Source organism: Shewanella sp. 8A (assembly GCF_023475945.1).
Lineage (GTDB): Bacteria > Pseudomonadota > Gammaproteobacteria > Enterobacterales > Shewanellaceae > Shewanella > Shewanella xiamenensis.
Map to the genome: position 1 here is coordinate 1 of NZ_JAMDJP010000006.1, position 115,343 is coordinate 115,343.

Sequence of the window (115,343 nt, forward strand, 5' to 3'; positions counted from 1 at the left end):
CACCGATGCGGCCAATGACAGCAAAACTGTCGTTGAGGACACCGTCGCCAGCGGCAACGTGTTAACTAACGATGAAGCGGGCAATACCAGCGTGGTCAGCTTCACCGTCGCGGGCAGCAGTGTGGTGCATAACGCCGGCAGCAGCGTCGTGCTGACAGGCGGCACCTTAGTGCTCAATAGCAACGGTAGCTACAGCTTTACACCTAATGCCAACTGGAACGGTGCAGTTCCAGTCATTACGTACACCACCAACACCGGTGCCATAGCGACCCTGACTATCACGGTCACCCCCGCAGATGATCCAGTGACGATCATTAATACGGTTGGACCATTAAATGTTTATGAGTCGGCTTTAGCAAATGGCACCGGTAATCCGAGTACAGGACAAACATCTGCTCAAGGCAGCATGAGTATTACGGCTAATGATGGGTTAAATAGAATAGAAGTTACAAACTCTGTTGGCATAACCTCAACTTTAACATTAGCAACACTACTAAGTGCATCATTAACATCCCCAATTGTTATTGCTGGTGCTAATGGAACGCTTTACATTACTGGTTATAGCAATGGTCAGTTGCAATACACCTATACTCTTACCCATGCTCAAACTCATTCTACGCAAGGAAATGATACGCTTAATGATAATTTCCAAGTTAAGGCTATCGACACCGATGGTGATTTTGCGACAACGACAATAACAACGACCGTCCATGATGATGTTGCTACTGCGCATAATGATACTGACCAACTAGAAGTAGTTTTAGACTCCTTTAACTTCTCCGGTATTGTGGCAAATTGGACAACTATCAACGGCGGCTCAGATGTCAGGAAGTTTGATGGTCCTGACAATGATAGCGGCAAAGATCAAGTCCGCTGGGGTGATCCTGCGAGATATAATGGAAGTCAATCGGGATATGGTTTTGCTGACAATGATGCCGCCCTAAATGGCTCATTATCACTAAACCAAGATATAGTACTTGGTACTTTCACTCACTATAACTACCCGATTGATTCAGGCACATCTATCACATCTGCAACAATGCAAATCACTTTTAATGTGACTGATGCCTATGGTGTTACAACACCTGTAACTTTAACACTCAACTTTAGCCATAATGAAACGCCGAACGATGGTCCAGATCCTAGGGATATAGTGACTGTAGAGCAAACAAGTGTAACCTTTAATTACGAAGGTCAAGTTTACACAATGCAAGTCATTGGTTTTAAAGATAGTAATGGCAATATAGTTACTTCGATTTATACCAATGAAAATGATGCAACTAGCTATCAACTAGTGGTTCGTATGGTGGCGGGTAATGGATATACGTTGCCGCATACCGATGGCAATGTACTAACCAATGATACAACTGGTGCAGATACTGCTGTTACAGTCATTGGAGTTGCTAATGGTGACCATACAAATACGGGCGTATCGGGCCATGTAGGTACAACTATTAATGGTCTTTACGGCACATTGATACTTTATGCTGATGGAACCTATCACTATCAATTGACTGCGAGTGCAGATCTAATCCCAGCCTCTGGTGCAACAGAAACCTTTACCTACACTATGCAAGATGGTGATGGAGATAGATCAAGTGCAACACTAAAAATTAATGTGAGCCCCGTAAATGCTGATGGCGTCAACCTTGTCGATGCTAATGCGTTTACAACTCAAGGTTCTAGTTTGAATGATACTATCGTTGTGACAAATGGTGAAAACTCATGCGGCGGTGAAGGCAATGATACCTTAATTGGTGGCCTTGGTGATGATGTACTACGTGGCGATAATGGCGCAGACACCTTCGTATGGCGCTATGCGGATGCTGACAAAGGCACAGACCACATCATGGACTTCAATGTGAGTGAAGATAAGCTCGATCTGAGTGATTTACTCCAAGGAGAAACGGCTGGCACGTTAGAAAGCTATCTAAGCTTTAGCTTAAACAATGGTTCAACCGTGATCGATATCGATGCAAACAAGGATGGCACGTTCGATCAACATATTGTGCTTGATGGGGTTAACCTCTATAGCCAATTTGGTGCAACGGATAATGCGGGTATTATTAATGGATTGCTCGGAAGCAATGGTAATGGCCCACTCATTATTGATACAGCGCCACCAGTAACACCTGATGCACCTCAAGGAGTGACACCACTGACCGATCCACACAACAATATCATTCCTTAATAAAAAATCAGTTCGGATGGCCTATAGAAATATAGGCCATCATGACCGATACTTCTGATAAGTAAATAAAAAATCAAAGGATAGATAATTAGGTGCCTGTTACAGCGTCTGAAAAAGTTGAGCAGTGGACGATATCCGCATCACAGCGAGTAATTGTTGACCCACTGCTAGATTGTTTAGTGCTTCTGACTGAACATTTTGGTAATCCATGCTCAAGTGAATCACTTGCGGCAGGCTTGCCTTTGTCTGGAGCGGTATTAACACCCGACCTGCTTCCTCAAGCAGCATCTCGTGCAGGGTTAGCAGCAAAATTATCTCGTAAGGGTTTAAATGAGATCTCGCCGATACTGCTACCCTGTATTTTATTATTAAAAGACAAGAAAGCCTGTATTCTGCGGGAATTAGACCTCGAGTCAGATAGAGCAATCATCCAACTGCCAGAAACGGGCGGTGAAGAAAAACTCACCATTGAGTCACTTGAAACTTTGTATGTCGGCTATTTGTTCTTAGTCAAACAAGAATATCGTGGCGACATGGGGTTTGATGTCTATTTGCACGATAATAAAACCCACTGGTTAGTTCAAACCTTAAAAGACTCCGCGCCCATTTATCGAGATGCGTTAATCGCCTCGGTGTTGGTCAACATATTTGCCTTAGTTTCTCCCCTGTTTATTATGAATGTGTACGACAAAGTCGTACCTAATTTAGCTTTTGACTCCCTTTGGGTATTAGCGATTGGCGCATCAATTGCCTATTTATTTGACCTTGTTATGCGGCAACTTAGAAGCTACCTAATTGATGTGGCTGGGAAAAAAGTTGATATCATTGTCTCGTCGAAGCTATTTGCCAAAGCAATTGGTATTCCATTGGAAAAACGTTCCCCAAGCATTGGTGGTATGGCAAAACAACTGGGAGAATTTGACAATATTCGGGAAATTTTAACTTCAGCAACGATAACAACACTTGTCGATCTTCCTTTCGCACTCTTTTTCCTTATCGTGATTTATATTGTTGCAGGTGATTTAGCCGTGATCCCTGTCGTGGGAGGCTTGATCATTATCGGCTTTACACTTTATACCCAACCTAAATTAAAAGCGGCGATTGAAGAAGGTAATAAGTTTTCCAGCTTAAAACATGGGCATTTGATAGAAAGTCTTTCGGCGTTAGAGTCTATAAAAGCCAACGGCGCAGAAGGTATTGTCCAAAAAAGTTGGCAACAAATGATCGGCCATAGCGCTAACTGGCAATTAAGATCCAAAAAACTGTCTAACTCAGTCTCAAATTTCGCTAACTTTATTGTGCAATTTTCCGTTGTATGTGTGGTGATTTTAGGCGTTTATCGTGTGTCTGATAACGCTATATCTATGGGGGGGATCATCGCTGCGGTGATGTTATCGAGCAGAGCAATAGCGCCAATGGCACAACTTGCAGGACTGATGACGCGCGCCAACCACACAGCCAGTGCACTACGTCAACTTGATGAGTTAATGCAGCAAGAAGACGAATTTGAAAACAAAGGCCACCTAGTAAGTAAGCAGCGTTTAATTGGTAAAATTAATGCTGACCATGTTGGATTTAGTTATCCCGGTTCAGAAAAACCCGTGCTTCACCCGCTCTCATTAACCATCAACCCAGGTGAAAGGGTTGCAATTATCGGTCGTAATGGTTCAGGTAAAAGTACCTTAGCCAAACTTCTCGTTGGACTGTTCCAACCCACAACCGGTAGCCTACGTTACGATGGGGTCGATTCGGCACAAATTCATCCTAGCGATCTGCGCCGTAACTTTGGTTACTTACCGCAGGACGTCACCCTCTTCCACGGTACCATAAGAGATAACATTCTCTTTGGTACTCGCCAAGTTACAGAGCATCAACTTATCCGTGCAGTACAGCTTTCAGGTGTCAGTCAGTTCACCCATTTGGAGGCTGAAGGCCTAGATCAACAAGTCGGCGAAGGTGGCATGTCTCTTAGTCGTGGACAAAGACAAACCGTTGCCCTAGCTCGGGCGACTCTCAACGATCCGCCAGTATTGCTAATGGATGAGCCTACAGCCAGTTTAGATGCGAGAGCAGAACAACAGTTTATTCGCTCAATGCAAAATGTCAGCAAGGATCGAACCTTGCTATTAATCACTCACAAAATGCATTTATTACAATTAGTTGACCGTATTATTGTGCTTGAAAGGGGACATGTTGTTGCCGATGGTCCTAAAGCTGAAGTGTTAGAAAAACTCAATTTTGGCCTTGTAAATGGAGGCTCCAGACAATGAGTAAAAATCTAACGGCAAATGATTTAGACATGGTTGATGATGTTTACGGTGCCATGATGACAGATGCCCCAAGTGGACATAGGCTCATCATATGGGCGTTAGCTGCCATGGTTGTGTGTTTTCTACTTTGGGCAGGTTTTGCCAAACTGGATAAGGTGACAACGGGTTCTGGGAAAGTTATCCCTTCTTCTCAAGTTCAAGTCATTCAAAGTCTTGACGGCGGTATCATGCAAGAACTCTTTGTGAGAGAGGGTGATATTGTCACTAAAGGTCAGCCACTTGTACGGATTGATGATACCCGCTTTCGCTCCGATTTTGCCCAGCAAGAGCAAGAGGTCTTTGGCTTAAAAACCAATGCCATCCGTATGCGCGCAGAATTAGATAGCATTCTTATCTCTGATATGACTTCTGACTGGCGTGAACAAGTTAAAATTACCAAAAAAGCTTTAGTATTTCCCGATAGTATTCATGAGGCAGAACCCGCCCTAGTGAAAAGACAACAGGAAGAATATAACGGTCGCTTAGATAATCTGAGCAACCAACTGGAGATTCTGGTTCGTCAGATACAACAAAGGCAACAAGAAATCGATGACCTTGCCTCAAAAACGACGACCTTAACAACCAGTATGCAGTTGATTTCTAGGGAGTTAGAGCTTACGAGGCCTCTGGCTAAAAAAGGGATTGTGCCCGAAGTTGAATTACTTAAACTCGAACGCGCAGTGAACGATGCCCAAGGGGAATTAAACTCATTGAGACTGCTTAGACCGAAACTGAAAGCAGCATTAGATGAAGCAATATTAAAGCGCCGTGAAGCGGTATTTGTTTACGCTGCAGATCTTCGTGCACAACTTAACGAAACACAAACCCGTTTATCCAGAATGAACGAAGCACAGGTGGGAGCCCAAGATAAGGTTAGCAAAGCGATTATAACTTCCCCTGTAAACGGCACCATTAAGACTGTGCATATCAACACCTTAGGAGGCGTGGTTCAACCCGGAGTTGATATAGTTGAAATCGTACCATCTGAAGACCAGTTACTGATAGAAACCAAGATCTTACCTAAGGATATTGCGTTTTTACATACAGGCTTACCTGCAGTAGTTAAGGTGACTGCCTATGACTTTACCCGTTACGGTGGTCTTAAAGGTACAGTAGAGCATATTAGTGCCGATACATCACAGGACGAAGAAGGAAATAGCTTCTACCTTATAAAGGTAAGAACCGAAGAATCGAGTTTGATAAAAGACGATGGCACAGAGATGCCAATTATACCGGGGATGTTAACTAGCGTTGACGTTATCACCGGACAAAGATCCATTCTTGAGTACATTTTAAATCCAATTTTAAGGGCTAAGGACACAGCGCTCAGAGAGCGTTAAGCCTGTTATAAACCGGGAGGTTTGCAATGAAGACTTTAGTAAGACGACAATTTCAATGTTCAAAAATAGCGGTTCTGCTGTCAGCTATCTTGCTTCCACTATCGGCTCAAAGCCAAACGCTTGAGCAAGCGGTTGCGCACACGCTCGATACCAACCCAGATCTACGAGTGGCGTTTAACCGATTCAAAGCAAGAGAAGAGCAAGTAAATCAGGCAATTGCTGGCTATATGCCAACAGTCGATCTCACTGGTGGCTATGGCTACGAGCAGACGGATAGCGTATCAACCCGTCGACGCAAAAACGTCGGCGATGTTGATAGCAATGGCGTCGCGGAACTCAACCGCGGTGAGTTTGGTATTAGCCTAAAACAAATGCTTTTTGATGGTTTTTATACCAGCAGTGAAGTTGACCGTTATAGCTTTGAAGCCAGTGCAGACCAGTGGGCCTTACTTGCTGCTGCTGAAGATATGGCATTGGATGTCAGCAAAGTCTATCTCAACTACCTTCGTACTGATGAAGTGTTGAAGCTGGCTGAAAAAAATCTTAACAGCCATAAAGAAATTTATGATCAAATCAAGCAACGTACTGATTCAGGTCTAGGCTCAACAGCCGATCTATCACAAATATCAGGCCGTCTTGCAAGGGCAAATGCGAATGTGATTTCTGCTCGAAATAATTTGCTCGATGCTAAAGCGCAATTTATCCGAGTTGTGTCTGCCGACCCAGTTGACTTAATTCAACCTGTTCCAGATGCCGATATGTTACCAAAGGATTTAAACAGTAGCTTAGCTGACGCAGAGAAAAATCATCCTATCCTTAAATCTGCAGCAAACGATATTCGTGCTGCTGAAAATGAGCGTTCATCCACCCAAGCCAACTATTACCCGCAAGTTTCGTTAGAGCTAAACGGTAGCTGGAACAATGATGTGGGTGGCGAAGATGGCGTAAGTGCATTAGCGAGCCAAAATGTAGGTGGTTATAGCAACGACATCGTCGCCATGGTGCGAGTAAGATATAACCTCTTCGCTGGCGGTAAAGACCTCGCTCGTGAAAAAGAATCAGCCTATAAGCTGGGTGAAGCCAAAGAAATCCGTCAACGCGCTCAAAGAGAAGTCGTTGAAGGCGTCAATCTAGCTTGGAACGCCTATGAAATGTTAGCACCTCAAAAGCAATACATTCGTGACCATGTCATTGCAGCCAAAGATACTCAGTCCGCTTATGCGCAGCAATTTAACCTTGGTCAACGCAGCTTACTCGACTTACTTGATACTGAGAATGAATTGTTCGAAGCACGTAAGGACTACTTACAAGCTGAATATGATGAAATCATTGCCAAATATCGCGTGCTTAACGCGACAGGCCGCTTACTCGACTCACTGAAAGTGACGCGTCCGGAAGCATGGCGCGGAGAGCGTAGCTACGAAGGAGGAGCCAACCAATGAAAACCACTATCCTATTCCTTAGCGTGGCGCTTTTAGCAGGTTGTTCCATGCGTGATACAGTCAATATTGAAGATATGACAACAACTCAAGCATACGATCTTTCCGATAAGGATAGTGATGGAGTAGTTGAAGCCCGTGAACGCTGCAACGATACTGTTAAAGGTGCAGGCACGGATAACTACGGCTGTGGTCAGATCAAATCAATTAATGAGCGTAAGGAAATCAATGTATTATTTCCCAATAACTCAGCATACATTGCACCTGAGTATTACCCGCAAATTGAAGAGATCGCAATATTCTTACGTCAATACCCCACAACGAAGGTGACCATTGAAGGACACACAAGTCGTACGGGTACAGATGAAAGAAACTCGGTATTATCACAGGAGCGTGCTGATGCCGTTACCGCCGTTCTTGCCGAACGTTTTGGTATCGACAGAAGCCGACTCACCGCCATAGGATATGGCTCAAGTCGTCCAGTCGTTTTAGAACAGACACCTGAAGCAGAAATTCGTAATCGCCGAGTCGTCGCTGAAGTGACGGGTGATGACACCGCTACAGATATGAAGTGGACGATTTATTCCGTCGATGACACCAAATAAGGGCTAACAGAGTAGGTTATGAACGGCAGGCCAAAGGATATAAATGCATTTTTTCGCGCCTGCCGCTCAAGCCTAATTGCGTCTGCGTTGGGGATTAGTTGCCTGTATGCGGCACCTACCCAAACACTCGATGAAGCAAAAATCACCTCAACGCTAGAAAAACGCTATGGTGAGCGAGCAGGAATGCGAGCAAGAGCTTGGTTTAAAGTATTAGCAGAGGCAAACACGGTTGACGAAAAAGAAAAGCTATTGAAAGTTAATAACTTTTTTAACTTATTTCGTTTCGTTGATGATATAAAATTGTGGGGAGAATCAAACTATTGGGCCACTCCAATGGAGTTTATTGGAGTCAATGGTGGAGATTGTGAGGATTTTTCAATCGCCAAGTATTTTACACTGCTTCAATTAGGTGTGCCCGAGGATAAAATGCGGATCACCATGGTTAAAGCCACCAGTGTTAATCAGTATCATATGGTATTAGCTTACTATGATACCCCTTCCTCCATCCCTTTAGTGCTTGATAATCTTGATCATGTCATCAAACCCGCAACTCAGCGTAAAGATCTTATACCCGTATACAGCTTTAACGGTAAACAGTTATGGCTTAACAAAGAACAGGGACGAGGCGTTTTAGCTGGCTCGTCAACACGACTCGAAAAATGGAATGACCTAAACCATAGGTTAGGGGTTGATCGCTTAAGACAGCCCAAATTAAAACTGGAGTAGCACCCAAGATGACACTGTTTAGACAGATTTATTCGCTGCTTTTTAGCCTATTCTTGTTAGTAGTAGCAAGTCTTGGCTATGTGCAATTTACTGAGACTCAAAGCTTTTTGACCAAGCAAATGGAATCGGATCTAAACAATGCCAGTACCTCGCTTGGATTAATGCTAACTCCCGCGCTTGAGGCGGGTGATACTGCAGCCGCAGAAACCTTAGTCAACGTTATTTTTGAAGGCGGCTATTATAAAAATATTAAACTGACGTGGATGGTTGACGGTAAACAACAAGAATGGGCTAACCCTATTAAAATTGATGATGTACCTCAATGGTTTATCAATTTGAACCTATTTAAAACCATCAAAAAAGAAAGCACGATTACCTCAGGATGGTTACAGCTAGCTCAGCTTGAAATCACTGCGCACCCAGGATTTGGTTACCATGAATTATGGCGCATCATGTCCAATACTATTATCGCCTTTTCGTTGCTGTTTTTAGTCGCTATTTTTACCGCAAGATTAGGATTAACTTGGATTTTAAAACCACTACACGCTTTATCTGATCATGCTAAAAAGATTGCGGCTCGCCAGTTTGGGCCAGATATGCCTTTGCCTAAAACCACAGAACTCAAAGATCTCGTTACCGCGTTCAATAGCATGTCAGCTCAACTAAAACAGCTCTTCCAATCACTCGATGAGGAGGTAGGTACTTTACGCAAAAAGAATCTCACAGACCCAGCCTCAGGACTGCCTAATCGCCAATATGTGGTGAGCCGTCTCAATGGCTGGTTAAGCGAACCGAGCAGCGGCGCCCTGTTCTTAGCTAAGTTAGACTGGCTCGAAGAAGTTCACAGTAAATATGGCTATCAGGTTCGCGATGAAACCATTCGCCTATTGGCCGAAAAACTAGTCCAGCAATTAAATGAGATCACTCCCTCTGTGGTTGCGCGTATTGCCGCATTTGAGTTTGCCTTCCTTGTAACCGATGTAGAACATGATCAAATTAGCAAATATTTGCAAACGCTGATCCGCACAATCAATCAAGAAATATCAAAAGCAGGTTGTAAGCCCAATGAGAATTTTGCAATTGGGGTGGCTGAACGGATTGGCCAAATGAAGGTCTCCGATATTCTTGCCCAAGCAGACAACGCTCTGCAAAAAGCGCTCAAAGAGAATAAAACCTTCCATTGGTTCGAGACAACTGAACAACAACTTTTCACCCGAGAACAATGGCGCGACAATCTTAGCCACGCCATTAGCAACAAAAAGTTCAAGTTCCGTTGGCAACCTATCCAATTTTGTAATGGCGATGGCATGAGCCAAAGAGAGCTCTATTGCCAACTCGAGCTGGGTGATAAGCTCGCTCATGCTGGCCAGTTTATGCCTTACATAGAGCTGCTGTCACTCGGCTCATTACTCGATAAATGCCTCATTGAGACTGTCTACGAGCAAAAACTGCTTGAGCGTCATTACGAGCCTTTAGCGATAAACTTAACGCATCAAAGTATTAGTGATACACAGTTCCACGACTGGCTTAATCACTTCCTCCGCACGGCTCAACAGGTTGAACGGATTTGCTTTGAGATCCCTGAAGCGGGGGTTTATAGCGACTTAGAATCCTGTACTCGCCTTTGCAATATTATTAGGGACAATGGTGCTAAATTTGGTATTGACCATTTTGGTAGACAATTTGGCTCCATGTCTTACCTCCAAGAGCTAAGACCAAGTTACGTTAAACTTGACCAATCTTTCTCTTACTATGACGAAGCATCACATAATAGCGAGCTCTGCCGTGCGATTATCAATGTAGCTAGAGGATTAGATATTCAGGTGATAGTGACGGGAATTCAAGAAAAGGCTCAGCTAGAGCGCTTCAATGAGCTAAAAACGGATGCCTATCAGGGCTTCATTGTCCCGCCAGAAAATATCGACTAAATCGAATACCATTGATTAAGGCTCCTTCGGGAGCCTTAATTATTTGAGATGTTGCTAACGGCCTTGAATCCTCGCAGCACCATGTCATGCAATCACAACGAGCCAGCAAGATACGAATAGCAAAACAGTACCAAGAGACAAATACAAAAAAGCCTCAGTACTTCTTTCGAAATTCTGAGGCTTCAGTGTAATTGGTCGGTGATAGAGGATTCGAACCTCTGACCCTCTGGTCCCAAACCAGATGCGCTACCGGACTGCGCTAATCACCGTAACTGTTAACTATTTGCTTGAAAACTCAAACGCGCTAGTTATGCGAAGAATGTGGTCGGTGATAGAGGATTCGAACCTCTGACCCTCTGGTCCCAAACCAGATGCGCTACCGGACTGCGCTAATCACCGAAATTTACTTTAGCTAAAGAGAGTAAAACCCTCTGGTCCGCTCTTATCCAAAAATCTGGATGCGCTATCGGACTGCGCTAATCACCGAGATGTTAAATGAAATGGGGTGACTGATGGGGCTCGAACCCACGACAACCGGAATCACAATCCGGGACTCTACCAACTGAGCTACAATCACCACTGAATTTCACTTTACTGCTAACCTCAAGCTCACAACTCATTCGGAGAGATGGTGCGCCCAAAAGGATTCGAACCTTCGGCCTCACCCTCCGGAGGGGTGCGCTCTATCCAGCTGAGCTATGGGCGCTCGCCTTGGTTAGCGCCGCATATAGTATGGACAAATAGCCTTTGAGTCTATAGCTGTTTTGCACTTTTTTTACTGACTGCTCAAGTTTTGATACATTAGCATGCTTTTTCAGCGAAAACACAGTTAAAATATGACTTGGATGTTACGGTATTTCGTGCTAATTATAACGTTTGGCAACAATTAACGCAGAACTGATTAGTGAGTATCATGTTTAGGGATGAAGATGAAACTACCCAACCTCGAGCTCCTGAGCTTGAACGCTTAAAAAAAAGACTTAATCGCCTTAAATATTTGGCGCATAAGTACAAGCGGGCGGAGATCGTTCAAAATGCGTTACTCGAATTATCCCATATTGCCACTCAGGTTCCTTCCCTCGAAGAATTCTATTTAGGGGTTCACCACCACCTAAAAAAGCTTATTTCTGCTGATAATTTTTTTATCGCTACTCTCGATATCAATACCAACACTATTTCGGTTCCCTTCTTTGCCGATGAAAAAGATGCCCATCCTGCCCAGCTTTATCCCGAGCAATCCCTATCAACGCTGTTGCAACAAGGATTAACTGGTTACGTTTTTCGCACAGGAAAAACCCTACTATGCGATGAATCCAAGGTTGAAGAGCTGGTCGAAGCAGAGGAAATCGTCAATTTAGGTTCTCCTTGCCACCTTTGGCTTGGAGTGCCCATCAAGCATGAAGGCATAGTCACTGCCGTACTGGTAGTACAAACCTATGATACTAATGTCAGTTATGGCGATATCGAGGTCGAGTTAATGACCTTTATTTGTCACCATATTGCTGGCGTGATGGAAAGACTTAAGCACCAAGAACAGCTAGAGCAAGCAATACAACAACGAACTAAAGAGCTTAGCCAAGCCTATGACAAGCTCAAGCAAGAAGTGTATGAAAGACGCAGAGCCGAGCGGCTGCAAAAATCCTTATTTGAAATAGCAGAACTAGCAAGCTCTAGTTCAGATAATCCTGAATTTTATGCACAGCTACATAATGTGATTCGGCACCTTATTCCTGCCAATAACTGTTACATCGCACTGCTAAATGAACAAGGTACCCACTTAACCTTCCCGTTTTACGTTTCCCAATTAGGTAACAAACACCCTGGGACTCGGCCATTACAGGATGGGCTTACGGAGTATGTGCTCAAACACAAACGTCCACTACTGCTAGACCAGAATGATATTCATGGTTTGATTGCCTCAAAAGAAATTTACGCTAAGGCACCCGCACTTAATCACACTCAAACAATGCATCAATGGATAGGTATCCCACTGTTTATCCATGATGTAGTACGAGGTGCGCTAACCATTTATAGCTTTAGCATGACCCAAAACTACCAAACGAAAGACTTGGAGTTACTCACCTTTGTGTCACAACATATCGGTGCTGCTATCGAGAAAAAACTCGCTGCAGAGTCATTACGCCGCAGCTATGAAGAACTAGAGGAAAAGGTTGCAGCTCGTACAACTGCACTCGCTGAGCTCAATAAGGACCTAGAGAAAGAGATCCGTCAGCGCCGTAATATGGAAGCTAAACTCGTTCATGATGCCAAACACGATGCGCTCACAGGATTGCCCAATCGTGCGATGTTTATGGAACGTCTCAATCAGGCTATCAAACATGTTCGCCGCCATAGCCTAGAACAGTTTGCCCTGCTGTTTATCGACCTCGACCGCTTTAAGCAGATTAACGATACTATGGGGCATTTGGAGGGCGATAGATTCTTAATTGAAACCGCCACTCGCTTACGCGGCTGCATCCGTAGCAACGATACCTTGGCAAGACTCGGTGGCGATGAGTTTGTTATCCTGCTCGATACCATCAACGGCATCAACGATGCCCGTGATGTGGCCGAACGGGTCATTCAAAAAATCTCACAATCCTACAAATTAGGTGCTGTTGAATTCCATTCAGGAGCCAGTATTGGGATCACCATTAGCGGTAATAAGCTGGATACTAGTGAGTCCATGCTGCGTAATGCCGACACCGCAATGTACCAAGCCAAGGCGAATGGCAAAGGTTGTTATGTCATTTTTGACGATAGCGCGTCACAGCAAAAAATCCAGGATATTGCCTTCGAGAATGATTTTAAACAGGCGCTGCAAGCAGAGGAGTTACAACTCAATCTTCTCCCAATAGTTGATTTACAGACTCTACAACCCCATGCTTTTGAGTGTCGATTAATTTGGGAGCATCCCGTATGGGGAAGTATTCCGCACGAAGTTTTAAGCCAATTAGCTGAGCAAGCTAACCTCATGGTTGAGTTGGATAAGTATGCAATTAACTTACTGAATAAGCATTATCACCAGCTCGTTGTGAGCCATGGAGATAACCTTGATTTACACCTTATGCTTTCCAGTCAACATCTTAAACACAAGCATGTACTTCGTGGTCTTAAAAATGCGCTCAAACAAACTCAGCTTCCTCTCCCGCAGCTATGGTTATTTTTTAATGAAAAAGCCTTAGTTCAAGAAACAGAGAACCACATAAGCGGCTTTGAATTATTAAATAAGCAGGGGGTTAACTTAGGGATTAGCCACTACGGAAGCGGCCACAGTGCGTTAAACAGTTTGTTATTCCTCCCTGTAAAAGGCTTAAAGCTGGATGCGAATATCACGAAACAACTGCAAGATGAACAACACATAAAGCTGATGTCTGCCTATCAAAAGGCGGCCTCAACCTTAAACTTACAAACCTTTGTTGACGGACTTCATCACCCTGAGCAAATCAATATATTCAATGCACTAGGTTATCGCTTCGGCCAGGGTAGTGCCATAGCCCACCCTTTTACCTTAGTGGAAACCCTGCATCAGGTTTGCGCCTAAAACTGCAATTACATGATTAATTAAGACTTCTTAAACATATCTCTTAAATTCGAGATATGGCTGCGCCCGGTCTGCATTCGCTCTTGCTCTGTTTGCTGTGGCTTACGGTTTTCCCAAATAAGGTCATCCTGCGGTAACTCATGCAGAAAGCGGCTCGGCTCGCAGCGCATAGTTTCACCAAACTGGCGACGCTCACGGCAGAGGGTGAACCATAGCTCACGTTGTGCCCGCGTTATCCCCACATAGGCAAGACGACGTTCTTCATCAACATTATCTTCATCTATGCTGGTTTGATGCGGCAGAATGCGCTCCTCAACCCCCACCATAAACACGAAGGGGAATTCCAGCCCTTTAGAGGCATGCAGCGTCATTAATTGCACCTGATCGCCGCCTTCATCTTCGCTGTTACGCTCCATCATATCTCTAAGCGTTAGGCGGTTAACCACTTCGGGCAAGGTCATAGGTTCATCTAACTCATCCCCAGAGAGCATTTCCGTCACCCAGCGATACAACTCGGAGATGTTTTTCATCCGCATTTCGGCGGCCTTCGCACTGGTACTGGTCTCGTATAAATAGTCTTCGTAATTAATCTTACGGATCAATTGTTTTACGGCTTCAACCGGTTCTCCCCGCTCGGCATGCTCGCCCGTATCGACAATAAAGCGGCCAAATTGATACAAGGCTGACATGGCATTAGGTGGTAAATGATGATTCAGCTCAGGATCAAAAATCGCCTCGAACATGGAGATATGTTTCTCGTTGGCAAAGTTACCCAAACGCTCCAAGGTGGATGGACCAATACCCCGTTTAGGTAAGTTAACCACCCGCAAAAAGGCGTTATCATCGTCAGGATTTACCACCAGTTTAAGGTAGCCCATGATGTCTTTAATCTCGGCACGGGCGAAAAACGAAGTGCCGCCGCTTAGCTTGTAAGGGATACGGTTCGTCATCAACGCCCGCTCAAGTAGGCGAGACTGGTGGTTACCGCGATACAGAATTGCGTAATCACCAAATTGGGTACGGCCGACAAATTTGTGGCGAATGATTTCGGCGACCACACGCTCGGCTTCTTGTTCCTCATTGGCAGCAAACAGCACCCGCATCGGCTCACCATAAGCCAGTTCGCTAAATAACGACTTATCGTACACATGGGGATTGTTGGCGATAAGAATGTTCGCCGCCCGCAAAATGCGTTGGCTAGAACGATAATTTTGCTCAAGTTTAATCAACTTAAGCTTGGGGAAGTCTTTACCCAACAACACTAAGTTCTGCGGCTTAGCCCCGCGCCATGAATAGATGGACTGGTCATCGTCCCCCACCACGGTAAAACGCGCGCGCTCGCCCACCAGTAGCTTGACCATTTCATATTGGGAAGTGTTGGTATCCTGATATTCGTCCACCAGCAGGTATTGGATCTTGGTTTGCCAGCGTGTACGCACTTCTTCATGATGGCGTAACAATAGGGTTGGCAGCAGAATTAAGTCATCAAAATCCAAAGCGTTGTAGGCTTTCATATGCTGGGCATAACGCTGATACAACAGGGCGAACAACTGCTGCTGTTCATCCTTTGCCAGCTTGCGCGCTTGGTCGGGAATAATCAGCCCGCCCTTCCAATTGGAGATGCTGCTTGCCAAGGCTTTGAGTAAATCTTTATCTTCCTGTAATTCTTTTTGAGTCAGCTCTTTAAGGAGCGCAAGCGTATCTTGGTCATCGAATAACGAGAACCCAGGCTTTAAACCCAGCACTTTATGCTCACGTTTTACAATCTCAAGACCTAAGGTATGGAAGGTCGAAATCCATAAACCTCTAGCCTCTTTACGCCCCATAGACTGTGCGACCCGCTCCTTCATCTCGCGCGCCGCTTTGTTGGTAAACGTCACGGCGGCGATATTGCGGGCATTGTAGCCACACTTTTGCACTAGATAGGCAATCTTGTTGATAATTACCCGCGTTTTGCCACTGCCCGCGCCCGCTAATACTAAGCAAGGCCCAGAAACATAATGAACGGCATCATTTTGGGCAGGATTGAGTTTCATCGTCGCGCAATATCCAAACAAGTCTTCAGAAGGGGGATGGGATCATAGCAGAAGCGAAGGTTTTAAGGCCAACAAATCCCCAGATATCAATTGAGCAAACAATAGAAATGACTCGTCTCTTCAAATGAATAAGCATTTGAATATGACATCCTAAAAACCAGTCAAATATGCTGCAATCAGTGTGCAGGCAAGCTTATTACAAAATAACTTTCTTAAATCACACTTTTGCCATTTTTTGAGCTAATTTGTTGCTAAGGTTGATAATGCGCAGTAGAATTCCGCATGGATGAACGTTCATTCATAGATGTCGATATCGGAAAGCAGAATGGATAACAAACGTGACTTAATACTTCGCTCCGCCGAAAAAATCATTGCGACAGCAGGCTTACATAACCTTTCAATGCAAAAACTAGCAGTAGATGCAGGCGTTGCCGCAGGTACGATCTACCGCTACTTCAAAGATAAAGAAGATTTGATCATTGAACTGCGTAAAGACGTATTACAACAAATTGCCAGCAAGTTGCTTGAAAACATTAATGAAGGCAGCTTTGACGAAAAATTTCGCCGCCTATGGTTCAAGATTGTTGAACTGGGTCGTGAACAATCCCATGCAAATTTGAGTTTTGCTCAGTATTCCCACCTCCCAGGGGTAGATGCACCTGAGCACCAAGCATTTGAAAGAGAAATATTTCAACCGCTACACCAATTATTTGAGCAGGCAAAAAACCAAGGAATGATTCAAAAGCTTGATAATACCTTGTTGTTTTCTATCGCCTTTGAGCCGGCTATCGCCATAGGCAAACGCCTACGGCGAGGCCATTTGGAATGTACAGAAAATGAAATCCGGCGGGCATGTGAATTATGCCTAAAGGCCATTTCAATCAATCTTCAACTTTAACTCTAGGAATCTTTAGCACCATGAAAAAATGGACTCTAAGTATGCTAGCGATCGCTGTACTTGCCTTTGGCTCAGTGATCGGCTTTAACCTGATGGTAAAAAATAAAATCGCCGAGGCGATCGCCAATATGCCAGAGGCTGAGTTTCCTGTAACAGCCATGACATTAGATATGCAAAAGTGGCAACCCACAATTGATGCGATTGGCTTTGTTGAGCCGCATCAAGGGGTGACCATCTCCAACGAATTAGCAGGACGCGTCACCAGTATTAATTTTGAAAACGGTAGCCGAGTGGAAAAAGGCCAACTGCTGGCCGAACTCGATGCCAAAGTGGAAAGAGCCAACCTTAAAAGCAAAATGGTACAACTGCCCGCCGCTGAGGCCGACTTCAAACGCCTTTCAAAACTCTATGCGCAAAAGTCAGTCTCTAAACAGGATTTAGATAATAGTGAATCTAAATATCTGGCCTTACAGGCGGATATTGAAAGCTTAAAAGCCACTATCGAGCGCCGTGAAATCAGTGCGCCTTTCAGTGGTTTAGTGGGTATTCGTAACATTAACTTAGGTGAATATCTTCAGCCTGGTACCGATATTGTGCGTCTCGAAGATATCAGCACAATGAAAATCCGCTTCACTATTCCGCAAACCCAATTACCTCGTATTGCCGTAGGCCAAAAAATCCATGTGTTTGTGGACTCTTATCCTGAGCAACCCTTCGAAGGTGAAATTGCCGCGATTGAACCCGCCGTGTTTTACCAAAGCGGTTTGATCCAAGTGCAAGCACGCATTTCTAACGATAACGCCAAACTGCGTAGCGGGATGTTTGCCCGAGTATCCATCCTATTGCCAGAACTGAACGATCAGTTTGTACTGCCACAAACCGCCATCAACTTTACCCTTTATGGTAACTCTATTTACCTCATCAAAGAGGTCGAAGAAAACGGTAAAAAGCTGGCTAGAGTCGAGCAAATCAACCTGACGGTATTAGAGCGTAACGGCAATAACGCGCTGGTGAGTGGAGCGTTAAAAGCGGGAGATCGTATTGTCACCTCAGGGCAAATTCGCCTCAGTAACAACAGTAAAGTGACAGTGGTTGAAGACCAAGCCCTGACCCACTCCGACACTATGCCAAAGCTGTAATAGGAGCAAGATAATGCGCTTTACAGATATCTTTATTAGGCGACCCGTACTCGCCGCCTCAATCAGCTTTCTCTTGCTGCTGTTAGGCTTTAATGCCCTCAATAGCATGCAAGTGCGTGAATATCCGAAGATGACGAATACCGTAGTCACGGTATCGACCAGTTATTACGGCGCGGATGCAAATCTAATCCAAGGTTTTATTACACAACCGTTAGAGCAAGCGCTAGCGCAGGCCGATAACGTTGACTTTATGACCTCAGAGAGCTTTCTCGGCACCTCGAAAATTTCGGTGTATATGAAGCTCAATACCGATCCGAATGGCGCCTTGGCCGATATTCTCGCCAAAGTAAACTCGGTGAGATCGCAATTGCCCAAAGAGGCTGAAGATCCCAGTGTTGAAATGTCCACTGGCTCGCAAACCTCTGTACTGTATATTTCATTTTTTAGTGACCAGATTAACTCAAGCCAGCTAACGGATTACCTTGAGCGTGTCGTCAAACCCCAGCTCTTTACCATTGACGGCGTTGCTAAGGTGAATTTATACGGTGGTATTAAATACGCCATGCGTATTTGGCTCGATCCGGCCAGAATGGGGGCGTTTACCCTCTCCTCCAGCGATGTAATGCAAGTATTGCAGGCGAACAACTACCAGTCAGCGGTGGGTCAAACCAACAGTGTTTACACCCTTTTTAACGGCACCGCAGACACCCAAGTTGCTACCATCGAAGAGTTAAAACGCTTAGTGATCGGCAGTAAGGACGGTTTAGTCGTCCGTCTCGGTGATATTGCCGATGTTAGCCTCGAAAAGAGCCACGATATCTACCGCGCCTTAGCCAATGGCAAAGAAGCCGTGGTCATCGGCCTTGATGTCACGCCAACGGCGAACCCGCTTACCGTCGCGGCAGATACCCGCGCCCTATTACCTGAAATCGAGCGTAACTTACCGCCATCCATTGGTTCGAGCATTCTCTACGACTCCTCACTCGCAATTGATGAATCGATTAAAGAAGTGGTTAAAACCATTGGTGAAGCCGCGATTATTGTTATCGTGGTGATCACCCTCTTCTTAGGTTCGCTTCGCGCCGTGGTGATCCCCATTGTAACCATTCCGCTCTCGCTGATTGGGGTTGCCATCATCATGCAGATGTTTGGTTTTACGCTCAATCTCATGACCCTGCTTGCCATGGTGCTCGCCATTGGTTTGGTGGTTGACGATGCGATTGTGGTGGTCGAAAACGTCGACAGGCATATTAAGCTGGGTGAGTCGCCCTTTAGAGCCGCGATTATCGGTACCCGCGAAATCGCTGTGCCAGTGATCTCCATGACCATAACCCTCGCCGCAGTTTATGCGCCGATTGCCTTAATGGGTGGGATCACCGGCTCATTATTTAAGGAGTTTGCCCTTACACTCGCAGGTTCTGTGTTTATCTCGGGCATAGTGGCACTGACACTGTCACCCATGATGTGTGCCAAAATTCTCAAACCCCATACCGCACCTAATCGGTTCGAAATGGGAGTCGAAAACTTCCTCACGGGCCTGACTCGCCGTTACAGCAACATGCTAGATGCGGTGATGTTACATCGCCCAGTGATCGTCGCCTTTGCGATTATCGTGTTCGCTTCACTGCCTGTGTTGTTTAAGTTTATCCCGTCAGAACTGGCGCCCAACGAAGATAAAGGCGTGGTAATGATGATGGGCACGGCACCTTCGACCGCTAACTTGGACTACATCCAAGCCAATATGGGTTTAGTCACGGATATGATTAAGGCACAGCCTGAATCGGCCGCGTCACTCGCCTTCGTGGGCGTACCAAGTTCCAGCCAAGCCTTCGGGATCGCGCCATTAGTGCCTTGGAGTGAGCGGGATAAGAGCCAAAAACAAATGCAGGAGTTTTTTGCTAAAGAAGTGAAGCACATTCCTGGAATGGCGATTACAACGTTCCAAATGCCTGAGCTGCCTGGGGCGTCAAGTGGTTTACCGATTCAGTTTGTGATTACTACATCAAACTCCTTCGCCAGCCTCTTCCAAATCGGTACCAGCGTACTGGAAAAGGTGCAAAAGAGTCCCTTGTTTGTGTACTCAGAAATCAACCTTAAATTCGATTCAGGCACCATGAAACTGCATATCAAGCGTGACTTAGCCGGGACCTACGGCGTGACCATGCAAGATATCGGGATCACACTCGCCACCATGATGAGTGATGGCTATGTGAATCGCATTAACTTGGATGGTCGCTCCTACGAAGTGATCCCACAGGTGGAGCGTAAACTGCGGGCGAACCCAGAATCGCTGGCTAATTACTATGTCAAAGCCGCCGATGGTAAATCCATTCCGCTATCCAGCTTGGTTGATATTGAAATGGTGGCCGAGCCTCGCTCACTGCCGCACTTTAACCAAATGAATGCCTTGACTGTGGGTGGTGTAGCCGCGCCAGGCGTAGCCATTGGTGATGCCATCAGCTTTTTGCAAAATATTGGCGATAATGAGTTACCTAAGGGTTATAGCTACGACTTCCTCGGTGAAGCGCGCCAGTTTGTCACTGAAGGATCGGCACTTTATGCCACTTTCTTGCTGGCAATTGCGATTATTTTCTTAGTACTCGCCAGCCAATTTGAAAGCCTTAAAGATCCCTTAGTCATCTTGGTATCTGTACCGCTGGCGATTAGCGGCGCCTTGATTGTACTCGGGTGGACCCATGTGTTTGGCTTAGCCAAAATTAATATCTACACCCAGGTAGGATTAATTACCTTAGTGGGTCTTATCACTAAACACGGGATCTTGATGTGCGAAGTGGCCAAAGAGGAACAACTCCACCGTGGGCTATCTAAACTTGAGGCGATTAAACTGGCGGCAACCATCCGCTTACGCCCAATTTTGATGACCACTGCAGCGATGATTGCGGGTCTATTGCCGCTATTATTTGCTTCCGGCGCTGGGGCGGTAGCACGCTTTAATATCGGTATTGTGATTGTCGCTGGTTTATCGATTGGGACCATTTTTACCCTGTTTGTATTACCGGTGATTTATACCTATCTTGCTGAAAAACATGAGCCTTTGCCCGTGTTTGACGAAGATACCGACGGGCTAGCCCACAACAGCTAACCGCATCCAAGTAAAACCCACGTCCCTTAAGACGTAGGTTTTGCAAGGCGGTTTTCTTTTGAAAGCCAACGTACTAGGTTACAATCCACCCATTCAGTAAAGAGGCGGACAAGAAGATGATCAATCCAAAGAAAATCGAAGAAATGGCGAAGCAACTGAGCGATAGCCTGCCCAGCGGTCTTAAGCAATTTGCCGGCGAATTTGAAGAGCGCAGCAAGCAAGTGCTGCAAAATCAATTGCTCAAGTTGGATATGGTGTCCCGCGAGGAATTTGAAGTACAGCAGCATGTATTACTGAAAACCCGCGAGAAATTAGAAGCCCTGCAAGCACAAGTGAATGAGCTTGAGAAAAAGCTAAACTCCGCGGACTAACTTATAATGCGTGTTTGAAAGAGCACAGTTAGCGATGGCGCAGCTGTGCTTTTTTGTTTTAACACTTCAAGCATTAAGTCACTTAGGGAAATAATGCAACAACTCGCCAGCTACATCCTTGCTATTCAAGGCTATCCTAGCCCAGTGTCAGTGGTGAGCCACACCCAAGAGCAGCAAAGTTATCGAGACGATAATGCTGAAATGTGTGAATCTTTGACCTTATATCACTTCAACAACGGGGTTGTGGTCAGTCTGTTAAGCGAGCAAGATAAACAAGCTGATGAGCCAAACGCGGTTTGTGAGGATTATTGGTTGAGTTATCGAGTCGTCACCGCCAATATCGCGATTTCGCCGCAGCAAAAGTCCTTTAGCAATCTCTGCCAACAAGGCTTTTGGCTTAAGATGCAGCAAGGGCTTAACGAGTAAGAATAGCCGTCGGCGCTTAGACCTAGCGCCAGAGTTCGAATCGTCAGGGAAGAAAGCCATGGATATCGCAAGCACCACTTTTAATCAGGACTATCTGCTTTGGGGATTATTGCTCCTTGGCGGCCTGCCACTGCTCAGCTATCCCTTTGTAGTCCTCGCCAGCCTGATGGGACTTGCCAGCCGAACCACGATTAACGTGCACTGGTTTTACCGGCTGATGAATAAGAGTTTTCTGTGGGGAACCCTTGCCTATCCCTTAGTGTACATTCCCTGCTACTGGCTCGCGCGGGCGGAGAACAGTTCATTATCCTTAGCCTATGCCACCCTGCCGCTGCTCTTTTTAGCACTGCTGTACCTGTGCTTTCGCTGGATGGATGTACCGCCTAAAGACAAACGCCCAGATAATGACAAAGATCCCGATTAGATCTTCTGCTGCCGTGCGTATAGTTGTTTAAATTCCTTATGGTTAGCCTTCACCAGTTTCCAGCGGCTGCAACCATTAAAACGCGCATACTCAGTAACTGCCGCCTCAAATGCCGCACAGAAGTCATCATCCATGCCGCTAAATCCCTCTTCTAAGGTCAGCTGTTGTAATAACAGTAAACCGCTTTGCCGCTCGGCTTTCACATCCACTCGACCAACAAAGCAGTCACGCCACAAAATCGCGAGGGAGTAATAGCCATATTGGCGTTTTTCGGCGGGCACATAGACTTCAATTTGATAATCAAAATCAAACCATTGCTTTAATCGCTGCCGCTGAATTAATAGATTATCGAAGGGATTGAGTAACCAGACTCGGTTGGGCATTGCAGCGGTTAACTGCAACTCGGGGCGATAAAAATACCATTGCCCTTCAGCCTTAAAGCTTGCCAACTCACCTTGAGACTGCATAGCGGCTAATTGCTCATTCACATTAGCTTTTATGCCTTTGCGCAGATAAGCGATTTGCGCTGCCGAGCCAAAGGCATGGGCATCGAGATAACGCTTAATTAAGTACCGAGCAAACTCGATCTCACTCGGCGCTTGGGTATCGATATGACTTGGGAGCACGCGCTCAGTCAAATCATAGCATTTTTGAAATTTATCCCTGCGCACCACCATTAACTCGCCGCGCATAAACAGTTGTTCCAGCGCCTTTTTAGCGGGTTTCCAGTCCCACCAGGCACCGTTTTTGCCTTCAGTATGCTCAAAGTCACTGGCTTTAAGTGGCCCTTCGGCGCGAATGCGGGCGCGCACTTCCTGCATCACCTTATCGTCTGGCTCAAACCAATGTTTGCCGCCATTTTGCAGCTGTTGTTTACGTTGCAAACTAAAACGGTAGTCGGCAGTGGGTAAATAGGCCGCCGCATGGGACCAATATTCAAAAATCTCGCCCAGTGCCAGCGCAGTATCTAACATCTGCGGTTGATACTGTGGTATCCGGCTATGCAACACATGGTGATGCGCCCGCTCGACCACATTAATCGAATCGATTTGCACATACCCGAGACGGCTAATCAGCTCACAGACCGAAGTCTGCGGTTGTAATAAGCCCTGCTGTTGCATATTCAATTGCAACCACTCACGGGGTGAAAAAGGACTCGACATAAATTCTCCCAAAATGCTCAAAAACAATTGCGCCCTAAGGTTGATGCCATGACTGACCGATGATCAAAAGGATAATCCTCTTACTTTTGTCGGATATTTCGTAAACTTAGCGTGAATTTGTCAGCTCGCGTACAACTTGAGTTAACATATGGCATTTCCTCGCTTAGGGCTATCGCTTACCTCGAGTCAAACAACTCCCTCTTACAAAGGTTAGCCCCTCATTAAGGATTGATGAATGAATATCTATTACCGCGAAGCCAAACTCTGCGGCCGTAAAACCGGCAATGGTACTAAACTGCCATTTTTAATGAATATGCTGTACTCACTCGGAGAAAAGAATGGCGAGTTACAACCTTTCAGCATCGACGATATTAAGGCAGTCTTGTTTAACCAACATCAATCGATTGGCTGCTCCATCAAAGCGCCTTTACCCATAGTCTCTTGGCGCAGTGAAGCCATTTGGTACGAGCTATTCAAAGGTGAAGCGCCCGTGTATCTGCCCCAATGCATCACCTTTAGCAATGGCGCAATCGACTATGCGATTGTCGTGATTGGCGATGAGTATGAGCTACGTATTTGGCCGGACTGCAATAATCGTGAGCGTGAAAAACACCAATGGTTTTCACACCATGCCGCCGTCTACTCCGAAGAAATCGATGTCTTTAAAGAATGTCTTGAGACGCTACTCAAACATATCCGCAAGGAAGATGACTTTGAGGCTAAACACCCGAAATTTGGCAAACAACGCACCAGTTCAAAATAGGTTTTAGCGCACTTAAAGGCGATTGCCATAATTTTGCCACTATTGATCAGCAACTTGCCCGCAACTTCCGTGGGCAAATCTGCTTTAATACCCGCCGTAATATCGAGTTAGCCCAATAGTATGCAATGGCGACTCGCGCGTATTTCATAGGGAATGAAATCCATGTTTAACATTATTTTCTGGGTGCTCACGTTACTGAGTTTGGCGCTGTTTGGCGGCGCTATCTATTTAGTGGCGCGCGCACTCCTTAAAAAACTCAATCGTGATCAAGGAACCGATATGTCAACACAAGAGCCGTGGGCAGCAACTACGACAAAGGGAACGGCAAAAAACACCACGCTATTAAAGGCCTTAACCATTGGCATACTGTCGATTGTGGCCTTGCTACCGCTCGGGATCATTATGGATATGACGTCCGATCGCGAAATGCTTTACAACAGTGTGGTCGATGAAATCGGCCGCTCATGGGGCGAGCAGCAAACCCTCTCAGGTCCTGCGCTAGTGATCCCTTATAGCTATTTTGTGATGCAGGAAGAAGTCAGTAACGACGGCAAAACCCGCCACGAAGTGAAGCGCACCTATCAAGATGAGCTGGTGATTCTGCCGAAAAAGCTCACTCTCGATCTAGACCTAAAACATGATTTCCGTACCCGTGGTATTTATCAATCGCTGGTGTATAACGCGGCGCTTAAGGGGCAGGCTGACTTTCGCTTAAATCGTTATGACATTCCTAACCTTATCGCCTTTGATAACAAAAATGCCCGTTTAGTCTTTGGTGTGTCATCAAACCAAGCAATTGATAAAGTAGAAAAGATTGAGGTGACAGGCGATTCAGTCTTACTCTCTGGCTCGCTGATGTCGGGCACTGGCTTGACGACTGGCGGTCTAGAGAAAGGCTTTAACCAAGGGATCCAAGTCGGCGAAGCAAGTGATTTTAGCGTGAACTTTGCCATGACACTGCGCGGCTCTCAGTCGATTAGTGCCCTGCCATTAGGCGAGCAAACCTTGTTGAATATCCATGCCGACTGGCCGCACCCGAGTTTTAAAGGCTTACTCCCAGCAGAGCGCGAAATCACTGCCAACGGATTTACCGCCAACTGGAATATCAGTCACTTAACTCGCAACTATCCGCAGGAGTTTATTAAGAGTAATCAGTCGACGCTTACCGAAGTCGTAGCCAATGCCATGTTATTTGAACCTGTAACCCATTACGGCAAGATTGAGCGCTCAGTCAAATACGGCCTGCTGTTTATCGTACTGACTTTTATCATGTTATTTATCTTCGAGCTGGGTCAAAAGACCAGCCTAAGCACAGTGCAATATATGCTGGTTGGCAGTGCGATGGCCCTGTTCTACCTGCTGTTACTGTCACTCTCGGAGCATCTTGCCTTCCTGCAAGCCTATCTGATCGCCGCCTGCATTCCTGTGCTGTCGGTATCCGCTTATGTGGGCAGTGCCACCGCTAGCGTTAAACGTGGCGCGATAGTAGGCACTATGCTGGTGAGCTTGTATGCGGTGTTGTACTCAATACTGCAATTAGAAGATTACGCCCTACTGATGGGTACTGGCTTGTTATTAGTGGTTTTACTGATTTTGATGTTCGTAACCCGTCATCAACCCAAGGACACAGTGCAATAGCACCTACCGCTCCACCCTTGAAGCCCCCGACAGCGCACTTTTTGCTGTCGGGATTTTTTTATTGGCAAGACCACATGTGACATGTAGCCTATTGCGTTTACTCGGAGGCGAATATTTTGACTCATCCAGCCTATCTTCTACGTCGTTTGGCGCTTGTATGGTTACTGCTAGCAGCGATTCCAAGCCTACTGTTACTTACGCAAAATCAATTATTTCCGCTGCTCGATCTACAATCGCCCTTAGCCAGAGCCTTGTACTGGCTAACCACAACCGGCACAGCGCCCTATGGTGTTGCGACCGTTTTAGTCGTGTTGGCGCTTGCCTATTGTTATATGCCTAAAGCATTATTTATTAACTTGTTTTTAGCCATCAGCCTAAGCCAAGTATTAAGCCTAAGCACTAGCCATGCCCTTAAAAGCTTTTTTAAAGAGCCAAGGCCCAATCTGGTGTATCTATCTGAGCAAGCACTCCCAGATGATGCACAGTTAACTCCGCAAACCTTCTATCAACTCGCAAAACCAGAACGCTCACAGGCCATTGCTGAGGCGCTGACCGAGCTGCAAACGAGAACCTCAGCGGTAAAACTGTCCCCAAAAATCCACCAACATTGGGAAGATGAAATCGGCTATTCCTTCCCGTCTGGACACACCATTTTTGCCGTAACCTTAGTGCTAACCGCCAGCTACTATCTGCTTTTAGCGGGTTTACCTCTATTCACCAGTGCGTTATTGGTTTGGGGATTATTGATGGGCCTAAGCCGTATGCTACTCGGCATGCACTGGCCGCAGGATGTGCTCTTTTCCACCCTACTGGCCGCTATCATCAGCAGCTTAAGCATATTTTTGGTCAGTAAAATGCGTCTATTCACGCAAAGGTTTGCGAAAACCTCTTCGCAATAACGCCTAGACCGACAATTCGCCATCAGACCTTTATACCAATCGTATTAAATATCTGTTCATTCAGCGGGAGTTAAACGCGCTTTAGACAAGGCGAAGGCTTGAAGGCATAGTGGTGCTCTGTCGAAAGCCTTAAACGCAGTATAAAGCACGTTCAACCCCGCCCTTCGGGAGCCTCACAGGCATCCCACTCCGGTGTTGCATTGACTTAAAAGGGAATGACCATTTCTGCGTCAATGCGCCTTGGATTGAAATGCCTGTGAGGCTCTGAACTGATTAGATATTTAATGTGATTGGTATTACACAAGATTTTTGGCAAACAGCGCTAACACTGGCAAACTAGGGGTAGAGTCCGCTACCCCTAAACTTTCCATGACTGAAACTCACCCATATAAACTCGACCAACTCGATTTAACCATTTTGCGTTTACTGCAAACCCACGGCAGGTTGTCAAATCTTGAACTGGCAACGAAAGTCGGCCTGTCGCCGTCCCCTTGCTCACGCCGCGTTAAAGCCCTAGAAGAAGCGGGTTATATTGCCGATTATGTCACGCGTCTGTCAGCGGATAAATTCAACCTACATTTGACTGCGTATATCCATGTAAGGATGGAAAAACACACGCCTGCAATCCTCAACCAATTTGAAGCCAATATACTAGGCTACGAAGAAGTCCAAGAATGCGCGCTGATCACAGGTTCTGAAGCCGACTATCAACTCAAAGTGTTAGTCCAAGATATGGCGCACTTTCGTACTTTTCTGTTAGATAAACTCACCACCAATGTGCATATCGCAGGTGTGCATTCCAGCTTCGTGTTGAAAAAGGTCAAGGAGCACACGGCCATCCCCTTAAGCCATATCACCATTGAATCCTAAGTGCAGTAAAAGTGGCGGCTTCTGCGATAGCGTGAGACCAATGCAGCTCTGGTTGCAGCGTCGCTACCCCAAGCAGCTCATCCTGCGAAAGGTATTTTTGGCGATAAGATCACAATTTATTAGGTTTTTACTATCGCAATTAATCGCTAAAGCGAGGCAGTCAGCCTCCGCCACGTGCAACATAATCTCGGACCTCACCATAAATAAAAATTTAACACCAAAATTAAAGAAAAATACGAATAATAATTGCCGATTAACATCAATTTAACGCACTAAAATTGCGTTGAACTTCTTATTTATCCGCCTAAGATACGCCTTCTTTTTACGGGAGGCACCATGCAATCGGCCAATACAAATTCGACTAACCATTTCAGCTCACGCTTAGGTTTTATTATGGCGGCAGCCGGCAGTGCCGTTGGTGTCGGCAACATTTGGGGATTCCCCACCCAAGCGGCCACCCATGGCGGCGGGGCCTTTTTGCTGGTTTACCTGGTACTGATTTTTATCCTAGGCATTCCCATGCTGATGGCTGAACTTATGATTGGTCGCCACGGACAAACCAACCCCGCCGATGCCATGGGTAAACTCGGTTGCAACTCGCTCAGCCGCAATTTAGGCAAGACAATAGGATTAATTTCTATCGTAACAGCAGGGTTGATCTACACCTTCTACAGCATTCTTTCTGGCTGGTTTGTGAGCTACGCCATCGCCCCAATTGCCACGGCTATGGGCTCGCACGATACCACCACTTGGCTAGTGGATTTCTCGCTATCGCGCAATCTGGTATTCACGCTAATTTTTAGCGCGCTGGTATTTTTGGTATTGCTGCAGGGCGTACAAGAAGGTATAGAAAAATGGTCTAAACGCTTAATGCCGCTATTGTTGATCATGCTGATCGCGGGAGTGGCCTATATCTTCACCCTCAATGGCGCGAGTGAAGGTATTACCGCACTATTAACGCCTAACGTTGCCAAGGCTATCGCGCCAGATACCTTGCTGAGCGCACTCGGACAAACCTTTTTCTCACTCACCATAGGCACTGGTGCCATGATGGTTTATGGCAGCTATTTGAGCCAAAAAGAGAATATTGCCAAATTAACCATCTGGGTTGCCTTTACCGATAGCGGCATCGCCTTTCTCGCCGCCTTTTTAATCATCCCAGCCATGTATGTGGCCCAGCATAATGGCGTGCAGATTTTTAGTGCGGAAGGCAAGTTAATCGATTCGGATGCATTGGTGTTTACTGTTTTACCCGCCTTATTCTCAACCCTAGGCGACACAGCCAACCTCATTATTAGCGTAGTGTTCTTTATGCTGCTGATCATCGCCGGCCTGACGTCAGCCATTTCCATCGCCGAGGTGCCGACGAGTTATGTGATGCAAAAATGCGGATTCAGCCGCCAACGTGCCACCTTGATCATCGGCCTATTGTTGACCTCATTATCCCTATTACTGGCGGTATTTTTTGAGACGCTATTTAGTTTCACTATCATGCTAACCACGCAAATGGCCCAACCGCTGGTCGCCCTCGGTATTGCGATTTACTTAGGTTGGATTTGGCGCCAAAGCCAGTTACTCAAGGCGATAAGTGGACAAGAGGGTGTCGATGCCACCGGGCTTTTCTGGCGTATTTGGCCAAGGTACGTGAAGTATATTTGCCCAGTACTAATCATCGCGATCGCGATCAGGCAATTTGTGTAACCTCTTTCCAAACGCTAACAATCCATGCTGAGTTCGGGGATTGTTAGCTCCTCATCAAAAAACTAAGCCCAACCTTTTATTCTGTTTAAATATATAATGCCAACCAACTTAAAAAACACCTAAGGTATAGCACTTTATTTTTGTATAAGTATAATCAGCCCCCAATGGGAGCAATTGAAATTGATTTCCTTTAAACGTTGCAGATTAATTTTGCAATAGACTTTCATATAAAATGGATTTTATTATGCTAGCGTGGCTCATCTTGATATTAATAACGATTGTTCCAGTAAAAATTGGAGCTGAGTTATTTGAAGCAGAAAACAAAAGTATTATACATTGTGGTTTAGCCGTTACGATTGGAACAATACTAGCATTCACAATAGTTATTGCTATCAAAGGATTGCTTGGGCTAATTGTGACATACATTGCAATATCAGTAGTTTACAGCAAAATCTTTCAACTATCCTTTGGTAAAGGTTTAACTTTTACATTAGTAGTATTTGTAATTCAATTAGGAATAGTACAAGGTTTAACTGATTTTGGCCTCCACCTTATTTCTCCATATATTAGCACCTCAACATAACGAAAAATCAGCACTATAAAATATAATCTACAAATAATGGCCCTAGTAGTGAGTAACTTAATTGCAGCTCGTCTCGCAACGACTGTATAGCCATATTAGTAAAATAGTCAAAGTAATGATAAGCGATTTTTCAATCAATAACGTTGAACTACTGAGGGAAGGCTGGATTGACGCGAAAGGGAATGTAAGCAGCCTTAAGAGATAAAGGCTGCTTTTGAAGGCGGACAGATTACTGCTCGATACCCACGATTAACCAAGGCGCGTTGGCTTGCGTAAGGTTACGCTCTAAATGCCAGATTTCCTTAATGTCTTCTTCGACACCTTCAACCGTATCACGGTAGCGGCCGCTAAATTTAACACTCACTTCCGCCAGATTAGCATTGTGTGTCGCGCGGACCAGTTCAGCATCTAAGAACATCACTTCTGTATGCTGTTCGCCAACGAGCTCACGGCGTTGGTTGCTGAGCTCATTAAAAAGCTCAATCGAAACATACTCTTGAATTTTGCTTAAATCGTTTTCGTTCCATGCTACTTGCAGGGTTTTGTAATGACTACGCGCGCCTTCTAAAAAGCTAGGTAAATCAAACCCCACAGGCAAATGGAAAGGCACTGTGCTCGCCGCTTGAGCAAAACCATTGCTGCCATTGTTTGCACTGCTAGCAAAACCGGTTTGTTCCACTTGCTGGCGTTGCAGATTCGGATTAGGTTGACCCGCACCTGCGTAGGCAGGTCTTGGCTGGGTACTGGCTTTTGAAGCCATCAGAGTACGGACAATTTTAAACAGCACGAATGCCAACAGCGCGATAATCAAAATATCCATAAATTGAATATTTTCAAAACCTTCGCCCATAAATAGCGCAGCCAATAAGCCACCCGCTAATAAACCGCCTAACATGCCGCCCATCATACCTTTCTTGCCCGCAGCAGGTGCTGGCGCAGCGGTAGGCGGGGTTGTAGGGGTATTGGTTGCCGCAGGCTGAGCCGGCGCCGTTTGATGACTTTTGCCAATAGACTTATTACTGCCGAATTTTTTTGCTTCTGCGACGGGACTAGCAGCCAAGCTAACCGCAAAAATCATCGCCAGCATAATAAATAACTTTTTCATTTATAAGTTCTTTGTATGTATGACCAGAGGTGCAGGCATCATAGCGGGATGACATTATATGTCAACAGACAAAGCGGAACATAAACTGACAAACTTCGTTTGTTCTTCTAAATCAAAGTCAAAGTCGTGGGGCTTCGTCCCTAATTGTTCAACATGACTCGACTAAGAATGCGACAAAAGACACGTCAGTTCTGACTATGTAATGTGAGAAATGATTAAGCACTGTCATTCCAGTGACACGCAGCAAGCACATCCCTGTGTGCTCGACCGTGACATCCCTGTCACGAACGGTCACTTACATGCCAGTGCTTAATCCCGTTAACTATTGTGCATCCTGATAGTCTGAACTCCGAAACCCAATACTAAGGTCAAAGTTAACATTTAAGCAGGCATAGCTTTTGAACATCGATATAGAATAATCACTATGAGGAAAGATATACATATTCTATTTTTTGACTCTGGGAGCAAAAGAGAAGTGTAGTATGTTCGATAATATCCTCACGAACTTCAAAGCAAACGTCCGAGGGCGAGTTCAATTGTTGTCAGGATTAAGCCCAGTACAACGCTAATAGCGGTCAAAACCGAGCTAGAGAGAGTGGTTGCTGCATGGTGAACACAATCGAAAAATAAATTAAAACCCTTTATTACAATAACTTACCAATTTATCACAGATGAAATCTAATTTAAATAGTTACAAAAGGAATTGAACACCTATGATCTACAGCACCACTTTCAGTTTACTACTCAATGAGTCTTTACTAGCTAAATCCGCAATATCAGATGGATTAAGAACACTTAAACAAGCTGGGTTCGATGATGTATATCCAGGCAAATTTTATTCTTCATTTTTTCATCTATCTATTGGGTTAGAAAGACTAATGAAGCTTGTGTATGTAACTGAGTACATGCTTTGTAATGAGATGAAGCCACCAAATAATGATATTTTAAAGAACAAGTTTTCTCATAAATTGAAGGACCAATACCAAACTATAAAATCTATAGGAGAAAAATATAACTTAGCTGATGGAAGTTTTTTTGGGGAAGATGACTACATACACGAAATGATCATTCACCATCTACATGAGTTTGCATTAAGCGCTCGGTATTATAACTTGGATACATTGACTAACAGTAAGAAGAGCGATGAAAACCCGCTTAACAGTTGGTATCAAATTATTTGCGAAACTTACCTTAAGGAAATATCAGAAAGTAGAAGAACAAAGATCTGCGCTACAACATACCAGCGTTTAGACAAAGAGTTTATCAATGGCAGCAATGGATTTTATACCGGACAAATGGATTTTGATGGTCATCCACTAACAATTGCTGACGTTGAGTTCAGGCGTATCTATACAGAGTTAGCATTACCGCACACAGCTTGGTACTGTTTGGAAATCATTCAATCCATACTAAAAGTTCTCGATGAAATTCAAAGAAAACTTCAGGAGAAAGAACCATCTACTGAGAAGCGCGTAATGAATATCCCTTACTTTAATGAGATCTTTACCACGTTTATATTTCTGCATAGAAGTGATGCCCTCAAAAGAAAAACTTTCGATTAAAAAGGAGAAAATAAGTTTAACGAGAAGAGTTTTAACGAGCCGCCCGTTATTAATTATCGGAATGCTCTAATTGTAAATAACAGACTATCAGGCATACCGATGGCTTAACTGGATTAAGCACAGTCATGGAAGTGACCGTTGGCGGCATGGATGCCGCCGTCGAGCCTATAGGGACATATTCACGGCGTGTCACTGAAATGACTGTGCTTAATCAATATATCCGGCACTAAAGAACGGTACTGTCTCTATAAAAAATCCCCGCATTACGGGGATTTATAAACTATCAAAAACAGCTAAAACTAACTAAGTTACAAACACTTTCCATCCGATGAATCATCGGAAGAAAGTGCTCGGCTAATACTGCCGAAGATTGCGGTTAAAATCCCGATGCCCACATCCATCTGCCGGGCATTGCTATCATCACCGCTGGCCTCGCGTTGACTCTGATTACCTGCTGTACCTCGCACAAAATCACAACTGGCATTGCTCATATTGCTGGAAGCACAACCACTTAAGATCAGAATCAAACCGCCAATCAACAAACGTGAGCTAACTAAGCGCAAACTCACTCTGCGTAACATCCTTATACGCGAAACAGACATATTAGTTCAGCACCTCTTCTAGGGCGCGCAAACAGAGCGCGACATTCTCACGACGGGCACCAAAGCCCATTAGACCGATACGCCACGCTTTACCTGCAAGTGCACCAAGACCAGCACCTATTTCAAGGTTGTAATCCTTAAGTAGACGCGCACGCACCGCGGCATCATCAACACCTTCGGGGATATAAATGGCATTAAGCTGTGGCAAGCGCGAATCTTCAGCGACCACAAATTTCAGGCCGAGCTTTTCAAGGCCGGCGCGCAGCACTAAATGCATGTCTTGATGACGTTTCCATGCATTTTCTAAACCTTCGGCCGCCAATAAACGCAGCGATTCGTGCAGGGCATAAAGCGCATTAACAGGCGCAGTGTGGTGATAGCTACGCTTACCGCCGGCACTGGTCCAATAGGCCATGACCAGACTTTGATCGAGGAACCAGCTCTGCACTGGCGTTTTACGGTTTTTAAGCTTTTCCACCGCAGCGGGTGAGAAAGACACGGGCGATAACCCCGGTACACAGGAAAGGCACTTTTGGCTGCCAGAATAAATGGCATCGATGCCCCATTCATCGACCCTTAACTCCACGCCACCAAGGGAAGTCACCGCATCGACAATCGATAAACAGCCGTATTGCTTCGCCAGCGCGCACAGGGTTTTAGCATCACTTAACGCGCCTGTTGAGGTTTCGGCATGCACAAAAGCAAGGAATTTAGCATCGGGGTTGGCCTTAAGCGCCGCTTCAACGGCTGCAGGGTCGACTGGCGTACCCCATTCGTTATCCACCAGCACCGCAATCGCACCAACGCGCTCGACGTTTTGGCGCATACGCTCACCAAACACACCATTGCGGCACACAATCACCTTTTCGCCGGGTTCGACTAGGTTCACAAAGCAGGTTTCCATGCCCGCACTGCCGGGGGCCGACACTGCCATCGTCATTTCATTTTTGGTCTGAAACGCATATTGGATCAGGCTTTTAAGCTCATCCATCATAGCGACAAACAATGGGTCGAGGTGACCGACGGTCGGTCTTGCCTGTGCGGCTAACACTTCAGGATAAACATCCGATGGACCTGGGCCCATCAAAATGCGGCGAGGGGGATTAAAGGCAGAAAAATGCGGTGCAGGTAACATCATGTCTCCTTAATGCGTAGGGTCGAGGTCTGACTATTATTAGAGCATTCACTCTTGATTTGTTAAACCAAATTACCACAAAAAGGGGCGCCTGTGCGCCCCTCCTTTAGCCTAAGTTGTAACCTAACGCTAAGTGACTACACAGGCAGGTTGTTTTTCCCTTTTCCGGCATTCAAAAACAGCTGATAAGCAGGGCTTTGCGTCTCTTCTTGATAGACAAATCCCAGCTCAGTTAAAAACTGCTGAAACGGCAAGGCATCGCCCTCGGGCACTTCAAACCCCGCCAGCACTCGGCCAAAGGCTGCGCCGTGATTACGGTAATGGAATAAACTGATATTCCACTTGCTCTGCAAGGTGGTTAAAAACTTCAGCAGCGCACCGGGATGCTCGGGAAACTCGAAGCTAAATAGGCGCTCCTCTAATGGCTCTGGCGGATGACCACCGACCATATAACGCACATGCAATTTCGCGGTTTCATCACCGGATAAGTCCTGCACCTCAAAGCCATGGTCTTCTAAGGTATTGATAATTTGTTCTAGCTCACCCTGACCTTTGGTTAGGCGAATACCCGCAAACACCACCGCCATATCGCGGCTGCTAAAGCGATAATTAAATTCGGTCATCACCCGCTTTTCGAGCAGCTCACAAAAACGCAGGAAGCTCCCTGGACGCTCGGGCACTTTAACCGCCAGCACCGCTTCTTTTTGTTCACCCAGCTCGCAGCGCTCCGACACATACCGCAGGCTGTGGAAGTTCACATTCGCGCCACTTAAAATCGCCGCCACCTTCTCGCCGCGACCACTCTCACCTGTAGCATTGGTGCTGACATATTTTTTAAGCCCAGCCAAAGATAAAGCACCTGCGGGTTCGGCAATGGCGCGGGTATCCTCAAAAATATCTTTCACTGCTGCGCAGATTTCGTCGGACGTGACCGTCACCACGGCATCTACACACAGCTTGGCGACACGAAATGGCTCGGTGCCGATACGCTTAACCGCCACACCATCGGCAAATAAACCGACTTGCGCCAGCGTCACCGGCTCGCCCGCTTCCATCGCCGCCTTTAAGCAGGCCGCATCTTCAGGCTCAACGCCAACGATTTTAACCTGTGGCATCACCGCCTTGTAATAAGCAGCAATCCCAGCAATTAAACCGCCACCGCCCACGGGCACAAAAATCACTTCAAGGTCGCGCTGCTGTTGCAGCATTTCTTGGGCAATGGTGCCTTGACCAGCGATAACAGCTTCGTCATCGAAGGGGGCGATATACACCCGCCCCTCCTGCTGCGCCATTGCCATCGCAAAACCATTGGCTTGATCGAAAGCTTGGCCGTGCAATACCACGTTGCCACCTAAGCGGCGAACCGCATCGACTTTAATATCCGGCGTGGTTTCGGGCATCACAATCACCGCATCCACACCACGACTGGCCGCCGACATTGCCACGCCTTGGGCATGGTTGCCCGCCGAGGCACACACCACGCCGCGTTGGCATTCAGCTTGGCTCAACTGAGCAATGCGGTTATAGGCGCCGCGCAGCTTAAAGGAATGCACAGGCTGCATATCTTCGCGCTTTAAAAACACTTGGCAGCCCAAACGCGCCGAGAGTTTATTCAGGCTCGAGAGTGGTGTCACTTTCGCAACGTCATAAACCGACGACAAAAGGATTTTTTGCAGGTAGCTTTGCGCAAGCTGACTCTTTTCTAAGGCAGAAGTGGCCGACTGCGCCTTATCGGACTGAACTTGAGAAGCCTGCGTCTCAGCCTGCTCCGTTTGCGACGATGCGAGAGATAACATATCAGTCCTCCAACTTACTGCGATCGCGCACCGCGCCCTTATCGGCACTGGTGGCAAGCATGGCGTAGGCTTTAAGTGCCATCGACACATAACGCTGACGCGAAAGCGGTTTCCACGCCATTGGCCCACGGCCGAGCATGGTTTCACGGCGCGCAGCCAATTCGGCATCACTCACAGCGAGCTTGATACTGCGCTTAGGAATATCGATTTCAATGCGATCGCCGTTTTCAATCAAGGCAATCGTGCCGCCCGCCGCCGCCTCAGGCGACACATGGCCGATGGATAAGCCGGATGTCCCACCAGAGAAACGTCCGTCGGTAATTAGCGCGCAAGCCTTGCCTAAGCCGCGGGATTTTAAGTAACTGGTGGGGTACAACATTTCTTGCATGCCTGGGCCGCCTTTTGGCCCTTCGTAACGAATCACCACCACATCACCCGCCAGCACTTCGCCACCTAAGATGCCAGCGACTGCATCGTCTTGGCTTTCGTACACCCGAGCACTGCCGATAAAGGTCAGGTTAGACTCATCCACACCCGCCGTTTTAACGATACAGCCATTGTCGGCAAGATTGCCCGACAACACGGCCAGACCGCCCTCTTGGCTAAAAGCAAATTCGCGGCTGCGGATACAACCTTCTCGCCTGTCATCGTCCAGCGATGGCCAGCGGCAGTCTTGGCTAAAGGCTTTAGTGGTGGGAATGCCAGCAGGTCCCGCCATAAAGAATTGTTTTACGTTGTCATCTTGGGTTTGCATGACATCGTACTTGGCGAGCACCGACTTGAGATTGCCGCCCGCATCGGCAGCAACATGTGGCACATCGGTATGCAGTAGTCCGGCGCGGTCTAACTCGCCTAAGATACCCATCACGCCACCGGCGCGGTGCACATCTTCCATATGGTATTTAGCGGTCGACGGCGCCACTTTACAAAGGTGCGGCACTTGGCGCGACATACGGTCGATATCGTCCATAGTGAATGCCACGTCAGCTTCCTGCGCCGCAGCCAATAAGTGCAACACAGTATTAGACGAACCGCCCATGGCAATATCCAGCGCCATGGCGTTTTCAAAGGCTTTAAAGCTGGCAATGTTGCGCGGCAGTGCCGAGGCATCATCTTGTTCGTAGTAACGTTTGGTCAGTGCCATCACGCGGCGGCCCGCTTCTAAAAACAGTTCGCGGCGGTCGCTATGGGTCGCGAGCATGGAGCCATTGCCCGGCAGCGACAGGCCTAGGGCTTCGGTTAAACAGTTCATCGAGTTGGCGGTAAACATGCCCGAACAGGAGCCGCAGGTTGGACACGCACTACGTTCGATCTTGGCACTATCTTCATCGCTCACACTCGAGTCGGCCGCGGCCACCATGGCATCGACTAAGTCGAGCTTAATAAGTTTGTCCGACAGTTTGGTTTTACCCGCTTCCATCGGCCCACCCGAAACAAATACCACGGGAATATTGAGGCGCAGCGCCGCCATCAACATACCGGGGGTGATTTTGTCGCAGTTAGAGATACAAACCAGCGCATCGGCGCAGTGGGCGTTGACCATATACTCGACGCTATCGGCGATCAGTTCCCGCGAGGGCAGACTATAGAGCATGCCACCGTGGCCCATGGCGATACCATCATCGACAGCGATGGTGTTGAATTCTTTGGCAATACCGCCCGCCTCTTCGATGGCGCCCGCCACCAGTGAGCCCATATCTTTTAAGTGCACATGGCCGGGAACAAACTGAGTAAAGGAGTTGGCAATCGCAATAATCGGCTTACCAAAATCATTGTCTTTCACCCCTGTGGCGCGCCATAGCGCACGGGCACCCGCCATATTGCGGCCTTCGGTACTGGTTGCTGAACGTAACTTTGGCATTGACTCTATCCCTTATCTCAAATCGAAAATCGTGCCCTTAGGCCTTGCTGCAGCGCTAATACCCGCAGCCACTGGATGCTTATGCGTGTACTTTTTGTTGCTGCAAGTTTAGCGGTAACAGTACCTTACATTGAGTGACATCAATCAATTTATTCAATTGATTGCTGAGCAGCTCGATGGCGCGCTCGCTGTCCACTTCCATGTCCAGTGACAGGCTCGCATCGTCGTTCATCCGCATCTGCATTTGGGTGATCGTAAAACCACGATGGCGAGTCACGCGCAAAACACGCTCAAGCACTTCGGGGCGTTGTTGAACCGTTAATTCCAGAGAGTGGATCATGTTTGTTTCTCCATTTCGTCCATCATATCGCTGTTTGATGCGCCAGGGGGCACCAGTGGCCAAACGTTAAAAGCATCGTCAATTGCAACGTGTAACAAATACGGGCCCTTAGCCGCTAACATTTCGGTTAAGGCCTCCTCCACTTCATCGGAAGAGAAAATCGTGCGGCCGGGAATATCAAATGCAGAGGCCAATAACACAAAATCAGGATTGTCAGACAAATCGGTTTCGCTGTAGCGCTCTTCAAAAAACAGCTGCTGCCACTGCTTCACCATCCCCAGTTTTTGGTTATCAATCAGCAGGATCTTCACCGGTAATTTGCGGCGCTTGATGGTGGTCAGCTCCTGCACGTTCATCATAAAAGAGCCATCGCCAGACACTGTGACCACAGTTGCATCAGGGCGAGCCACTTGAGCACCGATAGCAGCGGGTAAACCAAAGCCCATAGTGCCTAAACCTGCGCTGGATAAATGATCTTCAGGGCGACGGAACCACATATGCTGGGCGACCCACATTTGATGCTGGCCCACATCGCAGCACACTACGCTGTCTTCGGGCAGTTTATTGGCTAAACGGCGCAGCATAGCGGGAGCGTAGATTAAACTGCCGGGATGTTGATAATCCCATTGGTGTTTGCGGGCAAGATGTTCCACTTCAACTTGCCAAGGAGTGATATTCAGCGCCATAGCAAGGGCGGGGAAAATCTGGCGTAAATCACCGGCAATGGCAACATCGGGCTGGCGTAATTTACCGAGCTCAGCGGCGTCGATATCTAAATGAATGACTTTGGCTTTATTGGCAAAAGTCGCTAAACGACCTGTTACTCGGTCATCAAAGCGCGCACCCGCAACCACTAATAAATCACAATCCTGCACCGCAAGGTTAGCCGCCTTACCGCCGTGCATACCTAACATGCCTAAATAACCCGGCGTACCATGGGCAATACTGCCTAAGCCCTTTAACGTGGCGACCGATGGCATACCTGTCGTGTTGATAAAATCCCGCAACTGATCGACCGCCCCTGCCATACCTACACCGCCCCCCACGTACAGCATAGGTTGCTTTGCTTGCGCCAACAGCGCACGGGCAGCGTCGATATCACTCATCTCGGCTTGGGGTTCATTAGTCACGGCCAGTAACGGTGTGCGGTATTCAAGGTGAGCGATTTGGATATCCTTGGGGATATCCACCAGCACTGGGCCAGGGCGACCCGATGCAGCGATTTCAAAAGCTTGGTACAAGGTCGGGATAAGATCATTTACATCCGTCACCATAAAACTATGCTTGGTGCAGCTTAGCGACATCCCCAACACATCAATCTCTTGAAACGCATCTGTGCCTATCACGGCGGTTGAGACCTGACCCGTAATCGCCACCACAGGCACTGAATCCAATAGCGCATCGGCAAGTGAAGTGATTAGGTTGGTTGCGCCTGGGCCAGAGGTGGCAAAGCACACGCCGGTTTTACCACTGGCTCTGGCGTAACCTACGGCGGCAAAGGCTGCGCCTTGTTCGTGGCGGCTTAAGAGATGTTCGACAGGGCTTCCATAGAGGGCATCGTAGATTGGCATAATGGCACCACCTGGGTAACCAAATACTGTGGTAACACCATGTGCTGCCAACACTTTTATAACCGCGTCTGCGCCTCTTATCATCTGCCCTGGTTCCATATTTTCTCTCGCTACCTTAATTCTGAATTGTCGAAAATCGACTCGTAATCTGTGCTGGTTCGAAATGTAAGTCCCAAAACCTGGGGCCTGAAAACGAAGAACCCCCCGGTCCTTTCGGAGCGGGGGGTTCTTTCGAAACTTTTAACCTTTTAGGTCTACCAGTTTGCCATGCGCCGCCCCCGCTGTGATTTAATAATCACGACGGTAATAATCACGAGAATGAGCTTGGCAGCTTGGTTAAACATCAATATGGATTCCTAATCGGTATTCTATATGAGTATCGCGTTAATTCTTGCGTCCCTGACTGAGACGGCTTACGGCAGGAGGCTTACCCCGCCGCGAGCTATTAGCTTTACCATAAAGCGACAGCCAAACACAATAAAAAATTTTCTAATGTCAAAAAAATTCAGCTTCCCTGCCGAGACAATGCAAAACAACAAAGTAAAACGTTAACAAAATCGCGTTAGTGGCGAAAAACGCCGACTAACCCATGTCAGTTTTGCCCGCTCGACAACCAACGAAGCAGGAATCAATTTGTCACGCCAAGCCCCACATCCTTAGGGGCTCGGCTTTTATCCATTAAGCTCCAACAATACTTTTCATATCAGTCATATAGCCACGAAGTTCGGCACCGATATATTCCACAGCTGTGTGGCGAATCGCATCGTTAATCGCGATTAATTGCAGATTATCAACACTATTAGAACTATCCTTCAGACCCGCACCTAAATACTCTGGCGACATGGCATTCACATAGTCACGCAGCAGTGGTACTGCAGCATGGTTGAACAGATAACAACCGTATTCTGCGGTATCCGAGATCACCACGTTCATCTCGTACAGACGTTTGCGGGCAATGGTGTTAGCGATCAGCGGTGTTTCATGCAGTGACTCATAGTAAGCCGACTCTTCAACAATCCCCGCAGACACCATAGTGTCGAACGCCAGTTCCACACCCGCTTTGATCATCGCAACCAAGAAAATACCCTTATCGAAATAAGTTTGCTCGTCGATATGTTCGCTCGAAACAGGCGCATTTTCGAAGCCCGTTTCGGCTGTTTCGGCGCGCCAACGCAGCAGGTTCGCATCATCGTTAGCCCAGTCTTGCATCATAGTGCGAGAGAACTCACCGCTGATGATGTCATCCATGTGCTTTTCAAATAATGGTTGCAGGATTTCTTTTAAATCTTCTGCAATTTCAAACGCTTTAATCTTGGCAGGGTTAGACAGTCTGTCCATCATGTTGGTGATACCGCCGTGCTTAAGCGCCTCGGTCACGGTTTCCCAACCTTGTTGGATTAACTTAGCGGCATAGCCAGGCTCAACACCATCGGCCACCATTTTTTCATAACCTAGGATGGCACCCGTCTGCAACATACCGCAGAGGATCGTTTGCTCACCCATCAGATCCGATTTTACTTCAGCGATAAAAGAGGATTGCAACACGCCAGCACGGTCGCCGCCTGTGGCGCTCGCATAGGCTTTCGCGATGTCTAAACCATCGCCATTTGGGTCGTTTTCGGGGTGCACTGCAATCAAGGTCGGCACACCAAAACCGCGTTTGTATTCTTCACGCACTTCGGTGCCTGGGCACTTAGGCGCAACCATGATCACTGTAATATCGGGGCGGATCTGCATGCCTTCTTCAACGATATTGAAACCATGGGAGTAAGACAGAGTCGCGCCTTGCTTCATCAGCGGCATAACTGCACTCACTACATTGGAATGCTGCTTATCGGGTGTTAGGTTCAGCACTAAATCGGCGGTAGGGATTAGCTCTTCAAAGGTGCCGACTTTAAAGCCGTTGTCTGTAGCTTTTTGCCATGAGGCACGTTTTTGGGCAATGGCTTCAGGACGCAGGGCGTAAGCGATATTCAGCCCAGAGTCACGCATATTCAGACCTTGGTTAAGGCCCTGAGCACCACAGCCTAAAATCACAATATTCCAATCTTTGATGTAATTGCAGCCATCACTAAACTCAGAGCGGTCCATAAAACGGCACTGGCCAAGTTGTGCTAATTGTTGACGCAAATTCAGAGAGTTAAAATAGTTAGCCATCTGAGATACCACCTTTCAGTCGGGAATTGGGGACTCAACCAATATCAACCTATTGTTAACGATTGGTTGTGATTGAAATCACTATAACCTATGGCTATCGTTGCTTAAAATGATATATTCGAAACCTCATATTGCGTTTTTTGCAATGTCATTTTCAGTTTCAATACCGCAGATAAGCGGCCAATAGGACGAGGTTATGGACATACGCACCCTCAAATTGTACCTACACTTATGTGACAGTTTGCACTTTGCCAAGACGGCGGAGCAGATGCATGTCAGTCCCTCGACCTTAAGCCGCGCATTGCAGCGGCTCGAAGATGAAGTGAACGCAAAGCTGTTTGAGCGGGATAACCGCAGCGTGACCTTAACCCATGCGGGACGTGAGTTTAAATTGTTCGCCGAGCAGACGCTGCACCATTGGCGCGACCTGCGGCATAGTATTGATCTTAAGCAGGATGTACTGCGCGGCACCTTAAATCTCTATTGCTCAGTCACCGCCGCCTACAGCCATTTGCCGCAATTATTGGAGCGTTTTCGCCAAGAGCATCCCTTTGTCGAAATTGCGCTTACCACGGGAGATGCGGCTAATGCACTGGCCGAGGTACAACAAAATCGTGCCGATATTGCCATTGCCGCGCTGCCGGATCCTTTTCCTGCCACACTGCATTTTGCCAAGATTGATGATGTGCCGCTTTCATTAATCGCTCCCACTATGCGCTGTGCGGTGCAGCAACAGATTAACCAAGCTCAGATAGACTGGTCACGAGTACCTTTTATCATTCCTGACCATGGACCAGGGCGACGACGAGCCGATAATTGGTTCAAACAGATGGGGATTAGTCCGAATATTTATGCCCAAGTGTCGGGACAGGAAGCCATAGCATCTATGGTGGCACTTGGCTGTGGCGTGAGCATTAGCCCTGAGGTGGTGATCAATAACAGTCCAGTACGGGATCGTATTCAGTTGTTACCTTCGCCAGTCAGTATTGCTCCCTTCGAACTAGGCTGTTGCTGTAAGGTCAAACGCTTGGACGATCCGATTGTCAATGCGTTTTTAGAGGCGATTTAAGCTTACAGGAGATAAAACGGGACTGAGTCCCGTTTTCCCTACTTTATTACGCTAGATTAGGTATCTGGCGACTGTAATTTATCATTCGCCTCAATACGCGTCACCAGCAATTGGTCGACCTTGTAGGCGTCAATATCCACCACTTCAAACTTATAACCGGCGTAATTAACAAAGTCGGTGCGCTTAGGAATTTTGCGCAGCATGTACATCATAAACCCGGCAATGGTTTCGTAGTTTTGGCTGTGAGGAAACTCTTCAATACCAAAGGCGCGCATGACGTCGGTAATCGGTGTCACCCCATCCACTAACCAAGAATTACCATCGCGGGCAATAATTTGCTCTTCGCTTTCGTGTAGCGACCAAGCGCCCATCACCGCACGTTGTAAATCGTTGGTGGTCACAATCCCAACCACAAGGGCGTATTCATTCATCACCACGGCGAAATCGGCGCGGCTATTTTTGAAGTATTCCATCGCCTCAGAAAGACTTAAAGTGTCAGGAATAATCAACGAAGTATGGACAAGGCTGGTGTCTTTTAAGGTAATTTTTTCGCCGTTAATCACACGGATCAACAGCTCCTTTGCGTCAACAAAACCTTTGACCATATCCAATTGGCCATCGCAGACCAAAAACTTAGTATGGGGATCTTCGGCAATTTTACGCTTGATATCCTCCTCGCTATCTTGCAGCAAGAAATACACTAAGCTCTCTCGTGCTGTCATGGCAGAAGTGACTGAAACGGTCTGCATTTCAAACACATTTTCCATCATTTGTTGCTCGCCCTTGTCGAGCACCCCCGCTTCAGCACCGGCATTCATTACCGCATAAATATCATCGGAGGTGATTTCGTCATTTCGAGCCGTTGGAATTTGTAGCAGCTTAAAAATCGCGCTGGCCATACCATTAAAAAACCAAACTAATGGTCTTAACACGGTAATACAAAAACTCATCGGGCCAACAACGGCCAAAGCAACCTGCTCTGGCATCGCCATCGCGATACGCTTAGGCATTAAATCCGCGACCAAAATAAAAGCACTGGTAACAAGCACAAATGACATCACAAAGCTCACCTGGCTCAGCCAAGGATCGGCCAACCAAGGTGAAAGGAATTGATAAAAATAGGGGCGAAATGCTGATTCACCCACAATACCACCCATGATGGCAACAGCATTCAAGCCTATTTGAACCACAGTAAAAAAGCTGCCGGGATACGACTGTAAATGCAGCACTTTTTCAGCTCTGGCATCGCCCTCATCGGCTAACTGACGTAAACGGATTTTCCGTGATGCGGCCAAAGCAATTTCCGACATGGAAAAGAAACAACTTGCACCAATTAAACACAATATAATCATCACGTTATCTAAGAGACTCATGTAACACCTTTTATTTCACACTTGACTTACTTGCACCAACCCGCGCAGTGATTTTCGCGTGCCAGTTAAATATTACCCAGATACAGGGTTGAAATGTCGCGATAAAGAGCCAGTACAGCAAATAACCCTTTGCTACACTTTAATAATCGCCATTGAGCTTAAAGAGTATGATGCGTTCATTATATCCGCTAATCGCTTTACTATGCGTGATTCTGCTCTCGCCTGTTACCTATGGCGCCGATGAGCTTTCCCCATTTAGGTTACGCTTTTGTGTCGAAGAGACTGAATATCCACCGTTTAATTACTTTGTTCGACAAGATGGTATTAAGACTTCCACGCTTAGCGGCTACGACATTGACCTGCTAGAGCGCACCTTTAAGCCCATTGGAATTGATTATGAAGTACTGGCTTTGCCTTGGCTCCGCTGTTTAAAAGACGTCCAAAATGGCAGCATAGATGCTGCGATGAGCGCATCGCTCAACCGACAAAGAGCGACTGATTATATCCCATCTATCGCTTATTATTACCTCACTCCAAGTTATTTTTATTTAAAAGCTGAATTGGACCCGCTGTTTCATATCGATGATATCAATCAATTAGCTCACTTTGGCAAGGTTTGCGGCATTAAAGGATTCAACTACGATAATTTTGGCTGGCGTAAAGAGACTCCCCTTAGCGAAATACATTCCCTAGGACATTTACCGGAAATGCTACTAAAACAAAGATGTAAGTTCTTTCTCGCCCGCAAAGAAATACTGGCGGGCACGCTAGCTTTGGCGCATGCTGCACAACTCCCTCAAGCACTAGCATCAAAGATCTCTCCTAATGCTCAGCAAGAAGCGTTTTACATGCTGATTTCTAAACATTCAGCCCATAAGGAGCTGATTGCTCATGAGTTTAATCGGCAGGTAAAAACGATGCAGGAGAGTCATCAACTCGAAACCCTCTATCAATTTCATATTCAAAAACTTACTCACGGGGACGATAAGGGCAGTAATTCGCTTTAGGGCCAATTTGTGGGTGGTTACGACAGGTTTCAGGGCGTTGGTGATAAATAGTACAGCGGCGAGTTTTACCATCTAGATATAGGCAATCATCATTCGCCATACGGGAAAGGGTAAAAATCGCCGTTTTATGGTTATAGTTGTCAATAATACGCGCTTTTTGCAGGCGCTTGGCAATCGCCTTAAGATCGCCTTCGGCTTCAAAGTCATCCACCAAACCCATGCGCACTAAGTCACTTACGGTCACTTCAACGGGCAAAGTACAACAAGTTGCATGGCAGGTATCACACAGGCCTTTGCGATATTTTTGCCAAGTTGATAAATCATCAATATTAAAAATCGATACCGAATTTACCGTATTTTTGCTCCGTTTTGACACACCAAAACCTTCAGATAAACAATAAAGGGCAGCAATTATAACAGGCCCCAAATAGAAATAAATCTGTGGTCACAGACGGAACCAAGGCTTGACTAATACAAGCTCAAGAATGAGCTAGTGCTGTTTGAGGCGACTCCATCACCACTGTATTGCGACCACGCTCTTTAGCGCGATAAAGGCAGATATCGGCACGGCGTAATACATTCGAAATGGTGAGTTCATTTAATGCATCCGGCGGTAAATACACTCCACCAATACTAAGAGTAATCTTACCGGTAGGTGCACCCAAGTGCGGAATATTCAATGCAGCGACTTGATTGCACAGTTGGGTAGCAATGGCTTCCAATTGGATTGGTGTGATTTTCGCTAAAACAACTGCAAACTCTTCGCCACCAATGCGAGCTAGCAGCGCATTGGGTGGTAAAATTTCACAGCCTTTTAAATCCTGAGCCACTCGCCTAAGTACAGCATCGCCTTCAATATGCCCGTAGTTGTCGTTGTAACTCTTAAAATAATCAATATCCAACATCAACACACCGACTGCTGTGTTGCCATGGAGTAATGTGTCGAGTGTTTGTGTAAAGGGGCGTCGATTGCTCAGCCCAGTTAACTCATCGGTTTCAGCCATAACTCTGAGTTGCGTATTCACCGTTACCAGTGCTTGCTGTAAGTTAAGCATCTGTCGCTCTTTTTCTTCACGCAGCAATAACTCGTTCAGCGCTGCGGAAAACTGAGTCAACATCACTTTTTTTTGTTTAGTCCAATTTAGTGGTCGAGAAACCATTGAGAGCGATAATAGCCCGACAATTTCATCGGCATTTTTCATGGCAAATGCGGCAATAGAGCAAATACCAATACCTCGAAGTAACCCGTATTCTTCAGGCGATGTTTGCTTCAATGAGTCGACATTCTCGATAACTAATGTCGATTCCTGCTCAAATTTTTGTGCCAGCAAAGTAACAACATCCGCAGAAATACTAATAATTTCAGATACATTAGATTCACTAGACCAAACGCAACGGTAATTTACCTGTCGTTGGCTAAACTCTATTAAGCTTACCCTTTCGACATCAAATAATCGCCCGATTTTACGGCAAACCTCAGTGAGGTTGTTGTCTAAGTTAAGGGTCTCCACTGTTAAAAATTGCAATGATATTTCAGCTAACAGTTGGCTAGCTTGGGACTGCCAATTGAGCGCTTGAGTCCGCTCATCAACTAAACGTGCTAACTGACTTTGCTGTTGCTGCAATGCACGCTTTTGGCGTTTATTAACCGCGAGATCGTTGCGAATTCTTTGATACATAGCCTGAAGCGATTGAGCAACATGACCAATTTCATCAGGATTTCTCACCACACTATCGGGTACGGTTAACTTAGGTAATGCATTCAGATTTATCTGGTTAGCAAACCGCTCCAATTCCGATAAACGATTGGTCACCAATAAACGCACCAGCGTAAGGATAAGATAAATCATCAGTAAGGTTTTAAGCCCATTGCCTAAGACAATAATGATCAATTGTTGCCATAATTCGTAATAGAGTTTGTCCGTATCCAGCCCGACAGTCAGCATACCAATCTGTTGTTCCTGATACATAATTGGGTAACGAAACAGAGTTTGTCGAGAATCCTTAGCGTGAATCGCCTTGCCCAACTGCATGGCTACGCCATCGATACTCTCTAAATTGACACTCGACACCATCGGCATCATGCCCAAGCCTGAAAGCAAATCAGATAACAGACCATGGTCCACATCCCAAAGTGACTTAGCAATAGTGGGTAAGATCGATTCGGAATATTCACGAATATCGGCAGTTGTATTATCAATGCTTTCTTGATAATTCCAGACTAACTGCACCAGCATGGTCAGGACAGCAAAAAATGAGCTCACCCCAATAATAGTGAGCGTCATTCTATGACTGATGGAATGATTACGATGCTTCATGAATACCTATTAATTACTGTTGTGATAACTTATCCACTATTTGTGTCTTAAAAATCCCAGCCCAATCCCTTGCAACTAACTTCTGATAAAAAGCTGAATCGGGATTAAGTACCCTAAAGAGTTCTATATCCTCATAGGAGGAATAACGTTGGGTCTCTTGGTATTGTTTGAGCTGAATTAACCCTAAAGCACCCGCTAAAAAATGCCCACCTCCCAGAGCACTCACTTTACGTTCTTGGCAGAGCGACAAAATCTCAGGGGAAGTATTAATCGAACTGACCAGTACATCACGTCCAGGTTCAAGGCCCTTTTCGCGGAGTGCTTTTACCACTCCGATAGCCATTTTATCGTTCGCCGTCCAGATTAAGGTTAAATCCGGATAACGGCTGAGCAAGGTTAATGTTTGATCATAAGCAATATCTTCACGCCATTGACCATATACCGTTTGAGTAACAATAACATTGGGTTGCATAAAGAAATAATCATTAGCGCCTTGAGTTCTTAACACTGATGCGGGCGTAGATTTATCGCCCGAGATTAATAAAACCTTAGCCTTTTTATTTTCTAAACGACTTAGCAAATTTTTAGCGGTATCAGCACCAATAGCATAGTTATCTGGGATAATCGCTGGTAATAAATAAGTTTGCCAATGTGGATCTGCCAATAAGTGTTCTCGCTCGGCGACAGAAATATCATTTAAAATCAATTGAACATATATGGGATACTGATAAAGCATCTGCAACATTTTTATCGCAGACTGCTTCTCATTCACTAAAATAATATGAGTAGGAAGTGATGGGTGAGATTTTAATAACGTTTCTAATTGAGCAATCATTTTAAAGTGATTGCGATCTGAATGTATGATTTGCAAATTAATATCAAGCTTTGATGAAGCCACCTGCATTAATTTATCGACATCACCCCAAAAGCTATCCGTAACCGCGCCCGGATTAAAAAAAACCACATCCAATTTAGCCCACGCAGGCAAAGCAAAACACAGTATGCCTATCCATAAACAACGTAAACATAATAGATGCAAAGGCGAGTACTCCTCGACCGTGTTTCCCCGCATGTGATCCATCACAGAGGTCACTTTATTATTATCGATTCACAACCTTGTTACCGCATAATTACCAAAACAACTCAATGGCAACCAACACTTCGATTAAACCACAAAATAACAAAAAGTGTACTTTATAATAAAGAATATTAATTTTCGCTCCTGTTTTAAGCTCGAAATTATAGAATATTCATTTAATATTAATAAGATAACTCGACGTATAAGATAAGAGGCTATTTTTAATCCCAATATTAGGGCGTGTTGACGTTTCGAGATTAGATTTTGTTCGTTCTGGCAAGTTCGTGCTCGCGAAACGAGGAATGATGTGTAGTTATTCTACTCAAATGACGAGCGGCTCTTATGACAGAAAGTAAGAGCAAGAGCTTGCCAGACGACCCCTTCTGGCAGCATTTGGCTGGCTTTTCTGCCGCGTTATCGTCCGTTTATGTAGAATAACTACACGGCACGGACTTTGCCTTGCATAAAAGCCAGCCTAATTGCTGCAAAAATAACCCTGAAACGTCAACACGCCCTAATCATTCAGCCTCTTTACATAGCGCACTTAACCACAGTCGATCCCCCAAGATTGCCTTACGTTTATTCTCTGTTAGTATATGTATAAATTCACAGTGATTGAGTGCTAACGACTTGCAGCAATTGGATCTTGTTCCGATCACCGAACTCAAGGGCGTCGCCAAAAGAGTCGCGGAAAAACTCGCCAAACTCGGCATCACAACAGTACAAGATCTGCTGTTTCACTTGCCCCTGCGCTACGAAGACCGCACGCAAATCTATCCCATCGCCGCACTCATGCCCGGAAATTACGGCACCATTGAGGCCGAAATCCAGTCGACTCAAATCCTTCAAGGCCGTAAACGTATGCTCGTCTGCAATGTGCGTGACAATACTGGCAGCATGAGCCTACGCTTTTTTAACTTTTCAATGGCGCAGCGCAATGCGATGCAAAATGGATTAATGATCCGTGCCTATGGCGAAATTCGTCGCGGCAATCATCAAGCGGAAATAGTCCACCCCGAATATAAAATCGTCTATCCGGGTGAGGATATTCACCTAAGCGATACACTCACGCCGATTTATCCCACCACCGAGGGCTTAAAACAGGCGAGTTGGATTAAGCTCACCGAGCAGGCACTTGAATTATTAGAAGATGGCGGCTTGACCGAGTTATTACCCGCCCATTTGCAGCCGAACAATTTGAGCCTAAAACAGGCGCTGCAAACCCTGCATCGCCCCCATGCGGGAATTTCACAATTTGATTTAGAGCTTGGTCAACACCCCGCGCAGCAGCGACTGGTGCAGGAAGAATTACTCGCCCACAACCTGAGTATGCTTCGTCTCAGGCAACGCAGTAACCTCGACGCCGCCGTGACCATGCATGCCACAGGCCAGCTATTAAATCCCTTTCTCGCCTCACTGCCCTTTAAACCTACAGGCGCGCAGCAACGTGTCGTTGCCGAAATAGGTAAAGATTTAGAGCAACCGCACCCCATGATGCGCTTAGTGCAAGGGGATGTTGGCTCAGGCAAAACCTTAGTCGCCGCCCTCGCCGCCCTTCAAGCGATTGAAAACGGCTATCAAGTGGCCATGATGGCGCCCACCGAATTACTCGCCGAGCAGCATGCAGCTAACTTTGCCGCGTGGTTTGAACCACTAGGATTAAAAGTCGGTTGGCTTGCGGGTAAGCTTAAAGGTAAAGCTCGGGCGCAATCTTTAGAGGATATTGAATCTGGCGCCGCCCAAATGGTGATCGGTACCCACGCCATCTTTCAACAGCAGGTTATCTTCCAAAAGCTTGCCTTAATCATCATCGACGAGCAGCACAGATTCGGTGTCCACCAACGGATGGGGCTAAGGGAAAAAGGCATCAATCAAGGGTTTCATCCCCATCAGTTGATTATGACGGCAACCCCGATCCCACGGACGTTAGCCATGACGGCCTACGCCGATTTAGATACCTCGATTATCGATGAGTTACCCCCTGGTCGCACGCCCGTTACCACAGTCGCCATACCCGATTCGCGCCGTAATGAAGTACTCGAGCGCGTCCGCAACAGCGTGATCACGGACAAGCGCCAAGCCTATTGGGTCTGTACCTTGATTGAAGAATCCGAAGTCCTCGAGTGCCAAGCCGCCGAAGATACTGCCGAAGAATTACGACTATCGCTGCCGGAGCTGACCATAGGTTTAGTCCACGGCAGGATGAAAGGTGCTGAAAAGCAACAAATTATGGCGGACTTTAAAGCGGGAACCATCAACTTATTGGTGGCAACCACAGTAATTGAGGTCGGCGTCGATGTCCCCAATTCCAGCTTGATGATTATCGAAAACCCCGAACGATTAGGGCTTGCACAGCTGCACCAACTGCGAGGACGAGTAGGGCGCGGTGCCGTAGCCAGTCATTGTGTGTTACTCTACAAGGCGCCGCTGAGTCAAACCGCAAGTCAGCGGTTGAATGTCCTGCGGCAGAGTAATGATGGTTTTGTTATCGCACAGAAAGACCTAGAGATACGTGGTCCCGGTGAAGTGTTAGGCACTAAACAGACAGGGCTAGCCGAACTTAAGATAGCTGATTTAGTTAGAGATCAAGCGCTTATACCACATATCCAAAAGCTTGCGAATCATGTGATGTCGCAAGCACCCGATGCGGTTGATGCCATTATTCATCGTTGGCTTGGGCATAGGCAACAATATGTCCAAGCGTAAACCTTAAGCTAACCCCTTCAAGGTAAAATAAATTCAACCTGTTCAGCTAACCGCTATGGACAAGCGCGTGTAAACTTGCAAAATGAACTTGCAACCTAAAAGGCGGCACTTGCACTTTAATGTTAGCTGCATGATATTCACCACATTACCTTGACACTGAAGCGAAGGATGTAAAATGCAAGTTAATCAAGATGATAGAATTACACCTCAAGAGACCTCGTCTAGCAGCAATCGCTTTGCATTGATTGCGATTGTGCTCGTCATCCTGCTCTCTGCGGCAGGTTATTACTACTATAGTAAAGATGACTCACCCAAACTCATTCCTAATGCACCGATAGTACTACCAGAGCCACCATCGTCAGAACCGCTTACTCTGGAAACAAACCCGGAGCCTGAAACCACTCCAGTGGAAAACGTAACACCACAAACGACCACGACGGAAACTGACTCAACCACTACCGTTGAGCCTCAAGCGCCCGTAGAAACGGTGCCAAACTTGCCTGAGAGTGATGCTTTTGTGCATCAAAAAGCACTGGCACTTATCAGCAATAATGTCGTAGGTTCATCCTTAGTCACACAAGATTTGATCCGTCAGTTTGTAGTCTTCGTGGATAACTTGGCGCAGGGCGAATTGACCCGCAAAGTCAGCCCAATTAAGGGCCCTGAAAAACTCTTTACCGTGGCGGAAATCACTAACAAAGTGTATTTAAATCCAGAGAGTTACCACAGATATGATGCCTACGCGACCGTCATTGCCAATATGGATGAGCAAAGCTTAATGCACACCTACAAGCAACTCACGCCGCTATTTGATGAAGCCTTCGCTGAACTGGGTTATAGCAACGCCAAATTCAATGACAGAATGCTACAAGCAATTAAGGTAATGCTCGCAGCGCCAATTATTGAAGAGCCCATTGAGCTGAGTTCAATTAGCGTCAACTATCGCTTCGTTGATCCCAATTTGGAAGCCTTACCCAGTGCCCAAAAACTGCTTGTTCGTATGGGACCAGAGAACACTCGTAAAGTGAAAACTGCACTGCGTAAAATGGAAAGCCAACTCGCACAATAGATTGATATTCAATCAATAGTGGCATTATTAATAATAAACAGGCGCCTCGAGCGTCTGTTTACTATTGATATCAGAGCCTGTTCAACTGAGGTTAAGCCACTTAGTCTACACTCCCTGTCTTTATCCCGTTCTGAAAACTATGTTAGCCAACAGTGACAAAGCAAAATCTCATTGCATTTTATTAACCTTGCATATGCAAATGACTTCATTAAAACTAAGGACTTAGTGTAGAATGTGCCGTTCAATAAATGGGAGAATTGTGTTCGTTCATCCAACGAGCAAATAGCGATAAGCCAGTCAATTCATTAATGTTTTCGCTTAGTTAGGGATAACTAAGACAGCTTTAAATAGTGTCGAGGCAAAGTAGTGCAACTCAGATTCAGCATCCTCTCTTGGGGGGCGTGGGCTCCAAACTATCCGCAGCATGATGACTGGCAAACTTGGTGCAAGCACTCGGCTGAAACGACCAAAGAGGCTTCCCCCACTGACAGCATATCTCCGGCACTTCCCCAAGTGCCAGCCATGCAGCGTAGACGCTTTAGCCGTTTAACAAAAATGATGCTGGATGTCAGTTTTCAATGTGATACGCCACCAAACTGCCGTTCGATATTTGCTTCCCGCCACGGCGAACTGCATCGCACAATTGGCTTACTCGAAGATATTATCGCTAAGCAACCGCTTTCTCCCTTAGGTTTTAGTCAATCCGTGCATAACACCGGCAGTGGTATTTTGGGCATTTTACACAATAACACCGCCCCTTCTACCTCAATTGCCGCAGGCACTGAAACCCTTTCCCAAGCCATGGTGGAAGCTTTCGCCCAGCTACATCAATCAGCAGAGCCGTTATTACTGATCTTTGGCGATGATCCTGTGCCACCGGTATACGATGAGTTTACCCAAGAGTATGAACTCCCCTTAGCCTTAGGTTTTACCCTCGCGCCTGCTTGTCATCGCTCGTCCGTAAAGCTCACGCTAAGCCAACTGACTCAAGCACAGCAACAAGTCACTCCTGCGCTGTCCTACGGCATGTTGATCCATGCTCTAGCGACCTCACAAAACATTGCTGGCTGTTTATCCCATTGGCACTGGAGCGTAGAACATGGCTAATCCCGCTCCACAGGGGGCACAGTTCAATGTCGCTTATACGCTGCCCGAAAAACGCCGCACGGGAATCAACTATATTCCCCGTTGGCTCGGTGGCGTCAGTTGCTATATTGCCTTTGGTTTAGGTGGACTGTTAAGTTCGCTCACTATATTGCCGTTACTGCGTTTTTGGCCCGGCACACCTGAGGCGAGGATTATCCGCGTGCAAAAAGCCGTGCACACTATGTTTAAAGGCTTTGTCGCTATGTTGACGTGGGCTGGGGTGATCAACGTTAGCACCCATAATGCCGAGCAGTTACATAGCGCCAAAGGGGTGATCGTCATCGCCAATCACCCGAGTCTCGTCGATGTGGTGGTGTTGATCAGCCTCATGCCCAATGCGGGTTGTATCGTTAAACAAGGCCTTTGGCGTAATCCGTTTTTACGTGGTGTGGTTTCCTGCGCAGGTTATATCCCGAATCGCGGCGCAGAGTTGATGCTCGAAGATTGCCGCGAAGTGCTCGCCAGAGGCACTAATTTAATTATCTTCCCTGAAGGTACGCGCACAGTATTTGGCTCAATAATTAATGAATTTGCCCGGGGCGCCGCCAATATTGCCATTCGTACCCAAGCCGATATTTTACCTGTGGTTTTGCGCACTAATGTGCGAGGTTTGACAAAGGAACAGCCTTGGTATGAGATCCCAAGGCAGACCATGGGGATGGCCGTCGAAATCGGCAATCCAATTCCTCACCAAGCCTATCAAGCCCCTTTGGGTGAGCATGCGAAAATGGCCCGACAATTAACTCGGGACCTTGAACAATATTATCAACAACAACTCGAAAATAATTATGACTTTACACAACGAAATTAAACAGTTAATTATCGACTGCCTCGACCTAGAAGATGTCAGTATTGATGATATTGAAACCGATGCGCCGCTATTTGGTGACGGACTCGGACTCGATTCTATCGACGCCCTCGAGTTAGGGTTAGCCATCAAGAAAAAGTTTGATGTCAAAATCGAAGCCAACTCGGATAGCACTAAAGCACATTTTTACAGTGTGGCCAGCCTTGCTAAATTTATCGAATCACAGCGCCCATAGGAGAGGAAGATGCAAAACCGTGAACAAATCCTCGCTATGCTGACCACGATTTTAGTGGATGAGTTTGAAATCGATGCCGATGCGATTACCCCTGACGCCAATCTTTACGAAGAGTTAGATCTGGACAGTATTGATGCCGTCGATCTGGTGATTAAGCTGCAACAACTGACAGGCAAAAAAATTCAACCCGATGAATTTAAATCAGTTCGTACCGTCAATGATGTGGTCAACGCCATTGAAGGCCTAGTAAAAGACTAATGCGCGTCCTGCTACAGGTGCTCACCGCACTCGCGCTGATCGCCTACCCAGTTGCCGTGTATTTGGGGCTAAACTATCTACCCGCAGGCACAATCGCCCTAGTGCTTTGCCTGTTGTTAGTCGTGCGTTTAATGCTGCAAAAGCAAAAGGTTAAGACATTAGCCTTGCCTTTGATTGTGGGGATTGCGCTCACTGCTGGCAGTTTTGTGGCAAAACGCAGCGACTGGCTGTTGTATTACCCCGTGGTGATTAATCTCACCATGTTAGCCCTGTTTAGCTACTCGCTATACCAAGGCCCAAGCATGATAGAGCGGCTCGCGCGGTTAAAAGAACCCGATTTGCCGGATGAAGCCATAGGCTACCTTAAAAAAGTCACCCTACTTTGGTGCGGCTTATTTATCCTTAATGGCTCAATGGCGGCCTATACCGCCGCATTTACCAGCCTAGCAACTTGGACCTTGTACAACGGTTTGATTGCATATGTACTCATGGGACTGCTCCTCGGTGGGGAATGGTTATATCGCAGCTTTTGGTTGAAGAAAACATGACACAGCTACTCAAAAACTGGTTAATCCAGGGGCCATTCGCCCAACAACTGATCAGCTTTAACCACCATGACATAGTCACAGGTACCTTGTTTACCAATCAGGTGACCCATTTTTATGAGCAGCTGCGCCAAGCGCCTGAGCAAAAATGGCTACTGGCGAGTGATACCAGCGATCTGTTTGCCGTTGGCCTGTGTGCCGCACTCTTGGCAGGCAAAGAAATTATTTTGCCGCCCAACACCCAAACCGGCACCTTGAGCGAATTAACACACCAATTTGAAGGCATATTGTCCGACAAACCATTGTGCGAGAGTCACGCCTTTATCCTATTGAATAAAGAGCTGAGTCTGCCAACCAAACCTTGGCCCAAGAGCGACACCTTTGGTGAACTGGTGCTGTTTACCTCGGGCAGCAGTGGCGAGCCTAAGGCCATTCGCAAGAGCTTAAGGCAGCTCGATGCCGAAGTGACTGTGCTCGAGCATACCTTCGCCGAACATTTGCCCCATTGCAGTGTGGTCTCAACCGTGTCCCATCAGCATATCTATGGCTTGCTGTTTAAAATCCTCTGGCCCTTAGCCGCCAGTAGACCCTTTTTAAGCGAGCAAATTGAATATCCAGAGACCTTAAGCTACTACACTGCGCTGTTGCCTAATCTGTGTTTGATCAGTAGCCCGGCACAATTATCCCGTTTGCCCAAGGCACTGGAGCACGAACGCCAATTACGTTCTCCCAGCTTAGTCTTCAGCTCCGGCGGCCCCTTAAGTTTCACCGCCGCCCAAGGTGTCGCCCAATGTTACGGCCATTTACCCATAGAGATTTTTGGTAGCACCGAAACCGGCGGTATCGCCTATCGCCGCCAACATGAGGCCGATGAACCTTGGCAAGTGTTTGAACAAATTACCATAGACCAAGACGCTGACGATGGCGCCCTGCTGCTAAAGTCACCCTATTTGGCCGACGATCAATGGTTACGTTGCGAAGATAAAATCGAACCGACAGCCAATGGCCAATTTAGACTCAAGGGCAGGCTCGATCGCATCGTTAAGATTGAAGAAAAACGCCTGTCGCTGGCGCAAATGGAGACCTTGCTCTGTAGCCACGCCTATGTCGAGCAGGCTGCCTTGGTCGTATTGCCCCAGTTTAAATCCCAGTTAGGAGCCGTCATTACCCTGTCACCATTGGGCCGTAGCGTGCATCAAGAGCAGGGAAAACTCAGTATCAACAATGCCTTAAAAGCGCATCTACTGACCCAGTTTGAACGAGTAACCTTACCGCGCCGTTGGCGTTACCCCGACACCCTACCGTTAAACACTCAGGGTAAGCGTGTCGCCGCCCAGCTAGTTGAGTTATTTGACCATGATTAAGTCGAGTTTACCGCCGATACTCACATCAGAGTTCGGCCCTGATAGCATCGAATTACGCCTGCTGGTCGCCGCCGATCTCGAATATTTTAACGGCCATTTCCCCGAGCAAGCCGTACTCCCCGGCGTGACCCAACTCGATTGGGCCGTGCGCTTAGGTTGCGAGCATTTTGGTTACAACGCTGCGGTCGCTAATTTAGAAGTACTAAAGTTTCAACAGCTTATTCTGCCAGGGCAGGAAGTGACCTTAGTCATCAGTCACAATGCCGCCAAGGAAAAACTCACCTTTGCCTACAGCGATGGCGACCACCGCTATGCCTCAGGCCGTATCAGCTTTGCCAGCAAGCAAGGTGATGGAGCGGCGCAGTGACCGACGGAATGAACGACATAATGTTAGCCCCGCCAAGTGATTTAATGGGCCCAGTCCCAATCAAGCTGGCACTGGTGATCCCCAATTACAATCACAGCGCCGCTATCGCCCAGACCTTGGCCGAGCTCGCCACTCTTAATCTGCCCTGCTATTTGATTGACGATGGCAGTAATGATGAGACCCGCTATCTGCTGCAATCCTTGGCGGAGCAACACGATTGGGTGACCTTGCTGCAACACCCCTACAATCGGGGCAAAGGTGCAGCGGTGATGACAGGGCTTCGCCGCGCCTATCGCGATGGCTTTACCCATGCGCTACAGGTCGATGCCGACGGCCAGCATAATTTAAGTGATATCCCCGCCATGCTCGCCAAGGCGCAGGCCAAGCCGGATGCACTGATCTCGGGTAAGCCCGAGTACGATGAGTCCGTGCCCAAGGGGCGACTCTACGGCCGTTATCTCACCCACTTTTGGGTATGGGTCGAAACCTTAAGCTTTGATATTCAAGATTCTATGTGCGGATTTAGGGTGTATCCCCTAGCTGCCACCGAGCGTCTCTTCAGCCAACAAGCACTCACAGAGCGGATGGATTTCGATATCGAAATCCTAGTAAAACTCTACTGGCAAGGGGTAGAAATTCTGTTTCACCCCACCAAAGTGATTTACCCCGAAAACGGCGTCAGCCACTTTCAAGGTGTGGCCGACAATGTGCGTATCACTAAACTGCACACGCGGCTATTTTTTGGCATGTTAAAACGTCTGCCGCAGTTGCTGCGCCGTAAACAAGCGGCGAAATCGACGTCGTCTGCTCATACTGCGACCCATTGGTCAGCCATGAAGGAGCGCGGCAGTTATTGGGGCATCAAACTGTTAGTCGAAAGCTACCGCTTTGGTGGCCATTGGCTATGCCGCGCCATTATGTATCCGGTGATTTGCTACTTCTTCCTGACTGGCAAAGTCAGCCGCGAAGCCTCATTGGATTTCCTGCGCCGCGTACAGCACCTCGAGCCACGGCATCCTCAGTTAAATCAGCCCGTTGGCTGGCGTGACAGCTTAAGCCACTTTATCGCCTTTGGTAATGCGGCGCTCGATAGAATCGATGCTTGGTGCGATCGCATTCAATTAAGCCAAGTGGATTTTCCTGACCGCCAAGTGCTGGCCGATCAGCTAGAAAGCGGCCAAGGTGCCGTGCTGCTGGTGTCCCACTTAGGCAATCTCGAGCTGTGCCGCGCGATTTCAATCCACCAGCGCAAGGTCAAAGTCAATGTCATGGTGTTAACCAGCCATGCCGAAAACTTTAATAATGTACTCAAGCAATTAAACCCTGATAGCACGCTGAATTTGATCCAAGTGACCGAGCTAAATCCCGCCACCTCCATGCTATTACAACAAAAAATTGAAGACGGTGAGTTAGTGGTGATTGCAGGGGATAGAACCTCATCCCACTCCCAAGGACGCGTGGTATACGCGCCATTTATGGGTGAAGAGGCGGCCTTCCCGCAGGGGCCATTTATTTTGGCCGGACTCTTAGATTGCCCTGTGTATCTGATGTTTTGCCTGCGCGAGCAAGGGCGTTATCGAGTGCATTTAGAACGCTTCGCCGAGACACTTAAAGGCCCACGAGCGGGCAGAATGGAACGACTCCAACAGGCCGTTTATCGCTACAGCGAACGCCTCGAACACTATGCAAGGCGTGAGCCTTTGCAGTGGTTTAACTTTTTTGATTTTTGGCGGGACGATAGCAAGGTCAACCGCGCGACATCCGCCCACAAAACGACAGCAGCACTCCCGGAGCAGGAGCGCACTACAGACAGGACAGAGCATTTATGAGCCACGCAGTTACTCAAACGACAACCGTTGAGTCGCCAATCGAATTTGGCCGTCAGTTACTCACATTAGAGCAAGTCGTTGCCGTGACAAAGGGCGCCAAGGTCAAACTCTGTGATGATGCCGATTATCAGGAATATATCCAAAAAGGCGCCCGCTTTATCGATAGTTTGCTGCACGAAGAAGGCGTGGTCTACGGTGTCACCACAGGCTATGGTGACTCTTGCACAGTGAATGTGAGTCTCGACTTAGTCCACGAGCTGCCACTGCACTTATCCCGCTTCCATGGCTGTGGCCTAGGCGAAGTCTTGAGCGTGATGCAGGCGCGCGCCGTGATGGCTTGCCGTTTAAACTCCCTCGCCATCGGTAAATCCGGCGTAACCTATGAGCTATTAAAGCGCATCGAAACTTTGCTTAATCTCAATATCGTGCCAGTGATCCCAGAGGAAGGTTCAGTCGGTGCCAGTGGCGATTTAACGCCACTGTCTTATCTCGCCGCCGTGCTAGTTGGCGAGCGAGAAGTGATTTATAACGGCGAGCGCCGAGCCACCCAAGAGGTTTACCGAGAGCTGAATATCACGCCCCATGTGCTGCGCCCCAAAGAAGGCTTAGCCCTGATGAATGGCACGGCAGTGATGACAGCATTAGCCTGTTTAGCCTTTGATCGCGCACAATATTTAGCGCGTTTAGCCAGCCGCATTACCGCCATGGCGTCGTTAACCCTCAAAGGCAACTCGAACCATTTCGACGATATTTTGTTTGCTGCCAAACCCCATCCAGGGCAAAACCAAATCGCCACTTGGATACGGGAAGATTTGAACCACCATGTTCACCCGCGCAATTCCGACAGATTGCAGGACAGATATTCCATCCGCTGCGCGCCGCACATTATTGGCGTGTTGCAAGACGCGCTGCCCTTTATGCGCCAATTTATCGAGACCGAAGTTAACAGCGCCAACGACAACCCGATTGTCGATGCTGAAGGCGAGCATATTCTCCATGGCGGCCATTTTTACGGCGGGCATATCGCCTTTGCGATGGACTCCTTAAAAAATACTGTGGCCAATATCGCTGATCTGATTGATCGCCAAATGGCATTAGTGATGGACCCTAAATTTAACAACGGTTTACCCGCTAACCTTTCGGGTTCGACTGGTGCACGTCGCGCCATCAACCATGGCTTTAAGGCGGTGCAAATCGGCGTTTCAGCTTGGACGGCGGAAGCACTGAAACACACTATGCCCGCGAGCGTTTTCTCACGCTCAACCGAATGCCATAACCAAGATAAAGTCAGCATGGGCACTATCGCCGCCCGTGACTGTATGCGTGTATTACAGCTGACAGAACAAGTCGCCGCCGCAGCCCTGCTCGCCATGACCCAAGGCATTGGTCTGCGTGTTAAACAAAACGAGTTAGACGAAGCTTCACTGACGCCATCGCTTGCGACCACGCTCGCCCAAGTGCGCGCTGACTTTGAGCCATTAGTCGAAGACAGGCCGCTCGAAGCCGTGCTGCGCCAAACCGTTGCGAAAATCCAAGCGGGCGAATGGGAAGTGTGCCGATGAAAGCCTTGCTCTGCATAGAAATGGACATGCAGGTCCCCTTCCACGATGTGGATTCGATGGGGATCACTTGGCATGGTAATTACCTGCGTTATTTCGAGATTGCCCGCTGCAAATTACTCGACGAGTTAGGCTACAACTATCGCCAAATGCAGGCCTCGAACTACGCTTGGCCGATTATTGATGTGCAGATCAAATACGTTAAGCCCAGCACCTTCGAGCAACACATTACCGTGCGCGCCGAGTTGGTCGAGTGGGAAAATCGTCTAAAAATCAATTATCAAATCCGTGATACCGCAACGGGCGAGCGTATTACTAAGGGTTATACCATTCAGGCGGCGGTGGATATGACGAGCCAAGAAATGTGCTTTGTGACGCCAGAGGTGTTTCGCAGCAAAATCGCACCGCTGCTGGCAAAGGTTGATAACGAATGAATGTCCTCCTCAAAACCTGGTCGCGAGCTAAGTGGGTGCAATGCGTCTGCCAAGGCGCACTGTTAAGCTGCATGCTGCTTGGCTCTGTGCAGGCGCAAGACCTTGCTAATCCTAACCTTACAGAAGCGAGCCAATATCAGCCCCTGTTTAACCAAGGAGCCGATAACGCCGCATTACTCGCCCTCAGCCAAAAGCTTAACCTTGGCGAGACAGTACGCGGCCACTTTGTGCAATCCCGCCAACTTAAAGTGTTAAAAAAGCCCCTCATTAGCCAAGGTCAGTTTGTGTTCGACAAAGACCAAGGGCTGATTTGGCAGCAGCTTACGCCCTTTGAGTCCTTGCTGATTTTAAAAGATAAGCAACTTATTCAGCGAGATAGCCAAGGACGAGTGCAAGTCAGCAGCGCCGATGCTTCGGCAAGTGCCGCAGCCATGGGGGATTTATTACCCAGTCTGGTGAGTGCCATGCTGGGCGGTGATATTTCAGGATTAAGCAATCATTTTGAACTGCACTTCTTAGCTCAAAAAACGTTAACGAACGAATTAGCTAAGGAAAACTGGCAGCTAGGATTAACCCCTAAAGATCCGCTGATGAAAAAAGCCATCGCTAATATGGTGCTCGAAGGCAGCGATACTCTTCATGCCTTAGTGCTGCTCAGCGCCGCACCCAACGTGAGTCCGCAGGATATCACCCGTATCGATTTTCGCGAGCTGCGCCAAGGTAAACTGAGCGACGCCGAATTAGCCCAGTTCTCAATCGCGCTAACTCAAAAAGTTTCTCCACGGGAGACTGATCCTCAAGAGAGCAAGGCAAAATAATGGCGACCAAGATTGCCACGCGCATAGGTCACAGGCTGATGCACACATCAAGCAAATTACGCCTTGCGATTTGGCTGTGTCTGATGCTGGCGGCGAGCCTGTGGACGCTGCAACTGTGGCAAAATGGAGCTAAGGTTCAAAGCGATATTCTCGCCATGTTACCCCATCTGCAGCAGGATGCGCTCACAGCGCGCGCCCTCGAGCAAGTGGAGTCAACACTCGCCGATCAAGTGTATCTTGCCCTGATTGCCAAGGATGAAACGCAAGCCATTGCGGCGGCAACGCTCCTGATGGAGCAGCTTAAGACTCAAAATACCGCCTTTACCGATATTCGCAGTGCCGACATACAAATGGGTGAAGCCCTAGGCCAATATTATTTTCCCCATCGATTTAAGCTATTAACCTCAGAGCAAGCCGATGCGTTAACCCATAATGGCCTCGATAACTTGGTTGCCTCGGCCACACAACAGCTCTACAACGCCTTTAGTTACGCCAATAGCCAACTGCTCACTCAAGATCCTTTGCTGTTATTTCCCGCCAATTTGCTCGCCCTCGCGCCCAGCTCGAAACTGAGCGCTAGCCAAGGGATTTTACTTGCTCATCCACAACGTGTTGATACCAAACAAGGTGTTAATAGCAGTGAAGGCGTGGCCGCTATTGTGATGGCAAAGGGCAAAGACAGCGCCTTTAATCCCAATGCCCAACTCATTCAGCAAGCAGCGTTAACACAAGCACTTACTACAGTCACTGAGCAATATGCCGGCATACAAGTGTTACAGGCGGGCGCGCTATTTCATGCTATAGAAGCAACGAATACCGCTAAGAGTGAAATCTCTGTCCTCGGTCTCGCCTCTTTGCTCGGCGTAGTGTTATTGGTTTGGCTGGCGTTTCGCTCCGTGATGCCACTCTTGCTGGCGATGGTGACCATAGGCAGCGGCTTGCTGCTGGCGGTGACCTTTACCCTAAGCGTATTCGGGGAGCTGCATTTACTTACTCTCGTCTTTGGCACCAGCCTGATTGGGATTGCTATCGACTACAGTTTCCACTTTTACTGCGAGCGGTTGAGCGATCATCAGCGTAGCGCGCAGGCGACCGTGGCCTATATTTTCCCCACTGTGTCGCTCGCCTTTATCACCAGCGCCTTGGCCTATGTCGGCATTGGCCTCGCGCCGTTTCCCGGTATGCAGCAGGTGGCGATTTTCTGCGCCTCTGGCTTACTCGGCGCCTACCTGACGTTAGTGCTGGCTTACCCACTCTTAGCGGGCAGCAAGTTACCTTCGGGAGAGCGTCCGCTAAATCTTGCACAGGCCTATCTTACAAAACTCACCGGATTCTCAAACAAACTGGTGTCGCCATGGGGATTGAGTCTATTCACCTTAGTGTTCGTAAGTGTTTGTCTGCTGGGTATCAGCCAACTTAAGGTGGATGATGATATTCGCCATTTACAACAAAGCCCTGCGAGCGTGACAGAGCCTGAAGATAAGCTCAGAAAACTCCTCAGTGGTGGTACCGATAACCAGTTTTTATTGGTGCGCGCATCGAGTGAAGAAGCCTTACTGCAACGGCTCGAAGCCCTTAGCCCACAGCTCGATGCCGCCATAAAACAGCAAGAGCTGGGCAATTATGTCAGCCTCAGCCGTTACCTACCGAGCAAGCAAAAGCAAGATGCAGCGTATCAATTACAGGGCGAGATTTACCAGTCGCAATTAACCACAGTACTAAGCAACATTGGCCTTGATGAGAGCCTAGCGCCAAACCTTTCTGCGGCCTATCTTGCTGCTAAAGACAGCTATATCACCCCGGCGGATTTTTTCGAACTGGGCTTTGGTAAACAGCTAGCGCCACTTTGGCTTGCACCACTGGGATTAGCGCCGCTTGAACACTCAACGGAGCCAAGGGCCAGTGCAGATAATACAAACCTAGGAAGCGACAGCCATGGCGCCATAGTGTTGCTCGGTGGTATTGAAGATATTGCGGCTCTTAAAGCGCGCTTTGCCAAAGATCCACAAGTGCAACTTATTGATAAAGTAGCGGATATCTCCACCGTGATGGGGCATTATCGCCTGCTCACCCTTAAATTATTGGGGCTAGCACTGGTTATCGCACTCTTGCTATTTAGCCTAAGTTTTGGACTCAAAAAGGCCACTGTGGTTGTCGCCGTGCCAGCACTCGCCGCGGTACATACCTTAGCCATTTTAGGCTTAGTCGGCTCCCCCTTAAGCTTATTCCATGCGCTGGCGCTGATTTTAGTCTTCGGGATTGGGATAGATTACAGCTTGTTTTTTGCCGCCGCAGCGCAACATGGCAGGGCGGTGATGATGGCGGTGTTTATGTCCGCCTGCTCGACCCTATTGGCCTTTGGCTTACTCGCCTTTAGCCAAACCCAAGCTATTCATTACTTTGGATTAACCCTATCCCTCGGCATAGGCTTTACCTTTGTACTTTCGCCATTGATTTTGACCACTCGTCAGGTTTTAACCACCAACAAGGTCTCGATACCTACAAGGAATGTTATTTAAATGTCCACATCTACTGCGGCTAGCGCCACACAGTCTCACTCCCTTTGCGTCGATGTCGCCATTATTGGCGCGGGCCCTTCAGGCTCGATTGCCGCTAGCCTGCTACATAAGCAAGGCAAACGTGTCATCGTGCTCGAAAAACAACACTTTCCGCGCTTTTCGATTGGTGAGAGTTTGCTGCCCTGCTGTATGCAATTTATTGAAGAAGCGGGCATGTTAGAGGCGCTGAATGCCGCGGGATTCCAATATAAAAATGGCGCGGCCTTCCGCCGTAATGGGGTATATACCACCTTCGACTTTACCGACAAATTTACCCCAGGGCCGGGAACAACCTTCCAAGTACAACGGGGAAACTTCGATAAATTACTCGCCGATACTGCGGCAAGCTTTGGGGTGGAGATCCGTTACGGTGAAACCGTTGAGGCGATAGATTTAACTGCCGCGCCACGTTTAACTGTGCGTAACGAGCAGGGTGAACTTTATCAAGTCGAGGCCAAATATGTACTCGATGCCAGCGGTTTTGGCCGCGTATTACCACGGCTGCTCGACCTCGAAACGCCTTCCTCACTTCCTACCCGCAGCGCCATCTTCACCCATGTGGAAGATAACATCAGCGATCCCAACTTCGACCGGAATAAGATTTTAATTAGCGTCCACCCGCAGCATCAGGATATTTGGTACTGGTTAATACCCTTCAGCAACGGCCGCTGCTCACTTGGTGTGGTGGCTGAACCGCAATTACTCGCGCGCCTTGAAGGCGATTTAGAGCAGCAGTTAATGACCATAGTCAAGGAAGAGCCCGGCCTTAACGCACTACTTGCCAATGCCAAAGTCGCCCAACCCTGCGCGACGCTCAAGGGCTATTCCGCCAACGTATCGCGCCTTGCCACCGATAAATTTGCGTTGCTGGGCAATGCCGGTGAGTTCCTCGATCCGGTGTTTTCATCGGGCGTCACTATCGCGATGCAGTCGGCATCCATGGCAGCAAAATGCGTGACCAAACAACTAAATGGTGTCACTGTAGACTGGCCTGCCGAATACTCAGCGCCGTTAATGCAAGGGGTGAACACCTTCCGCACTTACGTGCAGGCTTGGTACGATGGCCGCTTCCAAGATGTGATTTTTTATGAAGATCCGAATCCTAAAATCAAGCAGATGATTTGCTCGATTTTGGCGGGCTATGCGTGGGATGTGCAAAATCCCTTTGTTAAAGAATCCGAGCGACGTCTAAACATGGTGGTCGAGCTATGTCGGCAGGATGCTGAACTCACGACCACCGAACCAGCAATCAGCGAACTCACAATCAACGAATTAGCCGAGGTGTAATTCGATGCGCTTAAGCCTTAACGCCAAAGGTCGCCCTAACGCCAAAGGTCGCACAAAAGCGATAGTGACAGTTGCCCTAATGCTCCCAAGCCTAGGCTTGATGGGCTGCAGTGAGCTGCTCTATCGGCAAACCTGCGTCGGATTCACAAAAGATATGCGTTATTGCTTAGCGCCACTGCCACAGCATTTTGGCCCCGCAACGGATAAACCGCTTACCAAGCCTCAGGCAAATGCGCCCCAAAGCCAGACTCAAAGCCAGAGTCAGCAAAACGACAGCAAAACTGGGGTATCTTCGCCCCAGTCCTTTAGTCAGAAGGTGAGCATAAAAGTGGGCGATAACACCCATGAGCTGCTCACCCAGCTTGAACTTGAAGGGGAACGCATGACGCTGGTTGGGCTCGCTCCGCTAGGGCAAGCGTTGTTTACCTTGGTTTACGATGGGAATACACTCAGCAGTGAGCAGAGTCAGCTACTCGGGAATGAGTTTAAAGCCGAATATCTGATGGCGATGATGCAACTTATCTATTGGCCAGAACAGAGTATTCGTAGTCATTTAGAAGGTGGAAGTTTAGTGACAGGGCTATGTGACGCCATCCCCTGCCGCCAGTTTTATAGCCAAGACACGCTTATCAGTTACAACGATAACCAAACCCAAGTGATACAAATTCGTTATCAGCACCAAACCGACGATACCCTTTGGCAGGCACATATTAATTTAACCATGCCGCAGGCAAAGTTTGAGTTAGAGATACAACCGATTTAATCGTCCTTTGACAATGCCATAGGCACCCGTTAACCGCCAATCGATATGAGCCTTTAGCATTGCTCGCATCAAAGGCCATAGGTATAGCAAGCAGCAATGAATAACAGAGTCGCCATTACACAGATTGGATTGTGTACCCCGTTAGGGCAAACGCCCGAGCAGGTGTTAGCCCGCTTGATTGCAGGCGATACCAGTGCCATGCAAACCAATGACACCCTATTATTTGGGGAGTCGACACTGGTTGCGCCCGTCACTGAGCCATTACCGACGATACCTGCCGCACTGGCGCAATTCGATTGTCGCAATAATCAGTTACTCCTTGCTGCCGCACAGCAAATTACCGATACGGTCGAACAGGCGAAACAGACATATGGCGCCGACCGCATCGGCGTGGTCTTAGGTACTAGCACATCAGGGATTTCGAAGGGCGAAGCCGCCTTGGCCTATCGCAATCAACACGGCCACTTCCCCGCCGATTACCATTACTTTCAACAGGAATTAGGCAGTACCAGCGATTTTTTACGCCAGTTATTTGCGCTCCAAGGTCCCTGCTACACCATTTCGACCGCCTGCTCCTCTAGCGCTAAAGTGTTTGCCAGCGCCAAACGCCTACTTGAAGCCAAGCTGTGCGATATGGTGATTGTCGGCGGTATCGACAGCCTGTGCCAACTCACAGTTAACGGTTTTCACGCCTTAGAGTCGGTTTCCAAGGGGCATTGCAATCCCTTCAGCACCAATCGCGATGGCATCAATATCGGTGAAGGCGCCGCGCTATTTACCCTGACCTTAGCGACAGACAACACAGCAAATGAAGCCTGCGTATTACTCGCTGGTATTGGCGAGTCGAGCGATGCGCACCATATGTCGGCGCCGCATCCTGAAGGCGCAGGGGCGATTGCCGCCATGCAGGCCGCGCTTGATGATGCACAAATATCTGCGCAAGATATTGATTATATAAACTTACATGGCACAGCAACGCCTAAAAATGATGCAATGGAAAGCCGCGCCGTACTCTCGGTATTTGGCGACACGCCGCCCCCTGCAAGCTCAACCAAACCGCTGGTCGGCCATACCTTAGGCGCTGCGGGCGCGATTGAAGCCGCATTTTGTTACCTTTTGCTATCACAGCATAATCACAGCTTTGCCCTGCCGCCCCATAGGTTTGATGGGCAGCAAGATCCACAGGACCCAAGCATTGCGCTAGTCGCGCCCATGCAATTTGCCGAGCATGGCAAGCTTAACTATGTGATGAGCAACTCCTTCGCCTTTGGCGGCAGCAATGCCAGCCTGATTTTTTGCCGTAAAGGGGCTTAAGATTGATGTCCAGTTCTATCGATACCGCAATTTCAGCCGCCGAGCCGATTTGGCTGCAACACTTAACCGAGCAGAATATTGCCGATTTTATTCCGCATCGTGCGCCAATGATCTTGATTGATAAGATTATTAGCCATCAGCCGGATGTGCTCGAAACTGAAGTGCTGATCACTCCGCAGAGCGCTTATTTTGACGAGCATCGTCAAGCCGTCCCCAATTATGTGGGTATCGAATATATGGCACAGAGCATTGCCGCTTTAGCGGGCGTTGAGGCTAAACTGCGTCACGATAAAATCCGCGTGGGATTTTTATTGGGATCGCGTAAATTAGCCTTACACACGGCGCAATACGAACTCAATCGCTGCTACCGCACTCAGGTTAAACGCCTCTATCAGGAAGAGTCGGGACTGGCGGTATTTGATTGCCAGATTTATCTATTGCCCGAAGCGGGAGCGCAGCAAACACCACTGTTAGTGGCCGAGGCCAATGTGAATGTGTTCCAACCCCAGGACACCCAAGCGTATATCGCCTCAAGCCAGCAGGCTTAATGCCATGAGGCATGCTTGGCAGCAACAAGTCTTATCACAAAAGGATTTAGCCCTTTGATGCACAAACAACTCATCGAGCATCAAGGGTGGAGAAATAAAGATGAATAACAGAGTATTAGTCACAGGTTCGAGCCGCGGTATTGGCAAAGCCATCGCCCTTAAACTGGCTGCGGCAGGTTATGATATCGCGCTGCATTATCACAGCAATCAGGCCGCAGCCGATGCTAGCGCCGCAGAGCTTCGCGCCCTTGGTGTTAACGTCAGCCTCTTAAAGTTTGATGTTGCCGACCGCGTTGCCGTCAAAGCCGCCCTTGAGGCCGATATCGAGGCTAATGGCGCTTATTATGGCGTGGTGCTTAATGCGGGCATCAACCGTGACAATGCTTTTCCGGCGATGAGTGAAGCCGAATGGGATAGTGTAATCCACACTAACCTCGATGGTTTTTATAATGTGATTCATCCCTGCGTTATGCCTATGGTGCAAGCGCGCAAGGGTGGACGAATTATCACCTTGGCTTCCGTTTCCGGTATCGCGGGTAACCGTGGTCAGGTCAATTACAGCGCCTCTAAGGCCGGATTGATTGGCGCGACTAAGGCGCTGTCCTTAGAGCTGGCCAAACGTAAGATCACCGTAAACTGTATCGCCCCAGGTTTAATCGAAACCGATATGGTGGCGGATATTCCTAAGGATATGGTCGAGCAGTTAGTGCCGATGCGCCGCATGGGTAAACCCAATGAAATCGCAGCGTTAGCCGCCTTTTTAATGTCGGACGATGCCGCCTATATTACGCGCCAAGTGATTTCGGTAAATGGAGGCATGATCTAAATGACCCAGCGCAATCCATTAGGCAGACGTGTCGTCGTTACCGGTATCGGCGGTATCAGCGCCCTAGGCCATGACTGGCCAAGTATCGCAAACCGCCTTAAGGCACAAAAAAACTGTGTCGTGACGATGGCGGAATGGGACAAATACGACGGACTAAACACTCGCCTCGCCGCTCCCGTGACCGACTTTGAAGTGCCAAGCCATTATTCGCGCAAAAAAATCCGCTCCATGGGACGCGTCTCGATTATGGCGACTCGCGCCAGCGAACTTGCACTTATCGATGCAGGACTCTTGGACGACCCTATCGTCACTTCGGGAGAGATGGGTATTGCCTATGGATCTTCCACTGGCAGTACCGATCCCATTACCGCCTTTGGCGATATGCTCAAAAATGGCGATATGTCGGGCGTTACCGCCACCAGTTATATCCGCATGATGGCCCACACCACAGCGGTAAACGTGGGGGTTTTCTTTGGCCTTAAAGGGCGCATTCACACCACCAGTAGCGCCTGCACCTCAGGCAGCCAAGGCATAGGTTACGCCTATGAAGCGATTAAATATGGTCTGCAAACCTTAATGCTCGCGGGTGGTGGCGAAGAACTCTGCCCCACCGAGGCCGTAGTCTTTGATACGCTGTTTGCCACCAGTACCAAAAACACGACGCCAGAATTATCGCCACGCCCTTTTGATGCCCAGCGTGATGGCTTAGTGATTGGCGAAGGCGCTTGTACGCTAGTACTTGAAGAGTTAGAACACGCCAAAGCGCGCGGCGCGAAGATTTACGCCGAGATCGTCGGCTTTGGCACTAACTCCGATGGTCAGCATGTGACACAGCCCAATAGCGAGACCATGGAAATCGCCATTCGTTTAGCCCTTAAGGATGCGGCGCTCACGCCCGACGCCATTGGTTATGTGAATGCCCACGGTACCGCCACCGACCGCGGTGATATTGCCGAAAGCCATGCGACCCACGCGGTATTCGGTGCGGATATGCCGATTTCATCCCTTAAAAGCTACACCGGCCATACCTTAGGCGCCTGCGGCGCGTTAGAGGCTTGGGTCAGCATTGAGATGATGAATACGGGTTGGTTTGCCCCGACGCTCAATCTCGACAATATCGACCCAGAATGTGCCGCTCTCGATTACATTCGCGGCGAGCCACGTACACTCGACACCGACTATGTGATGAGTAATAACTTCGCCTTTGGTGGTATCAACACCTCACTGATTTTTAAACGCTGGAAAACGACATAAGGACATATCAATGAAACCATTAGTTGCAAGCATTTTACTCGGTATCAGTTTACTGGCCTCACCCACATGGGCGCAGGATTATACGGTTGAAACATATCAAGAAATTTTTAAAGGCGACAACCAATTTAAGCAAAAACAAGCCATCGAAGCCCTGACGCTTGCCGGATTATCCGATCCCGCCATTTACGATGTGTTAGAGGCCAAACTTATCGCATCGCTGCCACAAGCCACCGAGAAAAATGCTATCGACTATAGCGCCTGGTTAGTCAAAGGGTTAGCTTACTCAGGGAACGATAAATACAGCGGCACCATCAACAATATTATCAATGGCGACTACCATAAGAAGCTGAAAAAATACGCCACCCAAGCGCTTGAAAATCTTGACCAGTATAAAAAATGGAATGCTATTTTAGGCGATAAAAGCCAATATGTGGCCGAGCAAAGTACTAAAAATAATGCCTATGCCAACGCCTTTAAAAGCAATGATTTAGAGCTAATGCGCCTCGCAGCCAAACGCATGATGGACGATCAAAACTACGATGACTTTTTGCTAGAATGCCTGAGCGTTGAGCTGAAAAATCCACGTTTGATGAGTAACGACAAGTTAGCCATCGACACCTACGCCAATATGGCCAAGGCCCTCGCCGCATCGGGTAATACCCAATACCGTGAAGTGATTGAAAACATAGCCAACAATAACCCTAACAAAAAGCTGAAAAGTTACGCCGAGAGCTATTTGAAGAAGTACTACTAATCACTTGGGATGAGCAAAAGCGTTAACAACAAGCCGAGAATCATCTCGGCTTGTTGATCTCATTGTGTAAGCTGATCATGGTACTGACTCGACGACACGGTGAATATAAAACTAGGATTTCAAAGCTTATAAACGAGAGCCATGGATGGTGAACTGACCGTTAAACACGGATGTTGTTCCCGAGGATGCAGGGGCGGTCGCCTCGCCAATCACCATCCAATTCTGCCCGTCCTATTTTGCCAATGGTGCAACTATTTCGGTGCAGTTATTGATTTAACTAAAGGGTCTGAATTAAATGATATCCGATACTCATTTCCCCCTTTAGCATTGTTTGTAACCATTAAATAGTTTACATAACCAGACTTATTCATTGGACTATTATTACTAACGCTAAACTCATTGTAGAAATGAGTAAAATCATCTGGCTCTGAAAATATAAAATATCCAAAACAGATTTTATTATCACATGACACACGGTACTCATTTAGAATAGAACTATATTTTGACTTATTTAAAAACTCACTAATACTGTTCTCAAAAACTATTGTTTCAAACGACTTGTCTGGCATTGTCGAGAAAACATCTATAATTTCGTAAAAGTTAGCTGAAGCCAAAATTGAATTTAGCTTAGTACTATCAACAACATTGTCATCACTAACTATCCCTGTATCATAACCTCCATTAAGCTCCATTTTATGCTCAGCCAAAGAGTGCAAGGAACTATCACTTGTTCGTGGCTCTTTTATATTTTTTAACACATCAAAATTAACATTAGCATAGTTAGTATCATCGACCAAAACGATATGGCTATCTTTCATAAAGGATGTATCGTTAACACTAGCTTCATTATTATTTTCAAAAAAATACAATGTAATAAAAATTAAAACGAGTAGAACAAATAAAAAGAAAACGCTCTTACTTAACATAACAATCCCTGTAGTTTTAGTAAAAATTAAAACACTAATATAAGACAATAACATAATATGTTTTTGCCTTGCCTTCAAACAAAAGTAAGCACAAGCTTCCTTGCTCGCCTCTCGATAAAACCAAGGGATGAAGCATCATCCCTTTTAGCAAAGACTATTGGCCTACCCTTTGCTTCGTCACCACAGCGTTTTACCCCTAAAAACAACCAAACGCGATAACGCTATGATGGATAAGTGACAACACAGGGAATTTTAATCTTGAGAGCAACAATGAAAATAATACTAGATGATCTAAAAGGGCCTGAAATTGCAGCACTTTTAACTGAGCACCTTGAAGATATGCGAGCAACCTCGCCGCCGGAAAGTGTGCACGCATTAGACTTGGATGGCCTGCGCCAACCCAATATTCGCTTTTGGACACTGTGGGATGGCCGAAATCTGGCGGGCTGCGGTGCACTAAAATGGTTAGATTCCGAGCATGCGGAGATCAAATCGATGCGCACCGCCGCCACCTACAAACAACAAGGGATAGCTTCTAAGGTATTGCAGCACTTGATCAATGATGCCAAAGCCGCAGGTGTGCAGCGCCTCAGTTTAGAAACTGGCTCAATGGCCTTTTTCCAGCCCGCACGTTCTCTCTACGCTAAGTTTGGCTTCGAGCTGTGTGGCCCCTTTGCCGATTACACGCTCGACCCCAATAGCCTGTTTATGACCAAAAAGCTCTAGGCCTCTGCACACATCAATCCACTAAGGTAGCAAACCTCAGTCTAGACCTAGCCACAGCTAAGCTTTTGCCTGTTTAGTTGTGGTTAAGGCGCGATGCTTGTGCCAGTAATGCATTAAAAATCCGAGTAATAATCCCCAGAAGGCGCTGCCAATCCCCAATACACTCACACCCGATGCGGTGACGAGAAACGTAATCACCGCCACTTCTCGCTCGTCGTTATCCGCGAGCGCTGCGGTTAGACTGTTACCTATGGTGCCAAGCAGCGCTAATCCTGCAATCGCGAGCACTAACTCCTTCGGAAATGCGGCGAAAAGGCCAACTACAGTGGCGCCGAGTAAACCAGTGATAAAGTAAAACACGCCGCCCCACACTGCCGCCCAGTAACGGGTCGCGGGATTTGGGTCAGCTTCTTTACCCATACAAATCGCCGCCGTAATGGCCGAGAGATTAAAAGCAAAGCCGCCAAAGGGGGCAAACAATACGCCCATCAGACCCGTCACAGTAATTAATGGCGAGATAGGCGGGCGATAACCATGGCCGTGAAGCGCTGCCACCCCAGGCATATTTTGTGAGGCCATAGTCACCATAAATAAGGGCAGCGCCACGCCCACTACGCTGGTGACAGAAAACGCAGGCGCTATCCATACGGGAGCCGCGAATTGCAGCTCAAGCTTATCGAGTTGCAGTAGATCCAATTGATAACTCATCCCTATCCCCGCTACGAGGGTGAGCAACATAATGTAACGCGCCGCAAAGGGCTTAAGCACAACAAACACTAATAACATCAATAGGATTAAGCTCAGTTGAGTCTGCATGGCTTGGAACAGTCCTAAACCAAACTGCAGTAAAATCCCTGCTAACATGGCCGAAGCGACAGACTGCGGCATGATACGAATAAGCTTATCCATCCAGCCTGCCAAACCGCAGAGGGTGATCAACAAAGAGCTAATCAGGAAGGCACCGACGGCTTCGTGGATACTCAATCCCGCCAGGCTGGTGACCATCAACGCCGCCCCGGGGGTCGACCATGCCGTAAGCACCGGATTTTTATAGTAGAGAGACAGGCCAATACTGGTGAGCCCCATACCGACACCCAAAGCCCACAGCCATGAACTCATTTGTGCCGATGTCGCACCCACAGCATCCGCCGCCTGCAGGATAATCACCGCCGAACTGCTATAGCCCACCAGCACGGCAATAAAGCCCGCCGATATTTTTGATAGTCCCAAAGCCTCGCGCCACATCATCCCTACTCCTAATCCTACCTTTGCCTCGAGCATCGCACCATCTTGTACGCTATAACGCACAAGGTGGACAAGATAGCACCTGTGCGTTATAACGTACAAATAATTTTTTAAGTATCAGACCACAATGCAGACCATCAACAGCTATCTTGCCGCGACCCTAAAACAACTGCGCAGCCAAAAGGGTTGGAGTTTAGATAAAGCGGCACTCGAGACAGGCGTAAGCAAGGCCATGATAGGCCAGATTGAGCGCGGCGAATCTAGCCCCACTATTGCTACCTTGTGGAAAATCGCTAGCGGTTTTAATACCTCACTCTCAACTTTTCTGGAGCCGACACCCGAGAGCCAAGGCGCGGTCTTTCGTAACGCCGATGCATTACGCCAAAAGCCTGCAACCGACGGCATGTTAGTGGCGTCGCTATTTCCCTTTGAGCCACGCTTTGGTTTTGAGATGTTTGAACTCACCCTATTACCGCACTATGAGCGTCTCTCCGAGCCCCATGAGGCGGGCGTGACCGAGCATGTGATCGTGCTCAGCGGCACCATGGAGGTATTAGTCGATGGCCAGTGGCAGCCATTACAGCAGGGCGAGGCCGTGCGCTTTGCCGCCGACAAACCCCATGGCTACCGCAACTTAAGCGATCACCCCGTGGTGTTTCATGATCTTATCCACTATCACAGGGAAGCGCCTGCCACCGAGTAACGCCGACAAGCCAAGCACCCAACAGATTGCCGCTTGCGCTCACCAATTCATTAGAATAAACTTATTGAAAATTTTCTAATCATAGAGGCAAAGCTATGTTTCAATCTTTACTGGCTAAATTATCTGGTAGCAGCAACGGTGAAAAATGTTGGCAATTGATTGATCAAGGTGCGCGCGTTATCGATGTGCGCTCACCAGAGGAGTTTGCCTCAGGTCATTTGCCTCAGGCCATCAACGTGCCGCTGCCAACACTCGACCAATGGTTGCATCAGGTTGACAATAAACAGCATCCGTTTGTGCTTTACTGCGGCGCAGGTATCCGTGCCCAAAAGGGCTGCGATATTCTCAAAGCCAACGGTTTTGAATGTGTGATCAACGGTGGTTCGCTAAAAGATTTAGTCTGCTGCCAGCCAAGCTAAAACCTAAGCAAAGCAACCATGCGTGAGGAGGTGCAGATGACAACAAAGTGCCCGCACCCAACTAGCGGCGAACAACCGCCGCAGCCCAAAGTGGTTCGCGAAACCCGCTACAGCGTAAGCCATAACCGTGGCCAAGCAAGCACTAAGGTTCGCTATATCGAAACCAGCGCTATCTCCCTTGGCTGCAAACTGTGCGAATAATTGTGTTCTGCGCAAACAAAAATGCCAGCATTTATGCTGGCATTTTTTATTATCTTTACTATTAAACCGCTAACTTATCGATACTGGCTTTAGCTTCGCTGATACCTTTTTGGTTGGCTTCTGGGCCCATGTTCAGCGCTTCAGCATATACCACTTCCACGTCGGTGATACCGATAAAGCCGAGGAAGGTTTTTAAGAAAGGCACAATGTGATCGGTTGGGCCATCTTTATGGGCGCCACCACGGGTGGTGATCAACACGGCGCGTTTGCCTTCTACTAAGCCTTTAGGACCGTTTTCGGTATAAGTGAAAGTCACACCGGCACGGGCCACAAAATCAATCCAGTTTTTCAGTTGGGTTGGAATGTTGAAGTTGTACATCGGCGCGGTGATCACGATTGTGTCGTTCGCTTTTAACTCTTCAACTAAGGCGTTCGACAGGTCGAGCATCTCTTGCTGACGTGCGGTTAACTCAGCGCCGCCACGTAGGCCAGAGGCGATTTCGCCATCAACCATTGGCAACACATCTTTACCCGCTAAATCGCGAACTGTGATGGTCGCGCCTTGGTCTTCCCATTTACCGATCAGGTGGTCAACTAACAAGGCAGATTGTGAATAACCGCCAAGAATACTGGATTTTAACACTAGGACTTTAGACATAATCTGCTCCGAAAATTGAAATTTGGGGGAGTCTTTCAGCTTGCTCTCGACTCTATGGGCTTAGTTTATTAGCCCATAAAAAAGAAAAAAAGCGGATAAAATTTGAGATTACTTTCTAAAAAATAGAATGGTTGAATTAAGGGCTAGCAAAGCTAGCCCTTAATTTATGGAGATGCATCACTCGAACTATTGAGCAAAATAATAGTTGTATTCACTGATTAGCTGGGAAAGCTCAGGCGAGTTTTGAATATCAACCATAAACTTATCAGTCGTGGTCATCGCCCATGCCAAACTCTCTTTATCTAGGCTATACATTCCCTCATTGGAGTACATGTTGTGAGCCTTGGTAAAATTTTCACGGTAACTGACGCTGGCAATCACCTCATTGTGAACCCTAAACTCATACGTCAGCACCAAATCATTATTGGTCACCATAGGTAACAGCCCTAGGGAGCCACCCGCTAAAATCGCCGAGGTTAGCCCAGCGGCTTCTCCCCCTGCTGTAGGTTCCATTTTATAGGTCACAATCAGTTTTAATGGATTGCCGATATTCTCTTTATCCATTTTTTCAAATAATGGGATGCCCTTGAGTTTGTTATAAAAGTCAGTTGAATCAATGGTACTAATAAAAAATACTGGTGGAAGTACCGTAGTTTGTGCTTTAACAAATGGGCTAATGAGCAACAAAGCCAGTATCAAAATACGAAGCATAAATAGCATTGGAAACATCCTTATTGATAGCAATTTAGTTGAACAACAGCACCAAGTGCTGCCGCATTTGCCGTTCGAATATCGCCCTTCATATTGGTTTCAACCGACTGATAACTAATGCGGTGCTTATCTAAAAAGCGGGCAGCATATTTTGCATCAAGGGCAAAGTTAACATTCTGCGGCAATGCACCCGATTCACGTAGACTCGTCACATTTAAGGTACTGACGGTAATACCTAATAGTTCCCCACCGTCAGAGACAACTGGGCCACCACTTGAGCCGGGCTGGATCGGTGCCGAAAACTGGAATTGCCCCACCGCCCCCTTTAATGCCTCGCGTGAGCTGATATTTCCGCGCGTTAAATTGGGAGAGGCCGCCAATAATCCCTGCAAGGGATAGCCAACATTGGTAATCGCCTCGCCCAAGAAAATCTCTGTACCTTTACGCAATGGTAAGTATTGCTCCACTGGCGTACCCGTACTCACGACCGCTAAATCCAATAAGGTCGAGCTAGCCTCTACGGCCGCATCAAAGGATTTACCGCCAACATTCACCTGTGTCACCATGCAATTTTTGAGTACATGGGCCGCAGTGACAATTTGCCCCTGAGGATTAATATAAAAACCTGTTCCTGTACTGACTGGCTTTTGCATATTTGCCAGCAAATTCGCCGAGACATCCTTCATTGCATACTGTGCAGGATAGGAGCTAGCCGACGGCGTCAACGTGTTTAGCACATCGACAATCACTAATTGAGTCGCACGCAATGCGGCGTTATAAAGACCTAAACCATCCCCTAAATAACCAATATCTGCCTTAAAGGATTTTTGCCCTTCGCGAATGGGCTTATCGGAGCCATTAAATACCCGATAGCTCATGATCATTTCTGCTTTACCCGACTCAAATTTCCACTCAGGATCGATATCGATCAGCAGTCCATACTGACTCGCTTGCGTGCGGTCTAATAACTTAGCATTTGAAAAATAAGCACCAAAACCATCCTTCACGCCATCACTGAGTGATTTTCCTGGATCGACCCAAATATTCCATTTCTCTAAATAAAAACGGTTATTTAACTGCGAATGGGGCAAATAATAAGCAACACTCACATCCACAGGGAGCGTAATAGCTTTATTTAGCACCACACCCTTTGGTAATTTATTGGCATTTAACTTGGTATTGGCGCAACCACTGAGATGAAAACAAAATAGAGCAATAAGCACACAGGAGAGAAATCGCATCGGTTATCCTTAATATCAATGCAAATAGCGCCATACAGCATAAACGTGATAACCGTACGGACCATGGCGTATGCAACTTAAGTTGCATTAAGCCAAAGATTCTATTGCAAGTTAAAGGCAACATCAACGATGAAAATTTACAAAAATCAAACAGTCGCAACTATTTTTTAATGCTTGGAATACTAATATACAGGCCAGAAAACTCAGCGCAGAGCAGGTCTTCACAGTAAAGCTTAACCACAAGTCGAACTTTGGCTTTTCGCCCCACAGATAAGCCCGCTAAACTGGCATCCTGCCATACCACACGTGCAATAGGTTGATTGCGAATGGGCGCTAAGTAACGGATATGGGCATCGGCTAACACTATGTCGCCATCCACATTGAGGAGTTGCTGTTGCAGCCATACCATGCCCCAACCTGTGAGGGTCATAAGGGTATAAATGCTGCCCGCAAACATGGTGTGATGCAGATTGATATTCGGCGCGAGTGGCGCACTCACGCTCAATTCACCATCAGAAAATGACAGCGGCGCTATCTGCATAAACTCACTCACAGGTATAGTGCGGTGCCAGGTCTGGCGTAATTGGTTTAATAATTCGTCCATGTGCATGTCCTTACTGCCGTTGGCACACTGTCCTGTAGGTTAAACCTGTAAATGGAAGGTCACTGGGCCATCGTTGACGAGTTCAACCTTCATATCAGCAGCAAATTGCCCTGTTTCGGTGGTCACGCCCTTGGCGCGGCAAAAGGCGACAAACTCTTCATACAGGCCAAGCGCTTGTTCTGGTGTGCCCGCCCCCGAAAAGCTCGGCCTTAGCCCACGCTCAGTATCAGCGGCCAAGGTAAATTGTGATACCACTAAAAGCGAGCCTCCCGCTTGAGTCAAATTGAGATTCATTTTGCCGTTTTCGTCGGAAAACACTCGATAACTCATCACTTTAGTAGCTAGCTTTTCCATCTTCTCGCGGTTATCTTCCCGCTCAACCCCAAGTAAAACTAACAAGCCCTTATCAATTGCACCTATGGTTTGATTATCTACAGCCACACTGGCGCGGCTGACTCTTTGAATTAAAGCGATCACAACTTTTCCTTTAAATTAAGACTTAACAACGGGCATCAAAGGAATTGGGCGCAGATACTGCTCAATTCCCTCCGGCAAGGACTTAGCGATTTCAGCCAAGCCGCCATCGGTCCACAGCATAAAACGGCGAAGCTCCTCGATTTCGACCTTATCAGCAAAGGTCACAGTACCTTGGATTTGGATCACCGCACCTTGCTCGCGCAATACAAATTTAGCGAAGTTTAGCTTGGCGTTTAGTTCGCCAATCACCGCGGGCAGTTCAGGGCTGGCCTGCAACTGTGGATGCACCGCATAAAAACGGTTCATCAGAATACGGTCAATCCCCGCAGCATTTATACTGGGTTCGAGCATAAAATCATTATTGCCAAATTGCACCGCAACCTTATCCGCCCCGACTTTGGTGGCTAAATAGTTGGCATTAATTAAGGCCTGATACAAAGCATCAGCGGCGGCCTCATTGGTCATTCCCGCCAATTGCACCACTTTAGGCGCCACAGGGGCGCGAGCCTCAGTCGACTCGACAGCTAAAGATGACGATTGAGATTCTGGGGTTGAGGATGAGGTGGCCGCGCAAGCCGTTAATCCTAAAATGGCGGCAATAATCATAGCTAATTTCATGCAAACTCCTGTCGCTTTATCCAAGACCACATGGCTTGAATTTCGAGTGTGACGGCAAGTGAGAGTATTTCACTATTCAACGAATGCCCGCCATCAACAATAGTGTGGATTTGTATCCAAGGGTTATCGATTTTTGCCCCAAATGCGGCTAATAAGCGTGCCGGACAGACGGCATCCTGCGTGCCTTGTAATAGCAGAGTACGCGCAGAGACTTGAGATGTCACCCGTTGTAATACACTGAACATATTGAAGTAATCATTTTGCGCATAGTGCAGCTCAATTTGAGCTAAGGCGAATAGCGGCGGCGCAAGCCGCTTAGGTAGGCCAGTTGGTACGCCCGCTAGGGTTAATTCCCATTGGATCCAACGGCGGGCAAAGTCATGGCGAGTTACCTCATCTTGGGCGTTAAATCCTAGCTGATAGTGCGTAAATAAATCCGCCAATCCAATAGAAGGCGCGGCAAATTCACGGTATGCCTGTGGATATAACTGCGCTGCGCCCGAGGGCGCATAGAGCCATTCAATCCCTTCTTTTGATGGAATAAACAGCGCCCATAATACTTGAGCTATTACCCGCTCCGGAAATAACCCACTGTAAATTAAGGCTAAGGTGGCGCCAAATGAGCCACCCGCTAAGCACCAACGCGCTATGCCTAAGTGAATGCGAATCGCCTCAATATCGCTGATGAGTCCATTTAAATGATTGTGTTCCAACTCGCCAGCGGGCAGTGATTGCCCCGCACCACGTTGATCTAACAGTAAAATCCAATAGTGCTCGGGGTTAAATAAACTGAGCTCACTCACACTAGCGCCTGCGCCAGGACCACCATGCAGATAAAGCAGCGGGATACCCTGCGGATTACCATATTGAGCGAGGTGTAACTGCTGCCCATTGCCCATCATCAGCCAATCACGGCGGATAAAAGCGGCAAGCGGATGGGCATCAGTGATCATAGGTGGGATAAGGCTCGCTGAATGTCTTGGTGAATGATAACTTAGCTACGGCTTATCCAGTGTAGTCGATGAAGGCGCGTTTGCAGCGAGTTCACCAGTCACCTCAAGCACTTGGCTTGCTTGGGCAGATGTGGTTTCGGGCTCCGCGGCGGGTGTATCCTGCACCGCTAAAGGCTGCCCCTCGAGGTTAGTTTCGTTGATATCGCTGCTGGACTCATAGTCCAAATACTCGGGCATGGCGGCGGTAATTTCGGCGCCCAGCAGCACGATCATCCAAGATAAATATACCCAAACAAATAGAATAGGAATGGTCGCCAGCGCACCATAAATGGCTTCATAACTTGGAAATTTCGTCACATACAAGGCAAAACCTTTTTTCCCCAACTCGAATAGCAAGGCCGCCACCACTGCACCGAGTAGTGCGTGCCAAAACTTCACCTTTTGATTCGGCACCACCATATAGAGCAGTAAAAACGCAGCCACCGAAAATAACAGCGGCAAACGTTCGATAAACAGCGGCATTACGCCAGATAAGGTGTCGCCCTCAAACAGCTTTAACGACACCACATAGGAGGTCGCGACTAGGCTCGCCCCCACCAGCACAGGGCCTAAGGTAATCACCATCCAATACATGGAAAAGGCCACGACCACAGAACGTTTTTCCTTAGTGCGCCAAATATTATTCAGTGACTTATCAATGGCGGAGATAAGCATAATCGCCACCACCACTAAGGCCGCAATCCCCACCGCAGTGCCTTTAGAGGCATTACCCACAAATTCATTGATATAGACTTGTACCGTATCGCCCGCTGCGGGTAAAAAATTCTCGTAAACGAAGGCTTCAATTTGGCCGCGGATCCCCTTAAACACAGGAAACGCCGACAGCATAGACATAGTCACCGCCACCATAGGGACGAGCGATAATAGGGTGACATAGGCCAAGTGGCCCGCACGAATATTGATTTGATCTTCTACTAGGCGCTGGCGTAAATGCAGCAGGAAGTGCCAAATCCCAAGGAGTAAGACTCGAATTTGTGCCAGATCTATCTTCTTAGTCACGGGTTTCTCTTGATTCTGTTGGTATAGACTCGTTATCTTCGTACAATAAACACTTAATTTACAAGTCTAAGGAGTGAATTGATGTCACAACAAGGATCCACTGGCAATGTTATCGCTGCAATCGCTAGTCTGTTTTTCCCCGGCCTAGGCCAACTGCTACAAGGGCGAATTTTGGCAGCATTGCTATTCTTCGTAGTCACTGTAGTCGGCTACGCCCTTTGGTGGTTAATTGTGCCCGCGGTAATTGGTGCTATCTTTCACCTCTGGAGCATTATCGATGCGGCGCGTTTTAAAGCCGACTAACTTCATCTGACTCAGTGACGGAATACCCAATGAAAAGATTGATCACCTCTAGTCTGATAGCGGCAACGCTATTGCTGACGGGCTGCCAGAGTGCCTATTACGGTGCCATGGAAAAAGTGGGCTACCACAAGCGCGACATTATGGTCGACAGAGTGAAAGCCGCGAAAGAATCCCAAGAGGATGCGCAAAAAGAGTTCAGCTCAGCACTCGAGGAGATGCAAGCCCTACTCAACCACAATGGTGGCAACCTCGAAAAGGCCTATAACAAGGCTAAAGATGAATACGAATCAGCCCAAAGTGCCGCCGATAATGTAAGTAATCGCATCAACAAGGTCGAAGATGTTGCCGAGGCGCTATTCGATGAGTGGCAAACGGAAATTGGTGAGATCAGCAAAGCGAGCCTACGCCGCAACAGCGAAACTAAGCTCAAGGAAACCCGCCGCTCCTACGAGCAGTTGATTAAAACCATGCGCCGCGCTGAATCTAAAATGCCGCCCATTCTCACCGCCATGAAAGACAATATGCTGTATTTAAAGCATAACTTAAATGCCCAAGCGATAGGCGCGATTAAAGGTGAATTTGCCAACTTACAAACGGATATCTCAGGCTTAATCAAAGAGATGAATAAATCTATCAACGAGTCTACTCGATTTATCGAGGCCCTTGAGAACTCAAAAGGGTAAGGCCATTTAGCTTGCTCAAACTGGCTGTTAATTCCGTCAAACCAATCTGAATTAACAGCTTAGCACTGATGCTCTAACCCTCTAAACACTTCGGCAAGCTGCGATGGCGGTTTGCTGTTGATGTTATCCTCCCTGCATTCCCAGTTTCGTTTGTGCAAGGCTAAGATTTTTAGCTTTGTGAGCGATGGCGCGCTTTAGTGTGATGATTCAATCAATATTGGATCTAACGCACAAATTCACTTTAGGCTCATAAACTTATCTACAAAAGATTGCTCAGATTGAATACGTGTATTCTATTTGCAGTATTAACATGACCTTTATTGAATCCCTTACCCTAATGTTGGCCCTAATGTATATCGCCTCCCTAAGCTATTGGAGCGGTAAAAAATGGGGAGCAGTGACCACCTTACTCCTGAGTGTTGGCGCAGTGGCGATTAGCCTCTACTGGCCCTTGGCGCTCGCCCTAATCATTGCCTTGCCCCTTGCACTTATTGCCCATAAGTTTGCTCCGGTGGAGTATAAGGCCGAGATAAAAATCAACGCCCTGCGTGAAGGTTGCCAACACCTGCTCGCACTCTCGTTGTTTTTAGTCGCCATCCAATACTGCATTAATGCTATCCAACTCAAACAAGGGGTCACGCCTTGGTTAATGCGCCCTGATGTTGTTGATGCCTTTTTGCCCATCGCCGGCGGGATTGAATTAAAAGCCATATTGACGCTCAACCTGTGGGACCAAACCCATCCCGCCGCCGCTGTGATGCTCGCCGCAGTGCTACTCACAGGCCTACTCTGTAAACGCGCCTTTTGTGGCTGGGCCTGCCCCTTAGGACTCGCCGGCGAATACCTCTACGCCTTGCGCAAACGCTTTATCAAAGCAGAACTTGCGCCACCCGCATGGCTAGACTGGCCACTACGGATGCTAAAATACTTATTACTGCTGGGACTGTTTTATGTAGTGATCGGTATGCCAAGCGAGTCGATTCCCTATTATCTGCAGGGTAACTACCACAAAATTGCCGACCTTAAGATGGCACTGTTTTTTATCACACCAGGGCTTATTACCTTAGCCTGCTTTGCACTTATCCTCGTCCTCGCCGCATGGCGTCGCCAAGGTTTTTGCCGCTACTTGTGTCCCTATGGTGCCATGCTCGGACTATTAAGCTTTGCCAGCCCACTCAAAATCCGTCGCGATACTCAGCACTGCTTGATCGAAGCCAAGGGCATGAAGTGCGATAAATGCACCCGCGCCTGCCCAGCCAACATCATAGTGCATACCAAAACCACGGTTCGCAGCGACGAATGCCAAGCCTGTATGCGCTGTGTGGCGGCCTGCCCTAAATCGGCGGCACTCGGTTTTGGCCTTAAATCGGGTCACAGAGTTAGCCATAAAGGATTGTTAGTCTTGTTATTATTGGCGCTCTTCCTCCTGCCACTCGGCGCTTATTTAGCCGGGTTCTGGCATAGCCAAACACCGGACGCTATCCGCATGGAACTTATCCAAGTGATTGACCGAGTGGGCCATTAACTCTCTGATTTGTTAATAAGAGACATAAAAAAAGGTGCAGTTTAAGCTGCACCTTTTATGGTCACGATAAGCTTGAGTGCCAGTGACTAAGCCAGATCGAACCTGTCAGCATTCATTACCTTAGTCCAAGCCGCCACAAAGTCATGCACAAACTTCTCCTTGGCATCATCCTGCGCATACACCTCAGCATAGGAGCGCAAAATCGAGTTAGAGCCAAACACCAGATCGACGCGGGTAGCGGTCCACTTCACTGCGCCAGTTTTACGCTCGACTATCTCATACAAATTAGTACCCGCAGGCTTCCAGTTGTAGGCCATGTCGGTAAGATTCACAAAGAAATCATTAGTTAACACACCCACTTTGTCGGTAAACACGCCGTGGCGTGTACCGCCATAGTTAGTGCCCAACACCCGCATGCCACCAACCAGCACAGTCATCTCATGGGCGGTTAACCCCATAAGTTGAGTGCGATCGAGCATCATCTCCTCGGGCTGAACTATATAATCCTTTTTCTGCCAGTTACGATACGCATCGTGCAAAGGCTCAAGTACGGCAAAGGATTCCACATCGGTCATTTCCTGCGTGGCATCACCACGGCCAGGCATGAAAGGTACTGTGATATTGACTCCCGCAGCGTGGGCGGCCTTTTCAATCGCCGCAGCGCCACCGAGGACAATCAAGTCGGCAATACTGACCTTTTTGCTTAAGCTTGCCTGCAATGCGCTCAACACCTGCAATACTTTTTGCAAACGCTCGGGTTCGTTGGCCTGCCAATCTTTTTGTGGCGCTAAACGGATCCGTGCGCCATTGGCGCCACCGCGGAAATCCGAGCCTCGGAAGGTGCGCGCGCTGTCCCACGCGGTTGCGACCAATTCGGAAACACTGAGTCCCGAGGCTAATAATTTCGCCTTCAGGTCGACAATCTCACTGGCATCTAAACGGTAATCGACGCTTGGGATCGGGTCTTGCCAAAGCAAATCCTCATTCGGCACCTCAGGCCCCAAGTAGCGGCTCTTAGGCCCCAGATCGCGGTGAGTTAACTTAAACCAAGCACGGGCAAATACCTCGGAGAAATAGGCGGGATCTTGATAAAACTTCTCGGAGATCTTGCGATACTCGGGGTCCATTTTCATCGCCATATCCGCATCGGTCATGATGGGGTTAAACTTGCGATTAGGGTCGCCCACTGAGACGACTTTATCTTCCTCTTTAATATTAATAGGTTCCCACTGCGAGGCGCCCGCTGGGCTTTTTTTCAATTCCCAATCGTAATTTAACAGTAGGTGAAAATAACCGTTATCCCATTGAGTGGGATGAGTCGTCCAAGCGCCTTCGAGACCACTAGTCACGGCATTTGCACCCGTGCCTGGGCCTTTTTTGTTGAGCCAGCCTAACCCTTGCGCCTCAAGATCTTCGCCCTCGGGTTCAGGGCCAAGATCCTGTGCCTTACCATTGCCATGGCATTTGCCCACCGTATGGCCACCGGCGGTTAAGGCCACAGTTTCTTCATAATTCATCGCCATCCGTGCAAAAGTGACACGCACATCTTGGGCGGTGCGCAGGGGATCGGGTTTACCATCAACCCCTTCTGGATTCACATAAATCAGCCCCATCATTACGGCGGCTAAGGGATTTTCAAGGTCACGCGCGCCCGAATAACGGCTGTTAGGATTATCACTTGGCGCGAGCCATTGTTTTTCAGAGCCCCAATAAATGTCCTTCTCTGGGTGCCAAATATCCTCACGGCCACCGGCAAAACCAAAGGTTTTTAAGCCCATAGACTCGTAGGCCACATTGCCCGCGAGGATCATTAAATCCGCCCACGAGAGCTTGTTGCCGTATTTTTTCTTAATCGGCCAGAGTAAACGGCGCGCCTTGTCTAAGTTGGCGTTATCGGGCCAGCTATTGAGTGGGGCAAAGCGTTGATTACCCGTCCCCGCACCGCCACGGCCATCGGCAATGCGATAGGTTCCCGCAGAGTGCCATGCCATGCGGATCATCAAGCCACCATAATGCCCCCAATCGGCTGGCCACCAATCTTGGCTATCGGTCATAAGGGAATGTAAGTCCTGCTTCACGGCAGCGAGATCAAGGGTCTTAAAGGCTTCACGGTAATTAAAGTTGGGATCCATGGGATCCGTCTTCTTATCATGCTGATGCAAAATATCGAGATTAAGTGCCTTAGGCCACCAATCCATATTGTTGCTGGCAACGGCTGAATTTGCCCCATGCATCACGGGGCATTTACCTTGAGAGTGTTGAGTCTTGTCCATGGAATATTCCTTTACTTATGGCTAACGAAGAGAATGACCCTATAAGGCATCATTAGGCTAATCAGGTTTGGACGTCTTCTAAAACGTTTATCGTTTGCATTAATCCCTTCTGCACTGTTCCAAAGTGACGATTAATGCACCATTCGGTCTGTATACTAAGCAAGCAAAATGACAACATTTCAAACTTCTGCCACTAAAGCTAGGTAACTGTAACAAGAACAGCAAACCCTAGCTCAAAAAGCGGGCACAGATCACACTATTGGTGGTTTTTACATCACTATCTTGATTTTAATCAGACCGCGGGACGAGTTTATCGTCAATACTCATCTCAAATAAGAACAATAAAACGCTTATATTCTTACTTGAGGTGAATCTATGCGACAGAGACGCTTGCAACTTATGCAGTCACTTTTTGATGAATATATTGAGATGTACGCTGCACGGGATGACAAGCTCACAGCCCGCTTTAGCGATACTTTTAGTGGTTATGCAGGTAGCAGCGATATTCTTGTCACCAGTAAAGATGAATGGGTAAAAATAACCCGTCAGGACTTCGCCCAAGTCCCCGAACGGATCCATATTGAAGTGTTAGATCTTTCACTACAGGATCTTGCCGAAGATATTATTGTTATTACCGCATTTTTCCATATACACCTCCCTATTCCAGACTCGATACTCAGCCAAGAAACCGCAAGGTTAGTGCTGATTTTTCGCCAAGAAAGCCAAGATTGGAAAATCGTCCATAGTGGAATATCCATTCCCTATGGTTTAGCAAAACAAGGCGAAATTTACCCGATGACGAGTTTAGAAGAGCGCAATCGAGAGCTAGAGTCCATTATACAAGCGCGAACCTATGAACTTGCCGAAGCGAACAATAGACTCGAAAAACTCAGCAATACCGATGGGTTAACCAATATTGGCAACCGTAGATTGTTTGATCAAATGCTGCAAAAGGAATGGAGTCGTGGGCAACGCAACAACACGCCACTCTCGCTTATCATGCTCGATATTGACCACTTTAAATTATTTAATGATTTTTATGGCCATCTCGCAGGAGATGACTGTCTCAAGATGCTGGCGAACAGCTTATCTCAATCAGGTCGTCGGGCAGGTGAATTGGTCGCACGCTATGGCGGCGAAGAATTTGTTATTTTACTCCCCAATACGGATCACCAAAGCGCACTCGACACCGCCAAGCACGTACATCAACTTATTCAATCGCTTGCTATACCCCATATTAAAACCAACCTAGGCATTGTCACGGTCAGCGTGGGTGTTGCGTGTTTACTCCCCTCAGATAAACATAATGCCTTAGAATTAGTCCACCAAGCAGATACCGCCCTTTACTTGGCGAAGTCCGCAGGTCGTAACTGCATACGCTCAGTACATGAACCTGAAATATAGCCATTAAAAAGCCCCGCTAAGTTGCCTTAGCAGGGCTTTATTCACTCTATGGCGGTCACTTTAGGTGCCCACCACAACCACCATTAGCCGCGGCTAGCGCGCTTACGGTCGTTTTCAGTTAAGTGTTTCTTACGAACACGGATGCTCTTAGGTGTTACTTCAACTAATTCGTCATCATCGATAAACTCAAGCGCTTGCTCAAGTGTTAAGGTGATTGGCGTAGTCAGAACCTGCGCTTCGTCAGTACCTGAAGCACGCATGTTGGTCAGCTGCTTACCTTTCAAGCAGTTTACGGTCAGATCGTTAGAGCGAGCGTGAATACCCACTACTTGACCTTCATAAACTTCGGCCGCATGGCCGATAAAGAGACGACCACGGTCCTGTAAACCAAACAGTGCGAAGGTCAATGCTTTACCAGTCGCGTTAGAGATCAATACGCCGTTAGCGCGTTGACCAATGTCGCCACCTTTATGTGGACCGTAGTGATCGAATGAGTGGTAAATCAAACCAGTACCTGACGTTGCTGTTAAGAACTCAGTTTGGAAACCGATTAAGCCACGGCTTGGGATAACAAAGTCAACGCGCACGCGACCTTTACCGTCAAGCTGCATGTCTTTCATTTCAGCTTTACGGATACCCAGCTTCTCAATCACTGTCCCTTGATGTTCTTCTTCAACGTCAACGGTCAGGGTTTCAAAGGGTTCACACAGTTCACCATCGATGGTTTTTAAGATAACTTCTGGGCGAGAAACTGCTAATTCGTAACCTTCACGACGCATGTTTTCGATCAGGATAGATAAGTGTAATTCACCACGGCCAGATACCGCGAAACGGTCTGGACTGTCGGTTTCTTCAACACGCAGTGCCACGTTGTGCACTAATTCCTGTTGCAGACGCTCAAGAATGTTACGTGAAGTCACGTACTTACCTTCTTTACCCGCAAAAGGTGAAGTGTTGACTTGGAAAGTCATGGTCAGTGTTGGCTCGTCAACAGATAAAGGCGGCATCGCCTCTACATTGCCAGCAGCGCACACTGTGTCCGAAATTTTAAGCTCACCCAAACCGGTGATCGCCACGATATCGCCCGCGTTTGCTACATCAACTTCGGTACGCTCTAAGCCCATGTAACCTAATACTTGGCCCATTTTACCGTTGCGTACTTTACCGTCGGCACCGATCACGCTCACCTGTTGGTTAGTCTTGATGCTACCACGGTTAATGCGGCCCACACCGATAACACCCACGTAAGAGTTGTAATCGAGCTGAGAAATTTGCATCTGGAATGGACCATCCGCATCAGCATCAGGTGATGACACTTTTTCAACGATAGTCTGGAACAGTGGCGTCATATCTTCGCTGACAACATCTGGATCTAAGGTTGCAAAACCGTTTAATGCAGAAGCATAAACGATTGGAAAATCTAATTGTTCGTCAGTTGCACCTAAGTTATCGAACAGGTCGAATACTTGGTCGATAACCCAATCAGGGCGAGCACCTGGACGGTCAATCTTGTTGATAACAACGATTGGCTTTAAGCCTTGGGCAAACGCTTTTTTGGTTACGAAGCGAGTTTGTGGCATTGGACCATCAACGGCATCAACCAGCAACAATACTGAGTCAACCATAGACAGAACACGCTCAACCTCACCACCGAAGTCGGCGTGGCCAGGGGTATCAACGATGTTGATACGATAATCGTTCCACTTGATGGCAGTATTCTTTGCCAGAATCGTGATTCCACGCTCCTTCTCAAGATCGTTGGAGTCCATCACCCGCTCAGTAGCTTCTCCCCGGGTTGCAAGGGTTCCTGATTGCGACAGCAACTTGTCTACCAGGGTCGTTTTGCCATGGTCAACGTGTGCAATAATGGCGATGTTACGTAAATTCTCTAGCACGGATAAACCTCTTACCATCAAACAAAATTAGGGATATTACAATATTCGTTACAGCAATCTACGTTGAGTCGCCATAAAAAAGCGTGACATTCTACTCCAGAGCGGCCATATCGCACAGGATTATTTTTGAACACTTATAAAACTATTTTTTTGGGCCTATGCTAACGAATCAGTTATGGCGATAAGACAAATAACCCAAATGCACCGTTTCAGCGCAGGCAATTTGCCATATTATTTCGACGTCAGTACGACTAACCAGCTGAAATAACTATTCTTCACCGGAATGGCGTAGCAGACTATGCGCTTAAGGCCGCCATAAGTATAGCGAATAACCCCAATTCGGCAGACCCGTTTTTTCGTCCAAACACATCAGTATGCCCAAACCGCTACCTAAGTATTTTCTCGATAGCCTCAATAAATGGCTTTAGACGCAGTTTCAATAAACTCTATTCCCACCTAAGAACAACAAGACTAATCAATTGATTTTTAATGATAAGCAATGAAAACAAGCCAAAATCATTATCAGAAAAACAGCTTATCATCTCACTGTTTTGTGACATTATGGCGAGCACTGAAAACAGTGACCTTACGCGGTTATCTAGACTTATTTATATGCTAAATTCATTCTGTTTTGCTGAGCCTAATTGATAGTAACAGGCTAACAGCGAGTATGCCGCCCAGCTTGAATATGGATATGAATTAACCAAGCAAGCCTATGCTCATCGTCACTGCACTAAAATGGGGGATGCATGGTGCGCACCAAAATGGATGAATGCACCAAAATGCCACATCAAAACGCACCAATAAAGTGCAATACAGAGTTAAAGATAGTGCAATAAAACACATATTCATTAATTATCAACAAGTTAAATTATTGGCATAGATATCGCTTTATAGCTAGTAAGTTTTGCTCAAGCACAACTTGAGTTAAAAGATTATAGAAGGGACATCCCTTTACCCTACCGGAGACTTGAGAATGTCAGTTGAATCAGTTTTAAAGCAACTTGAAGAATTAGAAGTTAAGTTTGTTGATTTACGTTTTACCGACACCAAAGGTAAAGAGCAGCACGTATCTATCCCAGCTCATCAGGTAGACGCTGACTTCTTCGAAGACGGTAAAATGTTTGACGGCTCGTCAATCGCTGGCTGGAAAGGCATTAACGAATCAGACATGGTACTGATGCCAGACCCAACTACGTTCGTACTGGATCCATTCACCGAAGAAACCACTGCGCTGATCCGTTGTGACATTCTCGAGCCAGGCACTATGACTGGTTATGACCGCGACCCACGTTCTATCGCGAAAAAAGCGGAAGAATACTTACGCTCTACCGGTATCGCTGACACTGTATTAGTTGGACCAGAACCAGAATTCTTCCTGTTCGACGATGTCCGTTTCGGTACTGACATGTCTGGTTGTTTCGTGAAAATCGACGCTAAAGAAGCGGCATGGAACTCTGGCACTAGCTACGAAGGTGGCAACACTGGTCACCGTCCATTCGTGAAAGGCGGTTACTTCCCAGTAGCTCCTGTTGACTCATCACAAGACTTACGTAGCGCTATGTGTTTAGTGCTCGAAGAAATGGGTCAAGTGGTTGAAGCTCACCACCATGAAGTGGCGACTGCGGGTCAAAACGAAATCGCAACTCGCTTCAATACCCTGACTAAGAAAGCGGACGAAATCCAAATTCTGAAGTACGTAGTACACAACATGGCTCACGCCTACGGTAAGACTGCGACTTTCATGCCTAAGCCAATCGTTGGCGACAACGGTAGCGGTATGCACGTTCACCAATCTCTGGCGAAAGATGGCGTAAACCTGTTCGCAGGCGACAAATATGCTGGTTTAAGTGAAACTGCACTGTACTACATCGGTGGTATCATCAAGCACGCTCGCGCACTGAACGCTTTCACTAACCCAAGCACTAACTCTTACAAGCGTTTAGTACCACACTTCGAAGCGCCAGTGATGTTAGCTTACTCAGCACGTAACCGCAGCGCTTCAATCCGTATTCCAGTGGTACCAAGCCCTAAAGGTCGTCGTATCGAAACTCGCTTCCCAGATCCACATGCAAACCCATACTTAGGTTTCGCAGCACTGCTGATGGCGGGTATCGACGGTATCCAAAACAAGATCCATCCAGGCGAAGCGATGGATAAAGACTTGTACGATCTGCCAGCGGAAGAAGCGGCTGAAATCCCACAAGTAGCGACTTCATTAGAAAACGCCCTTGAAAACCTGCAAGCTGACCACGAGTTCTTAACTCGCGGCGGTGTATTTAGCGAAGATTTCATCCAGTCTTACATTGCACTGAAATCTGCAGAAGCTGAGCGTGTAAGCCGTACAACTCACCCATTAGAGTTTGAAATGTACTACAGCCTGTAATGGCTAGATGCATGCAATTACTCACTGTATAAATGCATGCATAAAGTATCAAAGCCCCAACAGTTTTGCTGATGGGGCTTTTTGTTTCTTGAAGGTATACGCTACTTTCATGCTGGTGCAATGACCAACACTTTTCTCTAAATGGCGACATAGCCAACCACTTATTTATCATCAAAAGAAAGCATACCAGCAGACACCACTGCAATAACAACAATAGGGACAGATGTCGTTTAAGACTGAGCTAAACGCGGTATAAAACTAACTTATAGGCAGAGGCGTTAACTACAGCGACACTAAAGTTGGGAGTCTCTTTACTGTTGTCTCATTACTGCTGCTGAATAATTGACACATATATTCATGTGGTTAGAATGCCGACTTGCTAAAACTGAATATATCGGTGTCGAACAAAACCAGTTCGGGTTCCATAAGACTAACGCCCAAAGTTAATCAAGCGAGTCGCTCATACCGAAACAATGCGGTTTTTCACATATAAACAATGGAGTGGTTATGCGTTGGTTGACTTGCTTGGTCGTGTGCTGTTCTCTCACGGGATGTGCAACAATAACATCGAGGATGGGAGAAAATTCAACTTGGGGGCATTCTTTCTCCAGTGTTCAAACGGCTGTTGATAATGGCGAGGAGTGTGCGATAGTTTCTGCGTTATCCGCCCCGCCACTGCTGCTGTTTACTATCCCTCTGACACTGGTCGATATGGGTAGCTCGCTGATCGTCGATACCGTGATGCTGCCAGTCGATTTGGCTATCACGCCCAGTAATCCCAAGCTCCGAACCCCGCGTTCTATGTTCTGCCACTACAGCTACAGCATTTAAGCATATTCGCCCCCATAAATGACCTCAGCCTCAGGGCATGGGTTAACGACATCGGCATTAGGGGGCGCCTTGGTGCCCCAGAGCCATGCTCCCTGTTCAAGGCTATTACGCCATGTCGGCTGAGCAAGCTATGCTCAATCAGTTAACGATGGGCTTTTATTACCTCCAGTAACTTCGCAATATCGGCCTCATCATTATAAATATGTGGCGATACGCGTATCCCTAAACTGCGGGCATCGACACTGATATTCGCCTCAGCCAATGCCGCCATGATCGGCGCTTGCCGCTCGCCAAATTGCAAAATCAGCGTACCGCTACGCTTATCGATTGCCCTCGGCGAGACGAGCTCATTGTCCAATGCCTGTACCACTGGAGCCATCAGTTGCAAGTTATGCTCACGCATTGCCTGTGAGCCAATATTGGCAAAATATTGAATACTATGGGCGGCAATAGCGTAGGGGGCGATAGAAGGCGTGCCGCCCCAAAACCGCAACGCTGTTGGATGATAGCGAAAATCATGAATATCAAACTCGAAGGGATTTTCATGGCTAAACCAACCCACATCCTGTGGCTGACATTCGGGCAAAATAGCCGGATTGACCCACAGATACGCAGCGCCGGGGCCGGAGCATAACCATTTCACACTCGAACCAATCATAAAATCTGGCTGTAGCTTGGCTAAATCCAGCGGCAAAATCCCAGCCGATTGCGCCACATCCACTATGCTCAAGCAGCCACGCTCACGGGCAAGGGGGATAATCTGCGCGAGGGGGGCCTGCTGTCCCGTGTTAGAATAGGCATGGCTGACAAAGACTAAATCGACATCGTCGCTGATATGTGCGTCCCACACATTGGGGTCGGTAACATCTAAGCCCTTGGGAATAAAGCGCAGTTCACAACTTGCGGGCAATGCCTTTTTAAGGGCGAATCCCATGCTAGGAAAATCAATCTCGCTCATCAGCACCACGGCGCCATCGCGATTTAATCTATCCAGTGACATCACCAACTTGGTCAATGCGCTCGATAGATTCACCTGCGGGCAAAATTCCTGCGGCTGACCATTAAAAAGGCTTGCCAGCGCCGCGGTAAAGTTATCGATGACACCTAACCATTGACCCCAAGGCTCGCGGCCAGACTCCTGCCAAGGTGCAAAAAACGCCTGCTTAAACGCCTGCTCGGTCGATTTGAGTGGCCGCCCCACGGAATGGTTAAGCAGATATCCAGGGCCTGCGAGGCAAAAATCCTGTTTTACATTTAGCAGCATGGCCTTACCTCAAACTGTCTTTGAGTTTTTTCAAATCATAATAACGGGTGCGAATATCGTCACGTAATACGGCCGCGCGTCTATCCCTTAAACGCTCAAGGGAGGCAAGCAGTACATGCAATGGTGGGCCGCTGGCGGTCACTTTGGCTAAATGTTGTTGTTCCATGCTGACCGAAGGCTCAGCAATATACTTAGTCACTAATTCATTGTGATGTTGAATCGCAGTTTGCCCATGTAATTCACAGACTTCGATAAACAGCTTGAGATTTTCTTGATACCAGTCCTGATGCACACAGCCCTTGGCCTGCAAAAAGTCATCCATCAAATTAGGGCGGCGCATGCATTCCCGCAAGATTTGCTGATCCTCCGGCATCATGTATAAAAACTTATCCACCAGCATTTGCGAATAAGATGCTTCGTTGGCAAAACATAAACCTAGGGTTAAATCGATAACGTTAATCCCGGCAAAGTCGCCCGCATTGGCGCCACGATACACCACAGAACCAACCCTATAGGGTTTGTAATATGGGCGGACACAGTAGAAGAAACGGTCCGTATCTAAACGATTGAATAACTGCGTATTCGAATCAATCACATCCTGCAATGCCTGCTTAGCGACGCGCAGTAAATCGTGACTAATTGGATGAGAAATCCCCAAAGGCTGGATTTTTAATAGCGCATCAGCGGCACGTTTATAGGCCAAAATGCCTTTAGTGTTGTAATCCACAAACAGTTTTTCATCGGGCAGATCGGTAAAACGTTTGTAGATACCATTATGGGCGCGGTTATGGGTGGTTAAATGGGCGGTAGCAAAGCGCGGCGTGACTCCAATTGAGGCGCCGATATGCATCGCCAGCGCTGACGCTTCAAGAAGTGGCGAGGTGGTCTCCCGTGTTGGCTCAGTAATTTCATGGCGGCGGCAGGCGGCCATATACAGGCCAACATTGCCTAGCAAATCAAAAGCACTATCAAAGCCTTCGTCGGTATTGCCCTCATCGAGCAAAGCCTTAATCAGCCCTCGCCCTTCGCTTTCCAAAGTGTGCTTAAGCTCAGTGCCAATCCCCTGCACATTGGCACGGTCGGTCTGCTGGTCATAAAGCTGTTCGAGCTGCGAGTTGAGTTCTACAAAGCGGCTGCGGATCCACTCATCGAAGGCTTCGGTATTATAGGTGGCAGGTTTCACTTGGACATCCTTGGCGATTGTTATGGTTATTTTTACCGGAGCAAGTACTAGGGCATGTTTCACTTGGCTACAGGCGTCATTAGCGCTTCCGAGTTAACAAGGATGCAACTTCTGGCGACACGTTTCTAGCGCTAGCTCAAATTTATGAAAAATCTAATGCCACTTTTTATTTACACCTTGCGCCAGCGCAAGTTATCAAAGTCAATCGCCTCGCAAAATAACGCCAAATACAGCTAGTCCTAATACAAATAGCGCGGCAGGTTCCGCAGGGGTAAATCAAAATGATTTTAATGGAATTTATTGTCGTACTCGGCTGCTTGCTACTGGGCACCCGCTATGGTGGTATGGGGCTCGGGTTGATAAGTGGTATAGGTTTATTTTTACTGACGTTTGTCTTTGGTCTCGCCCCCGGACAGCCACCAGTGCAAGTGATGTTAACCATTCTTGCGGTTATCGGTTGTGCCGCAGTATTGCAAACCGCAGGCGGCTTAGATGTGATGATGCAGTTTGCCGAACGTTTACTGCGCCGCCATCCACAGTACATCACCATTCTGGCACCGTTAACTACATGGACGCTCACCTTTTTGTGCGGTACAGGCCATGTGGTTTACACCATGTTCCCGATTATCTCTGACATTGCTCTGAAGAAAAACATTCGCCCAGAACGCCCCATGGCGGTCGCCTCCGTCGCCTCACAAATGGCGATTTGCGCCTCCCCTGTATCAGTCGCCGTCGTTTCTATGGTATCGATTTTGGCGGCGCAGCACGGTGTTGGCCATGCCTACAGCATGCTGGACATTTTAATGGTGTCGGTGCCAGCCTCCCTTTGCGGTGTGTTAGTGGCAGCACTGTGGAGCCTACGTCGCGGCAAAGATTTAGATAAGGACGAAGAGTTTCAAGAACGAATTCAAGATCCTGTGCAAAGAGCCTTTATCTACGACAAGGGCGAAACGCTGCTGAATCAAACCTTCCCCAAAGAAGCGTATTGGGCAACAGGGATCTTCTTTGCCGCTATCGCCGCAGTGGTATTACTTGGTTCCTTTAGCGAGCTGCGTCCAGTGTTTGAAGAGAAAGGCAAGCTTGCGCCACTGTCGATGAACCTAGTGATCCAAATGATGATGTTGATTGCAGGCGCCTTTATTTTGATGAGCTGCAAAGTCAAGCCAGCTGAAATTGCCAATGGTCCGGTTTTTAAAGCGGGTATGGTGGCGATATTCTCGGTATTTGGCGTGGCGTGGATGAGCGATACTTACTTTATCAGCCATATGGATGTACTGAAGGAAAACCTCTCCCACGTGGTGCAAAACCAGCCTTGGACCTATGCCCTAGTGCTGTTTTTAATCTCCAAACTGGTCAATAGCCAAGCGGCTGCGCTCACGGCGATTGCGCCGATGGGATTAGCTTTAGGTGTCGATCCTAAGCTGTTAATTGCTTTTTTACCCGCCAGTTATGGCTACTTTGTGCTGCCCACTTATCCAAGCGATTTGGCCTGTATCGGTTTCGATCGCTCAGGTACCACTAAAATTGGTAAGTTCATCATTAACCACAGCTTTATTATCCCAGGACTGATTGGTGTTAGTACCGCATCAACCGTGGGTTATCTGTTGGCAACTGCGCTACTGTAAAGTTAGTTTGCGTTAATAAGCACATATAATCAGGCCGATAGCACATTAACGCTATCGGGCCTGACAAATTAAAGATGTGCAAGCGCTCAGTACGAAAGTATTAAGCTCCCGCCACATTCCCTTATCAGCTAGACGTCTTTAGCAACTGCAGCATACAATCCCGCCTTATATCATGCTGAATCAATTTATCTTTTGAGAATGTCGTACTAAAGATGATTAAAGGTTTTCGCTTATGGATGCTGATTGTGGGTCTGGGGCTTAGCGTCAGTTTTCTCGGCTATCAGTTGCTTACACGCTATCACTTCAACACTGATCACCAAGTGGGTGACATTATCGACTCCCTCAATGGAATCGAGATTTACTATAACGGTGGCGTTAACACTAATGAGGGACGCAACCTCTCCCTCGACGGCTATAACCTCGGCATAAAATATCAGTGCGTAGAATTTGTTAAGCGCTACTTTTACCAACGATATCAACACAAAATGCCTGACAGTTTTGGGCACGCCAGAGACTTCTTCGATAATCTGCTCACTGATGGCAGTTGGAATGAAAAACGCGCCCTACGCCAATTTACCAATGGCAGCCAAAGCAAACCTATGGCAGATGATTTACTGGTCTTTGCCCCATGGATGTTTAATCCCTATGGCCATGTCGCCATTATCGCGGCCGTCACGGACAACAGTATCGAAATCGCCCAGCAAAACCCCGGCCCATTTGCCCCATCAAGGGAATATTTCGTTTTAGAACAACGGGCTGGACTCTGGTATATAAACGCACCACGCGCCAAAGGATGGTTACGTTGGGAGGCAATAAGCCCTAAGGTGATAACAGAAACGGGCGGCTTTATCGACCCAGCGATGGCCATTAAGGAATAAGCTATGGGGATTTTTAACTGGGTAAAACGGCTATTAGCTATAAAAGCGACAACTCACTCGCAAGCAACGGATCTTCAAGCACTCTTTGGTGGCGAAACAACTGCGAGTCTCACTTTGCCTCACCGCCAAGCTTATCCCTTAGTCACGCCAATAACTCAGACTGAATTATCCGCCTATCAACTCCATTGCTTGTTGAATTATCAAGATAAACAACGACTCGACACTTTACTTTGCCAGGCAGGATTCGAGCATGTAGGTTCTGACATGCCATTTAATGGCGTACTGCATCACACCAGCCTACAGACAACAGTATTTTTACAACAATATGCTGATTTTGCCGGGATCTGTGTATTGCTGATCACCAATGATATCAATCTATTGCAACAGCTTATTACCTTTAAGGCCGCGCCGCCTGCTCCTTGGGAAAGTTTTCCCGATGTTGATCCTGATACACTTGGGAGTTTGCAAGGGAACCTTGAGTTTTGGTGCGATGCGTTTTGGCGCCCCTATTGGTTATCACTTGGTGCAACCGAGCGCGAACAGTATCCTGCTAATTGGCGTGAATTCAGTGAGTTTCACTAAAAGATTTATGTAAGAGATAACAATGAAACTGAAATATATCGCATTCATTCTCGCACTCTTTTTCCTTGCCGGATGCCTAGTGCCTGAGCAGCCTATCATCCCCGTAAAAGGTGCCACGAATAAGGATTGGAATAGCCAAACCTTTTGGTATGAGCCTTGGGGAAGCTCGGGCACACACAAGGGTATTGATATATTTGCGGCCACGAGTACCCCGGTTATCGCACCAACGCCCATGCTACTGCTGTACAAAGGTGACTTTTTTAAAGGCGGAAAAGTCGTTGTTGGACTCGGCCCTAAATGGCAAATTCATTATTTTGCGCACCTAGGCAGCATTGAAGCATCTTCAGGCTTATTCGCGACACGTGGAGAAACACTAGGCACAGTCGGCACAACTGGCAATGCTCAAGGTAAACCACCCCATTTGCACTATTCCATTTTAAGCCTGTTCCCAAGACCTTGGCGAATAGACACTTCAACCCAAGGATATAAAAAGGCTTTTTATCTTAATCCCATTGAGTATTTAGAGGCTAAGTAAGCTTTATTGAGGATTTAGCTGTTAGAGATTAACGGCTCACTCAACGGGCACTTCTAGCTCATTTTCTGCCGCAATAGCCTGTGCAACTCGTTCGGCCTTAGCGATATATTTAGGTTTATTACTGGTATGAAGCTTGGCATTGGCTTTTTTCGCCTTCTGCTTAAGTGTTTGATTAATTTTCTTTTTGCGGTTCATAAGCGCTGTATCTGGGCAATATTCAAGCCGCTATTATAGTCATCCTAAGCCACAGCAACAAATCAGTAGGATGAAGATAAACCCTCAATCTTAATACACCTATAATTGCTATCCGAGTCACAAGTTGCAAAAAACGCCACATTTTAGCTCGTTTGATTTACTGATCGACTAGACAACCTTGAATGACTTCCTTATCATCCACAGTTAATAAAAATCACTATCATTTGCAATGTTGTTTAACGGAAGAGTCTGATGCCAAGGAATTCGGTGTAGCAAATTCACACGCCCTTAGCAGGAAGTTATATGACGTTCAAAACCTCGTTTGTTGCTCTCGCTGTCTTTGCAGCACTCACCCAATCCGCTATTGCACAAGAAAAATCCGACACGGAAATAAATAAAAACAAAGAAATAGAAAGAATTACCGTGACCGCGAGCCGTATGGATAAATCCCCAAGCTCGATTCCTAATACAGTGACCATTATCGACCGCGTGCAACTCGAAGAACAGTTCCGCACCACCAAAGATCTGTCGACCATTATTGGCAACTTAGCACCAAGCTTTTCACCTAGCCGCCAAAAGATGAGTAATACGGGTGAAACCCTGCGTGGTCGTGCACCATTAATTATGATCGATGGCGTGCCGCAATCGAACCCGCTGCGCAGCGGTGGTCGCTCAGGACAAACTATCGATCCTGCAATGATTGAACGCATTGAAATTATTCACGGCGCCAATGCGATGCACGGCCTAGGCGCACAGGGCGGTATTATCAACTACATCACCAAAAAGCCCACGGGCGATAACCAGCACGTCGCTAGCTTTGATGTCACAGTCCCTGACTCACTCAAGTCTAACGGTGTCAGTTTTGGTGCCAGCTATGCGTTTTCAGGCGAGTCAGAATTGATCGATATGCTAGGCTCGGTCAGCTATCGCAATAACGGGGTTTACTACGATGCCAATCACGATGTGATTGGGGTGGACACGACGCAAGGCGAGTCCATGGATAGCCAGAGTAAGGACTTCTTCATCAAATTAGGCCACAACTTTACCGAGTCACGCCTAGAGCTGATGGTTAACCATTACAACATGGATAACAATGGCGACTGGATGGCCGTTGCAGGTAATAAACCCAATGGTATTCCAACCGGTGCCGTGGAACAAAAACAGCCCTGGGAAGCGGCTAATAACCAAGTCACCACCACTAGTTTGACCTATAGCCACGAAAACATTGCAGGCCAACAGCTCAACATGCGGTTGTTTAATCAAGACTTTAAAGCGGTGTACGGCGGTGGTTGCTTCGATAGCTTCTACGATCCTTCCTTTGAAGGCAGCGATCAAGTGGTTCAATGCGGTGTAAATAGCAAAGGCGAGCACTTATACTACGAGCAATCACGCAACTCTTCGGTTAAATGGGGCCTAAAAACTTCGTTAATCGCGAAAAACATTGCAGATACTGGCATCGATGCGGCCTATGGTATCGACTTGTTCCGCGATACGACTGAACAGGACTTAGTGAAAACTGGGTTCTCTTGGGTACCTGAAAGCACCTATGATAACTTCGCGCCGTATCTACAATTAGACTATGATTTAATTAAAGATTTAACCGTATCAACCGGTGTGCGTTACGAACACGCTACCCTCAATGTTGATGACTACAAAACCCTCTATGGTGCAGGCAATAAGCAAATCGCGGGGGGCGAAGCCACCTTTGATGAAACCTTATTCAATGTCGGTTTATCCTATAAAATCACGCCGGATATCCGCGTCTACACTAGCTACAACCAAGGTTTTGGCATGCCAGACATTGGCCGTATTCTGCGTGACGGAAACAGTTTCCCCGGCGCCAATCCAAGCATTAGTGACTCTTTAGCCTTAACTCCAATCGTGACGGATAACGCTGAATTGGGTGCCGATTATCAAGGTAGTTTCTTAAGTGCTAAGATTGCTTACTACCGTTCTGCTACCGATTTTGGTGCCCGTTTAGCCTTAAACAACGACGGTTTCTATGATGTAAAACGTGAAAAAAGCGTCATTGATGGTATCGAAGCGAATGTCACCGCTTATCTGACAAGCAATGATGATTTGGGCATGAACATCGCACTGCAACGGGGCGAATACGATGTAAACGGCGATAATAAGGTCGATACCGATCTCGATGGCGCCAATATTTCCCCGAATCGTATCAACTTATTCTGGACCCACAACTTCGATAATGAAATGTCGACACGTGTTCAAGCAAATTACTTTATGGACCGTGATTTTGAAAATGCCAAAGGTGCTAAATATGCCGAGTTTGATGGTTACACCACTGTCGACGCGTCATTTTCAATGCCGCTCTACACGGGTACCTTAAGCATTGGTGTACAAAACCTGTTTAATAAGGATTATTTCAACTACTACTCACAAACCATGGGTACAAATGATCGTTATTTCAAAGGTATGGGTCGCACTGCCACTATAGGTTATACCGTAGCGTTTTAATAAATGCCTTGGGTTGAATTGATAATCAGCGCAACTTAGGTTGCGCTTTTTATTGGCTCATTGAAACACGCTATGCCTTAGTGACAACGGTAAGGCAGGAACCCGAAAAATAAACACAGCACTATGATAATTAACAGATCTTTGCCTGCGCCCGCGTTTAAAAATACCACAACGGGAGGCAATAGAATCGCAATAATGACTCATAGTCATTTGTTTATATCGACAGCAGGCCATCCTTAAACCGTAATAAATGACGAGTAAGCAGTTTTTAACTTCGTCGTTAGCCCACCGGTTTGCAACCATTGCATTATCAACCTGTGGCTTGGGCGTTGTGGCACAGGTCTTTACTTAACATTCAGCCAATTTAAACAAAAATGCCAAAAGCCATCTATAGTTAAAGGAAAATTGAACGCCGCCATGGAATTTGATCCCCAAGCCCTTCTACTGATTAAATTTATCTGTCTACTGACCGGTACAGCCGCTATTGCATGGGGATTAATCGCCAAACCATTGAACATTGCCAAATTAGCCAGCATACGCTTTTCCCTTGCGAATATCTGTGTATTTATCGGCATCATTCTCAACACTCTAAGAACCGAATCAAATAGTTACCTCTACTGGTTTTGCGCAGATATTGTTATCTTACTCGGATTTATCATGCTGCGTTGGGGCACACAATATCTGTTCCGCTTACAGCACAGCACTAAGCTCGATCTCACTATGCTCGCAATCACCGCAGCGCTCATGTTGATGGTTCCCCCAAATGTCCAATCTCAACCGATACTCGCCATGCTTTTTTCAGCAAATGCAGCACTATCTTTTGTGATGCTCAGTCGAGATAACTATTACGCTATCCGCAGAGAGACTGGCAATAAGATTGCGATTGCCATGATCACCCCCTTAATAGCAATGGCTATCATCTTCATGATTCGGTTTTTCATCGCCCTGTTATCGCCGAGTGAAACGCCAATATTTATTGCCATGCACACGATTGAAGCCATTCCTGTGCTGTGGTTTTATGTGTTCTTAGCCTTACTTATCAATATCCTGATGATAGGTAATGCGATGACTCGTCTGGTGAGTAAAATCAGAATGTTGGCTGAAAAAGACCAGCTCACAGGGCTGTGGAATCGACGCGCAATGCAAAAAAGACTCACCACAACCCACCAACGCTGGCAGAAAAATGCAGAGCCTTATAGCGTGATCTTGCTCGATCTCGACCATTTCAAACACATAAATGATCACTATGGTCATGATGTTGGTGACCTCGCCCTGCTGACGGCGGCAAGATTATTTAACTCGGTATTACGGGAACACGATGTCCTGTGCCGTCATGGTGGGGAAGAGTTTTTGGTTTTACTGCCAGCCACAAGCGCACCATCCGCAAGAGCCGTTGCGGATAAATTACATCGGGTACTGAGGGAAAATCCGATTAACTGGCAGGATAAACAAGTCCAACTTTGCGCAAGCGTGGGTTACGCCACGATTTACCAAGGATGTCAGCCAGACAAACTATTGATTGAAGCCGATCACGCCATGTATCAAGCAAAATCTGAGGGGCGCGACCGGATCTGCCAAGCATTCCCCTCCCAATAAACACCTATCGATCAGGCCAATCTAAAGTCTCTGGTGCTTGCCAAAATGTCAGCGCCTCACTGACAGCCTCAGTTAAAAAGAGCTCGCCCTGCTCAGGCATATCAAGATACGCATAATCCTGCCAACTGCCATCTCCATGTTGATAACGAAAATGCAGGCAATAGGCGTGCAGATAACAGCGGTCGGCGACATCGGAGCCATAGAGGGCATCGCCCAAGATTGGCACACCAAGGCTAGCAAGCGCGACCCGTAACTGATGGGTTTTCCCCGAGTGGGGTTTGAGTAAATACAACCGTAGCCCATCGCCAACACTGACGGAAAAGAATTGGGTAATCGCTGGATTTTCTTTGGTTCGCAGTAACTTAAACATACTGCGGCGGGATTTAGCCATATCGCCAATCACCCAGCCTTGCTTCTTTTTCGGCTTACCTTTGGCGAGGGCGAGATAGTATTTCTGTACTCGATGGGCGCTAAACAGCTCAGTCAACTGCCGCGCTGCCGCCGAATGTTTAGCTAACAGTAACAGCCCTGAGGTCGGGGTATCGAGCCGATGCACGGCAAAGAGCTTAATCCCCAAATCCTGCTCCAGCTGCGCAACGACACCCGCGGTGCCATCTTGGCTATGAAAGTGCACATTCGGCGATTTAGAAATAACAAGAAAATCAGCCTCATTGGCTATGATTCGGTACATGGGGTTCCTAACAGTGTCACGCGGATATTGGCCTAAAACTGGATAGTAACCACAAGGCCGGGATGATTATCCGAAAGAGTAATTTGCGCATTGTGCCGCGACAGAATCGCTTTGACCATAGATAATCCTAAACCTGTACCCTGCAAATGGCGGCTGGGGTCGAGACGCACTAATCGCTCAAACACCCTTTCTTTGCTGCCATCGGGGATCCCTGGGCCGTTATCGCAAATCTTAATTTGGGCGCCAGATTGAATAATATCGATACGTGCGCCTTGGCCTGAATATTTCATCGCATTGTCGACCAAGTTATACAAGGCTTGGAACAACAGATACTTGTCACCATAAATTTTATGGTCAGATAGCAGCGACAGGCTCAAGGTTTGCTCATTCGACTCCGCAACTGCATCAGCCATTTCCAGCAAATCAGTACATAGCTGCGCCAAACTCAGCTCCTGCAAATCTAAGGTTTGCTGCCCTTCCTCAATGCGTGTCAGCGAGAGCATGGCATCAAAGGTCGCAAGGCAGTGGTCAAGCTCTTCGGTCAAAATCGCACAACCTTCGCTGATTTCATCGGGAGATTTGGCCGCTAACTCCTCAAGACCAATGCGAATATGGGATAGGGGCGTACGCAAATCGTGGGCAATGTTATCTGTCACCCCGCGCACCGCCATCAGGTTATTCTCGAGAATATCCAGCACGTTGTTAAATTGCAGCGCCAACATATCAAACTCGTCCTGACGCCAACTGAGCGGCAGACGCGTATCATAATGCCCACGCTCAATTTGCTCACTTAAACGGTTGTACTGCACTAAACGGCGTAAAATTGCTTTAGAAAACAGATAGCCCAGCGCTAAGGTTAACACTATGGTCAACATCACGGCCGTGGCCGCCGCGCTGATAAATTTATCGATGAGTGTGGCTAAGTTGTCGGTACGGGTGGCGATAAGTACGGGGCCATAGCGAGTCATCACTAGGCCGCCGGTAAGGATATGCAACTTATCTGGACCGCCCGTTAAAATCGGAAAATCCCGGGTTTGTGGCAGCATAGGCATACCTTCGGGCATAAAGCTTAAGGCGCCAACCATATCATAGCTATTGCGCCAAGCGATAAGCGCCGTCTGCGGATCGGCAGCACGAATTTGCGCCGCAAAACTGCGACGGTCGACAGTAAGAGCAAGCTGCTGATAGCGTTGGGTTTCGGACTCAAGATACTGAGTCACTTGGTACTGCTGTTCGATAATAAGTTGCCGATAAAGGGCAAACAGCAAAGCGCCTATGATCACAGTCACTAAAGTCGAGAAGATAATAGTGATGCGCCAGGCGCTGCTTTGGTAAGGCTTAATGCCTTTGGCGTAAGCGATAACCCGCTCCCCTTACGGTTTCAATCAATTCACCGTGGCCTAACTCTTCAAACTTGCGACGTAACTTGGCGATATGCACGTCGATCACATTAGTACGGGGATCAAAGTGATAATCCCACACGGCTTCAAATAATAGCGTCCGACTAATAACCTGATTAGCGTGTTCCATCAGATACTTAAGCAATTGGAATTCTTTGGGTTGCAGCATTAAATCGTGGCCATCTAAGGTCACGTTGCGTGTTAGCAGCTCCATTTTTAAGCCGCCGACCACCAGATCTGTGGTAATAGGTACAGATTGGCCCCGTTGCATCAACTTTTCGGCACGTACAAGCAGCTCCGAAAAGGCAAAGGGCTTAGTCATATAATCATCGCCACCCGCACGCAGACCTTTTACCCTTTCATCCACATGGGCCAGCGCCGACAGGATAAGCACTGGAGTTTGGTTGCCAGTTGCTCTAAGGGCGGCCAGCAGTTTCAACCCATCGAGTTGGGGCAACATGCGGTCGAGAATCAAAAGGTCGTACTGACCACTCGTGGCTTGCAGCAGACCTTGATGACCATCGCTGGCGGTCTCAATATTATGTCCCTGCTCAAGAAATCCTTTAACGATGTAGTCGATCGTTGTCGCATCATCTTCAACTAAAAGTATTTTCATCTGTATGCTGCGCTCCCCTGTCTTCACTTAGCGGTAATTCTCAGCGTGCTAATCCCACTTAAGTAAAGGTAACTGTCGTAAATTTTCAATATCGAATGCCAATTTATACTTGCCTGTATCGTCCAGCAACTTTAACTCTAAGTAACTGATACCTAAGTCATGGTCTAATTTTGCATCGGTCAGAAAGGCCTTATGATCCTGAGTCGCCATTGCAATAATGCCGGAGAAGGTTTGATGCTTAGTGCTGATAAGGCGTGCGGCTTCCACCTCGCCGACATCATCGGCTGTGACTTTACCCGCTTTTTGTTTCAATAACTTACCATCTCGCGCCCGATATTCGAAACGGGTAATTGCATTCGCCAGCGGATTAATCAACTCAAACTGGTAGACCAACTCGCCTTCCTGCATTTCCATTTCAAACTCGGCAATCACGCCAGGAAACTCCTTCTCAATTTGCTGCATCACGCTTAACGGCGGCAGATACTCACCGCTCGAAAGCATCGAATACATGCTCTGGGCTGCGGTGGCAATCCCAGATACCAACATGAATCCTAGCAACCATAGTCTCATGGTTCCTCCATAAAAATCGGCTAAGTTTGTATCTTATGAGACAATCAGTTAGATGTCGATGGCGTACCAAAATCCCATCGCTTTTATCCCTGTTTGCCCATGATGGCGCCTAGTTCATCACTCATGTGAATTGCTCAATCCACTTGATTCAAACTCAGCAAACACTGACGAATGCATTCAGTTTACCTAATAGCGACTGAAACACCGATGGAAACAAGATTAAGCTTTGATCATCTGGGGATTTTGAAGTATGACATTTACCGTAAAAACCCATCATTTAGCCATTTAAAATCACACTAATTGAATTTCAGCTGGTATTTTAGCGCATCTGTGTCGTCAAAAAGTACGATTGGCAATGCAATCCCGTTGTTCTAGAGTCAACTAAACGGCCATTTAAATCGGAGTGCATATGAAACCAATTACACGCTGGATTAGCTTAAGTTTGCTATTGCTTGCAGCATTAAGCGCCTACGCCTATGGCAGCGCCACAAGCGCCGTGACGTTTATCATCTTAGGTATGCTGTTGGAAGGAACATTTTGGATGGGATTACTAGGTAAGCGAAAAACAAAATAAACAGTCTCAGTTAATTTGCAGCTAATGCGTGATTCACCCTAACTACCCCAGTGTGAAATCGGCGCTGGCATAGCATGGGCATATCCCTGTTGATAATCGCACCCCAATAAGGTTGCCACATCAATGTGCATCAAAGTCTCCACACCTTCACAAACAACCTGCATTCCTAATCGCTGTAAATACTCAACTAAGCTCGTCAAAATTCGCATTGAATGTGAAGAGCGACAAGCTTGCAGCAAAAGGGAACGATCTAACTTGATGACATCATAGGGCAATACCATCATACGTAAGAAATTACATTCTTGGGTGCCAAAATCATCCAGTACGATGCTGGCTCCTCGTGCCCGTAACATTTCAATCAATTCATGCTGTTTATCATCTAATAAAGTGTGTTCTAACACTTCAAACCAAATTTTGATGCCCAGCACTTTTGCTTGAAGCAACAGCATTTGCAATAAATTTTGATAAGTAACACTGTATGGCATGGGATTTAAATTAATGGACAGTATGCCAACGCCTTTATCGGCCAATCTAGTTAAGTCTTTAAGAATCGACCTCAACATCCATATATCTATATGCAGAGAAGTATTTTGATCTAACAATAAAAAATCAATACCTACATATGCATGACTCTTGGCATCCCAACGGCGTGCAAGTGCTTCATATCCTATAACGGTTTTATCAACCCCGATAATAGGCTGATAAAAAGGCATAACCACATCAGACATAATGCAGCTTGCAATATCTTCACTCACTTTTTTACGTTTAACTGACAGCATAGATACCTACAGAATATTAATATATCTGACTTATTTTTAACTAAATTGGCACTCGTTTCTATCAGATAAATCCTAAAAACAAAAAATCACTGAACTTTATTATAGGACTATTCCTATTAACGCATAAAAATCACCCATATAAAATACAGCTAAAATGTTGTTCCAATCGAACAGCAACATCAACCAAAAAAAATGAAATCAAGGCAACTCAATACAAGGTAACTCAATAATAATGCGATTATATTTAGCGCTTTTTGGTATTATTTTTTATAGCTCTCAAGTTTATGCTGCGGCAGAAATAAGCATAGGAACCTTATTTGACTATATGCCTAGCAATAAAACCACTTATTTGAAAAAAATAATGAACATGGGTGATTCAACCGCATTTATTAAAATATCGATTAACGAAATAAAATATGATGAAAATGGCCAACCCTATGAAGTGCCAGAACAGGAAACAGAAAACCGCGCCTTGATAGCGAGCCCGTCTCGCTTAATTATTCCAGCCAAGGGAGTACAAGCAACGAGATTGTTATTCTTAGATAAAAAAGACACAGAACGTTACTTTAGAGTTCGCTTTGTACCAGTGCAGCCAAAAAACAATGATGGATTTGATGAGCAAAAAACTGAGCAAACGCGTGAAAAACTCACTGCCGGAATACAAATACTAACAGGTTATGGGGCATTTTTATTTATCACCCCAGAAGAACCTAAATACTCAACTGAAATAACGGAAGACACAAATAGCGCAGAAATAAAAAATAACGGGAATACGACTATTATTTTAGATTTTTTTGAATCATGTAACAAAAAAACCAAAGAGTGTTCCACAGCGACCAAATTGCACATCTTACCCGGTTCAAAAAAACAACTGGTAAAGAATAGTAACGAAAGCTATCACTTTCAATTGATTGAAGGTGATAAAACCCAAAGCATAGTTATTGGTAACTAATGCATCCTAAAGGAGACTGTAATGAAAATATGGAAGGCGGCCCCAATAACCTTATTAGTGGCCATGAACTCATTTGCGGCTGAAAAGATTGAACATCAAGTCACTGTGATTGCACAAATTCCGTCAGAGAACTTTTTTGTGCAACCAACAGGCAATGATAACTGGATCAACAGCCAGCAAAAGTTAGCATATAACGCCCATACAAAAAAGCTAGATCAATTAAATAAGCAACTAGAAGTTAAAAGTACCATTGGTGCTATTACGGGTTACTTATCAAACCCAGCCATTATCGCCAGTGGCAATGATAATATTGCACTAACAGTTAAAGTGGGCGGTATTGAACTGAAGACATCTGCGACAGAATTAGTCGATGTCGACAATGCTAAAACGGGTAAAACCCTTGGACTAGAGATCATTCCAACTGTCCCTGCAAGCGGCTATGTCGCAGGTAACTACCAAGGCATGGTCAATATGATTTTCGAATCTGAAACACCACCTAAAAAACCATAGAGATTTATTAAGTTAAATTTCAAAAAAGCTCCCGCGAAGGGAGCTTTATTAATTTTCAAGTTAACGACTCATGCTTTTCATTTTTTCGATATGAGGCAACACACTTGTCATCTTTGATCCTGACTATTCTGATCGCAACGCTAATCTTTAGCTCTTGCTCTTTGGCTAATAGCACACCATCAGACTCACTCAAGCTGTTAAAGCAATATCAAGACTTGCCCGATGGATTTTCTGAGCATTTTTTTAATGCCCCATTAACAGTAAGAATCACCATCGATAATAAATTGCTTGGCGAAGGTGAAATAGTGTTAGGACTCGATACCAGTGTGCAACTATTAAAACTCATAGACGTGAGCGAAAGTGATATTGACGAACGCCAGCAACTGTTTTGGATAACGCAATTAAACCAAAAGCATAAGTTAGGTTTGTGTCAAAAAGCTTGTCAAGGTGACATATTAGCGATTGAGTACAATTTAGAAAACTCTCAGTTAGCGATTTTAACGGCCAAAATCGAGAAGCAAGAGTTAAACTCACACTACTATGCCTTGCCTGTACAAGGCAGCTATGGTGCGCTATTTCGACAACAGCTCAATTGGAGTCAATCCGATGAGAGCACTCACGCAGGCCGTTATAATTTGCAGGCTCAAGCGAGTTTAGGCCAATGGACCACATTATTAGAAGGCGAAGTCACTCAAAATAACGAAGAGACACTCAACTCGAGTATTCAACAGTTATATACCGAACGCCAAAACGAAGGACACTTCTATCGACTCGGGTATTTCTCCCCTTATGCTCAAGGCTTAGTTCGTCAGCCCATCATTTACAGCGGCAGCTCACAAGCTGTAATGGGCGTGATGCTGGGTGACTCTAATCAATTATTGGTTGATCAAACCTACGCCAGTGCCACACCGATTTATGTCACTCCGAATCGTGCAGGTATGGTTGAAATCTATCAAAATGGACAATTGATCAACTCGCAACAGATTAAGACTGGCCTACAAGCCATTGATACTAAAGTATTACCATCTGGCATATATGAAGTTGAAATTCGGATTCTAGAAGATGGTCAAATCACTGAACGTCGTCGAGAAATCATTAACAAACCCATTCAATGGCAAAACACCGAAGACCCTTTTCGAGTGAACTGGTTTGCTGGAGAAAAATTATCCGAAATAACGAATTGGGATGATGAAAGTAGACGCGGACTCAGCACGGGGGTACTCGCAAACTACTTATTAACACCGGCGATTATCCTTGGAGCAGCGGCCCAATTTGTTGATAAGGGTTGGCATTATAGCGTTTCGGCCGATTGGGACTGGAACCAACAACTGCGCTTTTTTGGTAATTGGGTCATGGATGAGCAACAGGGCAGCGATTTGGATTTGCAAGCAGTTTATAGCTACAGGCAAGGTAGCTTTGTACTCAGCCATCAACAACAGCTCAGTCAATCACAACACATTGATATTACTAACTCTAAGTCCCAAAAGACCAGTGTATCTCTGCAGCATAACTTAGGGAAAGGTCACTCTATTTCCGCCTATTTGTCACATCAATCAGAGCAAGGTCAAGGGATAGATTTAGGCTGGCAGTACAGCGGTAAGCTCTGGGGACGTCAAATCAGCTGGAGTGTAACCGCGTTCGATCGTCCGGGCAACATTAACACCTTAGGTCAGCGCGACCAAGGTGGCGCACTTTATTTCAGTATGAACTTAGGCGATCAAACGCGTCGAATCGGTGGTGGCTTGGGTAGCAGAACTTCACGCTCTGGCGGGCAAGAGCAGCATGCCTATGTTGATTACCAACAGCAACTGGACTGGCGTGGGATTGAAACCATTGGGATGGGGCTAAACACGGATAGCTATGGGGTTGGTGCAACCGTTAATAGCCGCTTTAGCAACGATATTGTTAGCGGCGATGTCTATGCACAGTCATCGTCCTATAACGGTGGTATATCAGGCGGCATCAACCTCGATAGCATGCTTGCACTAGGGCAACAGGGTGAACTCAGCATTTCAGGCCAGAGCCAAAACTACGATGCGGGCATGATAGTCGATGTGATTGCAGACAGCCCTGACATCATTTTACAAGCAGATGATGAGCACGGTGGTAGTGTGCGCTTAAAGCCTGGGCGCAACTTAGTGCCAGTAACCGCCTATCGCAGTGGTAGCGTACAACTCGCCATACAGGACTTTGATGACACACCTTCAGTCATCCAACCGAGCGTATTGCACTACCACCTCAATAAGGGAGGCGTCAGTTACCAACAAATCAGAGTCATGAAGACTGTCACTGTGATTGGCCGCTTAGTTGACCAGCAAGGAAGACCGCTTAAAGGCGCGCTTATCGCCAACCATGCGGGACGCAGCTTGAGTGAGGCCGATGGCTTTTTTGCCGTAGAAATGAGTGAACGCCACCCGAGCTTGCAAGTGGAATATCAAGGTATACAAGAGTGCAACCTTGAACTCGATTTACACCGAGTTAAACGTGAACAGAACCTATTGCTATTAGGCAATATCACTTGTCATGCCCAATCATGGGCACAACAAACATTAACAGAGAACCTAGCCAAGTGAATTATCGTAATGCGTTATATATATTGATACTTACAATATTATCAATCCCCTTAACACAAGCTGCTACTATTCAAGTGACGGCTGAATATAAACCTGCACCATATGATATTACTGGCAGTAAGTTTATTAATACCACAACATGCTCTATAGGAAGGCCACTAGAAGGTTTCTGGTGCAACGGCAAGGCATCATTAGAAAATGAACAAGCTGTAAGCATACCAACCAATATCACATCAAGGCTCATAAAAAATGATGGTAAATTAGAACATGCCATTATATATCAGAAATTTACTGGAGAAAAAGAAATTGAACTAACTAAAGTTGGGAGTAGTTCCCCCCATAAAATGAAGTTTAAATTAACACAACTTGGTGCAAACCAGAGTCCAAACTATATTAAAGAAGCTGGTACAACTGGTAGTGAATGGCCAGAAACGAATGTTTTAGGAGCATGTAATTATAGATTAGGGGTATGGGCAAGCGTCTATAATCTCCACTATATGTATGACATAAAAGATGCTAATCAAAAATCTGGTGGGTTTTGTTACGATAATAGATTCAATTCAACATTTACCTCAACTGACATTCGAATTGAAAGAATTTATATGGGATATAAACTACAACCGCCAGATCCATTAAAAATGGAAAATGGCACTTATAAGGGCAGTTTAACCTTGAGCCTTGGACGCAATAAAGATCTCGATTTTGGCGACGCAACCTACTCAGACTCAAACGTAACAATAGAGTTTACCTTAAGGGTCACACATCAACTTAAGGTAGAGTTCCCTGCTGGCAGCAATAAAGTGATCTTGCAACCGCCCAAGGGCTGGGCACCATGGATGAACAACGGTAAAACACCATCTAACTTGAAGGCGGAATTACCATTTAGACTCTGGAGTAGTGCAGCATTTGATGTTTCATTGAGTTATTGCCAATATCAAAATAATCGCCAGTGCCAACTTAAAAACATTAAAAACAGCCACAAAACAAATGTTAAAATCAATTATATAAATGGTGAAGGAAAATCAATATTGCTAACAACATCAAAGTACCGCTTTACAAATATAAATGGGGAATATATTAATGTTGCACGAAATTTTTCATTTGAAATTGACAAAACCAACTTAACTGAAATGATGAAATATCCAGGAAGTACTTACCAAGGGGATGTGACTATTATGTTTGAGGCTGAAATCCCTCCACTTTAACATTAAAATAAGCCCTGTTGCTGTGCATAATGAAACAATTCACTGTCATTTTTTAAACCGAGTTTTTGCATCGCATTGGTTTTTTGGGTACTTATGGTTTTTACACTGCGGTGTAAATAGCTGGCAACTTGAGTCACTGACATACCATTTGCCAGTAAACGTACCACTTCTATTTCTTTGAGTGAAAGTTCAACTGGGATAGCATATTGATTAATACCTTGTTCATTTAACAATTCACGAACGGCATCACCAATATACACTGAACCCGATAATACTTTTTTAACAGTATTCGCTAATTCAGCTATGACTGATTTTTTTAACAATAAGCCATTAATGCCGATTTGCATAAGGGCTTGCAGCACACCTAAATTATGCACTTGAGTTAACACTATTATGGGTAAGTTTGGATATTTTCGCCTCAGCTGTTTAATCATGGTCATACCATCGGCATTGTCATCATTAGGCATACTAAAGTCTGTGATCAATAAGTCACATTCATGTTGCTCCAATGTACGCCATAATTCGGAAACATTATTTGCTTCCGCAACAATGTCACAACTTGGCTGCATTTCAGCCATCAAACTACGCACGCCAGTGAGTATAATAGGGTGATCGTCGGCAAGGATGATCTTAAAAGCCATATACAACTCCCGTGATAATGTGAACTTATGGATGCCTTATCTATACTACTTGGCATCAGTGATTTTTTCGAGACTTAATCCACTTTGGCCATAGAGATGAGTACGACTCAAAAAATGCGTAACCAACTTCTTTGCATCTTCAGTTGCTTATCCCTGCTATGCATGACTTTTATCACTCATGCCGAACAGCCCAAAACCACAACCATTAGAGTAGGCGTACTCGCCAACGGCTGGGGACCTTTTCAACAAATTAATGACCAGATAACAACGGGATTTAGTGTTGAACTCATACAACTGCTCGCCAAAAATCTTAATTATCAAATTGACTGGAAGGTTTATCCCAATTGGATGAGCCTCTATTCTGCTGGCTGTAATGGGGAAGTCGATGTCTTGCTTGACGCTTTTCGTACTGTTGAACGTACTCAATGCCTTATGTTTAGCCGCTCATACTACACCTCCCCAACTGTTGTCGTTATTCGTTACGACAGCCGATTTTTTCGCGATGTGAGTGAATTTGGCCGTGCAAGGATTGCTGTCGAAAAGGGGTTCTCAACCGAAAAGTTAGTCAAGTTGCATTATCCGACTGTATCTGAAGTTACATTTTCGAATACTGAACAAGCACTTAGTTCGGTCATTGATAAAACAACTGATGCCTATATTGGCAATCTCCACGTTGCTAACCAGTACATTAGTGCACATCCTGAACTTCTTATCGTTGCCCAAGCACCACTGATGATGGAAAACTTGCATTTAGGCATCACGAAGAACAATAGTCTGCTTGTAACACAACTCGATAATGCCCTAATGGCTCTGAGTGTAGAAGAGCGTAATGCTCTCGAAATGACTTGGCTGGGTATGGGTGATCTTCACTTTTTAGGCCACAGTAATTTTCTACTTAGACCCAATGAACGTGAATGGTTAGCGGGCCTACCATCTCTCAGAGTCGGATTTGTAAATCATTGGACACCATTCTCTTCGGTCAACAACAAAGGCATCTTGGTTGGTTTAATTGCAGATTACCTTGAGCAATTCAAGGAAAAACTTGGGCTAGATTATGCGACTCAAGACTCACGAACTTGGCATGAACTCCAAAGTGCACTGATTAGTCACGAAATAGACCTTGCTATTTTACCAACTCGACTC

The 115,343-nt window shown here is 46.9% G+C and carries 102 protein-coding genes and 4 tRNA genes (1 of these 106 running past the window's edge); 66 read left to right on the top strand and 40 right to left on the bottom strand.

The genetic code is table 11. The features are described 5' to 3' along the window. The 7 genes from M0413_RS05970 to M0413_RS06000 all read left to right on the top strand — a co-directional run. Nucleotides 1-2,191 (top strand): choice-of-anchor K domain-containing protein (locus tag M0413_RS05970; protein WP_249553465.1); only part of this gene is annotated, 2,191 nt, incomplete at its 5' end. Between the two features lie 92 nt (nucleotides 2,192-2,283). Then, nucleotides 2,284-4,461, top strand: a complete 2,178-nt coding sequence (locus M0413_RS05975; protein WP_172590207.1) for a type I secretion system permease/ATPase — start codon at nucleotides 2,284-2,286, stop codon at nucleotides 4,459-4,461. Beyond that, nucleotides 4,458-5,840 (top strand): HlyD family type I secretion periplasmic adaptor subunit, encoded by a 1,383-nt coding sequence (locus M0413_RS05980; RefSeq protein WP_037423406.1) that lies wholly within the window; start codon nucleotides 4,458-4,460, stop codon nucleotides 5,838-5,840. The genes M0413_RS05975 and M0413_RS05980 overlap by 4 nt, the downstream gene beginning before the upstream one ends. A gap of 26 nt (nucleotides 5,841-5,866) precedes the next feature. After that, nucleotides 5,867-7,282 (top strand): type I protein secretion system protein AggA, encoded by a 1,416-nt coding sequence (aggA, locus tag M0413_RS05985; protein ID WP_037427724.1) that lies wholly within the window; start codon nucleotides 5,867-5,869, stop codon nucleotides 7,280-7,282. Continuing rightward, complete coding sequence (locus M0413_RS05990; protein WP_037427723.1) at nucleotides 7,279-7,884, top strand: OmpA family protein; 606 nt, start codon at nucleotides 7,279-7,281, stop codon at nucleotides 7,882-7,884. The genes aggA and M0413_RS05990 overlap by 4 nt, the downstream gene beginning before the upstream one ends. An 18-nt stretch (nucleotides 7,885-7,902) precedes the next feature. Then, nucleotides 7,903-8,610: a transglutaminase-like cysteine peptidase gene (locus tag M0413_RS05995; protein ID WP_037423398.1), complete on the top strand. Its 708-nt coding sequence runs from the start codon at nucleotides 7,903-7,905 to the stop codon at nucleotides 8,608-8,610. Nucleotides 8,611-8,618: 8 nt separating this feature from the next. After that, complete coding sequence (locus tag M0413_RS06000) at nucleotides 8,619-10,538, top strand: bifunctional diguanylate cyclase/phosphodiesterase (RefSeq protein ID WP_109277597.1); 1,920 nt, start codon at nucleotides 8,619-8,621, stop codon at nucleotides 10,536-10,538. A gap of 192 nt (nucleotides 10,539-10,730) precedes the next feature. Here the strand turns inward: M0413_RS06000 and M0413_RS06005 are convergent. The 4 genes from M0413_RS06005 to M0413_RS06020 all read right to left on the bottom strand — a co-directional run bounded on the left by M0413_RS06005 (nucleotide 10,731) and on the right by M0413_RS06020 (nucleotide 11,244). After that, nucleotides 10,731-10,807, bottom strand: a tRNA-Pro gene (locus tag M0413_RS06005). A 53-nt stretch (nucleotides 10,808-10,860) separates the two neighbouring features. Further along, nucleotides 10,861-10,937: transfer RNA gene (locus tag M0413_RS06010), tRNA-Pro, on the bottom strand. Nucleotides 10,938-11,039: 102 nt separating this feature from the next. Continuing rightward, nucleotides 11,040-11,115 (bottom strand) — tRNA-His (locus M0413_RS06015). A gap of 52 nt (nucleotides 11,116-11,167) precedes the next feature. Next, a tRNA-Arg gene (locus M0413_RS06020) sits at nucleotides 11,168-11,244 on the bottom strand. A 207-nt stretch (nucleotides 11,245-11,451) separates the two neighbouring features. Between M0413_RS06020 and M0413_RS06025 the strand changes: the two genes are divergently transcribed. Continuing rightward, entirely contained in the window at nucleotides 11,452-14,082 is a 2,631-nt protein-coding gene (locus M0413_RS06025; protein WP_172588918.1) for a sensor domain-containing diguanylate cyclase, read from the top strand. A 20-nt stretch (nucleotides 14,083-14,102) separates the two neighbouring features. Here the strand turns inward: M0413_RS06025 and rep are convergent, their stop codons facing one another. Continuing rightward, a complete protein-coding gene (gene rep, locus M0413_RS06030) occupies nucleotides 14,103-16,118 on the bottom strand; it encodes a DNA helicase Rep (protein WP_037423389.1) in 2,016 nt (671 codons plus the stop codon). 325 nt (nucleotides 16,119-16,443) lie between these two features. Here rep and M0413_RS06035 point away from each other — a divergent pair, with 325 nt between their 5' ends. The 6 genes from M0413_RS06035 (at nucleotide 16,444) to M0413_RS06060 (ending at nucleotide 22,479) form a co-directional block, all read left to right on the top strand. Further along, nucleotides 16,444-17,016, top strand: a complete 573-nt coding sequence (locus M0413_RS06035; RefSeq protein ID WP_037423387.1) for a TetR/AcrR family transcriptional regulator — start codon at nucleotides 16,444-16,446, stop codon at nucleotides 17,014-17,016. A 20-nt stretch (nucleotides 17,017-17,036) separates the two neighbouring features. Beyond that, a complete protein-coding gene (locus tag M0413_RS06040) occupies nucleotides 17,037-18,155 on the top strand; it encodes an efflux RND transporter periplasmic adaptor subunit (protein WP_037427715.1) in 1,119 nt (372 codons plus the stop codon). A gap of 13 nt (nucleotides 18,156-18,168) precedes the next feature. Further along, nucleotides 18,169-21,258, top strand: a complete 3,090-nt coding sequence (locus M0413_RS06045) for a multidrug efflux RND transporter permease subunit (protein WP_088586565.1) — start codon at nucleotides 18,169-18,171, stop codon at nucleotides 21,256-21,258. A 116-nt stretch (nucleotides 21,259-21,374) separates the two neighbouring features. Then, on the top strand, nucleotides 21,375-21,629 hold the full coding sequence (ubiK, locus tag M0413_RS06050) for a ubiquinone biosynthesis accessory factor UbiK (RefSeq protein WP_037423382.1): 255 nt from the start codon (nucleotides 21,375-21,377) through the stop codon (nucleotides 21,627-21,629). Nucleotides 21,630-21,722: 93 nt separating this feature from the next. Beyond that, nucleotides 21,723-22,055 (top strand): hypothetical protein, encoded by a 333-nt coding sequence (locus tag M0413_RS06055; protein WP_023266072.1) that lies wholly within the window; start codon nucleotides 21,723-21,725, stop codon nucleotides 22,053-22,055. Between the two features lie 58 nt (nucleotides 22,056-22,113). After that, on the top strand, nucleotides 22,114-22,479 hold the full coding sequence (locus M0413_RS06060) for a hypothetical protein (protein WP_037423378.1): 366 nt from the start codon (nucleotides 22,114-22,116) through the stop codon (nucleotides 22,477-22,479). On the opposite strand, the gene M0413_RS06065 is transcribed toward M0413_RS06060, so the two are convergent. Continuing rightward, nucleotides 22,476-23,642, bottom strand: a complete 1,167-nt coding sequence (locus tag M0413_RS06065; protein WP_037423376.1) for a winged helix-turn-helix domain-containing protein — start codon at nucleotides 23,640-23,642, stop codon at nucleotides 22,476-22,478. The genes M0413_RS06060 and M0413_RS06065 overlap by 4 nt on opposite strands. A 235-nt stretch (nucleotides 23,643-23,877) precedes the next feature. Here M0413_RS06065 and M0413_RS06070 point away from each other — a divergent pair, with 235 nt between their 5' ends. From M0413_RS06070 to M0413_RS06095, 6 genes are all read left to right on the top strand, one after another. Then, complete coding sequence (locus M0413_RS06070; RefSeq protein WP_037423373.1) at nucleotides 23,878-24,405, top strand: hypothetical protein; 528 nt, start codon at nucleotides 23,878-23,880, stop codon at nucleotides 24,403-24,405. A gap of 162 nt (nucleotides 24,406-24,567) precedes the next feature. Beyond that, entirely contained in the window at nucleotides 24,568-26,043 is a 1,476-nt protein-coding gene (gene creD / locus M0413_RS06075; protein ID WP_241406534.1) for a cell envelope integrity protein CreD, read from the top strand. A gap of 116 nt (nucleotides 26,044-26,159) precedes the next feature. After that, nucleotides 26,160-26,942 carry a phosphatase PAP2 family protein gene (locus tag M0413_RS06080; RefSeq protein ID WP_037427709.1) on the top strand — a complete coding sequence of 261 codons (783 nt, stop codon included), beginning with the start codon at nucleotides 26,160-26,162 and terminating at the stop codon, nucleotides 26,940-26,942. Between the two features lie 369 nt (nucleotides 26,943-27,311). After that, nucleotides 27,312-27,812, top strand: coding sequence for an Lrp/AsnC family transcriptional regulator (locus M0413_RS06085; RefSeq protein WP_109277601.1), 501 nt, complete (start codon nucleotides 27,312-27,314; stop codon nucleotides 27,810-27,812). A gap of 336 nt (nucleotides 27,813-28,148) precedes the next feature. Beyond that, nucleotides 28,149-29,513, top strand: coding sequence for a sodium-dependent transporter (locus M0413_RS06090; protein ID WP_249553467.1), 1,365 nt, complete (start codon nucleotides 28,149-28,151; stop codon nucleotides 29,511-29,513). A gap of 232 nt (nucleotides 29,514-29,745) precedes the next feature. After that, nucleotides 29,746-30,096 (top strand): hypothetical protein, encoded by a 351-nt coding sequence (locus M0413_RS06095; RefSeq protein WP_144376080.1) that lies wholly within the window; start codon nucleotides 29,746-29,748, stop codon nucleotides 30,094-30,096. A gap of 229 nt (nucleotides 30,097-30,325) precedes the next feature. Here the strand turns inward: M0413_RS06095 and M0413_RS06100 are convergent, their stop codons facing one another. After that, the gene (locus M0413_RS06100; protein WP_144345192.1) at nucleotides 30,326-31,201 is read right to left on the bottom strand and encodes a Tim44 domain-containing protein; all 876 of its coding nucleotides are present in this window, start codon (nucleotides 31,199-31,201) and stop codon (nucleotides 30,326-30,328) included. Nucleotides 31,202-31,914: 713 nt separating this feature from the next. Between M0413_RS06100 and M0413_RS06105 the strand changes: the two genes are divergently transcribed. Beyond that, nucleotides 31,915-32,763 (top strand): hypothetical protein, encoded by an 849-nt coding sequence (locus M0413_RS06105; protein ID WP_109277605.1) that lies wholly within the window; start codon nucleotides 31,915-31,917, stop codon nucleotides 32,761-32,763. 308 nt (nucleotides 32,764-33,071) lie between these two features. On the opposite strand, the gene M0413_RS06110 is transcribed toward M0413_RS06105, so the two are convergent. From M0413_RS06110 to ilvC, 7 genes are all read right to left on the bottom strand, one after another. Beyond that, nucleotides 33,072-33,332, bottom strand: a complete 261-nt coding sequence (locus M0413_RS06110) for a hypothetical protein (protein WP_249553469.1) — start codon at nucleotides 33,330-33,332, stop codon at nucleotides 33,072-33,074. Between the two features lie 34 nt (nucleotides 33,333-33,366). Then, nucleotides 33,367-34,500 (bottom strand): pyridoxal-phosphate-dependent aminotransferase family protein, encoded by a 1,134-nt coding sequence (locus tag M0413_RS06115; protein ID WP_069454090.1) that lies wholly within the window; start codon nucleotides 34,498-34,500, stop codon nucleotides 33,367-33,369. 137 nt (nucleotides 34,501-34,637) lie between these two features. Then, nucleotides 34,638-36,296 (bottom strand): threonine ammonia-lyase, biosynthetic, encoded by a 1,659-nt coding sequence (ilvA, locus tag M0413_RS06120; protein ID WP_249553471.1) that lies wholly within the window; start codon nucleotides 36,294-36,296, stop codon nucleotides 34,638-34,640. A 1-nt stretch (nucleotide 36,297) separates the two neighbouring features. Further along, entirely contained in the window at nucleotides 36,298-38,157 is a 1,860-nt protein-coding gene (ilvD, locus tag M0413_RS06125; RefSeq protein WP_249553473.1) for a dihydroxy-acid dehydratase, read from the bottom strand. A 79-nt stretch (nucleotides 38,158-38,236) separates the two neighbouring features. Beyond that, entirely contained in the window at nucleotides 38,237-38,497 is a 261-nt protein-coding gene (gene ilvM / locus M0413_RS06130; protein ID WP_109277610.1) for an acetolactate synthase 2 small subunit, read from the bottom strand. Continuing rightward, a complete protein-coding gene (gene ilvG, locus M0413_RS06135) occupies nucleotides 38,494-40,167 on the bottom strand; it encodes an acetolactate synthase 2 catalytic subunit (protein WP_172588034.1) in 1,674 nt (557 codons plus the stop codon). Before ilvG ends, ilvM begins: the two co-directional genes overlap by 4 nt. 579 nt (nucleotides 40,168-40,746) lie before the next feature. After that, entirely contained in the window at nucleotides 40,747-42,225 is a 1,479-nt protein-coding gene (gene ilvC / locus M0413_RS06140) for a ketol-acid reductoisomerase (RefSeq protein ID WP_069454086.1), read from the bottom strand. Nucleotides 42,226-42,421: 196 nt separating this feature from the next. Here ilvC and ilvY point away from each other — a divergent pair, with 196 nt between their 5' ends. Next, nucleotides 42,422-43,294, top strand: a complete 873-nt coding sequence (ilvY, locus tag M0413_RS06145; protein WP_069454085.1) for an HTH-type transcriptional activator IlvY — start codon at nucleotides 42,422-42,424, stop codon at nucleotides 43,292-43,294. Nucleotides 43,295-43,350: 56 nt separating this feature from the next. Here the strand turns inward: ilvY and paeA are convergent, their stop codons facing one another. Continuing rightward, the gene (paeA, locus tag M0413_RS06150) at nucleotides 43,351-44,667 is read right to left on the bottom strand and encodes a polyamine export protein PaeA (RefSeq protein ID WP_037423329.1); all 1,317 of its coding nucleotides are present in this window, start codon (nucleotides 44,665-44,667) and stop codon (nucleotides 43,351-43,353) included. 167 nt (nucleotides 44,668-44,834) lie between these two features. Between paeA and M0413_RS06155 the strand changes: the two genes are divergently transcribed. After that, the gene (locus M0413_RS06155) at nucleotides 44,835-45,674 is read left to right on the top strand and encodes a substrate-binding periplasmic protein (protein ID WP_169548246.1); all 840 of its coding nucleotides are present in this window, start codon (nucleotides 44,835-44,837) and stop codon (nucleotides 45,672-45,674) included. Here the strand turns inward: M0413_RS06155 and M0413_RS06160 are convergent. The 3 genes from M0413_RS06160 to M0413_RS06170 all read right to left on the bottom strand — a co-directional run bounded on the left by M0413_RS06160 (nucleotide 45,637) and on the right by M0413_RS06170 (nucleotide 49,031). Continuing rightward, nucleotides 45,637-46,050, bottom strand: a complete 414-nt coding sequence (locus tag M0413_RS06160; protein WP_249553475.1) for a YkgJ family cysteine cluster protein — start codon at nucleotides 46,048-46,050, stop codon at nucleotides 45,637-45,639. The genes M0413_RS06155 and M0413_RS06160 overlap by 38 nt on opposite strands. 103 nt (nucleotides 46,051-46,153) lie before the next feature. Next, the gene (locus tag M0413_RS06165; RefSeq protein WP_249553477.1) at nucleotides 46,154-47,992 is read right to left on the bottom strand and encodes a sensor domain-containing diguanylate cyclase; all 1,839 of its coding nucleotides are present in this window, start codon (nucleotides 47,990-47,992) and stop codon (nucleotides 46,154-46,156) included. Between the two features lie 13 nt (nucleotides 47,993-48,005). After that, nucleotides 48,006-49,031, bottom strand: coding sequence for an ABC transporter substrate-binding protein (locus tag M0413_RS06170; protein ID WP_413739705.1), 1,026 nt, complete (start codon nucleotides 49,029-49,031; stop codon nucleotides 48,006-48,008). A gap of 669 nt (nucleotides 49,032-49,700) precedes the next feature. Here M0413_RS06170 and recG point away from each other — a divergent pair. The 21 genes from recG to M0413_RS06275 all read left to right on the top strand — a co-directional run bounded on the left by recG (nucleotide 49,701) and on the right by M0413_RS06275 (nucleotide 71,512). Beyond that, a complete protein-coding gene (recG, locus tag M0413_RS06175) occupies nucleotides 49,701-51,776 on the top strand; it encodes an ATP-dependent DNA helicase RecG (RefSeq protein WP_249553579.1) in 2,076 nt (691 codons plus the stop codon). A gap of 175 nt (nucleotides 51,777-51,951) precedes the next feature. Further along, the gene (locus M0413_RS06180; protein ID WP_037427687.1) at nucleotides 51,952-52,845 is read left to right on the top strand and encodes a DUF3014 domain-containing protein; all 894 of its coding nucleotides are present in this window, start codon (nucleotides 51,952-51,954) and stop codon (nucleotides 52,843-52,845) included. Nucleotides 52,846-53,211: 366 nt separating this feature from the next. Continuing rightward, the gene (locus M0413_RS06185; RefSeq protein ID WP_249553481.1) at nucleotides 53,212-53,952 is read left to right on the top strand and encodes a beta-ketoacyl synthase chain length factor; all 741 of its coding nucleotides are present in this window, start codon (nucleotides 53,212-53,214) and stop codon (nucleotides 53,950-53,952) included. Continuing rightward, entirely contained in the window at nucleotides 53,945-54,802 is an 858-nt protein-coding gene (locus tag M0413_RS06190; RefSeq protein WP_037427684.1) for a lysophospholipid acyltransferase family protein, read from the top strand. The genes M0413_RS06185 and M0413_RS06190 overlap by 8 nt, the downstream gene beginning before the upstream one ends. Continuing rightward, entirely contained in the window at nucleotides 54,780-55,034 is a 255-nt protein-coding gene (locus M0413_RS06195) for a phosphopantetheine-binding protein (RefSeq protein ID WP_011074022.1), read from the top strand. The genes M0413_RS06190 and M0413_RS06195 overlap by 23 nt, the downstream gene beginning before the upstream one ends. 9 nt (nucleotides 55,035-55,043) lie before the next feature. After that, the gene (locus M0413_RS06200; RefSeq protein WP_011074023.1) at nucleotides 55,044-55,292 is read left to right on the top strand and encodes an acyl carrier protein; all 249 of its coding nucleotides are present in this window, start codon (nucleotides 55,044-55,046) and stop codon (nucleotides 55,290-55,292) included. Continuing rightward, nucleotides 55,292-55,840, top strand: a complete 549-nt coding sequence (locus M0413_RS06205) for a COG4648 family protein (RefSeq protein ID WP_249553483.1) — start codon at nucleotides 55,292-55,294, stop codon at nucleotides 55,838-55,840. The genes M0413_RS06200 and M0413_RS06205 overlap by 1 nt, the downstream gene beginning before the upstream one ends. After that, nucleotides 55,837-57,201, top strand: coding sequence for an AMP-binding protein (locus tag M0413_RS06210; protein WP_249553485.1), 1,365 nt, complete (start codon nucleotides 55,837-55,839; stop codon nucleotides 57,199-57,201). The genes M0413_RS06205 and M0413_RS06210 overlap by 4 nt, the downstream gene beginning before the upstream one ends. Beyond that, entirely contained in the window at nucleotides 57,194-57,568 is a 375-nt protein-coding gene (locus M0413_RS06215; protein ID WP_144376095.1) for an ApeI family dehydratase, read from the top strand. The genes M0413_RS06210 and M0413_RS06215 overlap by 8 nt, the downstream gene beginning before the upstream one ends. 20 nt (nucleotides 57,569-57,588) lie before the next feature. Next, nucleotides 57,589-59,397 (top strand): glycosyltransferase family 2 protein, encoded by a 1,809-nt coding sequence (locus tag M0413_RS06220; protein WP_172588056.1) that lies wholly within the window; start codon nucleotides 57,589-57,591, stop codon nucleotides 59,395-59,397. Continuing rightward, nucleotides 59,394-60,959 (top strand): HAL/PAL/TAL family ammonia-lyase, encoded by a 1,566-nt coding sequence (locus tag M0413_RS06225; RefSeq protein ID WP_144376072.1) that lies wholly within the window; start codon nucleotides 59,394-59,396, stop codon nucleotides 60,957-60,959. Before M0413_RS06220 ends, M0413_RS06225 begins: the two co-directional genes overlap by 4 nt. Further along, on the top strand, nucleotides 60,956-61,390 hold the full coding sequence (locus tag M0413_RS06230) for an acyl-CoA thioesterase (RefSeq protein ID WP_144376071.1): 435 nt from the start codon (nucleotides 60,956-60,958) through the stop codon (nucleotides 61,388-61,390). The genes M0413_RS06225 and M0413_RS06230 overlap by 4 nt, the downstream gene beginning before the upstream one ends. Next, nucleotides 61,387-62,208 (top strand): outer membrane lipoprotein carrier protein LolA, encoded by an 822-nt coding sequence (locus M0413_RS06235; protein WP_249553487.1) that lies wholly within the window; start codon nucleotides 61,387-61,389, stop codon nucleotides 62,206-62,208. The genes M0413_RS06230 and M0413_RS06235 overlap by 4 nt, the downstream gene beginning before the upstream one ends. After that, a complete protein-coding gene (locus tag M0413_RS06240; protein WP_249553489.1) occupies nucleotides 62,208-64,727 on the top strand; it encodes an MMPL family transporter in 2,520 nt (839 codons plus the stop codon). The genes M0413_RS06235 and M0413_RS06240 overlap by 1 nt, the downstream gene beginning before the upstream one ends. Next, nucleotides 64,728-66,053, top strand: a complete 1,326-nt coding sequence (locus tag M0413_RS06245) for an NAD(P)/FAD-dependent oxidoreductase (protein WP_249553491.1) — start codon at nucleotides 64,728-64,730, stop codon at nucleotides 66,051-66,053. It begins immediately after the preceding gene. A gap of 4 nt (nucleotides 66,054-66,057) precedes the next feature. After that, nucleotides 66,058-66,816: a DUF3261 domain-containing protein gene (locus M0413_RS06250; RefSeq protein ID WP_172588040.1), complete on the top strand. Its 759-nt coding sequence runs from the start codon at nucleotides 66,058-66,060 to the stop codon at nucleotides 66,814-66,816. 96 nt (nucleotides 66,817-66,912) lie between these two features. After that, nucleotides 66,913-68,130, top strand: coding sequence for a beta-ketoacyl-[acyl-carrier-protein] synthase family protein (locus M0413_RS06255; protein ID WP_172588041.1), 1,218 nt, complete (start codon nucleotides 66,913-66,915; stop codon nucleotides 68,128-68,130). A gap of 5 nt (nucleotides 68,131-68,135) precedes the next feature. Next, nucleotides 68,136-68,678 carry a hotdog family protein gene (locus tag M0413_RS06260; RefSeq protein WP_239000478.1) on the top strand — a complete coding sequence of 181 codons (543 nt, stop codon included), beginning with the start codon at nucleotides 68,136-68,138 and terminating at the stop codon, nucleotides 68,676-68,678. A gap of 100 nt (nucleotides 68,679-68,778) precedes the next feature. Next, nucleotides 68,779-69,504, top strand: coding sequence for a 3-ketoacyl-ACP reductase FabG2 (locus tag M0413_RS06265; RefSeq protein WP_172588042.1), 726 nt, complete (start codon nucleotides 68,779-68,781; stop codon nucleotides 69,502-69,504). Next, nucleotides 69,505-70,758: a beta-ketoacyl-ACP synthase gene (locus tag M0413_RS06270; protein WP_249553493.1), complete on the top strand. Its 1,254-nt coding sequence runs from the start codon at nucleotides 69,505-69,507 to the stop codon at nucleotides 70,756-70,758. Nucleotides 70,759-70,768: 10 nt separating this feature from the next. Next, the gene (locus M0413_RS06275) at nucleotides 70,769-71,512 is read left to right on the top strand and encodes a hypothetical protein (protein WP_249553496.1); all 744 of its coding nucleotides are present in this window, start codon (nucleotides 70,769-70,771) and stop codon (nucleotides 71,510-71,512) included. A 251-nt stretch (nucleotides 71,513-71,763) separates the two neighbouring features. On the opposite strand, the gene M0413_RS06280 is transcribed toward M0413_RS06275, so the two are convergent. Next, complete coding sequence (locus tag M0413_RS06280; RefSeq protein WP_249553498.1) at nucleotides 71,764-72,438, bottom strand: hypothetical protein; 675 nt, start codon at nucleotides 72,436-72,438, stop codon at nucleotides 71,764-71,766. Between the two features lie 270 nt (nucleotides 72,439-72,708). Here M0413_RS06280 and M0413_RS06285 point away from each other — a divergent pair, with 270 nt between their 5' ends. Further along, nucleotides 72,709-73,164 (top strand): GNAT family N-acetyltransferase, encoded by a 456-nt coding sequence (locus M0413_RS06285; protein WP_249553500.1) that lies wholly within the window; start codon nucleotides 72,709-72,711, stop codon nucleotides 73,162-73,164. 57 nt (nucleotides 73,165-73,221) lie between these two features. On the opposite strand, the gene M0413_RS06290 is transcribed toward M0413_RS06285, so the two are convergent. Then, nucleotides 73,222-74,409, bottom strand: coding sequence for a benzoate/H(+) symporter BenE family transporter (locus M0413_RS06290; protein WP_249553581.1), 1,188 nt, complete (start codon nucleotides 74,407-74,409; stop codon nucleotides 73,222-73,224). Between the two features lie 127 nt (nucleotides 74,410-74,536). On the opposite strand from M0413_RS06290, the gene M0413_RS06295 reads away from it, so the two are divergent. The 3 genes from M0413_RS06295 to M0413_RS06305 all read left to right on the top strand — a co-directional run bounded on the left by M0413_RS06295 (nucleotide 74,537) and on the right by M0413_RS06305 (nucleotide 75,732). Next, the gene (locus M0413_RS06295) at nucleotides 74,537-75,112 is read left to right on the top strand and encodes a helix-turn-helix domain-containing protein (RefSeq protein ID WP_037425002.1); all 576 of its coding nucleotides are present in this window, start codon (nucleotides 74,537-74,539) and stop codon (nucleotides 75,110-75,112) included. A gap of 95 nt (nucleotides 75,113-75,207) precedes the next feature. Beyond that, nucleotides 75,208-75,531 carry a rhodanese-like domain-containing protein gene (locus M0413_RS06300; RefSeq protein WP_037425005.1) on the top strand — a complete coding sequence of 108 codons (324 nt, stop codon included), beginning with the start codon at nucleotides 75,208-75,210 and terminating at the stop codon, nucleotides 75,529-75,531. 36 nt (nucleotides 75,532-75,567) lie between these two features. Beyond that, nucleotides 75,568-75,732: a hypothetical protein gene (locus M0413_RS06305; RefSeq protein WP_249553501.1), complete on the top strand. Its 165-nt coding sequence runs from the start codon at nucleotides 75,568-75,570 to the stop codon at nucleotides 75,730-75,732. A 61-nt stretch (nucleotides 75,733-75,793) separates the two neighbouring features. On the opposite strand, the gene azoR is transcribed toward M0413_RS06305, so the two are convergent. From azoR to M0413_RS06345, 8 genes are all read right to left on the bottom strand, one after another. Next, entirely contained in the window at nucleotides 75,794-76,390 is a 597-nt protein-coding gene (gene azoR / locus M0413_RS06310; RefSeq protein ID WP_037423238.1) for an FMN-dependent NADH-azoreductase, read from the bottom strand. A gap of 186 nt (nucleotides 76,391-76,576) precedes the next feature. After that, nucleotides 76,577-77,110 (bottom strand): hypothetical protein, encoded by a 534-nt coding sequence (locus M0413_RS06315; protein WP_037423235.1) that lies wholly within the window; start codon nucleotides 77,108-77,110, stop codon nucleotides 76,577-76,579. 11 nt (nucleotides 77,111-77,121) lie between these two features. Continuing rightward, nucleotides 77,122-78,342 carry a S1 family peptidase gene (locus M0413_RS06320; RefSeq protein ID WP_249553503.1) on the bottom strand — a complete coding sequence of 407 codons (1,221 nt, stop codon included), beginning with the start codon at nucleotides 78,340-78,342 and terminating at the stop codon, nucleotides 77,122-77,124. 160 nt (nucleotides 78,343-78,502) lie between these two features. Then, on the bottom strand, nucleotides 78,503-78,946 hold the full coding sequence (locus M0413_RS06325) for a thioesterase domain-containing protein (RefSeq protein ID WP_249553505.1): 444 nt from the start codon (nucleotides 78,944-78,946) through the stop codon (nucleotides 78,503-78,505). Between the two features lie 39 nt (nucleotides 78,947-78,985). Continuing rightward, on the bottom strand, nucleotides 78,986-79,423 hold the full coding sequence (gene dtd / locus M0413_RS06330) for a D-aminoacyl-tRNA deacylase (protein ID WP_047539725.1): 438 nt from the start codon (nucleotides 79,421-79,423) through the stop codon (nucleotides 78,986-78,988). Between the two features lie 15 nt (nucleotides 79,424-79,438). After that, nucleotides 79,439-80,041, bottom strand: coding sequence for a hypothetical protein (locus M0413_RS06335; protein ID WP_047539722.1), 603 nt, complete (start codon nucleotides 80,039-80,041; stop codon nucleotides 79,439-79,441). After that, nucleotides 80,038-80,994: an alpha/beta fold hydrolase gene (locus M0413_RS06340; RefSeq protein WP_156143218.1), complete on the bottom strand. Its 957-nt coding sequence runs from the start codon at nucleotides 80,992-80,994 to the stop codon at nucleotides 80,038-80,040. The genes M0413_RS06335 and M0413_RS06340 overlap by 4 nt, the downstream gene beginning before the upstream one ends. Nucleotides 80,995-81,039: 45 nt before the next feature. Then, nucleotides 81,040-82,053 (bottom strand): virulence factor BrkB family protein, encoded by a 1,014-nt coding sequence (locus tag M0413_RS06345; protein WP_047539720.1) that lies wholly within the window; start codon nucleotides 82,051-82,053, stop codon nucleotides 81,040-81,042. An 81-nt stretch (nucleotides 82,054-82,134) separates the two neighbouring features. On the opposite strand from M0413_RS06345, the gene M0413_RS06350 reads away from it, so the two are divergent. The 3 genes from M0413_RS06350 (at nucleotide 82,135) to M0413_RS06360 (ending at nucleotide 84,564) form a co-directional block, all read left to right on the top strand. Continuing rightward, nucleotides 82,135-82,356, top strand: coding sequence for a hypothetical protein (locus M0413_RS06350; protein ID WP_037423215.1), 222 nt, complete (start codon nucleotides 82,135-82,137; stop codon nucleotides 82,354-82,356). 29 nt (nucleotides 82,357-82,385) lie between these two features. Next, nucleotides 82,386-83,039, top strand: a complete 654-nt coding sequence (locus M0413_RS06355) for a DUF2959 domain-containing protein (RefSeq protein ID WP_249553507.1) — start codon at nucleotides 82,386-82,388, stop codon at nucleotides 83,037-83,039. A 310-nt stretch (nucleotides 83,040-83,349) separates the two neighbouring features. Next, nucleotides 83,350-84,564 (top strand): 4Fe-4S binding protein, encoded by a 1,215-nt coding sequence (locus tag M0413_RS06360; protein ID WP_172588048.1) that lies wholly within the window; start codon nucleotides 83,350-83,352, stop codon nucleotides 84,562-84,564. Nucleotides 84,565-84,650: 86 nt separating this feature from the next. Here M0413_RS06360 and katG read toward each other — a convergent pair whose 3' ends face one another. Continuing rightward, nucleotides 84,651-86,837 (bottom strand): catalase/peroxidase HPI, encoded by a 2,187-nt coding sequence (gene katG / locus M0413_RS06365; RefSeq protein ID WP_249553509.1) that lies wholly within the window; start codon nucleotides 86,835-86,837, stop codon nucleotides 84,651-84,653. A gap of 375 nt (nucleotides 86,838-87,212) precedes the next feature. Here katG and M0413_RS06370 point away from each other — a divergent pair, with 375 nt between their 5' ends. Beyond that, nucleotides 87,213-88,241, top strand: a complete 1,029-nt coding sequence (locus M0413_RS06370; RefSeq protein WP_249553511.1) for a diguanylate cyclase — start codon at nucleotides 87,213-87,215, stop codon at nucleotides 88,239-88,241. A gap of 83 nt (nucleotides 88,242-88,324) precedes the next feature. Here the strand turns inward: M0413_RS06370 and typA are convergent, their stop codons facing one another. Then, nucleotides 88,325-90,136, bottom strand: coding sequence for a translational GTPase TypA (typA, locus tag M0413_RS06375; protein ID WP_011074056.1), 1,812 nt, complete (start codon nucleotides 90,134-90,136; stop codon nucleotides 88,325-88,327). A gap of 976 nt (nucleotides 90,137-91,112) precedes the next feature. On the opposite strand from typA, the gene glnA reads away from it, so the two are divergent. Both glnA and M0413_RS06385 read left to right on the top strand, forming a co-directional pair. After that, nucleotides 91,113-92,522 carry a glutamate--ammonia ligase gene (glnA, locus tag M0413_RS06380; protein ID WP_037425030.1) on the top strand — a complete coding sequence of 470 codons (1,410 nt, stop codon included), beginning with the start codon at nucleotides 91,113-91,115 and terminating at the stop codon, nucleotides 92,520-92,522. 573 nt (nucleotides 92,523-93,095) lie between these two features. Then, nucleotides 93,096-93,353: a YceK/YidQ family lipoprotein gene (locus tag M0413_RS06385; protein ID WP_229777784.1), complete on the top strand. Its 258-nt coding sequence runs from the start codon at nucleotides 93,096-93,098 to the stop codon at nucleotides 93,351-93,353. A gap of 142 nt (nucleotides 93,354-93,495) precedes the next feature. Here M0413_RS06385 and M0413_RS06390 read toward each other — a convergent pair whose 3' ends face one another. Further along, nucleotides 93,496-94,617 (bottom strand): aminotransferase class V-fold PLP-dependent enzyme, encoded by a 1,122-nt coding sequence (locus tag M0413_RS06390; protein WP_249553512.1) that lies wholly within the window; start codon nucleotides 94,615-94,617, stop codon nucleotides 93,496-93,498. A gap of 4 nt (nucleotides 94,618-94,621) precedes the next feature. After that, nucleotides 94,622-95,800 (bottom strand): PrnB family protein, encoded by a 1,179-nt coding sequence (locus tag M0413_RS06395; RefSeq protein WP_172588050.1) that lies wholly within the window; start codon nucleotides 95,798-95,800, stop codon nucleotides 94,622-94,624. Between the two features lie 281 nt (nucleotides 95,801-96,081). On the opposite strand from M0413_RS06395, the gene M0413_RS06400 reads away from it, so the two are divergent. The 4 genes from M0413_RS06400 (at nucleotide 96,082) to M0413_RS06415 (ending at nucleotide 99,420) form a co-directional block, all read left to right on the top strand. Beyond that, nucleotides 96,082-97,425, top strand: a complete 1,344-nt coding sequence (locus M0413_RS06400) for an anaerobic C4-dicarboxylate transporter (protein WP_037423187.1) — start codon at nucleotides 96,082-96,084, stop codon at nucleotides 97,423-97,425. A gap of 212 nt (nucleotides 97,426-97,637) precedes the next feature. Continuing rightward, nucleotides 97,638-98,303 carry a CHAP domain-containing protein gene (locus M0413_RS06405; protein WP_249553514.1) on the top strand — a complete coding sequence of 222 codons (666 nt, stop codon included), beginning with the start codon at nucleotides 97,638-97,640 and terminating at the stop codon, nucleotides 98,301-98,303. A gap of 3 nt (nucleotides 98,304-98,306) precedes the next feature. Further along, a complete protein-coding gene (locus tag M0413_RS06410) occupies nucleotides 98,307-98,885 on the top strand; it encodes a hypothetical protein (protein ID WP_249553516.1) in 579 nt (192 codons plus the stop codon). A gap of 22 nt (nucleotides 98,886-98,907) precedes the next feature. After that, on the top strand, nucleotides 98,908-99,420 hold the full coding sequence (locus M0413_RS06415) for a M23 family metallopeptidase (protein WP_037423175.1): 513 nt from the start codon (nucleotides 98,908-98,910) through the stop codon (nucleotides 99,418-99,420). 36 nt (nucleotides 99,421-99,456) lie between these two features. Here M0413_RS06415 and M0413_RS06420 read toward each other — a convergent pair whose 3' ends face one another. Continuing rightward, nucleotides 99,457-99,615, bottom strand: a complete 159-nt coding sequence (locus M0413_RS06420) for a DUF2986 domain-containing protein (RefSeq protein ID WP_249553518.1) — start codon at nucleotides 99,613-99,615, stop codon at nucleotides 99,457-99,459. 303 nt (nucleotides 99,616-99,918) lie between these two features. Between M0413_RS06420 and M0413_RS06425 the strand changes: the two genes are divergently transcribed. Further along, nucleotides 99,919-102,093: a TonB-dependent receptor gene (locus M0413_RS06425; RefSeq protein ID WP_249553519.1), complete on the top strand. Its 2,175-nt coding sequence runs from the start codon at nucleotides 99,919-99,921 to the stop codon at nucleotides 102,091-102,093. A gap of 77 nt (nucleotides 102,094-102,170) precedes the next feature. Here the strand turns inward: M0413_RS06425 and M0413_RS06430 are convergent, their stop codons facing one another. Then, complete coding sequence (locus tag M0413_RS06430) at nucleotides 102,171-102,290, bottom strand: YqaE/Pmp3 family membrane protein (RefSeq protein WP_249553583.1); 120 nt, start codon at nucleotides 102,288-102,290, stop codon at nucleotides 102,171-102,173. Between the two features lie 220 nt (nucleotides 102,291-102,510). Between M0413_RS06430 and M0413_RS06435 the strand changes: the two genes are divergently transcribed. After that, nucleotides 102,511-103,689: a GGDEF domain-containing protein gene (locus M0413_RS06435; protein WP_249553521.1), complete on the top strand. Its 1,179-nt coding sequence runs from the start codon at nucleotides 102,511-102,513 to the stop codon at nucleotides 103,687-103,689. A gap of 4 nt (nucleotides 103,690-103,693) precedes the next feature. Here the strand turns inward: M0413_RS06435 and M0413_RS06440 are convergent, their stop codons facing one another. The 4 genes from M0413_RS06440 to M0413_RS06455 are packed head-to-tail and all read right to left on the bottom strand — an operon-like array spanning nucleotide 103,694 to nucleotide 106,966. After that, nucleotides 103,694-104,380, bottom strand: coding sequence for a TIGR01621 family pseudouridine synthase (locus tag M0413_RS06440; RefSeq protein WP_249553523.1), 687 nt, complete (start codon nucleotides 104,378-104,380; stop codon nucleotides 103,694-103,696). Between the two features lie 32 nt (nucleotides 104,381-104,412). Next, nucleotides 104,413-105,669 (bottom strand): sensor histidine kinase, encoded by a 1,257-nt coding sequence (locus tag M0413_RS06445; RefSeq protein ID WP_249553525.1) that lies wholly within the window; start codon nucleotides 105,667-105,669, stop codon nucleotides 104,413-104,415. Between the two features lie 49 nt (nucleotides 105,670-105,718). Next, nucleotides 105,719-106,396, bottom strand: a complete 678-nt coding sequence (locus M0413_RS06450) for a response regulator transcription factor (protein WP_011621087.1) — start codon at nucleotides 106,394-106,396, stop codon at nucleotides 105,719-105,721. Between the two features lie 48 nt (nucleotides 106,397-106,444). Further along, the gene (locus M0413_RS06455) at nucleotides 106,445-106,966 is read right to left on the bottom strand and encodes a hypothetical protein (RefSeq protein WP_047539695.1); all 522 of its coding nucleotides are present in this window, start codon (nucleotides 106,964-106,966) and stop codon (nucleotides 106,445-106,447) included. 409 nt (nucleotides 106,967-107,375) lie between these two features. On the opposite strand from M0413_RS06455, the gene M0413_RS06460 reads away from it, so the two are divergent. Continuing rightward, nucleotides 107,376-107,540: a hypothetical protein gene (locus tag M0413_RS06460; RefSeq protein ID WP_249553526.1), complete on the top strand. Its 165-nt coding sequence runs from the start codon at nucleotides 107,376-107,378 to the stop codon at nucleotides 107,538-107,540. A gap of 38 nt (nucleotides 107,541-107,578) precedes the next feature. On the opposite strand, the gene M0413_RS06465 is transcribed toward M0413_RS06460, so the two are convergent. Next, nucleotides 107,579-108,319 (bottom strand): EAL domain-containing protein, encoded by a 741-nt coding sequence (locus M0413_RS06465; protein ID WP_249553527.1) that lies wholly within the window; start codon nucleotides 108,317-108,319, stop codon nucleotides 107,579-107,581. Between the two features lie 232 nt (nucleotides 108,320-108,551). On the opposite strand from M0413_RS06465, the gene M0413_RS06470 reads away from it, so the two are divergent. The 4 genes from M0413_RS06470 to M0413_RS06485 all read left to right on the top strand — a co-directional run bounded on the left by M0413_RS06470 (nucleotide 108,552) and on the right by M0413_RS06485 (nucleotide 113,559). After that, nucleotides 108,552-109,271 (top strand): fimbrial biogenesis chaperone, encoded by a 720-nt coding sequence (locus tag M0413_RS06470; protein WP_249553528.1) that lies wholly within the window; start codon nucleotides 108,552-108,554, stop codon nucleotides 109,269-109,271. A 21-nt stretch (nucleotides 109,272-109,292) separates the two neighbouring features. Beyond that, a complete protein-coding gene (locus M0413_RS06475; protein ID WP_105251093.1) occupies nucleotides 109,293-109,781 on the top strand; it encodes a CS1 type fimbrial major subunit in 489 nt (162 codons plus the stop codon). A 104-nt stretch (nucleotides 109,782-109,885) separates the two neighbouring features. After that, nucleotides 109,886-112,354 (top strand): CS1-pili formation C-terminal domain-containing protein, encoded by a 2,469-nt coding sequence (locus tag M0413_RS06480; protein ID WP_249553529.1) that lies wholly within the window; start codon nucleotides 109,886-109,888, stop codon nucleotides 112,352-112,354. Next, nucleotides 112,351-113,559, top strand: coding sequence for a hypothetical protein (locus tag M0413_RS06485; protein ID WP_249553530.1), 1,209 nt, complete (start codon nucleotides 112,351-112,353; stop codon nucleotides 113,557-113,559). The genes M0413_RS06480 and M0413_RS06485 overlap by 4 nt, the downstream gene beginning before the upstream one ends. 2 nt (nucleotides 113,560-113,561) lie before the next feature. Here M0413_RS06485 and M0413_RS06490 read toward each other — a convergent pair whose 3' ends face one another. Continuing rightward, nucleotides 113,562-114,200, bottom strand: a complete 639-nt coding sequence (locus M0413_RS06490; protein WP_220591744.1) for a response regulator — start codon at nucleotides 114,198-114,200, stop codon at nucleotides 113,562-113,564. A gap of 114 nt (nucleotides 114,201-114,314) precedes the next feature. Between M0413_RS06490 and M0413_RS06495 the strand changes: the two genes are divergently transcribed. Beyond that, a protein-coding gene (locus M0413_RS06495) for a transporter substrate-binding domain-containing protein (RefSeq protein WP_249553584.1) crosses the window boundary here: on the top strand, nucleotides 114,315-115,343 show its 5' portion. 2,376 nt of this gene lie beyond the right edge of the window; only the first 1,029 of its 3,405 coding nucleotides appear in the window; the start codon lies at nucleotides 114,315-114,317; its stop codon lies off the right edge, out of view.

What these genes read in the sequence shown, in the direction of transcription:
- M0413_RS06060 (WP_037423378.1), top strand. Translation starts at nt 22,114, where the DNA reads ATGGATATCGCAAGCACCACTTTTAATCAGGACTATCTGCTTTGGGGA.
- M0413_RS06105 (WP_109277605.1), top strand. Translation starts at nt 31,915, where the DNA reads ATGATCTACAGCACCACTTTCAGTTTACTACTCAATGAGTCTTTACTA.
- M0413_RS06210 (WP_249553485.1), top strand. Translation starts at nt 55,837, where the DNA reads ATGACACAGCTACTCAAAAACTGGTTAATCCAGGGGCCATTCGCCCAA.
- M0413_RS06295 (WP_037425002.1), top strand. Translation starts at nt 74,537, where the DNA reads ATGCAGACCATCAACAGCTATCTTGCCGCGACCCTAAAACAACTGCGC.
- M0413_RS06280 (WP_249553498.1), bottom strand. Translation starts at nt 72,438, where the DNA reads ATGTTAAGTAAGAGCGTTTTCTTTTTATTTGTTCTACTCGTTTTAATT.
- paeA (WP_037423329.1), bottom strand. Translation starts at nt 44,667, where the DNA reads ATGAGTCTCTTAGATAACGTGATGATTATATTGTGTTTAATTGGTGCA.
- M0413_RS06305 (WP_249553501.1), top strand. Translation starts at nt 75,568, where the DNA reads ATGACAACAAAGTGCCCGCACCCAACTAGCGGCGAACAACCGCCGCAG.
- M0413_RS06095 (WP_144376080.1), top strand. Translation starts at nt 29,746, where the DNA reads ATGGATTTTATTATGCTAGCGTGGCTCATCTTGATATTAATAACGATT.
- M0413_RS06455 (WP_047539695.1), bottom strand. Translation starts at nt 106,966, where the DNA reads ATGAGACTATGGTTGCTAGGATTCATGTTGGTATCTGGGATTGCCACC.
- M0413_RS05980 (WP_037423406.1), top strand. Translation starts at nt 4,458, where the DNA reads ATGAGTAAAAATCTAACGGCAAATGATTTAGACATGGTTGATGATGTT.
- M0413_RS06220 (WP_172588056.1), top strand. Translation starts at nt 57,589, where the DNA reads ATGTTAGCCCCGCCAAGTGATTTAATGGGCCCAGTCCCAATCAAGCTG.
- M0413_RS06400 (WP_037423187.1), top strand. Translation starts at nt 96,082, where the DNA reads ATGATTTTAATGGAATTTATTGTCGTACTCGGCTGCTTGCTACTGGGC.
- M0413_RS06440 (WP_249553523.1), bottom strand. Translation starts at nt 104,380, where the DNA reads ATGTACCGAATCATAGCCAATGAGGCTGATTTTCTTGTTATTTCTAAA.
- M0413_RS06190 (WP_037427684.1), top strand. Translation starts at nt 53,945, where the DNA reads ATGGCTAATCCCGCTCCACAGGGGGCACAGTTCAATGTCGCTTATACG.
- M0413_RS06235 (WP_249553487.1), top strand. Translation starts at nt 61,387, where the DNA reads ATGAATGTCCTCCTCAAAACCTGGTCGCGAGCTAAGTGGGTGCAATGC.
- M0413_RS06340 (WP_156143218.1), bottom strand. Translation starts at nt 80,994, where the DNA reads ATGATCACTGATGCCCATCCGCTTGCCGCTTTTATCCGCCGTGATTGG.
- M0413_RS06085 (WP_109277601.1), top strand. Translation starts at nt 27,312, where the DNA reads ATGACTGAAACTCACCCATATAAACTCGACCAACTCGATTTAACCATT.
- ilvA (WP_249553471.1), bottom strand. Translation starts at nt 36,296, where the DNA reads ATGTTATCTCTCGCATCGTCGCAAACGGAGCAGGCTGAGACGCAGGCT.
- M0413_RS06460 (WP_249553526.1), top strand. Translation starts at nt 107,376, where the DNA reads ATGAAACCAATTACACGCTGGATTAGCTTAAGTTTGCTATTGCTTGCA.
- M0413_RS06325 (WP_249553505.1), bottom strand. Translation starts at nt 78,946, where the DNA reads ATGGACGAATTATTAAACCAATTACGCCAGACCTGGCACCGCACTATA.
- ubiK (WP_037423382.1), top strand. Translation starts at nt 21,375, where the DNA reads ATGATCAATCCAAAGAAAATCGAAGAAATGGCGAAGCAACTGAGCGAT.
- M0413_RS06355 (WP_249553507.1), top strand. Translation starts at nt 82,386, where the DNA reads ATGAAAAGATTGATCACCTCTAGTCTGATAGCGGCAACGCTATTGCTG.
- M0413_RS06320 (WP_249553503.1), bottom strand. Translation starts at nt 78,342, where the DNA reads ATGCGATTTCTCTCCTGTGTGCTTATTGCTCTATTTTGTTTTCATCTC.
- M0413_RS06255 (WP_172588041.1), top strand. Translation starts at nt 66,913, where the DNA reads ATGAATAACAGAGTCGCCATTACACAGATTGGATTGTGTACCCCGTTA.
- M0413_RS06275 (WP_249553496.1), top strand. Translation starts at nt 70,769, where the DNA reads ATGAAACCATTAGTTGCAAGCATTTTACTCGGTATCAGTTTACTGGCC.
- M0413_RS06090 (WP_249553467.1), top strand. Translation starts at nt 28,149, where the DNA reads ATGCAATCGGCCAATACAAATTCGACTAACCATTTCAGCTCACGCTTA.
- M0413_RS06055 (WP_023266072.1), top strand. Translation starts at nt 21,723, where the DNA reads ATGCAACAACTCGCCAGCTACATCCTTGCTATTCAAGGCTATCCTAGC.
- ilvD (WP_249553473.1), bottom strand. Translation starts at nt 38,157, where the DNA reads ATGCCAAAGTTACGTTCAGCAACCAGTACCGAAGGCCGCAATATGGCG.
- M0413_RS06165 (WP_249553477.1), bottom strand. Translation starts at nt 47,992, where the DNA reads ATGAAGCATCGTAATCATTCCATCAGTCATAGAATGACGCTCACTATT.
- glnA (WP_037425030.1), top strand. Translation starts at nt 91,113, where the DNA reads ATGTCAGTTGAATCAGTTTTAAAGCAACTTGAAGAATTAGAAGTTAAG.
- M0413_RS06390 (WP_249553512.1), bottom strand. Translation starts at nt 94,617, where the DNA reads ATGCTGCTAAATGTAAAACAGGATTTTTGCCTCGCAGGCCCTGGATAT.
- katG (WP_249553509.1), bottom strand. Translation starts at nt 86,837, where the DNA reads ATGGACAAGACTCAACACTCTCAAGGTAAATGCCCCGTGATGCATGGG.
- creD (WP_241406534.1), top strand. Translation starts at nt 24,568, where the DNA reads ATGTTTAACATTATTTTCTGGGTGCTCACGTTACTGAGTTTGGCGCTG.
- M0413_RS06155 (WP_169548246.1), top strand. Translation starts at nt 44,835, where the DNA reads ATGATGCGTTCATTATATCCGCTAATCGCTTTACTATGCGTGATTCTG.
- M0413_RS06285 (WP_249553500.1), top strand. Translation starts at nt 72,709, where the DNA reads ATGAAAATAATACTAGATGATCTAAAAGGGCCTGAAATTGCAGCACTT.
- M0413_RS06245 (WP_249553491.1), top strand. Translation starts at nt 64,728, where the DNA reads ATGTCCACATCTACTGCGGCTAGCGCCACACAGTCTCACTCCCTTTGC.
- M0413_RS06435 (WP_249553521.1), top strand. Translation starts at nt 102,511, where the DNA reads ATGGAATTTGATCCCCAAGCCCTTCTACTGATTAAATTTATCTGTCTA.
- M0413_RS06270 (WP_249553493.1), top strand. Translation starts at nt 69,505, where the DNA reads ATGACCCAGCGCAATCCATTAGGCAGACGTGTCGTCGTTACCGGTATC.
- M0413_RS06450 (WP_011621087.1), bottom strand. Translation starts at nt 106,396, where the DNA reads ATGAAAATACTTTTAGTTGAAGATGATGCGACAACGATCGACTACATC.
- M0413_RS05990 (WP_037427723.1), top strand. Translation starts at nt 7,279, where the DNA reads ATGAAAACCACTATCCTATTCCTTAGCGTGGCGCTTTTAGCAGGTTGT.
- M0413_RS06115 (WP_069454090.1), bottom strand. Translation starts at nt 34,500, where the DNA reads ATGTTACCTGCACCGCATTTTTCTGCCTTTAATCCCCCTCGCCGCATT.
- M0413_RS06470 (WP_249553528.1), top strand. Translation starts at nt 108,552, where the DNA reads ATGCGATTATATTTAGCGCTTTTTGGTATTATTTTTTATAGCTCTCAA.
- M0413_RS06300 (WP_037425005.1), top strand. Translation starts at nt 75,208, where the DNA reads ATGTTTCAATCTTTACTGGCTAAATTATCTGGTAGCAGCAACGGTGAA.
- M0413_RS06315 (WP_037423235.1), bottom strand. Translation starts at nt 77,110, where the DNA reads ATGCTATTTATGCTTCGTATTTTGATACTGGCTTTGTTGCTCATTAGC.
- aggA (WP_037427724.1), top strand. Translation starts at nt 5,867, where the DNA reads ATGAAGACTTTAGTAAGACGACAATTTCAATGTTCAAAAATAGCGGTT.
- M0413_RS06465 (WP_249553527.1), bottom strand. Translation starts at nt 108,319, where the DNA reads ATGCTGTCAGTTAAACGTAAAAAAGTGAGTGAAGATATTGCAAGCTGC.
- M0413_RS06180 (WP_037427687.1), top strand. Translation starts at nt 51,952, where the DNA reads ATGCAAGTTAATCAAGATGATAGAATTACACCTCAAGAGACCTCGTCT.
- M0413_RS06200 (WP_011074023.1), top strand. Translation starts at nt 55,044, where the DNA reads ATGCAAAACCGTGAACAAATCCTCGCTATGCTGACCACGATTTTAGTG.
- M0413_RS06195 (WP_011074022.1), top strand. Translation starts at nt 54,780, where the DNA reads ATGACTTTACACAACGAAATTAAACAGTTAATTATCGACTGCCTCGAC.
- M0413_RS06260 (WP_239000478.1), top strand. Translation starts at nt 68,136, where the DNA reads ATGTCCAGTTCTATCGATACCGCAATTTCAGCCGCCGAGCCGATTTGG.
- M0413_RS06035 (WP_037423387.1), top strand. Translation starts at nt 16,444, where the DNA reads ATGGATAACAAACGTGACTTAATACTTCGCTCCGCCGAAAAAATCATT.
- M0413_RS06230 (WP_144376071.1), top strand. Translation starts at nt 60,956, where the DNA reads ATGAAAGCCTTGCTCTGCATAGAAATGGACATGCAGGTCCCCTTCCAC.
- M0413_RS06240 (WP_249553489.1), top strand. Translation starts at nt 62,208, where the DNA reads ATGGCGACCAAGATTGCCACGCGCATAGGTCACAGGCTGATGCACACA.
- M0413_RS06040 (WP_037427715.1), top strand. Translation starts at nt 17,037, where the DNA reads ATGAAAAAATGGACTCTAAGTATGCTAGCGATCGCTGTACTTGCCTTT.
- M0413_RS06490 (WP_220591744.1), bottom strand. Translation starts at nt 114,200, where the DNA reads ATGGCTTTTAAGATCATCCTTGCCGACGATCACCCTATTATACTCACT.
- M0413_RS06405 (WP_249553514.1), top strand. Translation starts at nt 97,638, where the DNA reads ATGATTAAAGGTTTTCGCTTATGGATGCTGATTGTGGGTCTGGGGCTT.
- M0413_RS06360 (WP_172588048.1), top strand. Translation starts at nt 83,350, where the DNA reads ATGACCTTTATTGAATCCCTTACCCTAATGTTGGCCCTAATGTATATC.
- M0413_RS06070 (WP_037423373.1), top strand. Translation starts at nt 23,878, where the DNA reads ATGAATATCTATTACCGCGAAGCCAAACTCTGCGGCCGTAAAACCGGC.
- M0413_RS06475 (WP_105251093.1), top strand. Translation starts at nt 109,293, where the DNA reads ATGAAAATATGGAAGGCGGCCCCAATAACCTTATTAGTGGCCATGAAC.
- M0413_RS06205 (WP_249553483.1), top strand. Translation starts at nt 55,292, where the DNA reads ATGCGCGTCCTGCTACAGGTGCTCACCGCACTCGCGCTGATCGCCTAC.
- M0413_RS06100 (WP_144345192.1), bottom strand. Translation starts at nt 31,201, where the DNA reads ATGAAAAAGTTATTTATTATGCTGGCGATGATTTTTGCGGTTAGCTTG.
- M0413_RS06215 (WP_144376095.1), top strand. Translation starts at nt 57,194, where the DNA reads ATGATTAAGTCGAGTTTACCGCCGATACTCACATCAGAGTTCGGCCCT.
- ilvG (WP_172588034.1), bottom strand. Translation starts at nt 40,167, where the DNA reads ATGGAACCAGGGCAGATGATAAGAGGCGCAGACGCGGTTATAAAAGTG.
- M0413_RS06000 (WP_109277597.1), top strand. Translation starts at nt 8,619, where the DNA reads ATGACACTGTTTAGACAGATTTATTCGCTGCTTTTTAGCCTATTCTTG.
- rep (WP_037423389.1), bottom strand. Translation starts at nt 16,118, where the DNA reads ATGAAACTCAATCCTGCCCAAAATGATGCCGTTCATTATGTTTCTGGG.
- M0413_RS06045 (WP_088586565.1), top strand. Translation starts at nt 18,169, where the DNA reads ATGCGCTTTACAGATATCTTTATTAGGCGACCCGTACTCGCCGCCTCA.
- M0413_RS06385 (WP_229777784.1), top strand. Translation starts at nt 93,096, where the DNA reads ATGGGAGAAAATTCAACTTGGGGGCATTCTTTCTCCAGTGTTCAAACG.
- ilvY (WP_069454085.1), top strand. Translation starts at nt 42,422, where the DNA reads ATGGACATACGCACCCTCAAATTGTACCTACACTTATGTGACAGTTTG.
- M0413_RS06420 (WP_249553518.1), bottom strand. Translation starts at nt 99,615, where the DNA reads ATGAACCGCAAAAAGAAAATTAATCAAACACTTAAGCAGAAGGCGAAA.
- M0413_RS06265 (WP_172588042.1), top strand. Translation starts at nt 68,779, where the DNA reads ATGAATAACAGAGTATTAGTCACAGGTTCGAGCCGCGGTATTGGCAAA.
- M0413_RS06250 (WP_172588040.1), top strand. Translation starts at nt 66,058, where the DNA reads ATGCGCTTAAGCCTTAACGCCAAAGGTCGCCCTAACGCCAAAGGTCGC.
- M0413_RS06290 (WP_249553581.1), bottom strand. Translation starts at nt 74,409, where the DNA reads ATGTGGCGCGAGGCTTTGGGACTATCAAAAATATCGGCGGGCTTTATT.
- M0413_RS06025 (WP_172588918.1), top strand. Translation starts at nt 11,452, where the DNA reads ATGTTTAGGGATGAAGATGAAACTACCCAACCTCGAGCTCCTGAGCTT.
- ilvC (WP_069454086.1), bottom strand. Translation starts at nt 42,225, where the DNA reads ATGGCTAACTATTTTAACTCTCTGAATTTGCGTCAACAATTAGCACAA.
- azoR (WP_037423238.1), bottom strand. Translation starts at nt 76,390, where the DNA reads ATGTCTAAAGTCCTAGTGTTAAAATCCAGTATTCTTGGCGGTTATTCA.
- M0413_RS06335 (WP_047539722.1), bottom strand. Translation starts at nt 80,041, where the DNA reads ATGAAATTAGCTATGATTATTGCCGCCATTTTAGGATTAACGGCTTGC.
- M0413_RS05995 (WP_037423398.1), top strand. Translation starts at nt 7,903, where the DNA reads ATGAACGGCAGGCCAAAGGATATAAATGCATTTTTTCGCGCCTGCCGC.
- M0413_RS06415 (WP_037423175.1), top strand. Translation starts at nt 98,908, where the DNA reads ATGAAACTGAAATATATCGCATTCATTCTCGCACTCTTTTTCCTTGCC.
- M0413_RS06350 (WP_037423215.1), top strand. Translation starts at nt 82,135, where the DNA reads ATGTCACAACAAGGATCCACTGGCAATGTTATCGCTGCAATCGCTAGT.
- M0413_RS06065 (WP_037423376.1), bottom strand. Translation starts at nt 23,642, where the DNA reads ATGTCGAGTCCTTTTTCACCCCGTGAGTGGTTGCAATTGAATATGCAA.
- ilvM (WP_109277610.1), bottom strand. Translation starts at nt 38,497, where the DNA reads ATGATCCACTCTCTGGAATTAACGGTTCAACAACGCCCCGAAGTGCTT.
- M0413_RS06370 (WP_249553511.1), top strand. Translation starts at nt 87,213, where the DNA reads ATGCGACAGAGACGCTTGCAACTTATGCAGTCACTTTTTGATGAATAT.
- M0413_RS06425 (WP_249553519.1), top strand. Translation starts at nt 99,919, where the DNA reads ATGACGTTCAAAACCTCGTTTGTTGCTCTCGCTGTCTTTGCAGCACTC.
- M0413_RS06225 (WP_144376072.1), top strand. Translation starts at nt 59,394, where the DNA reads ATGAGCCACGCAGTTACTCAAACGACAACCGTTGAGTCGCCAATCGAA.
- M0413_RS06410 (WP_249553516.1), top strand. Translation starts at nt 98,307, where the DNA reads ATGGGGATTTTTAACTGGGTAAAACGGCTATTAGCTATAAAAGCGACA.